The 105,621-nt window shown below is 64.8% G+C and carries 82 protein-coding genes, 3 tRNA genes and 1 riboswitch; of the genes, 26 read left to right on the top strand and 59 right to left on the bottom strand.

Annotated elements, in window-relative coordinates:
• Positions 1-40: 40 nt before the first annotated feature.
• From rpsA to VGM61_RS00965, 27 genes are all read right to left on the bottom strand, one after another.
• The gene (gene rpsA / locus VGM61_RS01095; protein ID WP_250622778.1) at positions 41-1,714 is read right to left on the bottom strand and encodes a 30S ribosomal protein S1; all 1,674 of its coding nucleotides are present in this window, start codon (positions 1,712-1,714) and stop codon (positions 41-43) included.
• Positions 1,715-1,887: 173 nt separating this feature from the next.
• Positions 1,888-2,568 carry a (d)CMP kinase gene (gene cmk, locus VGM61_RS01090; protein ID WP_331520847.1) on the bottom strand — a complete coding sequence of 227 codons (681 nt, stop codon included), beginning with the start codon at positions 2,566-2,568 and terminating at the stop codon, positions 1,888-1,890.
• A gap of 51 nt (positions 2,569-2,619) precedes the next feature.
• Positions 2,620-5,298: a malto-oligosyltrehalose synthase gene (treY, locus tag VGM61_RS01085; RefSeq protein WP_331520845.1), complete on the bottom strand. Its 2,679-nt coding sequence runs from the start codon at positions 5,296-5,298 to the stop codon at positions 2,620-2,622.
• Complete coding sequence (malQ, locus tag VGM61_RS01080; RefSeq protein WP_331520843.1) at positions 5,295-7,385, bottom strand: 4-alpha-glucanotransferase; 2,091 nt, start codon at positions 7,383-7,385, stop codon at positions 5,295-5,297. The genes treY and malQ overlap by 4 nt, the downstream gene beginning before the upstream one ends.
• On the bottom strand, positions 7,382-9,127 hold the full coding sequence (gene treZ / locus VGM61_RS01075; protein WP_331520842.1) for a malto-oligosyltrehalose trehalohydrolase: 1,746 nt from the start codon (positions 9,125-9,127) through the stop codon (positions 7,382-7,384). The genes malQ and treZ overlap by 4 nt, the downstream gene beginning before the upstream one ends.
• A complete protein-coding gene (glgX, locus tag VGM61_RS01070) occupies positions 9,127-11,238 on the bottom strand; it encodes a glycogen debranching protein GlgX (protein WP_331520841.1) in 2,112 nt (703 codons plus the stop codon). Before glgX ends, treZ begins: the two co-directional genes overlap by 1 nt.
• Before the next feature lie 40 nt (positions 11,239-11,278).
• Positions 11,279-13,474, bottom strand: a complete 2,196-nt coding sequence (glgB, locus tag VGM61_RS01065) for a 1,4-alpha-glucan branching protein GlgB (protein ID WP_331520840.1) — start codon at positions 13,472-13,474, stop codon at positions 11,279-11,281.
• Entirely contained in the window at positions 13,471-16,797 is a 3,327-nt protein-coding gene (treS, locus tag VGM61_RS01060; protein ID WP_331520839.1) for a maltose alpha-D-glucosyltransferase, read from the bottom strand. The genes glgB and treS overlap by 4 nt, the downstream gene beginning before the upstream one ends.
• A gap of 3 nt (positions 16,798-16,800) precedes the next feature.
• On the bottom strand, positions 16,801-20,040 hold the full coding sequence (locus VGM61_RS01055; protein WP_331520838.1) for a maltotransferase domain-containing protein: 3,240 nt from the start codon (positions 20,038-20,040) through the stop codon (positions 16,801-16,803).
• A 167-nt stretch (positions 20,041-20,207) separates the two neighbouring features.
• Positions 20,208-21,242: a cell division protein ZipA gene (zipA, locus tag VGM61_RS01050; RefSeq protein WP_331520837.1), complete on the bottom strand. Its 1,035-nt coding sequence runs from the start codon at positions 21,240-21,242 to the stop codon at positions 20,208-20,210.
• An 11-nt stretch (positions 21,243-21,253) separates the two neighbouring features.
• Positions 21,254-24,754 carry a chromosome segregation protein SMC gene (gene smc, locus VGM61_RS01045; protein WP_331520836.1) on the bottom strand — a complete coding sequence of 1,167 codons (3,501 nt, stop codon included), beginning with the start codon at positions 24,752-24,754 and terminating at the stop codon, positions 21,254-21,256.
• Positions 24,755-24,890: 136 nt separating this feature from the next.
• On the bottom strand, positions 24,891-25,163 hold the full coding sequence (locus VGM61_RS01040; protein ID WP_331520835.1) for a BolA family protein: 273 nt from the start codon (positions 25,161-25,163) through the stop codon (positions 24,891-24,893).
• A 59-nt stretch (positions 25,164-25,222) separates the two neighbouring features.
• Complete coding sequence (locus VGM61_RS01035; protein ID WP_331520834.1) at positions 25,223-25,633, bottom strand: hypothetical protein; 411 nt, start codon at positions 25,631-25,633, stop codon at positions 25,223-25,225.
• A complete protein-coding gene (gene lysS / locus VGM61_RS01030) occupies positions 25,630-27,150 on the bottom strand; it encodes a lysine--tRNA ligase (RefSeq protein WP_331520833.1) in 1,521 nt (506 codons plus the stop codon). The genes VGM61_RS01035 and lysS overlap by 4 nt, the downstream gene beginning before the upstream one ends.
• 61 nt (positions 27,151-27,211) lie before the next feature.
• Positions 27,212-28,333: a bifunctional diaminohydroxyphosphoribosylaminopyrimidine deaminase/5-amino-6-(5-phosphoribosylamino)uracil reductase RibD gene (ribD, locus tag VGM61_RS01025; protein WP_414694772.1), complete on the bottom strand. Its 1,122-nt coding sequence runs from the start codon at positions 28,331-28,333 to the stop codon at positions 27,212-27,214.
• Between the two features lie 20 nt (positions 28,334-28,353).
• Positions 28,354-30,063 (bottom strand): WD40 repeat domain-containing protein, encoded by a 1,710-nt coding sequence (locus VGM61_RS01020; RefSeq protein ID WP_331520830.1) that lies wholly within the window; start codon positions 30,061-30,063, stop codon positions 28,354-28,356.
• Complete coding sequence (ribA, locus tag VGM61_RS01015) at positions 30,053-30,673, bottom strand: GTP cyclohydrolase II RibA (RefSeq protein ID WP_331520829.1); 621 nt, start codon at positions 30,671-30,673, stop codon at positions 30,053-30,055. The genes VGM61_RS01020 and ribA overlap by 11 nt, the downstream gene beginning before the upstream one ends.
• Positions 30,674-30,705: 32 nt before the next feature.
• A complete protein-coding gene (locus VGM61_RS01010; RefSeq protein ID WP_331520828.1) occupies positions 30,706-31,743 on the bottom strand; it encodes a formylglycine-generating enzyme family protein in 1,038 nt (345 codons plus the stop codon).
• Positions 31,731-32,474 (bottom strand): class I SAM-dependent methyltransferase, encoded by a 744-nt coding sequence (locus tag VGM61_RS01005; RefSeq protein WP_331520827.1) that lies wholly within the window; start codon positions 32,472-32,474, stop codon positions 31,731-31,733. The genes VGM61_RS01010 and VGM61_RS01005 overlap by 13 nt, the downstream gene beginning before the upstream one ends.
• Before the next feature lie 13 nt (positions 32,475-32,487).
• The gene (locus VGM61_RS01000; RefSeq protein ID WP_331520826.1) at positions 32,488-32,943 is read right to left on the bottom strand and encodes a DMT family transporter; all 456 of its coding nucleotides are present in this window, start codon (positions 32,941-32,943) and stop codon (positions 32,488-32,490) included.
• 168 nt (positions 32,944-33,111) lie between these two features.
• A protein-coding gene (prfB, locus tag VGM61_RS00995) for a peptide chain release factor 2 (RefSeq protein WP_331520825.1) occupies positions 33,112-34,237 on the bottom strand; the annotation gives its coding sequence in 2 pieces (ribosomal slippage) (positions 33,112-34,161 and positions 34,163-34,237; 1,125 coding nt in all).
• A 36-nt stretch (positions 34,238-34,273) separates the two neighbouring features.
• Positions 34,274-35,965 (bottom strand): asparagine synthase B, encoded by a 1,692-nt coding sequence (asnB, locus tag VGM61_RS00990; RefSeq protein ID WP_331520824.1) that lies wholly within the window; start codon positions 35,963-35,965, stop codon positions 34,274-34,276.
• Between the two features lie 253 nt (positions 35,966-36,218).
• On the bottom strand, positions 36,219-38,477 hold the full coding sequence (locus VGM61_RS00985) for a M16 family metallopeptidase (protein ID WP_331520823.1): 2,259 nt from the start codon (positions 38,475-38,477) through the stop codon (positions 36,219-36,221).
• Positions 38,478-38,669: 192 nt separating this feature from the next.
• Positions 38,670-39,056, bottom strand: coding sequence for an STAS/SEC14 domain-containing protein (locus tag VGM61_RS00980; RefSeq protein WP_331520822.1), 387 nt, complete (start codon positions 39,054-39,056; stop codon positions 38,670-38,672).
• 62 nt (positions 39,057-39,118) lie between these two features.
• Positions 39,119-40,795: a single-stranded-DNA-specific exonuclease RecJ gene (gene recJ, locus VGM61_RS00975; RefSeq protein ID WP_331520852.1), complete on the bottom strand. Its 1,677-nt coding sequence runs from the start codon at positions 40,793-40,795 to the stop codon at positions 39,119-39,121.
• A gap of 29 nt (positions 40,796-40,824) precedes the next feature.
• Positions 40,825-41,742, bottom strand: a complete 918-nt coding sequence (locus tag VGM61_RS00970) for a phosphoglycerate mutase (RefSeq protein WP_331520821.1) — start codon at positions 41,740-41,742, stop codon at positions 40,825-40,827.
• The gene (locus VGM61_RS00965) at positions 41,742-43,625 is read right to left on the bottom strand and encodes an ABC-F family ATP-binding cassette domain-containing protein (protein WP_331520820.1); all 1,884 of its coding nucleotides are present in this window, start codon (positions 43,623-43,625) and stop codon (positions 41,742-41,744) included. The genes VGM61_RS00970 and VGM61_RS00965 overlap by 1 nt, the downstream gene beginning before the upstream one ends.
• A 140-nt stretch (positions 43,626-43,765) precedes the next feature.
• Between VGM61_RS00965 and VGM61_RS00960 the strand changes: the two genes are divergently transcribed.
• From VGM61_RS00960 to VGM61_RS00935, 6 genes are all read left to right on the top strand, one after another.
• Positions 43,766-44,098: a hypothetical protein gene (locus VGM61_RS00960; protein ID WP_331520819.1), complete on the top strand. Its 333-nt coding sequence runs from the start codon at positions 43,766-43,768 to the stop codon at positions 44,096-44,098.
• Between the two features lie 76 nt (positions 44,099-44,174).
• Positions 44,175-45,218: an agmatine deiminase family protein gene (locus VGM61_RS00955; RefSeq protein ID WP_331520818.1), complete on the top strand. Its 1,044-nt coding sequence runs from the start codon at positions 44,175-44,177 to the stop codon at positions 45,216-45,218.
• On the top strand, positions 45,215-46,105 hold the full coding sequence (locus tag VGM61_RS00950) for a carbon-nitrogen hydrolase (RefSeq protein WP_331520817.1): 891 nt from the start codon (positions 45,215-45,217) through the stop codon (positions 46,103-46,105). The genes VGM61_RS00955 and VGM61_RS00950 overlap by 4 nt, the downstream gene beginning before the upstream one ends.
• 8 nt (positions 46,106-46,113) lie before the next feature.
• Positions 46,114-47,340, top strand: a complete 1,227-nt coding sequence (locus tag VGM61_RS00945; protein ID WP_331520816.1) for a TraB/GumN family protein — start codon at positions 46,114-46,116, stop codon at positions 47,338-47,340.
• A gap of 89 nt (positions 47,341-47,429) precedes the next feature.
• Positions 47,430-47,753, top strand: coding sequence for a cytochrome c (locus VGM61_RS00940; protein ID WP_331520815.1), 324 nt, complete (start codon positions 47,430-47,432; stop codon positions 47,751-47,753).
• Positions 47,754-47,771: 18 nt separating this feature from the next.
• Entirely contained in the window at positions 47,772-48,122 is a 351-nt protein-coding gene (locus VGM61_RS00935) for a cytochrome c (RefSeq protein WP_331520814.1), read from the top strand.
• Positions 48,123-48,210: 88 nt separating this feature from the next.
• Here the strand turns inward: VGM61_RS00935 and VGM61_RS00930 are convergent, their stop codons facing one another.
• Positions 48,211-48,822, bottom strand: coding sequence for an NfuA family Fe-S biogenesis protein (locus tag VGM61_RS00930; RefSeq protein ID WP_331520813.1), 612 nt, complete (start codon positions 48,820-48,822; stop codon positions 48,211-48,213).
• Between the two features lie 141 nt (positions 48,823-48,963).
• Here VGM61_RS00930 and VGM61_RS00925 point away from each other — a divergent pair, with 141 nt between their 5' ends.
• On the top strand, positions 48,964-49,305 hold the full coding sequence (locus tag VGM61_RS00925) for a 4a-hydroxytetrahydrobiopterin dehydratase (protein WP_331520812.1): 342 nt from the start codon (positions 48,964-48,966) through the stop codon (positions 49,303-49,305).
• A 1-nt stretch (position 49,306) separates the two neighbouring features.
• Entirely contained in the window at positions 49,307-50,797 is a 1,491-nt protein-coding gene (locus VGM61_RS00920; protein WP_331520811.1) for a type II CAAX endopeptidase family protein, read from the top strand.
• Here the strand turns inward: VGM61_RS00920 and VGM61_RS00915 are convergent.
• Positions 50,775-51,746, bottom strand: coding sequence for an RluA family pseudouridine synthase (locus VGM61_RS00915; protein WP_331520810.1), 972 nt, complete (start codon positions 51,744-51,746; stop codon positions 50,775-50,777). The two genes, VGM61_RS00920 and VGM61_RS00915, sit on opposite strands and share 23 nt — an antisense overlap.
• A gap of 345 nt (positions 51,747-52,091) precedes the next feature.
• On the opposite strand from VGM61_RS00915, the gene VGM61_RS00910 reads away from it, so the two are divergent.
• Positions 52,092-55,421, top strand: coding sequence for an Rne/Rng family ribonuclease (locus tag VGM61_RS00910; RefSeq protein ID WP_331520809.1), 3,330 nt, complete (start codon positions 52,092-52,094; stop codon positions 55,419-55,421).
• A 61-nt stretch (positions 55,422-55,482) separates the two neighbouring features.
• Here the strand turns inward: VGM61_RS00910 and VGM61_RS00905 are convergent, their stop codons facing one another.
• The 12 genes from VGM61_RS00905 to VGM61_RS00850 form a co-directional block, all read right to left on the bottom strand.
• Positions 55,483-56,136 (bottom strand): response regulator, encoded by a 654-nt coding sequence (locus VGM61_RS00905; protein WP_331520808.1) that lies wholly within the window; start codon positions 56,134-56,136, stop codon positions 55,483-55,485.
• A gap of 402 nt (positions 56,137-56,538) precedes the next feature.
• Positions 56,539-56,622, bottom strand: a tRNA-Leu gene (locus tag VGM61_RS00900).
• Positions 56,623-56,673: 51 nt separating this feature from the next.
• Positions 56,674-56,747, bottom strand: a tRNA-Cys gene (locus VGM61_RS00895).
• Positions 56,748-56,830: 83 nt separating this feature from the next.
• Positions 56,831-56,906 (bottom strand) — tRNA-Gly (locus VGM61_RS00890).
• A 61-nt stretch (positions 56,907-56,967) separates the two neighbouring features.
• Positions 56,968-57,579, bottom strand: coding sequence for a CDP-diacylglycerol--glycerol-3-phosphate 3-phosphatidyltransferase (gene pgsA / locus VGM61_RS00885; RefSeq protein ID WP_331520807.1), 612 nt, complete (start codon positions 57,577-57,579; stop codon positions 56,968-56,970).
• Positions 57,580-57,628: 49 nt separating this feature from the next.
• A complete protein-coding gene (gene uvrC / locus VGM61_RS00880) occupies positions 57,629-59,452 on the bottom strand; it encodes an excinuclease ABC subunit UvrC (RefSeq protein WP_331520806.1) in 1,824 nt (607 codons plus the stop codon).
• 53 nt (positions 59,453-59,505) lie between these two features.
• A complete protein-coding gene (gene kdsB / locus VGM61_RS00875; RefSeq protein ID WP_331520805.1) occupies positions 59,506-60,273 on the bottom strand; it encodes a 3-deoxy-manno-octulosonate cytidylyltransferase in 768 nt (255 codons plus the stop codon).
• Between the two features lie 2 nt (positions 60,274-60,275).
• The gene (gene aroA / locus VGM61_RS00870) at positions 60,276-61,586 is read right to left on the bottom strand and encodes a 3-phosphoshikimate 1-carboxyvinyltransferase (RefSeq protein WP_331520804.1); all 1,311 of its coding nucleotides are present in this window, start codon (positions 61,584-61,586) and stop codon (positions 60,276-60,278) included.
• Entirely contained in the window at positions 61,586-62,689 is a 1,104-nt protein-coding gene (gene hisC, locus VGM61_RS00865) for a histidinol-phosphate transaminase (RefSeq protein ID WP_331520803.1), read from the bottom strand. The genes aroA and hisC overlap by 1 nt, the downstream gene beginning before the upstream one ends.
• Positions 62,686-63,786 carry a prephenate dehydratase gene (gene pheA, locus VGM61_RS00860; RefSeq protein ID WP_331520802.1) on the bottom strand — a complete coding sequence of 367 codons (1,101 nt, stop codon included), beginning with the start codon at positions 63,784-63,786 and terminating at the stop codon, positions 62,686-62,688. The genes hisC and pheA overlap by 4 nt, the downstream gene beginning before the upstream one ends.
• A 19-nt stretch (positions 63,787-63,805) precedes the next feature.
• Complete coding sequence (gene serC, locus VGM61_RS00855) at positions 63,806-64,891, bottom strand: 3-phosphoserine/phosphohydroxythreonine transaminase (RefSeq protein ID WP_331520801.1); 1,086 nt, start codon at positions 64,889-64,891, stop codon at positions 63,806-63,808.
• Positions 64,892-64,987: 96 nt separating this feature from the next.
• The gene (locus VGM61_RS00850) at positions 64,988-65,755 is read right to left on the bottom strand and encodes an FHA domain-containing protein (RefSeq protein WP_331520800.1); all 768 of its coding nucleotides are present in this window, start codon (positions 65,753-65,755) and stop codon (positions 64,988-64,990) included.
• 96 nt (positions 65,756-65,851) lie between these two features.
• On the opposite strand from VGM61_RS00850, the gene VGM61_RS00845 reads away from it, so the two are divergent.
• Both VGM61_RS00845 and infA read left to right on the top strand, forming a co-directional pair.
• Complete coding sequence (locus VGM61_RS00845; RefSeq protein ID WP_331520799.1) at positions 65,852-66,127, top strand: polyhydroxyalkanoic acid system family protein; 276 nt, start codon at positions 65,852-65,854, stop codon at positions 66,125-66,127.
• 84 nt (positions 66,128-66,211) lie between these two features.
• On the top strand, positions 66,212-66,430 hold the full coding sequence (gene infA / locus VGM61_RS00840; protein WP_019466733.1) for a translation initiation factor IF-1: 219 nt from the start codon (positions 66,212-66,214) through the stop codon (positions 66,428-66,430).
• A 125-nt stretch (positions 66,431-66,555) separates the two neighbouring features.
• Here infA and clpA read toward each other — a convergent pair whose 3' ends face one another.
• On the bottom strand, positions 66,556-68,823 hold the full coding sequence (gene clpA, locus VGM61_RS00835; RefSeq protein WP_331520796.1) for an ATP-dependent Clp protease ATP-binding subunit ClpA: 2,268 nt from the start codon (positions 68,821-68,823) through the stop codon (positions 66,556-66,558).
• Positions 68,824-68,895: 72 nt separating this feature from the next.
• Positions 68,896-69,222, bottom strand: a complete 327-nt coding sequence (gene clpS / locus VGM61_RS00830; RefSeq protein WP_250622730.1) for an ATP-dependent Clp protease adapter ClpS — start codon at positions 69,220-69,222, stop codon at positions 68,896-68,898.
• Between the two features lie 111 nt (positions 69,223-69,333).
• Here clpS and VGM61_RS00825 point away from each other — a divergent pair, with 111 nt between their 5' ends.
• Genes VGM61_RS00825 through hflD form a run of 3 tightly spaced genes read left to right on the top strand, consistent with a single transcriptional unit; the run spans position 69,334 to position 71,560 of the window.
• Entirely contained in the window at positions 69,334-69,816 is a 483-nt protein-coding gene (locus tag VGM61_RS00825) for an NUDIX hydrolase (protein WP_331520795.1), read from the top strand.
• A complete protein-coding gene (gene mnmA, locus VGM61_RS00820; RefSeq protein WP_331520794.1) occupies positions 69,813-70,934 on the top strand; it encodes a tRNA 2-thiouridine(34) synthase MnmA in 1,122 nt (373 codons plus the stop codon). The genes VGM61_RS00825 and mnmA overlap by 4 nt, the downstream gene beginning before the upstream one ends.
• The gene (hflD, locus tag VGM61_RS00815) at positions 70,931-71,560 is read left to right on the top strand and encodes a high frequency lysogenization protein HflD (protein WP_331520793.1); all 630 of its coding nucleotides are present in this window, start codon (positions 70,931-70,933) and stop codon (positions 71,558-71,560) included. Before mnmA ends, hflD begins: the two co-directional genes overlap by 4 nt.
• On the opposite strand, the gene VGM61_RS00810 is transcribed toward hflD, so the two are convergent.
• A complete protein-coding gene (locus VGM61_RS00810; protein ID WP_331520792.1) occupies positions 71,525-72,454 on the bottom strand; it encodes a LysR family transcriptional regulator in 930 nt (309 codons plus the stop codon). The two genes, hflD and VGM61_RS00810, sit on opposite strands and share 36 nt — an antisense overlap.
• A gap of 210 nt (positions 72,455-72,664) precedes the next feature.
• On the opposite strand from VGM61_RS00810, the gene acnA reads away from it, so the two are divergent.
• Positions 72,665-75,406: an aconitate hydratase AcnA gene (acnA, locus tag VGM61_RS00805; protein ID WP_331520791.1), complete on the top strand. Its 2,742-nt coding sequence runs from the start codon at positions 72,665-72,667 to the stop codon at positions 75,404-75,406.
• Between the two features lie 40 nt (positions 75,407-75,446).
• Here acnA and VGM61_RS00800 read toward each other — a convergent pair whose 3' ends face one another.
• Entirely contained in the window at positions 75,447-75,791 is a 345-nt protein-coding gene (locus VGM61_RS00800) for a hypothetical protein (protein ID WP_331520790.1), read from the bottom strand.
• Between the two features lie 330 nt (positions 75,792-76,121).
• Between VGM61_RS00800 and VGM61_RS00795 the strand changes: the two genes are divergently transcribed.
• Positions 76,122-76,988, top strand: coding sequence for a serine protease (locus tag VGM61_RS00795; RefSeq protein ID WP_331520789.1), 867 nt, complete (start codon positions 76,122-76,124; stop codon positions 76,986-76,988).
• Positions 76,989-77,121: 133 nt separating this feature from the next.
• Complete coding sequence (locus VGM61_RS00790) at positions 77,122-78,807, top strand: long-chain-fatty-acid--CoA ligase (RefSeq protein ID WP_331520788.1); 1,686 nt, start codon at positions 77,122-77,124, stop codon at positions 78,805-78,807.
• A 43-nt stretch (positions 78,808-78,850) separates the two neighbouring features.
• Here VGM61_RS00790 and VGM61_RS00785 read toward each other — a convergent pair whose 3' ends face one another.
• The gene (locus tag VGM61_RS00785; protein ID WP_250624393.1) at positions 78,851-79,159 is read right to left on the bottom strand and encodes a PilZ domain-containing protein; all 309 of its coding nucleotides are present in this window, start codon (positions 79,157-79,159) and stop codon (positions 78,851-78,853) included.
• Between the two features lie 120 nt (positions 79,160-79,279).
• Positions 79,280-80,464 (bottom strand): DNA polymerase IV, encoded by a 1,185-nt coding sequence (locus tag VGM61_RS00780; RefSeq protein ID WP_331520787.1) that lies wholly within the window; start codon positions 80,462-80,464, stop codon positions 79,280-79,282.
• Positions 80,465-80,860: 396 nt separating this feature from the next.
• Between VGM61_RS00780 and VGM61_RS00775 the strand changes: the two genes are divergently transcribed.
• Genes VGM61_RS00775 through VGM61_RS00765 form a run of 3 tightly spaced genes read left to right on the top strand, consistent with a single transcriptional unit; the run spans position 80,861 to position 84,145 of the window.
• Entirely contained in the window at positions 80,861-81,733 is an 873-nt protein-coding gene (locus tag VGM61_RS00775) for a ScpA family protein (RefSeq protein ID WP_331520850.1), read from the top strand.
• Between the two features lie 31 nt (positions 81,734-81,764).
• A complete protein-coding gene (scpB, locus tag VGM61_RS00770; RefSeq protein ID WP_331520786.1) occupies positions 81,765-82,592 on the top strand; it encodes an SMC-Scp complex subunit ScpB in 828 nt (275 codons plus the stop codon).
• The gene (locus VGM61_RS00765; protein ID WP_331520785.1) at positions 82,589-84,145 is read left to right on the top strand and encodes a pseudouridine synthase; all 1,557 of its coding nucleotides are present in this window, start codon (positions 82,589-82,591) and stop codon (positions 84,143-84,145) included. Before scpB ends, VGM61_RS00765 begins: the two co-directional genes overlap by 4 nt.
• A 12-nt stretch (positions 84,146-84,157) precedes the next feature.
• On the opposite strand, the gene VGM61_RS00760 is transcribed toward VGM61_RS00765, so the two are convergent.
• On the bottom strand, positions 84,158-84,487 hold the full coding sequence (locus VGM61_RS00760; RefSeq protein WP_331520784.1) for a hypothetical protein: 330 nt from the start codon (positions 84,485-84,487) through the stop codon (positions 84,158-84,160).
• A 147-nt stretch (positions 84,488-84,634) separates the two neighbouring features.
• On the opposite strand from VGM61_RS00760, the gene VGM61_RS00755 reads away from it, so the two are divergent.
• Positions 84,635-86,047, top strand: a complete 1,413-nt coding sequence (locus VGM61_RS00755; RefSeq protein WP_331520783.1) for an MFS transporter — start codon at positions 84,635-84,637, stop codon at positions 86,045-86,047.
• A gap of 11 nt (positions 86,048-86,058) precedes the next feature.
• Here the strand turns inward: VGM61_RS00755 and VGM61_RS00750 are convergent, their stop codons facing one another.
• The gene (locus VGM61_RS00750) at positions 86,059-86,208 is read right to left on the bottom strand and encodes a DUF3309 family protein (protein ID WP_331520782.1); all 150 of its coding nucleotides are present in this window, start codon (positions 86,206-86,208) and stop codon (positions 86,059-86,061) included.
• A 286-nt stretch (positions 86,209-86,494) separates the two neighbouring features.
• Between VGM61_RS00750 and VGM61_RS00745 the strand changes: the two genes are divergently transcribed.
• Together VGM61_RS00745 and ykgO are read left to right on the top strand one after the other, a co-directional pair.
• Entirely contained in the window at positions 86,495-87,409 is a 915-nt protein-coding gene (locus VGM61_RS00745; protein ID WP_331520781.1) for a LysR family transcriptional regulator, read from the top strand.
• Between the two features lie 60 nt (positions 87,410-87,469).
• A complete protein-coding gene (gene ykgO, locus VGM61_RS00740; protein WP_250622716.1) occupies positions 87,470-87,595 on the top strand; it encodes a type B 50S ribosomal protein L36 in 126 nt (41 codons plus the stop codon).
• 683 nt (positions 87,596-88,278) lie between these two features.
• On the opposite strand, the gene greA is transcribed toward ykgO, so the two are convergent.
• Genes greA through carA form a run of 3 tightly spaced genes read right to left on the bottom strand, consistent with a single transcriptional unit; the run spans position 88,279 to position 93,185 of the window.
• Positions 88,279-88,758 carry a transcription elongation factor GreA gene (gene greA / locus VGM61_RS00735; protein ID WP_331520780.1) on the bottom strand — a complete coding sequence of 160 codons (480 nt, stop codon included), beginning with the start codon at positions 88,756-88,758 and terminating at the stop codon, positions 88,279-88,281.
• Complete coding sequence (gene carB, locus VGM61_RS00730) at positions 88,755-91,982, bottom strand: carbamoyl-phosphate synthase large subunit (RefSeq protein ID WP_331520779.1); 3,228 nt, start codon at positions 91,980-91,982, stop codon at positions 88,755-88,757. The genes greA and carB overlap by 4 nt, the downstream gene beginning before the upstream one ends.
• A 60-nt stretch (positions 91,983-92,042) precedes the next feature.
• Positions 92,043-93,185 (bottom strand): glutamine-hydrolyzing carbamoyl-phosphate synthase small subunit, encoded by a 1,143-nt coding sequence (gene carA / locus VGM61_RS00725; protein ID WP_331520778.1) that lies wholly within the window; start codon positions 93,183-93,185, stop codon positions 92,043-92,045.
• Between the two features lie 158 nt (positions 93,186-93,343).
• On the opposite strand from carA, the gene VGM61_RS00720 reads away from it, so the two are divergent.
• The gene (locus tag VGM61_RS00720) at positions 93,344-94,066 is read left to right on the top strand and encodes a 2OG-Fe(II) oxygenase (protein WP_414694769.1); all 723 of its coding nucleotides are present in this window, start codon (positions 93,344-93,346) and stop codon (positions 94,064-94,066) included.
• A gap of 43 nt (positions 94,067-94,109) precedes the next feature.
• On the opposite strand, the gene VGM61_RS00715 is transcribed toward VGM61_RS00720, so the two are convergent.
• From VGM61_RS00715 to hrcA, 6 genes are all read right to left on the bottom strand, one after another.
• Entirely contained in the window at positions 94,110-95,114 is a 1,005-nt protein-coding gene (locus tag VGM61_RS00715; RefSeq protein WP_331520777.1) for a sodium:calcium antiporter, read from the bottom strand.
• 101 nt (positions 95,115-95,215) lie between these two features.
• Positions 95,216-95,328, bottom strand: a riboswitch (yybP-ykoY riboswitch).
• Between the two features lie 50 nt (positions 95,329-95,378).
• Positions 95,379-96,173: a 4-hydroxy-tetrahydrodipicolinate reductase gene (gene dapB, locus VGM61_RS00710; RefSeq protein WP_331520776.1), complete on the bottom strand. Its 795-nt coding sequence runs from the start codon at positions 96,171-96,173 to the stop codon at positions 95,379-95,381.
• Positions 96,174-96,234: 61 nt separating this feature from the next.
• Positions 96,235-97,353 carry a molecular chaperone DnaJ gene (gene dnaJ, locus VGM61_RS00705; protein ID WP_331520775.1) on the bottom strand — a complete coding sequence of 373 codons (1,119 nt, stop codon included), beginning with the start codon at positions 97,351-97,353 and terminating at the stop codon, positions 96,235-96,237.
• A 116-nt stretch (positions 97,354-97,469) separates the two neighbouring features.
• Positions 97,470-99,389, bottom strand: a complete 1,920-nt coding sequence (dnaK, locus tag VGM61_RS00700) for a molecular chaperone DnaK (protein ID WP_331520774.1) — start codon at positions 99,387-99,389, stop codon at positions 97,470-97,472.
• Between the two features lie 97 nt (positions 99,390-99,486).
• The gene (gene grpE / locus VGM61_RS00695) at positions 99,487-100,032 is read right to left on the bottom strand and encodes a nucleotide exchange factor GrpE (protein WP_331520773.1); all 546 of its coding nucleotides are present in this window, start codon (positions 100,030-100,032) and stop codon (positions 99,487-99,489) included.
• Between the two features lie 87 nt (positions 100,033-100,119).
• Positions 100,120-101,178 carry a heat-inducible transcriptional repressor HrcA gene (gene hrcA / locus VGM61_RS00690; RefSeq protein WP_331520848.1) on the bottom strand — a complete coding sequence of 353 codons (1,059 nt, stop codon included), beginning with the start codon at positions 101,176-101,178 and terminating at the stop codon, positions 100,120-100,122.
• A gap of 164 nt (positions 101,179-101,342) precedes the next feature.
• Here hrcA and recN point away from each other — a divergent pair, with 164 nt between their 5' ends.
• Positions 101,343-103,010, top strand: coding sequence for a DNA repair protein RecN (recN, locus tag VGM61_RS00685; protein WP_331520772.1), 1,668 nt, complete (start codon positions 101,343-101,345; stop codon positions 103,008-103,010).
• Here the strand turns inward: recN and VGM61_RS00680 are convergent.
• Positions 103,007-103,633, bottom strand: a complete 627-nt coding sequence (locus VGM61_RS00680; protein ID WP_331520771.1) for a response regulator transcription factor — start codon at positions 103,631-103,633, stop codon at positions 103,007-103,009. The genes recN and VGM61_RS00680 overlap by 4 nt on opposite strands.
• 59 nt (positions 103,634-103,692) lie before the next feature.
• On the opposite strand from VGM61_RS00680, the gene VGM61_RS00675 reads away from it, so the two are divergent.
• Positions 103,693-105,294 (top strand): MASE1 domain-containing sensor histidine kinase, encoded by a 1,602-nt coding sequence (locus tag VGM61_RS00675; RefSeq protein WP_331520770.1) that lies wholly within the window; start codon positions 103,693-103,695, stop codon positions 105,292-105,294.
• Positions 105,295-105,621 lie beyond the last annotated feature (327 nt).

Below are 105,621 nucleotides of genomic sequence, written 5' to 3'. Positions count from 1 at the left end.
GGGGGCCGGCGGTGTGGGCCGCCCCGCTTCCTGATGACGCTTAGTCGGCCTTGTTGAACTGCTCCTTGAGCAGCGCGCCGAGCTTGGTCGTGCCGCCGGCAGCCGAACCGTAATCGGCCATGGCGTCGGCAACGTCTTCCTCGTCCTTGGCGCGGATCGACAGCTGCAGCTGGCGGCCCTTGCGGTCCATGCCGGTGAACTTGGCTTCGACCGCATCGCCCACCTTCAGGTGCTGGGTGGCGTCGTCGATGCGCTCCTTGGCGATGTCGTTGGCGCGGAGGTAACCCTCCACACCCTCGCCCAGGTCGATCACCGCGCCCTTGGCGTCCACTTCCTTCACGGTACCGTTGAGAATGGTGCCGCGCGGGTTGGTGGCCATGAACTGACCGAACGGGTCCTGCTCCATCTGCTTGATGCCGAGCGAGATGCGTTCGCGCTCCGGATCGACCGCAAGCACCACGGCCTCGACTTCGTCGCCCTTCTTGAAGTTGCGGACGAGGTCTTCACCCGATACCTGCCAGGAGATATCCGACAGGTGCACCAGGCCATCGATACCGCCTTCCAGGCCGATGAAGATGCCGAAGTCGGTGATCGACTTGATCTGGCCGGATACCTTGTCGCCCTTCTTGTGCATGGCGGCGAAGGCTTCCCACGGGTTGGAGCGGGTCTGCTTGATGCCGAGCGAAATGCGGCGACGCTCTTCATCGACGTCGAGCACCATCACTTCGGTCTCGTCACCGACCTGCACGACCTTGGCGGGATTGACGTTCTTGTTGGTCCAGTCCATTTCCGAAACGTGCACCAGGCCTTCGACACCCGGCTCGATCTCGACGAAACAGCCGTAATCGGTGACGTTGGAGACCTTGCCGAACAGGCGGCTGCCGACCGGGTAGCGGCGGGCAATGGCGACCCAGGGGTCGTCGCCCAGCTGCTTCAGGCCCAGCGAAACGCGGTTGCGCTCGCGGTCGTACTTGAGTACGCGGACATCGAGCTCGTCGCCGACGTTGACCACTTCGGACGGATGGCGCACGCGCTTCCAGGCCATGTCGGTGATGTGCAGCAGGCCGTCGATACCGCCCAGGTCCACGAACGCGCCGTAGTCGGTGAGGTTCTTGACCACACCCTTGACCACCGCACCCTCGGTGAGGCGCTCAAGCAGCTTCTCGCGCTCTTCGGAGAACTCCGTCTCGACCACGGCGCGACGGCTGACCACCACGTTGTTGCGCTTGCGGTCGAGCTTGATGATCTTGAATTCCAGGTCCTTGCCTTCGAGGTAGACCGGATCGCGCACGGGGCGCACATCGACCAGGGAGCCGGGCAGGAATGCACGGACGTCCTTGATGTCGACGGTGAAACCACCCTTGACCTTGCCGGAGATCTTGCCGGTGATGGTCTCTTCCTTCTCGAAAGCCTGCTCGAGGTCGTCCCACACCATCGAACGCTTGGCCTTCTCACGCGAGAGCTTGGTCTCGCCGAAGCCGTCTTCGAGCGCGTCAAGGGCAACCTTGACCTCATCGCCCACTTCCACTTCCAACACGCCCTGCTCATCGCGGAACTGCTCGATGGGGACGATGCCTTCGCTCTTGAGGCCGGCGTTGATCACGACGACGTCGTTACGGATCTCAACCACGATGCCGGTGACGATGGCACCAGGCTTCAGCTTGGAAATGGCCTGCTGGCTCTGTTCAAACAGTTCGGCGAAACTTTCAGTCATGTGGATTCCAGGGTTGTACGAGGTCGGGCCGGCCACGCGCCGTTTAATGTTGATGCGTGGATGAGGCTTACGACCCACCGGTCATGGGCGGCTGGGAATTTCCATGAAGTCCCCGGCCACCGTTGGCTTAACCCATGCCGCGGCATGGGCGTTGATGCCACCGTTCGTTCCCGTTAGGGACGGACGATGGTGAATACTTTTGCTACGACGGTGTCGATGGACAGGCCAGTGGTGTCGATGGTGATGGCATCATCGGCGGCCCGGAGCGGCGCCACGGCGCGGGAGGCATCGCGCTCGTCGCGCGCCTCGATCTCGCGTAACAGGTTGCCCAGTGTAACGCCCAGTCCCTTATCCTTCAACTGCTTATAGCGTCTTTTCGCCCTTTCGGCCGCAGATGCTGTCAGAAACACCTTAAACGCAGCTTCCGGAAAGATGACGGTGCCCATATCCCGGCCGTCAGCCACCAGGCCCGGAGCCTTGCGGAACCCCAGCTGCAGCTGCACCAGGGCCTGACGGACCGCCGGAATGGCCGCAATCGCCGAGGCGGCGGCGCCAGCCGTTTCGGTGCGTAGTTCGTCCGTGGCGTCGTGGCCGTTCACCATGACCCGGGCCGGGTGGCCCTTGCCGGCCGCGGCGAAACGGATCCGGGTGGTCTCAGCGCAGCGGGCAACGGCCTCGGCGTCGGAAAGGTCTAGCCCCTCGGCCCCGGCGGCGTATCCGACCGCCCGGTAAAGGGCGCCCGAATCGAGCAGGTGCCAGCCCAGCCGCTCAGCGACCAGGGCGCTGATGGTGCCCTTGCCCGAACCTGAGGGACCGTCGATCGTGAGTACGGGGACGGTCTTGGCGTCGGACATGGCAACCTTTCTGGGGATATCAACGCCGCATGATATCGCGTTCGGCTGCTGTCAGGCGCCGCTTCGGGCGACAGACCGGCCGTTGGCAGGCCGAGCCTTCGTGCCCACGCGGGTCCCGCCTTTCGTCCGGCGCTCGAACACGGCCACCACGGCGTCGCCCATGAGGTCGCCCACGGCCTTGGCGCCTTCGCCGTGGGCGAGCCGGCCCGAAAACACTTCCCTCCACTCCCCGGCGGGCCAGGCAAGGCTGGTCCCGGACCAGCAGGCCGGCTCCAACCTGGGGGCGTCCGCTTCGCTGAGCCAATGGGCGACATGGCGGGCTACCAGAACCACCACGGCATGCCGGGCGTCGTACCGCTCAAAGGCCACGACATGCGCAGATCCGGGACCCATAGCCGGCAGGGGCCGGTAGCCGCCGCGGGCGAATAGCCTGGGCAAGCGTGCACGCAAAGCCAGCAGTTCATGCACCAGGAGCTGCTTGATGCGGCCGTCTTGCCACTGCGGCAGGAGGTCGGCGTAACTGCCCTGCCCCAGGCTCGCCCGCCTGGCCGCGTAGTCGACGGGGCGGCGGTTGTCAGGGTCGACCAGGCTGAAGTCCCAGTATTCGGTGCCCTGGTAGATATCGGGAACCCCTGGTGTAGTGAGGTGCAGCACGGCCTGGGCCAACCCGTTCGCAGCGCCGGGCACGGCCGACGAGGCCGCGACCTCGCCCAGCTCGGTGACAAATGCCTCATCGGCCATTACCGCAGCCAGGAAATCCCTGCAGGCCTCTTCGTAGGGTTCGTTCGGATCCGTCCAGCGCGTACGCCGCTTGGCCTCGCGCAGGGCCTTCATCTGCCAGGTCTCGATGCGGTCGGCGAACACGGCCCGATGCCCGGTGCCGGTCCCGGCAAGGGGCCATGCCCCCAACAGCATCTGGTAGAGCATCAGTTCGTCCACCGGAGTCGGCGCCAGCCGGCCGTCGACCGGACGCTTGTACGACACGTGCCGCTCGCGCCAGCCGGTGGCCCGCTCTTGCCACCACGCTGCTCGCTCGGACAGCACGGCAAGGCGCATGCGAAGGTCGGCGCCACGCTTATGATCGTGCGTGGCGGTGGTGATCATGTTGTGCGGGAAGAATTCCGCCCGATGCTGGCAGCGTGCATGGAACGCCGGCGGCTCGATCGCGATGACGTCGGGGTCCGTGCCTACTTCATTGCGCGAAAGCAGGCGGCCATAGCGATAGCCCGCGGTGTCTTCCACCGCCTTGGCGGCCACGGGCGAGGTTACCTGCTGGAACACCGCCATGGCCCGTTCGCGCGCGCGCCGCACGGCGCCGGGGGGGAGCTGTCGCGGCGCCTGTCCACCCAGCCATTGACCGACCTCGACCAGCAAGGCGTGGTCTTCAGGCCGCAGTACGCGCATCGCGCCCTCGATAGCGCGGGCGAACACGGCTTCATCGATAGCATCACGGCCCGCACCGCCGGCATAGGTGCGGTACACCGGAAAATGCACCAGCAGTTCACGCAGTACGCGGCGAATCGCCGCCTCGCTGACATCGCGCGTGGCGATAGCGGCACGCGCGGCGGAAAACAACGCACGCGAAGTCCGCGCCAGCTCCGATTCGAAGCTGTCCACCAGGATCTGCCGGCGCGCCGCATGGGCATACCGGTCGAAGCCTGAGGTGTCACCGCTTGCCGAAGTCCATAGTGCGGTGAGATCGGCGCGACCGGACTCATCGTGCAACAGCGCGGACACCTCATCCATGAATTCATAGCCGGTGGTGCCGTCCACGCGCCAGTCCGTGCGCAGGTCCTCGTCCATGGCCAGTATCTTCTCCACCACCAGATAGGCCGTGCGCGGCGCCCCGGCCGGCCGTTGCCGACGCAAGAGGTCCAGGCGGTTGCGCAACTGGCGGCAGTAGCGGCGCGGGCTGGCCAATCCATCGACGTGGTCGCAGCGCACGCCGTCGATCAGGCCGTCGGCGTAAAGACGGAACACCAGCGCGTGGGTATCTTCGAACACACGCACGCGCTCCTGCCGCAGGCCCGCCAGTTCGTTGATGTCGAAGAAGCGCCGGTAATTCACCAGGTCGCTCGCCAGCTTCCACAATGCCAGGCGATAGTGCTGCCGATCGATCAGCGCATCGAGTGCCCGGCGGCCTTCCTTGGTGCCGTGATGATGGATGGCGAGAACGTCGCCTTCGATGTCCAGCAGGCGCCGCTGGTCGCCCGGCGCGATCGGCAGTTCGACTTCGTACACACGCAGGGCGAAAGTATCGCCGTGCCGCACCAGACCGATGTGGCCGCCGTGCAGCACATCGAAATAAGGCTCGCCAAGTATGGGAAGCAATACGCGGCCACGCACCAGGGGATCGGGCACCGTCCACTCGATGTCGAAGTATCCGGCGTAGAGGCTTTCGCGTCCCTTCGCCAGCACATCCATCCACCAGGCGTTTTCCGGACCCACGCCCATATGGTTGGGCACGATGTCCAGGATCAATCCCATCTCGTGTGCGCGAAGCGCCGTCACCAGCCGGCGCAGCGCCGGTTCGCCGCCGATGTCCGGATTGATCGCGTGGTAATCGATCACGTCATAGCCGTGGGTCGATCCCTTGCGCGCGGCCAGGATCGGGGATGCGTAAAGGTGGCTTATGCCCAGGCGTGCGAAGTAATCCACCTGGGCGGCAGCGTCGTCGAGGGTGAAACCGGCATGCAGTTGCACCCGTGCGGTAGCGCGCGGCGTGGTCATCCACCACGCCTGCTGCGCACAGCGGCAGCGCAGGTTGCCTGTGCGATCGGTTCGGCGAACACCGTGGCGGCATCGCCCGGCAGGCGTCGACGCCAGTTCGGGTGCGTCGCGTCGGTGGGGCCGGGAAGGTTCGGCTGGTCGGGCAAGGCAAGGATGTCTTCAATGGGGAACATCGCCAGGGGCGCCGGTGCCCTGGCAACGTGGGCGACGGCGGCGACGACCACCGGCCAGGTATCTTCCGGCGGCGGTGGCGCCCATTCGTCCTGCGCCGCACCCGAGGCGCACATCGACCGCCACAATGCGCTGCGCTCGCGCGAACGCTGGGCGTGTTCGTCGTTCGCCGGATCGCCGAGCCGCGCCAGCTCGCGCTGGCGGATGTCGTTGCCGCCCCACCAGCCCGACACCGTGGGAACATCGTGGGTGCCGGTGGTCGCCACGGCCGATTCGGACCAGTACGAAGGGGCAATGAAGCCGCCGTCGGCGGCGCGCTCGAACCACAGCACGCGAAGACCCATGACACCGGTGCCGGCGATGCGGCTACGGAAGTCGCTGGGAACGGTACCCAGATCCTCGCCGATCACGATGGCTCGATGCAGGTGCGATTCCAGCGCCACCAGGCGCAACATATCTTCCAGCGGGTAGCGCACATAGGCACCGTCGGTGGGCGCGGCACCGTGCGGAACCATCCACAGGCGGCGCAAGCCAAGGACATGGTCGATGCGCACGCCGCCGGCACTGCGCAGGGCCGCACGCAGCAGGCCGATGAAGCCGGCGAAACCTTCGCCTTGAAGGGCGAGCGGTGAATAGGTGGTCAGGCCCCAGTCCTGGCCCAGGCGATTCAGGGCATCCGGCGGCGCTCCAACAGAGAGCCCGTGGATCATCTCGCGGTGATGGCTCCATGCCTGGCTGCCGCCGCCATCGGTACCTACGGCGAGGTCGGCGATGAGCCCGATCGACATGCCTGCATCGATGGCTGCACGCTGGGCATCGTCCAGGCCGCGTCGCGACAGGAGTTGGCAGAAAGCATGGAAAGCCACTTCGCGTGCATGGTCACGGGCGAAAGCGGTGACGGCGGGCGACGCCGGATCATGGAATTCATTGGGCCAGGCCTGCCAGCCGCCGGGGCGCCCTTCGCGATGGAAGTGCGCCTGCAAGGCTTCAAAACGTGCGTGGCGCTCCAGGGGTTCACCCTCGGCGCTACGGAAGGCCTCCAGCACCTGGCCCATGGCGATATCAGTGGAGGCCCACTCGAACACCGAACGCAACAGCGTATTGCGTACGCGCGCCGCGCGTGGCCAGTCGATCAGGTCTTCCGCTTCCAGCGCCGCCATCTCCGGCGCCAGTTCATGCGATGCGATCAACGAGCGCAATACGTCGGGGCCGCAGGCGGCACCTGGATCCACGTGCAGGGCATTGAGGAACATGCGGCTTGATGGCGCGTAGGGGCTATAGAGCCCTGGCGACGCGGCAAACATCGCATGCACCGGACTGATCGCCATGGCATCGGCGCCCTTCCCCTGCGCCGCCGCCGCCATCTGCGCCAGCGTGGTGAAATCGCCCAGCCCGCCATCGCCTGCGCGCCGCAGCGAACCCATCTGCACACTGATGCCCCAGGGGCGCGGCCGGCCGCGTGTAAGGTTCGCCACGCCAAAGGCACGACGCGGTGCCACCGCCACGGTGACCTCTTCCGCGCCCAATGTGAGGGTGTAGTAGCCAGGCTGCTCGGGCGCGGTAAGGCCCCCCTTCCCCGCGGGAAGTGACCCTTCGGCGTCATGCAGGTTTTCACCGTACCTGGCCTGCAGGCGCCAGGAGCGGTCCATGCGCGCAGAGCGCACGGCAATCCGCCCGCCCACCTCGACGGTAAGCAGCGGTGGGAGCTGATCGCTTTCGCGCGCCTTGCGCAGGCGCTCGCGGCTGTCCCGGATGTCTGCCTGGGTATCGGCCGGTACGCCGAAGGCTGCAAGGACGGTGCGCAAGGTATCCACCTGCACCCGTTGTGGCAGTCCTTCGGCATCCTGCCAGCCAATGACGACATTGGCTTCTTCGGCCAGTGCGGCGAGCTGGGGATCGATGGGGGTGCTACTCATGGATTTTCCAGATAAGCCAGGGTAGTGCGGGCGGCGAGCTGGCCGCGGCTTAGCGATGTGCGGGCCTGCTCGTTGCCCTCGAGCCAGATGGCGTCATTGCCTGCGCGTAGATGGCAGGGAATCAAATCGCCGAGGTTGCATACGATCACCAGGCGGCGCGTGCCCAGTGCCCAGCGTGCCACCAGTGCGCGGTCGCCCAGCGATTGGGCACCGAGCGAGGACGCCGTGGGAAGAGCCGGCACCAGCCATTCGTGGCGCAGCCGAAGAAGCCTTGCGATGCGCCCTTGCACCGCCTGGTCGCCTTCGTCCGGCACGCTGTCGTCGAACGTCCGGCGCTCGTTGGGGTCGGGCACCGGCATATGATCGCCATATTTCTCGAAGCGGGCGAATTCGCGCCGGCGGCCTTCGCGCACCGCCTTGCGCAGTTCTTCGGTCTGGTGGTCGGTGAAGAACAGGAACGGTGCGCGGCTGCCACGCTCCTCGCCCATGAACAGCAGCGGCACGAAAGGCGACAACAGCAGCAACGCGGTGGCCGCGGCCAGTGCCTCGGGATCGGCAAGGCGTGGCAGCCGTTCGCCATGCGCGCGATTGCCCACCTGGTCGTGGTTCTGCAGGAAGTTGACGAAGCGCAGGGGTGAAAGATGCTTGCTCGGTTCACCGCGCGCTTTTCCCTCCATCTCTTCGCCCTGGTAGGCAAAACCCTCGTCCATGCAGCGCACCAGGAATGATATGGGATCGTCGGCGTACGAGGCGTAGTAGCCGTCTGTCTCCCCGGTGAGCAACACGTGAGCGGCGTTGTGAAAATCGTCGTTCCACTGCGCATCGAAAACGCCTTCGGCAAGGAAGCCCACCTGGTTGGCCTCGTTCTCAAGCACCAGGTGCACATGTCGATCCGTCTTTACTCCGGCACGGATGCGCCGAGCCAGTGCACATAACCATGGGTCGTTGTTGATCGAATGCACGGCGTCGAAACGCAGCCCGTCGAAGCGATATTCATTGAGCCAGTACAGCGCGTTGTGCACGAAGTAGTCGCCTACCTCAGGCTTGCCCACATCAATGGCGGCGCCCCAGGGCGTGTGGGCCGACCTATCGAAGAAAGGACTGGCATAGGCATGCAGATACGCTCCGTCCGGACCGAAGTGGTTGTACACCACGTCCAGGAACACCATCAGGCCCAGGCCGTGGGCCTGGTCGATAAGCCGTTTCAATTCGTCGGGCCGGCCATAGGCGGCGGCCGGCGCATACGGCAACACGCCGTCATAACCCCAGTTGCGTTCGCCGGGAAACTCCGCGATGGGCATCAGTTCCACCGCGGTGATACCCATGCGTGCCAGGCGTGGAAGTTCGGCGGCAACCCCGGCAAAGCCCCCCATCACGCCAGCGTGGATCTCGTAGAACACCGTTTCGTGCCACGGCCGCCCATGCCAACCGGAGTGCTGCCAACGGTAGCTTGCCGGGTCCACCACCACGCTCCAGCCATGTACGTCGCCACCGTACTGGGCCCGCGAGGCGGGATCAGGTACGGCAAGGCCATCGGGCAATATGAAGCGATAGCGAGTACCCGCGCCCACCGGTATGGCGCGTTCGTGCCAGCCGCCACCGGTATTGGCCATCGATACGATGCCGCGGCCGTCGATATCAAGTCGTACGCTGGAAGCGTCCGGAGCCCACAGCCGGAAACACGTGGTTTGGGCATCTCCTGCCAGGGCGGCACCGTACGGCATGTGGTGTGCCGACGCCATCAGGTCGGCTCCGGTTTCACCGTTGAGGACAACAGCGCCACGCACTCGCCTTCGATGGTAATCGATGCTTCCGTCACCGCGCGTTCGGGCGCGTCGGGTTCGGCACTCACCAGGCGCAGCCACCACGGCAGGGCCGGCGCGGGCAGGATGAACTCATGCGGCTCGCTGTCACCGTTGATCAGGATCAAGGTGACATCCACGCGCCTGCCGTTGTCGCTCGGCGTGGCGCGGCGCAAGACCAGCAGGCGGGCCACGGCGAATCCCCAGTCGTCCTGGCTAAGTTCCGCGCCACTTTCGTCGTGCCAGGTAACCCCCGGAATACCCGGCAGAAGCGGCTCGTTGCCGCGGCCATAGGACGGTGCGCGAAGGCTCCGGTGGCTGGCTCGAAGCCGCGTCAGCCGGCCGACGTAGGCTGTCATCGCCTTGCCGTGCTCGCCGGCGGCTTCCTTCCAGTCGTACCAGGAGATTTCGTTGTCCTGGCAATAGGCGTTGTTGTTGCCATGCTGGGTGCGGGCGAACTCATCGCCGCCAAGCAACATCGGCGTGCCGTGCGAGAACATCAAGGTGGCCAGCATCGCGCGCATGGTTTTGTCGCGCGCATGGATGATGGCCGGGTCATCCGTGGGGCCCTCGACACCGTGGTTGTTGCTTTCATTATCGTTGCCGCCGTCGCGATTGTCCTCGCCGTTGGCTTCGTTGTGTTTTTCGTTGTAGCTCACCAGGTCGTTGAGGGTGAAGCCATCGTGCGCGGTAATGAAGTTCACCGATGCCCACGGTTTGCGGCCGTGGTGGTCGAAGAGTTCGGACGAACCCTGCAGGCGGCCGGCGAGAGCGCCGCGAAGGCCGATCTCGCCTTTCCAGAACGAACGCACCTCGTCGCGGAATTTGCCGTTCCACTCGCCGAAGCCGGGCGGATGGTTGCCGATCTGGTAGCCGCCCGGGCCAAGATCCCACGGTTCGGAGATCATCTTCACCCGTGCCAGCGCCGGATCCTGCCGCATGGCATCAAAGAGCCCCGCATTGGGATCGAAGCCATGCGCTTCGCGGCCCAGGCTCACGCCCAGGTCAAAGCGGAATCCGTCCACGTGAAAAGTACGCACCCAGTACCTCAGGGAATCCATGACCAGCTGGATCACGCGCGGATGCGCGGTGTTCACCGTATTGCCGGTGCCGGTGTCGTTGATGCAATAGCGTGGGTTATCCGGCAGCAGCCGGTAGTAGCTGGCGTTGTCCAGGCCACGGAAGCTCATGGTGGTACCAAGCTCGCTACCCTCGCAGGTGTGGTTGTACACCACGTCCAGGATCACCTCGATACCCGCCGTGTGCAGCGCCTGGATAGCCGCGCGAATCTCGTTCAGGGTGCCTTCGGACAGGTATTGCGGCTCGGGCGCGAAGAACGCCAGCGTGTTGTAGCCCCAATAGTTGCGCAGCTTCATCTCAGTCAGCCGGCGGTCCTGCACGAAGGCGTGGATGGGAAGCAGCTCCACGGCGGTAATGCCAAGCTTCAGCAGATGGTCGATGAACCACGGGTCGCCAAGCGCCGCGAAGGTGCCGCGTTCGTTGGCGCGCACCCGTCGCAATGAACGCGTGGCGCCGCGTACGTGGGTCTCGTAGATGATGGTGCGGTCCCAGGGAATATGCGGCCGCCGGTCACGGTCGTTGTGCATGGCTTCGTCCACCACCACCGCCTTGGGCATGGCAGCCGCACTGTCGCGCCGGTCGAAGGACAGGTCGGCACGCGGCGAGGCCACACGATAACCGTGCAAGGCGTCTGTCCATCGCACCTGGCCGTGCAGCAGGCGCGCATAGGGATCGAGAAGAAGCTTGTTCGGGTTGAAGCGATGGCCCTGCTCAGGTTCATAAGGACCATGCGCACGGTAGCCATACAGCTGTCCGCCACGCACGCGCGGCATGTAGCCGTGGAACACCTCGTCGGTGCATTCGGGCAGGTCGTAACGCGCGATCTCGCGCCGGCCAGTGGGATCGAACAGGCACAATTCGATCCGCGTCGCATGGGCCGAGAAAACAGCGAAGTTCGTACCGATGCCATCGCAGGTGGCACCCAGGGGATAGGCGGCGCCTGGCTGCATGCGTTCGGGGAGTGCGGGCATGGAAGGCCTTTTTACTAAGGGAATCAGGTTGGCATCCTGGCTAGGCGTCCAGGACGAAGATCACCGCTGATAGCGGGGGAATGGTGATGGCCACCGAATCGGGATAACCATGGGCCGGCTGCGGCGATGTGTCCACGCCGCCGCCGTTGCCGGCGTCGGACCCGCCGTACTGCGCCCAGTCACTGTTGATCGCCTCGCGCCATCGCCCGTGATGCGGTACGCCGATGCGGTAATCGTGGATCAGCGCCGGCGTGAAATTGCATACCACCAGCACCGGCGGAGCATTGTCAGCCATGCGCAGCCATGCGAATACACTGTTGGCGACATCATCGCCCACCACCCAACGGAATCCCGATGGCTCGGTGTCTTTGGCGTGCAATGCCGGCAAGCCTGAGTACGTACGGTTCAAATCACGCACCAGCTTCTGTACGCCAAGATGCAGAGGGTTGTCCAACAGATGCCAGGCAATCTGGTCGTCGTGGTTCCACTCGTGCGGCTGGCCTAGCTCGCCGCCATTGAACAGCAGCTTCTTCCCCGGGTGAGCCCACATGAAACCAAAGTAGGCGCGCAAGTTCGCAAACCTCTGCCATTCATCACCAGGCATGCGTCCGAGCAGCGAACGTTTGCCATGCACGACTTCATCGTGCGACAGGGGCAGGATGAACTTCTCCGAATAGGCATAGACCATGCCGAAGCTCATGTCGTTGTGGTGCCAACGGCGGTGGATCGAATCGCGCGACATATATTGCAGCGTGTCGTGCATCCAGCCCATGTTCCATTTGAACGAGAAACCCAGGCCGCCCTGGTCCAGCGGCGCGGTTACGCCGGGCCAGGCGGTGGATTCCTCGGCGATAGTCAATACATCGGGGTGCTTCTCGACCACCACCTGGTTGAACCGGCGCAGGAAGGCGATCGCTTCGAGGTTTTCCCGGCCGCCGTAGATATTGGGCACCCACTCGCCCGCGTTGCGGCTGTAATCGCGGTAAAGCATCGATGCCACCGCGTCCACGCGAAGGCCATCGATGTGGAAGCGCTCCAGCCACGCCAATGCGCTGGCAATCAGGAATCCCGACACCTCGTGGCGACCCAGGTTATAGATCAACGTATTCCAGTCCTGGTGGAAGCCCTCGAGCGGGTCGCCATGTTCGTAAAGGGCGGTGCCGTCGAACTGCACCAGGCCATGGGCGTCGGTCGGGAAGTGCGCCGGGACCCAATCGATCACCACGCCCACGCCGGCCTCGTGGCAGCGGTCGACGAAGCGCGCAAAAGCTTCCGGTGGGCCGAAGCGCGAGGTCGGGGCGAACTGCCCCAACGGCTGGTAGCCCCATGAACCCCCGAAAGGATGCTCCGAGATCGGCAGCAACTCGATGTGGGTAAAGCCCATGCCCGCGACATAGGGAATCAGTCGCTCGCCCAGGCGGTCCCAGTCCGGCACGTCGTTGGCGTGCTCACGCCACCAGGAACCGGCATGCAGTTCGTAGATCGACAGTGGTGCGTTGGCGGCCTGCCGTGCGGCGCGGCCACGCATCCATGTGTCGTCGGTCCACTGGAACATCAGCGGATCGGCCACCACCGAGGCGGTGGCCGGCGGCTGTTCGGCCGAGAGCGCCACCGGATCGGCCTTCTCGCGCACCACGCCATCGACGCCGCGCACCTGGAACTTGTATCGCGCGCCGGGCATCAGACCGGGAACGAACAGCTCCCACACACCCGCCTCGCGACGCAACCGCATGGGATTGCGCCGGCCGTCCCAGCCGTTGAAGTCGCCGATCACGCTTACACTCTGCGCATTGGGCGCCCATACCGCGAAGCGAACGCCATCCACGCCGTCGATGGTCTTGGGCAAGGCGCCGAGCACGTCGTACAGGCCAAGATGCTTGCCTTCGGCAAGAAGATACAGGTCGAAATCGGAGATCAGCAGGCCGAAGGCATAGGCGTCGGCAATGTCCTGGGTGCCGCCAGGCCAGCGGACGCGTAGCCGATAGGGGCCGTCCTGGCCGAGCGTGCCGCTGAACAAGCCGCCCTCGCCTTCCCGATTGAGCTCGACGATCGCGTTGCCACGTGCGTCGATCGCCTGCACGCTTTCGGCGCCGGGCTGCAATGTACGCAACACGCGGGTCTCACCACTGCCATGGGCGCCGAGCACGGCGAAGGGATCGCCATGCGTGGCGTTGAGCAGGCTGGCGCGCTCGGCTTCGTCGATCGGCGGGGCGTGCGGTCGGAAGGGAGCGGTCATGCATCAAGCTCCCGTGCCAGGTCTGCTGCTTCCAGCCGCTCCACGATGCTATGCAGTCCCGTCAAGGGCACCGCCAGCCAGTGCGGACGGTTCGCCGCCTCATAGGCCACTTCGTACGCAGCTTTTTCTATCAGGAACAGATCAAGCAACGGCTCTATCGCCTGGTCGTCGATCCATGGGACGGGCGCTGACGCCAGTTCCTCACGGTAGGCTGCCAGGAAGTTCGCCGATGCGCGGTCGCGGAAAGCAGTGAGATACGCTTCAAGGCGCTCGTCAACCACCGGCGCTGCGCCATCCTCGCCGCGCGCGGCCACGGCGGCGGCGTAGTCGAGCGAGCGCAAGAGGCCCGCTACGTCACGCAGCGGCGAGGATTTCAGGCGGCGTTCGGCAACACTGCGCGCCGGCTCTCCCTCGAAATCGATGATGTAGGCATCGTCCTGCACCACGAGGATCTGGCCCAGGTGGAAGTCACCATGGTGGCGGATAAGCAGGCCCGTGGCGGCCAGTGGCGCGATCTGGTCGACGCGCGATTTCAGTTCCTCGCGCTCGTTGCGTACGCGCGCGACACGCCTTGCAAGTTTGTCGTCTTCGCCCGCATCGAAGCCTTCGATGGCGGCGAACGCACGGTCGATTTGCACGTGGGCGGACTCCGCCCAGCGCCGGGTATCGGCGTCGGTCACAGGCTGCGAGGCAAACGCCATGTCATCGGTGGGACGCGCAAGCACCGCGTGCAGCTGGCCCAGGCGCGTACCCATCACCGCGGCAAAGGCGTCATAGCCGGCCAGCAATTCGGTCTGCCGATCGGCCTCACTGGCATGGGCGAATTCGTCGAAGCTTCGATGCAGGTAATCAAGTGTCCAGCGCCAGGCGTCGCCCTGGTTGCGCAGGAAACCCTGCAGCACGGCAAGCGTGGCTTCTTCGACGCCATCGCCGGCCATCCTGCGCACCTCACCCAGGAGTGGCGCGGTGTTGGCGAAACCCGCGTGGGTAAGGTACCGGCTCACTTCCACTTCGGGATTGATCCCCGGGGTAATCCGCCGCACCACCTTCAGCACGCCCCTGTCAGCGATGATCATCGAGCTGTTGGATTGCTCGGCCGTCAGCCACCGGTTCTCGACATCCGTGGGGAAGTCGATCGCGGCCAGTCCCGCCTCGGGGATGAAACGCAGTTGCGCCTTGGCCGCCTGCACGGTTTTCGCCGCGCGCAGGCCGCGGATCATGCCCGAGGCGAAAGCATCCAGGGTGAAGCCGTCAGTGAGGTAACCGACGCGGCGCCCGCGGCGTACGCGCGCCAGGGCCAGTTGCGTGGAGCGTACGGGCGTGGGTTCGTCCTCCCAGACGATGCCCAGCGGCAGTACGTAGCTTTCGTGCTCGCCGTTTTTCAGTTCCACATCGAGCTCGGCAAGCACGAGGTCTTCTCCGCGGTCGGGCCACTCGGCGGCGTACTTCACGTGCACCGAGGCAATGCCCTTGTCCTTGGCGGCGAACCAGCGACGCATGGCCAGGTACGTGGGCAGGATGTCGCGCTCGAGCACGCCACGGTGATGGGCCATCACCGGCCCCTCCGCGATCGGGCCGCGCAATACCAGGGTCTCGAAATCGGGCATGGTTTCAGGCGTGGGCTCGTGCCACTCGGGAAGCGCGGCATTGGCGCACAGCTGGAAGGAATAGAAACCATACGGCGGTATGGTCAGCAGGTATGGCAGCGTGCCGATCGGTGGGAACGACGAACCACCCATGATCTCCACCGGCACGTGGCCGTCGAAGGCGGCAAGGTCAAGCTCCACCGCCTGCAGCGAACGTGACAGGTTGGCCACGCACAATACCTGCTCGTCGCCAAAGGTACGCAGGTAGGCCAGCACCTTGCGGTTACCCGGATAGAGGAATTTCAGCTCGCCGCGGCCGAACGCCTTGTAGCGCGAACGGACGGCCAGCATCCGGCGGGTCCAGTTCAGCAGCGAATGCGGATCGCGCGACTGGGCTTCGACGTTGACTGCCTGGAAGCCGTAAAGCGGATCCATGATCGGCGGCAACACCAGGCTGGCAGGGTCCGCGCGGGAGAACCCGCCGTTGCGATCCACCGACCACTGCATGGGTGTACGAACGCCGTCACGATCGCCCAGGTGGATGTTGTCGCCCATGCCGATCTCATCGCCGTAGTACAGCACGGGAGTGCCGGGCATGGACAACAGCAGCGCGTTCATCAGTTCGATGCGGCGGCGGTCGCGTTCGAGCAGCGGCGACAGGCGCCGGCGAATGCCTAAGTTGATACGCGCGCGGCGGTCGGCGGCGTAGGTCTGCCACAGGTAATCGCGCTCGGAATCGGTCACCATCTCCAGCGTGAGTTCATCGTGGTTGCGCAGGAAAATCGCCCACTGGCAGTTCTCGGGGATCGCCGGTGTCTGCCGCATGATGTCGGTGATCGGGAAGCGGTCTTCGCGGGCGATGGCCATGTACATGCGCGGCATCAGCGGAAAGTGGAACGCCATGTGGCATTCGTCGCCGTTGCCGAAATAATCCTGGGTGTCTTCGGGCCATTGGTTGGCCTCGGCCAGCAGCATGCGGTCGGGATAGTTGTCGTCGATCTCCTTGCGGATGACCTTCAGTATCCCGTGCGTCTCGGGCAGGTTCTCGTTGTTGGTGCCCTCGCGCTCGATCAGGTAGGGCACCGCGTCAAGGCGCAGGCCGTCCACGCCAAGGTCCAGCCAGAAGCGCATCACGTCGAGCACCGCCTTGATCACCGCGGGGTTGTCGAAGTTGAGATCGGGCTGGTGCGAGAAAAACCGGTGCCAGAAATACTGGCCGGCAACCGCATCCCATGTCCAGTTCGATTTCTCGGTATCGAGGAAAATGATGCGGGTACCTTCGTAGGCCTGGTCGGTGTCCGACCATACGTAGAAGTTGCGCGCCGCTGAGCCCTTCTTCGCCGCCCTCGCCCGCTGGAACCACGGATGCTGGTCGGAGGTGTGGTTGATGACAAGCTCGGTGATCACGCGGATGCCGCGCTCATGCGCTTCGGCGATGAAGCGCTTCGCGTCGGAAAGCTTGCCGTAATCTTCGTGCACCGCCTTGTATTCGGCGATGTCATAGCCGTCGTCGCGCCTGGGGCTGGGGTAGAACGGCAGCAGCCAGAGGGTATTGACGCCCAGCTCGGCAATGTAGTCGAGCTTGTCGATCAAACCCTGGAAGTCGCCCACGCCGTCGTCGTTGGCATCGAAGAACGACTTCAGGTGCACCTGGTAGATCACCGCGTCCTTGTACCAGAGCGGATCGTCGGAGAACGCAACCTTCGATGCCCCGTTGTTTTTCGGCCGTCGTGCCATCGCTCAAGCTCCCTGGAAAGTGATGTGCCAGATCGCATACGGCATGCCCTGGCCGAGCCAGACATCCTGTCGGGCGCCGGACCAGGTGCTGCTGGCATCGTGGATGAGGTCGTTCGCCTGCACCGCGGCGCCATCGGGCAAGCCCCAGTCGGCCAGCGGCAGGGTGAAGTCGGTCGATTGCGCGGCGAGCGGATCCAGGTTGATCGCCACCAGAACGATGTCATCGCGATCGGCCGTTGTCTTCTCGAACACCAGTACCTGGCCGTTGCCCGATGGCAGGAAACGCACGTGGCGGTGGCTTTGCAGGGCCGGGTGTTCGCGACGGATCCGGTTCAGCTGGGTGATCTCCGCCACGATATTGCCCGGCATGGCGTAGTCGCGCGGGCGGATCTCGTACTTCTCCGAATCGAGGTATTCCTCCCGGCCGGGAATCGGCGTGCCCTCGCACAACTCGAAGCCCGAGTACACGCCCCACAGCCCAGACAGGGTCGACGCCAGCGCCGCGCGTATCAGGAAACCAGGCCGCCCGGAACGCTGCAGGAAGTAAGGATTGATATCCGGCGTGTTGACGAAGAAATTCGGCCGGAAGAATTCTTTCGGCGCGGTGGTGGTGAGCTCGGTCAGGTACTGGATGAACTCATCTTTCGAATGGCGCCAGGTGAAGTAGGTGTACGACTGGCTGAAGCCGGCCTTGGCCAGGCGGTACATCGGCTTGGGCCGCGTGAAGGCCTCGGACAGGAACAAGGTATCGGGGTACTGCGTGCGCACATGGCCGATCATCCACTCCCAGAAGGGAAAGGGCTTGGTGTGCGGGTTATCCACGCGGAACGTGCGCACGCCCTCGCCTGCCCAGTACAGCACCACGTCGCACAGCGCCTGCCATAGCGATGGGATGGCGCCCTCGGTATAGAAGTCGACGTTGACGATGTCCTGGTACTTCTTCGGGGGGTTCTCCGCGTACTTGATGCTTCCGTCGGGTCGGTAATCGAACCAGTCAGGGTGTTCGGTCAGCCATGGGTGGTCCTGCGAACACTGGATGGCAAAATCAAGCGCCAGCTCCAGCCCGTGGGCCTGGGCGGCATCGCGCAGCGCGCGGAAGTCTTCGATCGTGCCAAGCTGCGGGTGGATGTCGGTATGGCCACCCTCCTTCGAACCGATGGCATAGGGGCTGCCGACATCGGTGTCGCTAGGGGTAAGGGTGTTGTTCCTGCCCTTGCGGAAGGCCTTGCCGATCGGATGGATCGGCGGGAAATACAGCACGTCGAAACCCATCGCCTGGATGTCCGGCAAACGCTCGATCACGTCGCGGAAGCTGCCATGACGGTTCGCGTCGTCGGTGGCCGAGCGCGGGAAAAGTTCATACCAGCTGGCGAATTCGGCCGCGCGACGGTCCACTTCGAGCCTGAGCACCGGCGATTCCAGCGCAAAGGGACGCGGATCGGCTGCGTGCATGGCCTCTTCGGTGCCGTGATCGAGCAGGCGCTCGGTCCGCTCCGGATCCGGCGCCTTGTCCAGGGCCGCCAGCAGCGTCTTGAGCGGTTTGGCTTTCGAACCGGTGGCAGACTTGAGGGTCTTTTCAACCAGGCGCCTGCCCTCCTCAAGCTCCAGGGGCACGGCGATGCCGGCGTCAACTTTCGCCTTGAGTTCATGATGGTAAGAGCCGAAGGCATCGCGCCATGCCACCACGCCATATTCGTAACGGCCCACCCGATGAGGAATGAAACTGGCGATGTAGCGGTCGTTGTTCACCAGCTGCATCGGCACTTCGCGCCACTGTCGTTCGTCGAGCGCGCGCCAGCGAACCACGGCGGCCAGCACGTCATGGCCATCCATGAAGATGTCGGCCTCGACGGTGACTGATTCGCCCACCACGCGCTTGGCCGGGAACCGCCCGTTGTCCACCTGCGGCGTCATCGCCTCGATGGCGATGCGCGGCATCGCGGTGGCTTCAACGAGCTCGCGCCGGGCGGTGGTGGCGGCGATCTTGCCCTTGATCGGCAGGGTCGGTTCGAGCGTGAACTCGCGCACCTCCCCAGGCCCCAGCGCGATCACGTCGCCGCGGTCACCCGCGGGCATGCCAAAGCCCGATGCCGGGCCGCGCAACAGTTGCGCCACGGGCAGGCAATGCTCGTTGACCAGGTCGGCATTGGCCAGCACCACGCGCGCCTGGCGCGCCACGCCGACCGGCAGGCGATCGACGAACACCCACGCCGATACGTTATTGGTGGTGCGCGACTGCACCCGCTCGTCGCAACGGTGGTTCGCCATCCGCCGGTTGGCTGCCCGGATGGCATCGTCGATGGCAAGGGTGCTCCCGGCGCGCATGAGCGCGGGCGTGACAGCTTCACCACGGCGTGGATCCAGAACATCGTGTGCGCCCATCTCGAAGCCCATCGGCATCAGCCAGCCGGCGGCATGCGTGGCGGCGAAGTCGATGGCGCGCCGGTGGACACGTTCGAACGGCCCGAACTCGCCGCGGTCGTCGGCAAGACGATGGCCGAACGGCGCTTCCACCGATGCAATGGGCGAGGCGATGCGCTCCAGCCGGGCGTTCTCTGCCAGGTACCAGCCATCGCGGTAGTTCCACCACGGCGTTGAGGCGAACGTAGCGTCGAACGGCGCGCCAACGAGACGCTCAAGCTCAGCAGGCGACAGGCCGGGAGTCCAGGCCAGGAACAGGGGCTTCCCCGAGCCTCTCACGTGCTCGATCAAGCCGGTCCACTGCGCCGCATCGAACACCGCCGGCGCCAGTATGCGAAATCCATCCACGCCATCGGCCACGTGAGCAGCGAGGCGTTCGGCCCACCATGAAAGCGCCGGCACAAGTACCGCCGGGTCGTTGTAGCGCCACAGCACCGCGTCACCTTCGCTCGGCGTCCAGCGTGGATCGGGTGTCCCATGTTCGGTGAACACCGGCCGAAACCAGTCGACGTGTTCACGATGCACCGGCGCATCGGCGGACAGGCGGTCCATTACCACGTCGAGGATCAGCTTGAGCCCGTGCCGGTGTGCAGCGCTGGCCAGCTCCGATACCGGGGGGCTACCGTCGCGCGCAACCCGGTGGTCGGCTGTCAGGAAAATGTCATCGCTGTTGCCCGAGTCGAACGGCGGCGCCATGACTACATGCGTAAAGCCAAGACCGCTGGCATGCGCCAGCCATGCGTCGCAGCCCGCGGCATCGCCGGTCAGGCGCGGATGAAGGTAATAAAGGGCGAGCGCGAGGTTGGAAGGGGGTGCCGACATCTACCGCGATCTCCGTGCAAGGGGACGATCGCGGCCGAGACGCGGGCACGCACGCCAGTGCGCCTTGCGCACCGTTCACCGACAATCGTGACCTCTACGATGCCCGATAGGTCCGTTTGCACAGTGTGAAACGCACGGGAAAACGCTTGTTTACAGGCGGCGGCGCATCAGGCGCCGAACTTGATCTCGACGCCTTCGTGGCCGCGGTCCCATCCGCGCAGCTCATCGCGAATGTGCGCGATACGCTGGCGGCCGAGCGCATTACGCTCCTCATCGAGCACCAGGCCATCGAGCAGTTCCGCCAGGCGCTGCGCCGCGGGCAACATGGTGTCCCACGCGTCGAGCGCGGGCACGGGACCTGGCAGGGTCATGAAGAACGACAGGCCCGGGGTCTGCATGGCATCGACGCGCTTCAAGTCGAAGTTGCCGGGCTTGACCAGGTTCGCCACGCTGAAAATCGGGCCCAGCTCGCGACGGCCATCGACCATGCGATGGAAGATGCCCATGTCGCCGAATTCCAGGCCAGCTTTTTCGGCCGCCACGATGAGATCGGCGCCGTTGAAGACCTGGTCGTCACGCGATACCACGTACAGGCTGACGATGCGCTCGACGGGCCGCTCGGTAGGCCGGCGGCCCACGTCCGAACGCGGCGGCTCCGGTGGCGTGGCCGGCGTGGCACGGGGCGACGCCCGGTCCGATGAGGCCAGGTCGAACGGCGGCGATGGTTCGGATCCTGACGCAGGCGATGGTTCGGCCCCGCGTGCGGACATTTGTGCCGGGGGCGCCGGAGACCGCGCGCTCATGGTCGGTGCGGCGGGCTCCGTCGGAAGTGGCGAGCGCAGGATGTCCTCGATCGAAGCGGAGGACACCACCGGCGCGCTGCGTTCACCGGCAAGCGTGGCGCCGAGCCGCTCCAGTTCGTCCTGCATGTCCACGTCCAGAGTGCCCTGGCGCGGCGCACGCGAACTGGGCGGAGGGAAATCGAAGCGGTCGTCCCCGGCCACTGCCGGTTCATCGCCGAAGGTCGGTTCCCGACGCTCAGGCGCACGCTGCGGTGTCGGCGGCTGGGGCTTGCGGCGGCCCTGTTCTTTCTTCGGCTGGCCGAACAACCAGATCAGGCCCAGCACGATCACGGCCACGATCAACAGGGGCACGCCGACGGCGGGGTTCCAGGCCAGGGCTACGATGGGTTCGTGGGTCATTACCGGTTCCTTCAAGCGGCGCCAGCGAGCTTGGCGGCCTCGGCGAGGTCCACCTGGACCAGGCGGGACACGCCCGGCTCACGCATGGTAACGCCACAGAGCTGGTGCGCGGCTTCCATCGTGGCCTTGTTGTGGCTGACAAAGATGAACTGCACCTTCTCGCTCATCTCGCGCACCATCGCCGAGAATCGGCCAACGTTGGCCTCGTCCAGCGGCGCGTCCACCTCGTCGAGCAGGCAGAACGGTGCCGGGTTCAGGCCGAAAATGGCAAATACCAGCGATACGGCGGTAAGCGCCTTCTCACCGCCCGAGAGCAGCGTGATATTGCTCACGCGCTTGCCCGGTGGCCGGGCCATGATCGCAACGCCGGTGTCCAGGAGATCTTCGCCGGTGAGCTCCAGGTAGGCATGGCCGCCGCCGAACAGGCGGGGGAAGAGTTCCTGCACGCCGGCATTGACGCGGTCGAAGGTTTCCTTGAAGCGCTGGCGCGTTTCCTTGTCGATTTTCTTGATGGCGTTTTCCAGCGTTTCCAGGGCGTTGATGAGATCGGTTAGTTGCGCGTCGAGGTAATCCTTGCGCTGGGATTGCTCGGCGTGCTCCTGGATCGCGGCAAGGTTTACCGGTTCGAGCCGGATGATTTTCTGCGAAAGCTCGGCCAGCTGGGCCTGCCACCGCGAGGGTTCGGCATCTTCGGCAAGCTCGGCCAGCAAAGGCTCCAGTTCCAGTCCTGACGATGCGATGGCCTCGGCGAGCGTGGCCGCCCGCATATGGATCGACTGCGCCGCCAGGCGCTTTTCGGTCACGCCTTCGCGTACCTGGGTGAGCAGGTGCTCGATACGCTGGCGTTCGTGCTCGAGCTTGCGGAACTCGGTATCGAGGTCTTCCAGTGCACGGCGGGCATCGACCAGCTGGCGGTCCACCAGCAGGCGCTGGTCGAGGTAGGTCTGGCGCTCGGCCTCGAGCTCGGCGATCGGGTCGCTGCCCGCGGCCAGTTGCTCGGTGATCTCGGTGCGACGCGACTGGATCTGCTTCAGCTGGGCGTCCATGCGGCCCAGTGCCTGTTCAAGGCCCGTGAGCGCTGCACGTTTGGATTCCATGCCCAGCGCCAGTTGATGCGACTGCTCGGCGGCCTCGCGGGCGTTGATACGCGCTTCCTCGCGCGCTTCGAGCAGTTCGCGGCGTTCGTTCTCCAGGGCGCGGCGCTCATCCTCCATGTCGCCCATGTCGCCGACCGATTCATCCAGGCGCGCACGCGCCTGGCGTGCCTGCCCTTCCATTTCGTCCAGCTGCTCAAGCACCGTGGAAAGCTCCACGCCGACCTTCTCGCTACGGGCACGGGCCGTTTCCATCTTGCCGCGATGGCTCTGCAACTGGCCGGCCAGCTCCGACAATCGGCGGTGTGCGGCGTAGAGGTCGCGCTGGGCGTCGTCGCGCGCACGCTCGGTCTCGAACTTGGACGTACGAAGCGCTTCCAGCCGCTCAGTGCCTTCCTCACCCTGCGCTTCCAGTGTCTCGAGCTGGGCGGCGAGTTGGCGCATGTCGCGCTCGCGCGCGAGCACACCCACCTGATTGCCCTGGGCGCGGCGAACGCGGGCGAACCCCGGACCCATCCATGCGCCGTCGCGGGTGATCACCGATTCGCCGGCAGCGAGCGATGCGGCGATGCGGCGGGCCTCTTCAAGGGAATCGGCCACCCGGATGCGGGCCAGCACATGCGTGATGGAAGCTGGACCGCGGACATGGGCGGCGAGGCTGCCGGCGGGGGCGTCACCACCGGTGGCCGACGCGAACAGCGCAACGTCAGCGTCGGTGAGATCACCCAGTTCCGCGGCAAGCGCCAGCGGATCGTCCACCAGCACGCCGTCGAGCAGGCCCGCCAGGACGGTTTCCGCCGCCGCTTCGAAGCCGGTATCGACGTTGAGCGACTCGCCCAGGCGACGCGCACTGGCCAACCCTAAGCGATCAAGCCAGCCGCTGGCGGCGCTTTCTTCCTGGCCCAGGGCCGCGTGCTGCAGCGCTTCGAGCGAGGCGTGTCGGCCACGCGCGGTTTGCAGCTGCTGGCGCGCCTCATTCAACTGCGCCTGCACCTGGCGTTCTTCGTCCAGTACACGCTCGTGCGCGACCTTGTGCTGGTCCAGCATGCCGCCCAGGGTTTCCACGCGCTCGCGCTGGGTATCGTGCTCGGTGTCCAGGGCTTCGGCGGCGGCGTCGAGCGCGGCCACGTCGAAGGCTTGCCGTTCGCCCTCCAGTGCCTCGCGGCGACGGGAGAGGTCGATGGCCTGGCGATCAAGGTAGTTCAGGCGTGTGCGTTCGACTTCCGCCGCACGGGAGGCTTCCGAGGCACCGCGGGTGTGCGTGTCCCAGCGCGACTGCCAGTCGGCCAGCTTCGTTTCGGTGCTGCGTTGCTGCTCGGCGGTGTCGTCCTGCATCTGCTGGAGCGATTCCAGCCGCGGCTCACCCTCGGCCAGCGCGGTGCGCAGCGCCTCGATCTGTTCGTGGTCGGCGTTGATGTGGCCCTGCAGCTCTTCGAACTCGCGCTCGGTCTCGCCCTGGGCGCGGGTCAGCCGCTCGGACAGTTCCCGGTTGTGACGCACCTGCTGCTCGACGCGGGCGATCTCGGCGCCCACCTTGTAGACATCGGCCTGCACCGTGTTCAGGTGTTCGCTGGCGGAGTGATGCGTGTCGCGGATACCCTCCAGTTGGGCTTCCACCTGGCGCTGCTGGGCCAGGTGGCGCTCGATCTCCAGTTCCGCCTGGCGCAGCGAATCGCCCTCACCTTCGCCCTGCCTCTGCAGCGCACGGTATTCGAGCGCACGCATTTCGGCCTCGCGGCGGTTCTGTTCTTCCTTCAAGGCCTTCCAGCGCTCGGCGGCGCGGGCCTGGCGGTTGAGATGGTCCAGCTGTTTGTCGACCTCGTCGCGCACGTCCTTGACGCGGTCCAGGTTCTCGCGGGTCGACTTGATCCGGCTCTCGGTTTCCTTGCGGCGTTCCTTGTACTTGGAGATGCCGGCGGCTTCCTCCAGGTGGGTGCGTAGTTCGTCCGGGTGGGCTTCGATGATCTGGCTGATCATGCCCTGCTCGATGATCGAGTAGCTGCGCGGACCTAAGCCTGTGCCCAGGAAGAGGTCGGTGATGTCGCGCCGGCGGCAGCGTCCGCCGTTGAGGAAATACGACGATTGCCCGTCGCGGCTGACCAGGCGTTTGACGGATATCTCCGCGTATTGCGCCAGCTCGCCCTGGATGGTGCCGTCGGCATTGTCGAAGATCAGCTCCACCATGGCCTGGCCGACCGGCTTTCGCGACGTGGAGCCTGAGAAGATCACGTCGGTGAGCGAATCGCCGCGCAACCGACTGGCCGCGCTTTCACCCATCACCCAGCGGATGGCATCGATGATGTTTGACTTGCCGCAGCCATTGGGGCCAACGACACCCGTCATGTTGGTGGGCAGGTGCAGCGTGGTCGGGTCGACGAACGACTTGAAACCGGCCAGCTTGATGGTGGTCAGGCGCATTGATTCTTGTATCCAAGGAAAACGGCTAGGTCAGGCGGCGCCCCCGCGCCGCCTGACGGACCACTGTGCCAAACGCCTCCCCTCGACGCAACGCGCCGTGATGGAAGACTCCAGGTGAGGAATATTCGGCAAGCGCTTATTTCTTCGACTCTTCAGGTGTCCGGGCATCGATCGCCAACGCGTGGATGCCATCGGGCAGCATGCTGTCCAGGGCGGCGTAGACCAGGCGGTGGCGCTTGATGGGCGACTGGCCGGCGAAGGCGCTGGCGGTGATGGCCACGTGGAAATGGCCCTTTCCCTCGCCCGTATGGCCGGCGTGCTTGTGCCCTTCGTCGGTGACCACCAGCGCTTCGGGCGCCAGGGCGGCCGTCAGGAGCGCATGGATCCGGGCGACTTTCGCTTCCGTCACGGTCGTTTCTATCCCAAGGGAAAGTCGACCATATTAACCGACCTGCCCTCGCCCGGCGGCTAATCGACCTTATGGAAAAGGCCGGCCGGGGGGTCAGTAGCGTCGGTCTGCATGGCGCCTGACGCCTTCACCACCTGGTAGGTGAACAGGCGTGGCGAGGTCGCCAGGTCGCCGCCGCAGGCACCGCCATGGCGTTCATGCACGTCCACCACGAAATTCTGTGCGTCCGCCTCGTAGGGGATATAGCTCAGGCAATCGTCGGCAATCGTGGTGAAATTGTTCTTGTGCAACGACGCGCTCACCCGGGCCACCGCGGCCGCCTCGTCCGGCACCACCAGGGGTGGTGGCAACTCGCTGGCCGGTGCCTCGGCGCCGGCCTTCTCGTGGTCGTCCTGACCTGAGCACGCCGCTGCCGCCGCCACCAGCAGCATGGCAACCAGGGCCCGGCCCAGGCTTCGGCCCAGGTTCATGCTTCCGGCCTCATGTACGGGAACAACAGCACATCGCGGATCGAGGATGCGTTGGCCAGCAGCATGACCAGCCGGTCGATACCCACGCCCAGCCCACCGGTGGGCGGCAGGCCCACTTCGAGCGCGCGGATGTAGTCGGCATCGAAGTGCATGGCCTCGTCGTCGCCGGCGTCCTTGGCGTCCACCTGGGCCTGGAATCGCGCGGCCTGGTCTTCCGGGTCATTGAGCTCGGAGAACCCGTTGGCCAGTTCCTTGCCATTGACGAACAGCTCGAAGCGGTCGGTGATGCCGGGGTCCGAGTCGCTCTCGCGGGCCAGCGGGGACACTTCCACCGGATGATCGGTGATGAAGGTCGGCTGCACCAGGGTGTGTTCGACGGTCTTCTCAAAGATCTCAAGCAACAGCTTGCCCCAGCCATAACCGGGTTTGACGTTCACGCCCAATCGCCTGGCGTGCGTGGCCATCGCCTCGCGGTCACGCAGTTCCACGGGCCTGATTTCAGGATTGAGTTCGAGCACCGCGTCTTCCATGCGCCAGCGGCGGAAGGCCGGCCCTACGTCAATGGCGGCGCCGTCCCACTCCAGTTCGGTGGTACCCAGCACGTTGCGCGCGGCCTCGCGGATCATCCCCTCAGTGATGTCCATGATGTCGTGATAAGTGGCGTAGGCCTGGTACAGCTCAAGCATGGTGAACTCGGGGTTGTGCCGGGTGGACACGCCCTCGTTGCGGAAATTGCGATTGATCTCGTACACGCGGTCGAAGCCACCTACCACCAGGCGCTTGAGGTAAAGCTCCGGTGCAACCCGCAGGTAAAGGTCGATGTCCAGCGCGTTGTGGTGGGTGATGAAGGGGCGTGCGGTGGCTCCGCCGGGGATGATGTGCATCATCGGCGTTTCCACCTCCATGAAGCGGCGCGGCGATGCCTCCAGCCATGTGCGGATGAAACCGATGGTCTTCGAGCGCAGCGCGAAGGCGCGGCGCGATTCCTCGGTGACGATCAGGTCGACATAGCGCTGGCGGTAGCGCTGCTCGACGTCGGACAGGCCGTGGAATTTGTCAGGCAGGGGGCGCAGCGACTTGGTGAGCAGGCGCAGTGCGTCCACCTTCACCGACAGCTCGCCGGTCTTGGTGCGCATCAGCAAGCCCTCGGCACCGACAATGTCGCCGACATCCCAGCCCTTGAAGGCCTCGTACGGCTCGCCCAGCGTGCCCTGGTGGATGAACAGCTGGATGCGCCCGGTGCCGTCCTGCATCTGCACGAAGCTCACCTTGCCCTGGATGCGCCGCAACACGATGCGGCCGGCCACGGCCACGCGACGCGGCTGGGCCTCGATGGCCTCGGCTGTCCATGTCTCCGTGTCGGCGTATTCCGCCTGCAGGTCGCCGGCGAAGCTGTCGACCCGGAAGTCGTTGGGAAAGGCCACGCCGGCCTTGCGCAGACCACCGAGTTTTTCGCGCCGCTCGGCGATCAGGCGGTTTTCATCAACGGGTGGGGTGGCAGGCGTGAGTTCGGTCATCTGAAGGCTACTGTGTGCTTTGGGGTTCCCCGGACCATATATCCGGGGACAGCCCGGCACTCTAGCTGCTGCGCTGCGGCATCGGCAAGCCGCCATCGACGGGCTTGGATAGCATCCTCAAGCGCACATCCTGCCCGAAGGAGGCAACGTCCACCACGTTGAACCCTGTGGCATCGGCCAGGGATGCCGGGCCCGGCAAGTGGAACAGTGGACGACCTTCATGGCCCAGCACGCATGGAGCGATATACAGGAGGATCTCATCGACGAGCCCCGTGGAAAGCCATGCGCCCGATAGCCGCGCGCCCGCCTCCACCTGCACTTCCCGAAAGCCGCGCCGCCCCATGTCATGCGCCACCCAGGCCAGGTCGATTCGCTCGCGATTGAGCGGGGTGGGTATCCGCTCGACCGTGAGAGAGGGATCGTCCGGCAGATGGCGGCCCCGGTAGACGATGGTCGGCGCCGATTCGTCGCAGAGCCGGGCGGTCGCCGACATGCGCCCCTGCGAGTCCAACACGATCCGGGTGGGCTGAAGATGGGGTCCGGACAGAACCTCCCTGACCGACAATGCCGGATCATCGGCCAGGACCGTGTCCACACCGGTAAGGATGGCGCAACTGCGCGCGCGCCAATGCTGGACATCCGATCGCGACAAGGCGTTAGTGATCCACTTCGACTGCCCGCCGGACAACGCGGTGCGTCCATCCAGGCTGATGCCCGATTTCAGGCGGATCCACGGTCGTCCCTGCGTCACGGCGAAGAAGTAGCCGCGATTCTGCGCCGCGGCCCGGTCACGCATCAGCCCCACCTCTACCCGGACCCCGTGATGGCGCAAGCGCTCCAGGCCGCGCCCGTCCACGGCAGGGAAAGGGTCCTCGTGGGCAACGACTACCCGCGCAACCCCCGCCGCCAGCAGGGCGTCGGCACAGGGTGGGGTGCGACCATGATGCGAGCACGGCTCGAGTGTGACGTAAGCGGTGGCACCAGTCGTATCGCCACCGGCGTCGGCCAGCGCAACCACCTCAGCGTGCGGGCCGCCCGCCCGTTCATGCCAGCCGCGCCCGAGCACCCGGCCATCGCGGGCAATGACACAACCCACGGCGGGATTGGGCCGGCACGTGGGTGCGCCAAGTTGCGCAAGATCCAGGCTCTGGGCCATGAACTGGTGGTCCAGGTCGTCGTACATCGGAACGGCCGCCGGCCCGTTCACGGCAGGCGCTCCGCCCGTACGGCTGGATAGACATCGATACGGTAGACATGACCACCGTAGCCACCGGCGAAATAACCTTCGCCCCCGGGGTCCGGTGTCAGGGACGAGAGTCCTCCACTACTGGCCCGGCACGTACCCAGCCAGGAACGCGACACGAGGTCGAACACGGCCACCGTACCGTCATAGCCTCCCGTGGCAAGGGTGACGCCGTCCGCTGAGGCGGCCACGCACTTGATGGAATGCCGATGAGGTGTTTCGAACCGTTCCATGCTTTGCTGCGTCCACAACCGTAACGTCAGGTCGCGACTGACGCTTGCGAAGACTCCCTCGCCTATCGTGCAGCAGCCGTTGGCAATCCTGTCGTGGGCGCGCGCGATGTGGTTCAGCGGCAGAAGGGTTTGTGTGTCGTGCCAGGCCACGCTAGTGTCGGCGCAAACGCTGAAGATCGTCCGTCCATCACAGGCCAGTGCCTTGATGGCGTTGGCATGCATCGGCACGCTGGCCACCACATCCATGCCTCCGTCGGCTGAGCGCGCAAGCACCAGCCCTTCACCGGTATAAGTGCCGATGACCGCATGCGGACGCCCATCGCGCATGAACGTGGCTGCGCAATTAAGCGGCGAACGATGATGGGCGATCACATCGCCGGTTCGCGCGTCGAACAGTGCACCCATCTGGCCACCTGTCAGCAGGCTGCCGTCGAAGTCGAGCAGGAAGTTGCACAGGCTGCCCATGCTGCCACTCAAGGCTCCGCCGGTCTTCCACAGGCCCGCGTCGCCGATGGTGTGCAATCCATCGTCCAGGGCAAGCACGGCATTTACGCCGCTGGTCGGTCCGACGTTGCGCAAGTCCCATCGATTGCTGTTCGGTGTCCACGTGGCGAAGGAAGATCCGAAGGTGGCGAATACCACCGTGTTGTCTTCCGCAAACGCCGCGCTCCTGGGCCAGACCTGGCTGGGCAACTGGCCTTCCGCATGGGACACCAGCGCACCGGCATCATCCGGTCGCCACAGTTTCACGGTGCGGTCATAGCTGAGGCTGAGCAGCTGCCGGGTGGATTCATCCCATACAACACGCTTGATGCCTGCCTGATGGGCTTGCACCCGGCGCACATCATCGCCGGTCATGATGGAAAGCCGGCCATTATCGTCGCCGGCGAAGATCGTTCCCGAGCGCGCGATACAAAGCGTGTCGGTCTCGATGCCACCGGTTTCCATGACCGCGATCTGACGCTCTGCGGCCACATCCCAGCGACGCACCGTGCCATCGTCACTGCTGGATATCACTTCCCGGCCATCAGGTGACCAGACCACCGAAATCACGTCCGCCTCGTGGCCTTCGAGCAACGCCAGTGCTGTTCCGTCGACGCCATGCACACGGACCGTGCGATCCCTTGAGCAGGTTGCCACCATCGTCCCGTCGGGTGAGAAGGCTGTCATCTCGACGTCGTCTTCGTGGCCCCGCAACAAGGCCACCATGCGCATCGACGGCACCGACCAGACCCTGGCGGAATAATCGCTGCTCGCGCTGGCAAGCAAGCTGCCGTCCTGGCTGAATGCGCACTGGTTGGCTAGATGGTCGTGCCAGCCGCGGGCCACTGCCGCGCCCCCGGCATCCCACAGAATCACCCGATTGTCGTATCCGGCGGTGGCCACATAACCTGAAGGGTGGGCCGCCACGCCGCTGATAGGTGCGTCATGCCTCATGGCGGACCTCCATGTCGCTGCCGATCACCATCGTATGGTTTTTCTTCAGGATCTTTGCCTCGATGTACCGGCGGTTATAGGGATTGATGAAGACGCCGGTGGACTCAGCGACCGTATCGATGCCATGCGCCTGCAAGGTGGCCACCTTGTCGGGGTTGTTGGTCAGCAAGCGACATTGATGGACGCCCATTGCACGCAGCATGGCTGCCGCGCAACTGAAATCCCGCCCGTCCTCGGGCAAGGCAAGCATGCGGTTGGCCTGGAATGTATCGGCGCCTTTGGTTTGCAATACATAAGCATCGAGCTTGGCGTACAACCCGATGCCCCGCCCTTCTTGCCTCAGGTAAAGCAGGTACCCGCCGTCCTCGCCAAGGCGCGCCAGCGCTTCGTTGAGTTGTTCTCCACAATCACACCGTCGCGAGGCAAAGACATCGCCAGTGAGGCATTCGGAATGGATACGCACCAGGGGCGTCCCGGTTCCCTGCCCGTCGACCCGGATGGCGACATGCTCCGCACCATCGGACAAGCCGCGGAACGTGATGAATTCCGCTTCGATGTCCGTGGTTCCAAGGGGAATCCTGGCGATTGAACGTATCGTGAGATCTTGCATGAGCAGGCACTCCATTGCTTTGGTTGGGGAGGTCATCCCAGGCCGTCGATGGCCACTCGGAAACCCATGACGTAGATGTCCCTGGCGAACCGTCCATGGCGGCGGCGGGTGCGGGCCAGGTCCCGGTAGCGCGTGAAACTGCCGCCTCGTGCGACATGGTTGGTCCACGGACAAGTGGCAAGGTCGTCTTCGACGTGCTGCCCCTGCGGGTACGGCGCGTAGACCCCGCTCACCCATTCCTCGACGTTACCTGCCATGTCCAGGCAACCGAAGGGGGATGTCCCGCGGGAAAATGCACCCACGGGCGTGGATGCGAATAAACCCGACTCGACCGTGTTGGCGTGGTCAGGAAGGAAATCATCACCCCACGGGAATTCATATCCGTCCGGGCCCCGTGCCGCGTACTCCCATTCCGCTTCCGTTGGCAGGCGCCACGGTTGACCGGTCGCCGTGCCAAGCCACCTTGTATAGGCCACCGCGTCATCGTAGGTCACCGTGTGCACCGGATGATTCGATAGCAGGTCCGGCATCCGCCCCTGCGGCCACGCGGTGGGAATACCCTGGTGGCCGGTGTCGGCGACAAAGGCGGCGTATTGACCGTGACTGACCGGATAGCGTCCGATCCGATAGTCGCCGAGCGGCACCCGGTGGGCCGGGCGCTCTTTCTCTATCCATTCTGGCCGCAAGCCCAGCCCCGGGTACTTGCGCAGCACTTCCCCGGCAGTGCCCTCAAGGCCGATCACGATTTCCGCTCCGGCAACCGGTTGAACGACCGGCACCAGCGGATCGACGCGCCTGTCGCCTGTCATCGCAAGCAAATTGCCTGCGAGGATCCTTTCGTCGATGTCGTATTCAATGCCTTCGACCACGGCGATCCACTGGTCGGGCGACATAACCGCAAGGCGCGACCATGTCGATGGACGCGTGATGCGGGCAGTGGCCGCATCGCGTGCGGACATGCCCATCAGCTCACGATCACTGGCGTCCGCACTGAGGTACCCGGCAAACACCGGCCAATGCCGGAAGCCATGCGGAACGTCCGGCTGGCCTGGCGTATCTAACGCCTGCATTCGAACGCGGCCTGCAGGCAATTGGTTTCGAATACAGTCCAGTAGTCGCCGCTTCGCCCGAGGCGATCGGCTTCTTCGACGCAAGGCAGTTTCCACACAGGCGGGGAAAGTCCCGCCGCGGCGGCGGCGGTGGCATAGGCCTGCGCCGACCAGCGATGGAAGGTAAACGGACTGGGCGGGTCGGTCATGAAATGGCCACGATGCCTGGCCCCGCCTTCGAGGTCCGTCTGGTCCATCACGTGCACGCCATAGGCGGTGAAATTGCCCTTGGCCAGGTCGAACGTGGGATTGACGGTGTAGGCGACAAGGCGACCGCCAGGCTTGAGGTTGCGAGCCACCGACCTGAACATGGCGGTGAGCTGGTCCGGGTCTTCGGCGTAGTTGAACAGCCACGCCGCGCTGACCACGTCGAACTGGCCAAGCTCCGGCATGCCCCGCGCGTCGCCGACCTCGAAGAGGATGTCGTCGCCATCGAGAAGCGATTGTGCCCTCGCCAGGCGGATCATCTCAGGGGAGATGTCAACGCCCGTCACCTTCCGCGCGCCCAGCTTGTGGATCCGCCGGCTGAAATCGCCGTGGCCGCAGGCCAGGTCCAGCACGGCTAGTCCAGCCATGTCGCCGAGCAGGCCCATGTAGGTGCGGACCTCGATCGGGCGTTGGGATGCGCTGGACGTAAATTCGTCGAACTTGCTGCCGATGTCGTCGTAAACCGGCTTTACCTGTGCACTCATGCGTCGCTCCTTGTCAGTGCTTGCTGTAAATGATGAATCCGGCCACTACGCATGCCGCGCCAACAAGCTTGCGCGTGCTCACCGGCTGCACCGCCAGGCCCGCCAGGCCGAAATGGTCCATGAGCATGGCGCCAAGCACCTGGCCCACGACAACGGCAAGGATGAAGGTGGTGACGCCAAGGCGCGGGGCCATGAAGAGGGCGGTGCTGACATAGACCAGGCCAGCCACGCCGCCGAACCATATCCACGCCGGCGCGGCGGCGGCCTTGCTCCATTGCGGCGCCGGAACACCGCTGATGGCCAGCAACGGCACAAGGGCCAGAACACCAACCATGAGGGACACCAGCGTGGCCCACAGCGGATGCCCGAGGACGCGGCCGAGCTGGCCATTCGCCGATGCCTGGTAGGGGACGACCGCACCGGCGCAAGCGGAAAGCAAAAGGTAGAAAAGTTGCGTTGCCTGACTCACTTCATTCGCCTCGACGGACCTTCGTTGAAGTTAAGGATGGCAGTGGATTTTGTAATTGGCTGTAGGCGAACGGTGGCAGGAATGTAGGCGCACGCCTCAGCTTTCGCTTACAAAAAAAAAACCGGGCAACGGCCCGGTTTTTTTGACTGGTGATGGTTCGAAGACGCGCTACGCGTCCACCCGCTTCGAACCTGCTTCCAGACCCGACTTCAAGCTGGCCTCGATGAACTCGTCAAGGTCGCCATCAAGCACCTTCTGTGTATCGGTGCGTTCGATGCCGGTGCGAAGATCCTTGATCCGCGACTGGTCGAGCACGTAATTACGGATCTGGCTGCCCCAGCCGATGTCGGACTTGGTGGCCTCAAGGGCGTCTTTCTCTGCATTGCGCTTCATCACCTCAAGCTCATACAGCTTGGCCTTGAGCATCTTCATCGCACGGTCGCGGTTGGCGTGCTGGCTCCGTTCGGTCTGGCACGCCACCACCGTATTGGTGGGCACATGGGTGATACGCACGGCCGATTCGGTTTTATTCACGTGCTGGCCACCCGCCCCCGATGAACGGTAGACGTCGGTTCTAAGATCAGCCGGATTGATGTCGATCTCGATGTCGTCGTCCACTTCGGGCGATACGAACACCGAGGTGAAGCTGGTATGGCGGCGGTTGTCCGAGTCGAAGGGGCTCTTGCGCACCAGGCGGTGCACGCCGATCTCGGTTTTCAGCCAGCCATAGGCATAGTCGCCCTCGACACGGAAGGTGGCCGACTTGATACCGGCCACTTCACCGGCGCTGGCTTCCATCAGTTCGGTTTTCCACCCACGCGCCTCGCACCAGCGCAGGTACATGCGAAGCAGCATCTCGGCCCAGTCCTGGGCTTCGGTACCGCCGGCGCCGGCCTGGATGTCGACGAAGGCGTAACTGGCATCCATTTCGCCGGCGAACATGCGCTGGAATTCCAGCTTGTTGACCCTGGTGTCGAGCCTGGCGAGGTCGGTTTCAATGGAAGCCACGGTAGCTTCATCACCGTCGGCAGCGGCCATCTCCAGTAATTCCCCGGCATCGGCAAGGCCCGAGGAGAGTTCGTCGATGCCGGTAACGATGGTGTCCAGGCCCGCGCGCTCGCGGCCAAGCTCCTGGGCACGCTTGGGGTCGTCCCACACCGTGGGACTTTCCAATTCGCGGCCGACTTCTTCCAGGCGTTCTTTCTTTACAGCGTAGTCAAAGATACCCCCTGAGCGATTCCACCCGGCCGGCGAGGTCGGTGATACGCGCAAGGATGGGATTGGTCTCGATCATGTCGGGCCCGGGAAGGTGTTGGGGAATAGCTGTACATCATACCATCGCGGCGGCAGGCCCTGCCCCGAGGGCCTGCTGGTGCACCCCCGCCACGGCGCGGCCGGACGGGTCGGCTGCGGCGGCGAAGGCCGGGTCCCAGGCCAATGCGGCCGGCGAGGAACAGGCGATGGACTTGCCCCCGGGGACGGTAGCGGCACAGGCGTCCCCCGGAAAATGCTGCTCGAAGATCCTGCGGTAGAAATAGGCTTCCTTGGTGGCCGGCGTGTTGTAGGGAAAGCGTGAGGCCGCCGCGGCAAATTCACGATCGCTGACGGCACTTTCGGCGTGCGCCTTCAGCCCATCGATCCAGCCATAGCCCACGCCGTCGCTGAACTGCTCTTTCTGCCGCCACAGGATCGAATCGGGCAATGCACCTTCGAATGCCTGCCGCAGGATGGCTTTTTCCATGCCGCCGGTGGGCACCATCTTGGCCTTCGCATCGATGCCCATGGCGGTGTCGATGAATTGAAGATCCAGGAACGGCACACGCGCCTCCACGCCCCAGGCGGCCATCGACTTGTTCGCTCGAAGGCAGTCGTAACTATGCAGGGCGTCTATCTTGCGCACGGTTTCGTCGTGGAAATCCCGCGCCGAGGGCGCCTTGTGGAAATAGAGGTAGCCGCCGAATATCTCGTCCGACCCCTCCCCGGACAGCACCATCTTCACGCCCATGGCCTTGATCCGCCGCGCCAGCAGGAACATCGGCGTCGAGGCGCGGATGGTGGTCACGTCGTAGGTTTCGATGTGGCGGATCACCTCGGGCAGCGCATCCAGGCCCTCGTCGAACGTATAGGTAAAGCCGTGGTGCACGGTGTCGAGCGCCTTGGCGGCCACTTCCGCGGCAGCCAGATCCGGTGAGCCGGCAAGCCCAATGGCAAACGAATGTAGGCGGGGCCACCAGGCTTCCGCACGGTCGTCGTCTTCAACGCGGCGACGGGCGAACTGCGCCGCCACGGCCGCCACCAGCGAAGAATCCAGGCCCCCGGACAACAGCACGCCGTACGGGACATCCGTCATCATCTGCCGATGCACGGCCGCTTCGAAGGCGGTGCGCAGCGCCCCGGGGGCGATCGACCTGCCTTGCGTGGCCTCGTAGGCACGCCAGGGCGTTTGCCAGTACTTCACCAGCGTACCCGATGAGCTGTCATACACGTGGCCTGGCGGGAACTCGGTGATGTCCGCGCACAGGCCCACCAGGGATTTCATTTCAGAGGCCACGCACAACCGGCCGTCGCCGTCGTGTCCCCAGTACAGCGGGCACACGCCGAGCGGATCGCGGGCAATGAGGTAGCGGTGCGTGGCTGCGTCCCAGAGCGCAAAAGCGAAAATGCCATTGAGTCGGGACAGGAACCCCGTGCCATGCTCGCGATACAAGGCGTTGATCACCTCGCAGTCGGAGCCGGTGGTGAAATCGTAGGCGCTGTCCGAGCGCAATTCCCGGTGGTTATAGATCTCGCCGTTTACCGCCAGCGCCAGCGCGCCATCGCGCGAGCGCAGCGGCTGCGCGCCACTGGCCGGGTCAACGATAGCCAGGCGCTCATGGACCAGTATCGCGCCGTCGTCGACGAACACGCCGCTCCAATCGGGGCCGCGATGACGCTGGCGCTGGGACATCTGCAACGCAAGGCTGCGCAGCGCGGGCAAGTCGTCACCGGCGGCAAGGTCGAACATGGCGAAGATGGAACACATGGCTTGTTGTCTCCAGGGTTTTCAAGCATCGAAAACGACGAAGGCCCGCTTTAGGCGGGCCTTCGTCGTTGTATGGGGTGATGAATCTACCGCCTACACGAGGGCCCGCCCGGATCGCCGGGATTATTATTCAGGCCATTATTCGCATCGATACCAAACGCGCCGTGGGCGCATGTCGGTGAAGCGGCAAAGGGGTGGGTGACCACGGTCATGGCTTGACTAAAACAGACTTCGCTTCGATACGCAAGGGTTATCACAGTCGATGCACGGTCCTGGCGCCGGTCATCGGATCGATGGTAGTGAATTGTGACAACCCCATGGCGGTCAATCGCAACCGCAATTCCGCGTCGGCCCTTTGCCCCTCATCCGATTCGGACATTTGCCAATCCGGGTCAGGCGTCGTCGCCGGGTTCTCGCCTCCGGCAGCGGGACCTGCGAGAACCCACGTCAAATGACCCATCGACATGTTGCCAAGGGCGGCGTTCACGTCGGCCGACGTCAGGGCATCCATCACGAGGGCGGTTTGCTCCATGTCCATGTCGGCGATCTGACGATCCACACCTGCAACCAGGACCGATTGAACTTCCGCTGGATCCTCAAATCGCGTGGCAAGTGCCCGACGATAGCCCTGTGCGTGCAGATCGAGTTCTTCCTGGGTTACCGGTTCACGACCCTCCACCAACCCGGACACCACTTCCCGCGCCTCCTCCAGGGCGTCAAGGGCACGGGAATTCTCCACCGAAGAGGCGAAGCCGCCTATCCGTACGCCGCGGGTCTGCGTGGCCAGGGAACGCAAGCCATAGGTCACGCCCTGCTGCTCGCGCAGTGCTCTCTTGACCCGGCGCTGGATGATCTGGTCGATGCACGTGGAGAGCACGTCATTCGTACTGCCATCGCGAGGCACCGGGTACCCCAGCATCACCTCTGACTGATCTCCCCCGTCGACGGTGAGCACATGCATGCCCGGGTGGACGGACTGTGTCAACACCGGAACATCTGCGCGACCGCGCTCCCGTGCACCGTCCACCGTGCCGAATGCCTGCACCAGGCCTGTCGATAGCGTACCAACGTCGATGGGACCGATCGCTATGATGGTCGCTTTGGACCAATCAAGGCATCGACTGGCCCACCTCGTAAGATGGTCGCCCGTGATAGCAGCCAGCGATGCCCTGGTGCCCTCGCCCGCGGGATCCCGGCCGTAGGGATGTTGTTCCCCCAGTATCAACGTGTCCATCAGGGCGCTACTGCGTAGGGCCAGGTTGGTCCTCAGCCGATCGATATTGATTAGCGCCCTTGCACGTGATTGACTGAGCAGCTCGTCAGGAAAATGATTATCGGTGAGCATGTCCACGACAATCTGCGTACCCTCCACCAGGTTTGCCTCCAGCCCCGCCAGGACAATGGTTGAATAACCTTCCGTCGCCCGCGCCGTGACAGACAAACCAAGCTCATCGAGCCTGCGGTCAAGCGCAGATCCTTCCAGCTTACCTGCGCGCTGCTTCAACACATGCAAAGCGAGGTTGGCAACACCCAGGCGAGTATCGGGATCCAGGTCACCCATGCGCCCCCCGTCGAAGACGAAAACCAACCGGGCGTCGTTGCCGTCGCCCATGGGCGCAAACACCACGGGCAAGCCATTGGGCAGCTCGCGCCTCAAGACGGGCGGAAAATTCACAGGTCCTGACGGTGGCAGGCTGATTTCCTGGTCTTGCGGACTTCCCGAGAGTTCGTACATTGTCGCGGACGTTGCTATCAACGCGGCTCCTGCCAACGCGGTCGACAATGCACGTGGATGTTGCGAGGCAAACGACGCCACCGGGGCGAGATAGCTCATCACAGGCGTGGCAATGTTGACCAGACGCTGGGGAAGAAGAGGCACGTGCACGCTGCCTGTCCCACCCCCACCGAAGCCAGTGGCGGCTTGCGCACCGGGCAATCGGCCAACCCCCAGGGCGCCTATCACAGCTGCGATCCAACCATTACCCGAACCGTTCCGGACCGGAGTGGGGGTTTCCAATGAGACTCTGCGCGACATATCCAGGAGGTCCGCAATCCGCTCGCTGACTTTCTGGTTGGGGAAGGCATCGCTCCAGGTCATATCGGCCGGGGCGCGGCCGAGCAACAAGTCGCGCAGCTTTTTCAATGTCGCAGGCGACGCCTTCGGGCAACTGAGGGCTGGCGTATTCGCGTGCATTTCACGCCATTGGGAAAATGGCATGCGCATGGCGTCTTCCACGATGGATTCCCAGACTTCGCGTTCGCCGCTTGGAACATGATCTGGCAACGCCGACTTCACAAAGTCGACTGCCAATCGCTGTGCCATCGCCTGGCCCATCGGCGTACGGCCGAAGCCACTGGTGATGAGCTTGATCAGTTCCGATGTCTTCAATGCCCGGCCACTGAGTTTCTGTTCAAGCTCCTGCAACTCGTGCTTCATGGCACCGAACACGGGCACGTCAATGGAGCGCTGTGCGCCGCCCGGCATTCCCCTCGCTCGATCGGGAGCGATCATCGCCGCGCTATCGGGAGGGTTGCACACTCGCTGCGGTAGCCGAAGTAGTGCGGCTGCCGGCGGCCCGCGCAAAGACGGGCCCATGGGCTGGTTCAACGTTGAAGCGACACTGCTGAAGGGCATGCCAACCTCTCCGGATAAAAGAGGGAGCGATCCTAGGCATGCGCCTACAGGCGCGCTTTCGCAATTACGTCATTCCTGCCCACCATTCCACGGTTGCTCAGCAATCCATGCCTTGGCTTTTTCTAAGTCGGCATCGGCATAAAGCCGGACTTCCGCCGGAACGAAAATTCGCATGGCGCCCGCCAGGCCACGCAACCAGGCCACGTCGGTGACCAGGGCCACGCGGTCCCATCCGCTGAAATGACGGAACCCGAGCTTGGCGTCATCCCACATGGCCCCGGCCTGGAACGATTCGAATCCGGGAGCCACGTGGTACAGGACCCGCAGTTTGCGACTGACCGCGAAGGCCGCCTCGATGTCCGGCACCAACACGGTTTCGTAATCGGCTGCGGTAACAATTCCGGTGGCGCGGAAACCCAGCGTACCGGCGGGAAGGTCGGGGATCTGCTCGATCATGGCACTCTCCTGATGGCCAAGCCGAGGCTAGCCCATGGAGCGTGTGCGCGGCGTTGTCGCGGTCAGGCCTTGAGCATGTGCTGTACGAGCAACTGCAGACTGTCCCTGCCCTGCCATGGGTTGATGTCCAGCTCGTACACCAGGCGCAACTCCCGCGGCGGCGCCTTGCTTGTGTCGACATTGAACATGACCCCCTGGTGATGCCTGCCGTCACGGGGGTCGATCAGGTCCAGGCGCCAGTGCCGGCCGGCCATGATTCGATGGCCCAGGCAATGAAAGACATCGTCGAAGCACGGCGGGGCAAAGGCCTGGCCCCACGGACCGCCCTGCCGCAGCTGCTGGGCGAGATCGAGGCAAAAGTCGCCAGGTTCCAGCCCGCCATCGGAATGCACGCGTGCCGCCAATGCCGATTCATCCAATTGCTCACGCGCGATGCGGTCGAAGGCCTGTGCGAGCCGCGGAAAATCCGCCGGGCGCAGGCTAAGTCCCGCCGCCATCGCATGACCGCCGAAGCGAAGGATCAGACCCGGATGCCGGGCATCGATCAACGCCAGCGCGTCGCGGAGATGGAAACCGGAAATCGACCGACCGGATCCGCGTAGCTCGTCGCTCGTGTCGCCAGCGGGTGCGAAAGCGAGCACCGGACGGTGCAGGCGCTCCTTCAGTTTCGATGCCACCAGACCCACCACCCCGGCATGCCAGGAAGGATCGAACAAGGCCACGCCTGCGGCATCGCCGGACACATCGGCACGCGCCACCATCGATTCGGCGTCAGCCACCATCTCCGCCTGCAACTGGCGGCGCTCGCGATTGATCGTATCCAGTTGCGCGGCCCAGCCGCGTGCCCGGGTTTCATCGTCGGTAAGCAACGCTTCCACGCCAAGGCGCATGTCTTCCAGGCGTCCGGCGGCGTTCAGGCGCGGCGCAATGGCAAAGCCAAGATCCACCGCGCCAAGGGTATCCATGCTGCGCCCGCTTGCTTCCACCAGCGCCACGATGCCCGCACAAGCGCGTCCCTGGCGCATCCGCCGCAAACCGGCATCGACCAGGATACGGTTGTTGAAATCCAGGGGTACCAGGTCCGCCACGGTGCCCAGGGCGACCAGATCCAGCAGGCTGGAAAGGTCCGCGTTGATCGCCGCCCCGTGGCCCGCTTCGCGCAAGTGGGCGCGAAGTGCCAGCAACAGGTAGAAGACCACGCCGACACCCGCCAGCGCCTTGCTGGGGAACCCGTCGCCATCAAGGTTCGGGTTCACCATGGCGTCGGCCGCTGGAAGGAAGGGACCAGGCAGGTGATGGTCGGTCACGATCACCACACTGCCCCGTGCCTGTGCTGCCGCCACGCCCTCGATGCTGGCCACGCCGTTGTCCACGGTCAGCAACAGGTCGGGCGTGGTGGGGATCGACGCCACCAGCGCCGGTGTCAGGCCATAACCGTGCAGGAAGCGGTTCGGAATGACGTAACTGACCTCCCTGGCACCGAGCATGCGCAGGCCACGCACGGCAACGGCGGTGCCGGTGGCACCATCACAGTCGTAGTCGCCGGCAACGACAATGCCCTGCCCTTCGGTCACCGCCTTGGCCAGTAGCGCCACGGCCCGGTCGATGCCTCCAAGCGAATCGAAGCTGAGCATCCGGGCCAGGCGGTGGTCGACATCGATGGGCCCGGCAATGCCCCGGGAAGCGTATATCCGCTGCAGCACCGGATGTACCTGCGCGGGCCATCCCGACGGCACCACCTTTGCTTGCCGCCGGCGAATCTCCACGATCAGCCGCGCCCACGCCAGAAACGCAGGCGTTGGCCGCGTGACAACGACCAGCGTTCGCCTCCGGCGAAATGCACGAGCAGGCGGCGGGTACGGCCGGCAAGCACGTCCTCTTCCAGTTTGGGCCACCAATGGCTGGCAATGGCCTGTTCGTCCTGACCGGAAAGATCGACCAGCTCGAACGCGCCGGCTTGACCTGGCCACGCGCCAAGGCCATCAACATGGACATCGGCGCTGGCGCCGAGCGCCCAGAGCAGCAGGTCATCGGCATAGATGTTGCTGAGGCCGGACTCCATGTTTTCAGGCAACGCACCGGCACCCCAGAACCAGACGCTGTTCACCGGCACCGCCCCGCGTTCGCGGCGCCGCTGGTTCACTTCGTGGTTATGCAACACGATCTGTACCTCGCCCAGCACTGCCCGCCAGCGACGGCCATCCGCGCCCGGGGGCAGGTGGTCAAAAAGATCCGCGCCCCGCGCGTCATCGGGGCCGACGAATCGCGGCAGCTCCACGAAGGCAGGCAAGCGTAATTGCCAATGGGAGGCATCGCCCATTTCGAAGGAAAAACCATGAGCTGCGAAGGCGTCGACGAGGTCGGTGCGCAAGGCATTGGCTTCAGCGGTGACCAGGCCCAGCTCGTCGCCGCACGCCAACAGCCGGGCGCCGTTGACCTCTGCCTGCACCCAGGCCGGATCGGCACAAAGCCATTGGTGTCCGTGCGCGTCACCGGCGACCAGTTGGCGAATCAGCGCCGCGACAGGGAGGCTGCCCTCGACGGAAAAGTACGCCGACAACGCGGGAATGAATCCCGGCGCGGCATCAGGCAGGCGGTTGCCGCGGGCAAGCCACGGCGCCATGGCGGCGACCGTGGCCATGCGCGCGCGCGCCGGCATCAGTACATGGCGCTCCTGGGTTGCCATCAGGCTTCCAGTTGTTCCATCAGCTGCAGCCACTCCGCTTCGAGCGTTTCCTTTTCCTGGCGCCAGGCGCCCTGTTTCTGGCTCAACGACATCAGTTCGCTGGTGGAACCTTCATAGATCGCAGGGTCCGCCAGCTTCGCCTGCACGGTGACAAGTTCACCGTCGAGCACGCCCATGCGCGACTCGATTTTCTTCAGCTTCGAACGCAGTGGCTTTTCACGCTCGCGCGCCTGCGCATCGGCCTGGCGGCGTTCCTTTTCGATCGCCGCAGCCGCGGCCGCGGCGACGGCAGCTGAAGGCTTGCCCTGTGCGTTGTTGCGCGCACGCAGCCAGCGCGCGTAGTCGTCCAGGTCGCCGTCGAAGGATTCGACCACGCCATCGGATACGCGCCAGAACTCATCGCATACCAACCCAAGCAGGTGACGGTCGTGCGATACCAATACGATGGCGCCGCCGAAATCGGCCAATGCATCGGCCAGCGCCTCGCGCATGTCCAGATCAAGGTGGTTGGTGGGTTCGTCCAGCAGCAACAGGTTCGGTTTGTCCCAGGCGATCAGCGCCAGCGCCAATCGTGCGCGCTCGCCGCCGGAGAATCCATCCACCGATTCGAACGCGCGGTCGCCGGCGAAATTCCAGGTACCGAGGAAATCGCGCAGGCTCTGCTGGCTGGCCGCCGGCGCCTTGTCCATCAGGTGTTCAATGGGGCTGGCGCCCTCGCGCAGGCTTTCCACCGTGTGCTGGGCGAAGTAACCGATGCGGGTGTCCTTGTGGCCGGCGCGCTCACCTGAAAGCGGCGTCAAATCACCCACCAGCGATTTCACCAGCGTGGACTTACCCGCACCATTGGGGCCGAGCAGGCCGATGCGGTCGCCGGCCTCCAGGCCGAACCCGACGTTGGCCAGCACCACTTTCTCGCCGTAACCGGCGTTCACTTCTTCCAGCCGCAGCATCGAGGTCGGCACGCGGTCGGGCTCGGCGAACTGGAAGCGGAACGCCCGGTCGGCACGCACCGCTTCGGTGCCGGCGAGCTTTTCCAGTCGCTTCATGCGCGACTGCGCCTGCTTGGCCTTGCTGGCCTTGGCCTTGAAGCGGTCGACGAAGCTCTGCAGGTGGGCGCGTTCGGCCTGCTCGCGGTCGTGGGCGATCTGCTGCTGGCGCAGCTGCTCGGCGCGCAGGCGCTCGAAGGCTGAATAGTTGCCGGTGTAGAGCTTCGCCTTGCCATCGTGCAGGTGCATCGTGTGCGTGATGACCCCGTCGAGGAACTCCCGGTCGTGGGAAATGATCAGGAGCGTGCCCTGGTAGCGGCGCAGCCATTCCTCCAGCCACAGCACCGCGTCGAGGTCCAGGTGGTTGGTGGGTTCGTCCAGCAGAAGCAGGTCCGACGGCGCCATCAGTGCGCGCGCCAGGTTCAGGCGCACACGCCAGCCGCCGGAGAACGAGGCCACCGCGCGCTCGTGCGTCTCGGCAGGAAATCCCAGGCCATGCAAAAGCCTGCCGGCGCGGGCGCGGGCGTCGTAGCCGTTCAATTCCTCGATGCGGTGATGGGCCGCGGCCACGCCATCCATGTCGTCCGCGTCCAGCGCGTCGCTCTCGGCCTTGAGCGCGGCGGCGATCTCCACGTCGCCGCCCAGCACATATTCGATGGCCGGGTCCGGCAGCGCCGGGGTTTCCTGCGCCACCGACGCCATTCGCGCCTTGCCGGGCATGTCCAGTTCGCCGGCGTCAGCTTCGATCTCGCCCTTGAGCGCGGCAAACAGGCTGGATTTTCCGCAGCCATTGCGCCCGATCACGCCCAGGCGCCAGCCGCTTTGCAGCGTGAGGTCAATATCCGAGAGCAGCAGGCGGCTGCCCCGGCGGAGGGCGAAACGACGGAACGAGATCATGCTTGGAGTCCAGCCGGCGGGCATTCCACTACCGGCAAAAGCGCCATGATAGCGGGTCGCCGTCACGAATCGATGCGGGCGCCATGGCGTGGCGGCACGGCATCTGCTAAAACGGCGTCGGGAAAGGGGATACCACGATCATGAAGAACACCACCACCATTCTGGCCCTGGCCGCGGCACTGCTCATCGCAGGCCCGACCGTCGCCCGTGCCGACAGCCTGCTGATGAAACGCGTACAGCAGGAAAAAGGCATGAACCTGCCAAAGAAAGGCATGAGCATGGCCCAGGTCGAGCATCAGTTCGGCGCGCCCACCGCCAAGCTCGACCCCCGCGGCGGCGATACGCCCAGGCATCCGGTCATCCACCGCTGGGAATATCCCGGGTACATCGTGTACTTCGAGCGCAGCCACGTGGTGCATACGGTGCTCAACACCCCGGCAGGCAACAACACCAACCCGGCGGCGGCAAGGTAAGCCGCCCCCGGCGCCCGCCTGACCCGGCGGGCGACGGCACGCTACAATCGGCGGCCCCCGACATGGCCGCCCCGCGATGACCCCCAAGTTCCGCCTCCCCGCCGAATGGGAACCCCAATCGGCTGTGTTGATTGCCTGGCCGCATGCAGGCACGGACTGGAGCGAACGCCTGGCAGAGGTCGAAACCACGTACGTGGCCCTGGCCGCGGCGGTGACCGGTTTCGAACCCCTGGTAATCGTGGTAGCCAACGAAGCGGTGAAAGCCCGCGCCTGGGAGCTCCTCACCGGCGCCGGCGTGGACATGGGCAAGCTGCGCCTGGTCGAGCGCGACTACGACGACACCTGGCTGCGCGATTCAGGCCCCATTACCCTCCTGGACGATGCCGGCGGCGCCCAGCTCACCGATTTCCGCTTCACCGGGTGGGGCGGCAAGTTCAGCGCCGAACGTGACGACGCGCTGGTGGCCGGGCTGGTACACGATGGCGTGTTCGGCAAGGCGAGCCACCGGCGCATCGACTGGGCGCTGGAAGGCGGCGGCATCGAAAGCGATGGCGAAGGCACCGTGCTCACCACCTGGAAATGCCTGGCGCACCGCCATCCCGGACAACCGCGCGCGGAAATGGCCCAGATCCTGCGCGAAGGATTGTGGGCCCAGCGCATCCTGTGGCTGGACCGCGGCTATCTGGAAGGCGACGACACCGACGCCCACATCGATACGCTCGCCCGCTTCGCCCCGGGCCATCGCATCGTGTTCCAGGCTTGCGACGACCGCAACGACCCCCATTTCGAAGAACTGCAAGGCATGGCCGATGAACTGGCCGCGCTGCGCACGATGGATGGCAAACCCTACGCGCTGTATGCACTGCCATGGGCAAAACCGATCCTCGACGAAGGCAGGCGGCTCGCCGCCTCCTACGCCAACTACCTCATCGTCAACGGTGCGGTGCTGGTACCGGCCTATGGCGACGCCGTCGATGACGACGCCGCCCGCATCATCGGCGAGGCCTATCCCGGCCGCACGGTGGTGCAGGTGCCGTGCCGTCCGTTGATCTGGCAGAACGGCAGCCTGCATTGCATCACGATGCAATTGCCCGCCGCGCTTGGAAACGACCACGCATGAAGAAGAAAACGCTGAAAGTCGCCCTGCTGCAGGAAACCGACCACGGAAGCGGCGATGCCAACCTCGATGCCATCGAAGCGGGCTTGCGCGAAGCCGCGCGCGCCGGCGCGGAACTGGTACTGCTGCAGGAGCTGCACAACGGCCGCTACTTCTGCCAGAACGAAAGCGTCGATACCTTCGACCTGGCCGAAACCATTCCAGGTCCCGGCACCGATCGCATCGGCAAGCTCGCCGCGGAACTGAAACTGGTGGTGGTGGCGTCGATCTTCGAAAAGCGCGCCACGGGCCTGTACCACAACACGGCGGTGGTGTTCGACCGCTCCGCGGCGATCGCCGGCCGCTACCGCAAGATGCACATCCCCGACGACCCGGCGTTTTACGAGAAGTTCTACTTCACCCCGGGTGATCTTGGTTTCGATCCGATCCAGACCTCCGTCGGCAAGCTGGGCGTGCTGGTGTGCTGGGACCAATGGTATCCGGAAGCTGCGCGCCTGATGGCGCTCGCCGGCGCGGAACTGTTGCTTTACCCCACCGCCATCGGCTGGGATCCGAACGATGACGACGGGGAAAAATCCCGTCAGCGCGAAGCATGGATCACGGTGCAGCGCGGGCATGCCGTGGCCAACGGTTTGCCGCTGCTGGCGGTCAACCGCACCGGCTTTGAGCCGGACACCGCCAACGTCGGCAACGGCATCCAGTTCTGGGGCTCGAGTTTCGTGGCCGGTCCCCAGGGTGAATTCCTGGGCCAGGCCCGGGCCGAGGGGCGCGAGCTGCTGGTGGTGGACATCGACATGGAGCGCAGCGAAAACGTCCGTCGCATCTGGCCGTTCCTGCGCGATCGCCGTATCGACGCCTATGGCGACCTCACCAAGCGTTTCCGCGACTAAGGCCGCCGATGACCATCCCAGAACCCGCCGCCGCCCTGCCCGCCGCACTCGACGGCCAGCCGATCGAACGGATCACGCGCGACGGCGTCCAGTACGTGGTCCTTGGCACCGCGCATGTGTCCCGCGCCTCGGTGGAAGCGGTGCAGGCCCTGCTTGAGCATGAGAACTTCGACGCCGTGGCCATCGAACTGTGCGACAGCCGCGCGGCCAGCGTGCGCGACCCGGAAGCTTTCAAGCGCATGGACCTCTTCCAGGTGATCCGCCAGGGCAAGGCGGGCATGGTCGCGGCGAGCCTGGTGTTGTCGTCGTTCCAGCGCCGCATGGCCTCGCGCTATGGCATCGAACCGGGCGCTGAGATGAAGGCCGCCATGGAAGGTGGGCAGGCACGCAACCTACCGGTATGGCTGGTGGATCGTGAAGTAGGCACCACGCTCAAACGGGCCTGGCGCAGCGTTGGATTCTGGCAGCGCTTCGGCTTGATGGGCGGCTTGATGGCAAGCGTCTTCGACAAGGATGAAATCGCCGAAGAAGACATCGAAAACCTCAAGCAGAACGACATCCTGGAAAGTGCCTTCAGCGATTTCGCCAAGGGATCGCAGCCGCTGTATCGCGCATTGATCGGCGAACGGGATGAATACATGGCCGCACGCCTGCGCGAATCGGCCACGCGGGCACCCGCCGTGCAGCGCGTACTGGTGGTGATCGGCGCCGGGCATCTGAAGGGATTGGTCGAACAACTGAAGAACCAGCAGCGCGACCCTGCCACGCTCGCCGGGGAACTGGCCATCGTGCCGCCTGCGGCACGATGGCCGAAGTATCTTGCGGTGGGCCTGGTGCTGGCCGTGTTCGGATTGATCGCCTACGCCTTCACCCGCGATACCTCCGTGGGCTTCGCCGTGCTGCGCAGCTGGATCCTGTTCACCGGCGGCCTGGCCGCGGTGGGCGCTTTTGCCGCAGGGGGACATCCCCTGAGCGCACTGGCGGCATTCATCGCCGCGCCGCTGAAACCCTTCCGCCCGGGCATTCCCGCCGGTGGCATCAGCGCCATGACCGAAGCCTGGGTACGCAAACCGCGCGTGGGCGACTTCGAGACCCTGGCCAACGATGTCTCGCACTGGAAGGGCTGGTGGACCAACCGCGTGGCGCGGACATTGCTGAACTTCTTCTTCGTCAGCCTGGGCACCCTGGCCGGGGAATACCTTGCCGGGTTCCACATCGTCAAGGCGCTGTTGTAGAAAACTAAGCATTGTGGGCCATCCGGGCCGCCCCCTATAATCGACGGGTTTTTAATCCGGTCACCGGCCGGTCAGACGGGAATCTTTCGATGAAGCGATTGCAAGTGCTTGGCCTCGCCGCGATGGCCGCCCTCCTGGCGGTCGCCTCCGCGCATGCCGCGGGCGACAAGGCCAATGGCCGCAGCCTGGTGTACACGTGTGCCGGTTGCCACGGCGTTACCGGGTACGAGAACGTCTACCCCACGTATCATGTGCCCAGGCTCGCCGGCCAGAACGAGCAATACATCATCAGTGCGCTGCACGGGTACAAGTCCGGCGACCGCACGCACCCGACCATGGGCGCCCAGGCACAGAGCCTCTCCGACCAGGAAATCGAGGACATCGCCGCGTACCTTTCCAGCATCACCAAGTAACGAGCCAAGGACCCAAGCATGAATCGTTCGATCACCCTGCTCGTCGCTGGCCTTGCCTTCGCCGTTTCCGTCCAGGCATTCGCCGCGGGCGACATCGAAAAGGGCAAGGCGAAAGTCGCCACCTGCGTGGCCTGCCACGGCCAGGACGGCAACTCCGTCGATCCGCAATACCCCCGCCTGGCCGGCCAGTACGCCGACTACCTCGCCATGGCGCTGCACGAGTACAAGGATGGCCGTCGCGGCAACCCCATCATGAAGGGCTTCGCCGCCCAGCTGTCGGACGAAGACATCAACGATGTCTCGGCCTACTTCAGCTCACTGCCAACCAAGCTCGACGACCTGCACAACCACATCCAGGGTGCGCAGTAACCCAGGCGAGCACACCGCCGGAACAAAAAACCCGCCTTCGAGGCGGGTTCTTTTTGCGACCGTACTGCCCGCATCCGCGGCACCGGTCTCAAACGGCCGCCGACGTACCCTTGTCGGAACCTGCGTAGTAAGGGTTTTCACCTGTTGCGTGGTCGGTGGCGTCGCGCACTTCGGTCACTTCAGGTACCCGCGCGCGCAGGGTTTTCTCCACACCCTGCTTCAGGGTGACGTCCACCATGCCGCAGCCGTGGCAGCCGCCGCCGAACTGCAACACCACCACGCCCTCGGCGGTGACTTCCTTCAGGCTGATACGTCCACCATGCGAGGCCACCATCGGGTTGATCTCGGTGGCCACCACATATTGCACGCGCTCGACGAGCCCCGCACCCTCGCCTGGCATCTCGCCCTTGATACGGGGAGCGCGGATGTTCAACTGGCCACCGGTAGCATGGGTTTCGAAATCGATGTTGGCCGGATCAAGCCACGGCGCGCTGGCGCCTTCCACGTAAAGATGGAAGCCCTCGCATTCGACGGTCCACTCATCGCCGGTAAGCTCGGAGGGTTCGCAAAATTCAAGATCGCAGGTGGCCGAAGGGGTACCGGCATCGACCACGCGCAAGCGGATGCCGAGGCCTTCGATGTCCTGTTGCGCGATGAGCCTGAGGAAATGAGCCTGCGCGCGTTCGGTGATGTCAATCATGGGAACTCCATGCCGCCGTGGGGAGCCGGCGGGGATACCCGACCATTTTAGTACGGATTCGATCCGCGCGCACGCCAGGTGCTTTACTTTTGCCGGCCGACCTTCGACCCTTTGCGCCTCACTCACCACCGGGAACCTTCCATGTCGATCAACCAGCTCGCCGAAGCGTCCTGCCAGCCGCGCAAGGGCGCCGCCGACGCGCTCGACGACAACGCGGTGTCGACATACCTCTCCGACCTCCCCGGCTGGAAGAAGACCGCCGATGGCAAGGCCATCGCCAAGGATTTCCGCTTCAGCGATTTCCACCACACCCTGGGCTTCATCAACGCGGTGGGCTTCATGGCCAACGCGCAGGACCACCATCCGGACCTGGAAGCGGGCTATGGGCATTGCAAGCTGCTGTGGTCCACCCACGATGTGGGCGGCCTGTCACTGAACGATTTCATCTGCGCCGCCCGCGTCGAACGCCTGCTCGCCGGTTGACATGGGCCCGACCTCGCGTCGCGTCCTGGCCGCTGCCCTGTTCGTTGCGGCCGCGGCCCTGGCACTTACCCTTCTGCCTGGGTTATCGACCTGGCTGACCTGGCGGGAACTGGCCCAAACGGCCCAGGCCGACGCTGCCAGCTGGAACCGGCAGGCCTCGCCCTGGCACTGGACCGTGCGCCGCCCCGAGGATCTTGTCGCCGGTCGCGTTTTCGGTGAAGTCAGGCAGGCGATGAGCCCTGACGGCCTGGTGCTGCGCAGCGAAGAAAGCACGCCCTTCGAGATGGGATTGCCGTTGGCACGGACGGCCGACCTGATCCACGCGGGCCGACTGCACATCCTGATGAAGCCCGAATCGCCGGTAGCGGTGCAATTGGTAGTGCGTGAGCGCCTGGACGGCCCGGCGTTCGTCAGCGGCCCGGTGATAGGCGCAACGGACCTGGCACTGGACACACCATCGCTCTCCTGGACAGCTGACGGGCATCCATCGATGGCACCGACGCGGGCGGCGATGCTTCGCTTGCGCCTGCAACTGCAGCCGGGGAAGTCGGTGGTTTTCTCCGGCGCATCGCTCGAACCGATGGTTCCGGTATCCCCACCCATGCCCGGCACTCCCCCCCGCACCCACTCACTGGGCGCGTGGATCGATGCTGCCAGCCACCTGGACGCGCGGCAGATCCCCTGGCTGGTCCCGACGGCGAGCCTGCGCGCGGAAAACCTCCTGCATTGGCGCGACCGCGCCCGTGATGCCATCCCAGCCGCTATCGTCGGCAGTGGCGCGCCGCATCCGGGCCTCCCCGGCTGGGCAAGCCAGCGGCTGGCGGCGGGTCTGGTCATCTTCTACGTGCTGGGTCTTATCTGGCTATGGCGTCGCCAGCCGACACGGCCGGGGCTCACCGCAGGCCTGGAAACCGCGGGGCTTCTGGCCGGTCCGTTGTGGCTGGTGGCCGGGCTCCATTTCGGCACGGCCGACATTCCATTGCCCGCCGTGGCTTGCGTTGCGGCGCTCGTGTTCGGGGCGTTGCTGGCCTGGCGCGACCGGCACGCGCCCTACGGATTGCGTCCGGCCAACGGCACGGAACGATGGCTCACGCCGTTGCTGTTGCTGTCGGTGGCCATCGTGCTTGCGATCGGATCGGGGCGCACCTGGACTGCGCCGGACCCATTGCGCGCGCTCTCCTACATCGCCTGGGCGTTCGTCCAGCAATGGTTGCTGCTCTCGCTGGTGGGCCGCCGTTTGCACCGGCTCCTGCCGCCGGCGGCGGCGATGTTCGTCACCGCGCTGTCGTTCGCCCTGCTGCATACGCCCAACGGGGCATTGATGCAGATGTGCTTCATCGGCGAGCTGTGGTGGGCCTGGTGCTATTACCGCGGCAGGTCGCTGGTACCGATAGCGGTCGCCCACGCCGCATGCGCCCTGATACTGGAGGCAGCGCTCGCCGGCGGCCCGTACCTGCGGTCGCTGGAAGTCAGCGCGCGGTTTTTCCTCTAGGCGCTCCCCGCAGCTTGTCCAGGAATGCCTTCAGTTCATCCGGAAGGGGGGCGGAGAAGCTGTAGGCCCGGTCGTCCAGCTCGAAAGACATGTGGGATGCGTGCAGGAACATCCGCTTCAGGCCCATCTTTCGAAAGCGCTGGTTGGCCTCGGCATCGCCATATTTCGGGTCACCGGCCAGCGGATGGCCCACGTGCGCGGCGTGTACGCGGATCTGGTGCGTACGCCCCGTGCCCAGCTTCGCTTCCATCAGCCGGGCGCCCGGGTATTGCTCGATCTCGCGGAAAAAAGTGAGCGATGGCTTGCCGTTATCGGACACTCTTACCATTCTTTCGCCGCCTTGCAGGATCGACTTCTGCAGCGGTGCGTTGACATCGAATTTCGCACGCGACGGCGCGCCGGTCATCAGGCACAGGTACTGCTTGGTCACCTCGCCCTCGCGAATCAGGGCCTGCAGCCCGATCAACGCTGGACGGGTACGGGCAAACACCAGTACACCGCTGGTATCGCGGTCCAGGCGATGGACCAGTTCCAGGGATTCCTTGGGCCGGGCGGCCCGCAACAGCTCAATGGCGCCGTGGCTCACCCCGCTGCCGCCATGGCTGGCCACGCCGGGGGGTTTGTCGATCACCAGGAAGTGCTTGTCCTCGAAGATCACCGCATCGGCGACCTCGGCCACCTGCCCCGACGGGGCCACGCCCGGGTCCCGTTCAGCCACGCGAACGGGTGGAATACGCAGCATGTCGCCGGCCGCCAGGCGGGTGTCGGGCTTGGCCCGCTTACCGTTCACCCGCACCTGGCCGGTGCGCAGGATGCGGTAGATCAGGCTCTTGGGGACCCCCTTCAGGATCGTCGCCAGGGCGTTGTCGATGCGCTGGCCGTCACGCTCGGCGCCGACCTCCAGCTGTCGCACGCCGTGCGAGCCGTCTTGGGAAGTTACCGTCTGCATTGAAAAAATCCGAATTAGATAGGATACTCGACCAGCGCTACGTAGCGCCGAAGGGCTCGCCCCGGAGGCAATACGCCCGCCCGTCACGCCGGCGAGGATTGCGTCGGCAGGCCATCAGTCAGGCGGCCGGTCGCCATTCCCTCTCATCGTAACGGTTCGGGTCGCGGTTGTCCGGTGCCTTATCGGGTGCGGGCTTGATCGTGCGTTGGCGCTAATGCCAAGAATCACGCCGGAGCCAGCGACGGCCCCGGACTTTTGCCGCTTTACCGCTGCGGCGCGATCCCCGGCAGGCCGCCATGTGGCGCCACCGAGGCACGCGACGCGCGGCAAGCCAAGGAACCCACAATGAAACGTATGTTGATCAACGCGACTCAGCGTGAAGAGTTGCGTGTGGCCATCGTCGATGGCCAGAACCTTTACGATCTCGACATCGAGATCCCCTCCCGCGAACAGAAAAAAGCCAATATTTACAAGGGCCGCATCACGCGGGTCGAGCCCTCCCTGGAAGCCTGCTTCATCGACTATGGCGCCGAGCGCCATGGCTTCCTTCCCCTGAAGGAAATTGCCCGGGAGTATTTCAACCCGCAGGCCGAAGGCAAGTCGAACATCCGCGACCTCCTGCGCGAAGGCCAGGAAATCATCGTCCAGGTCGAAAAGGAAGAACGCGGCAACAAGGGCGCGGCCCTCACCACGTTCATCAGCCTGGCCGGCCGCTACATGGTGCTGATGCCCAACAACCCCCGTGCCGGCGGCGTCTCCCGCCGCATCGAGGGTGAAGACAGGCAAGCCCTTAAAGAAGCCATGGACCACCTGGCCGTCCCCGACGACGTCGGCCTGATCGTCCGCACCGCCGGCATGGGCCGTGACGCGGAAGAACTGCAATGGGACCTGGATTACCTCCTGCAGCTGTGGAAGGCGGTCTCCGCTGCCGCCAGCAGCCAGAAGGCCCCATTCCTGATCTACCAGGAATCGAAGCTGTTCATCCGGGCGCTGCGCGATTACCTGCGCAACGACATCGGCGAGATCCTCATCGACGAAGAATCCCTCTTCAACGATGCGCGTGAGTTCGTGCAGCAGGTGATGCCCACCAACCTGCGCAAGCTCAAGCTCTACCAGGATCCCACACCGCTGTTCTCGCGCTACCAGATCGAAACCCAGATCGAGAACATCTTCGCCCGCAGTGTGCGCCTGCCCTCCGGCGGCTCGATCGTGATCGACCAGACCGAAGCCTTGACCGCCGTGGACATCAACTCCTCCAAGGCCACCAAGGGCTCGGACATCGAGGAAACCGCGTTCAACACCAACTGCGAAGCGGCGGTGGAAATCGCCCGCCAGCTGCGCATCCGCGACGCCGGCGGCCTGATCGTGATCGACTTCATCGACATGGACAGCCCGCGCCACCAGCGCGAAGTCGAAGAGAAGCTCAAGGATGCCCTGAAGAACGACCGCGCCCGCGTGCAGATCGGCCGCATCTCGCGCTTCGGCCTGCTGGAGATGTCCCGCCAGCGCCTGCGTCCGAGCCTGGGTGAAGCCACCCAGATCGTCTGCCCGCGCTGCGAGGGCCACGGCCACATCCGCAGCGTGGAATCGCTGGCGCTCTCCACCCTGCGCCTGATCGAAGAACACGCGATGAAGGAAAACACCGGCCAGGTGCTGGTGCAGGCGCCGGCGGCGGTGGCTAACTTCATGTTGAACGAAAAGCGTGCGTCGATCGTCGAAATCGAGCTGCGCCACAGCGTGCATGTGGTGGTGGTGGCCGACGAAAACCTCGAGACCCCGCACATCGAAATACAGCGCATTCGCGAGGCGGATATGGGCGAGCACAGCAAGCCCAGTTACGAGCGCACCGTCACTGTCGAGGCCGCAGCACTGCCCAAGATGGGCCAGGCGCTGGGCAGCGGCGAGCAGCCGCTGGTAAGTGGCGTGGTTCCGGCAACGCCGGCACCGGTACGCGACGATCTGCCCGAGGCCGCTTCCGCCCCCTCGGCGCCTGCGACCCGTAGCACGGCGCAGCGCGCTTCCGCACCGGCCACCGCCACCGGTGGCGGCGTGCTCTCGCGTATCCTCGGCTGGTTCCGTCCAGCCCCCGCAGCACCGGCCCAGCCCCAGCGTGAAGCACGCCAGTCGCGCGGTGAGCGTGGCGAGCGCGGCAGCCGCCAGGGCCAGGAACGCCGCGAGGGTCGCGGCGGCCAGGGCGGGAACCGCCAGGGTGGCGGCAGCCAACGCCAGCAGACACGTCGCGACAGCGGCGGCACCAGCAGCACGAAAGATACCTCCGGTGCCAACGCCGGTCGCCAGCCATCCCAGCAAGGCGGTCGCAACAAGCAGCAGCCCCGGCCCGAAGCCACAGCCCGTGACGGCCGCCAGCCGCAGGCAGGTGGCCGCGGCAACCATGCCGGTCGACAGGGCCCGATGGAAGGTCCGAAGGACGATCCGCGCAAACAACAAGCCGTTGCCGAGAAAGCGGAACGTCCGGCGCAATCGCCCCGGCAGCCCCGCGGCGACAAGCCTGTGCCGCCGGGCGGTACGGACGATGTCCAGATGAAGGCGGCCATGATCGCTGGGCAGGACGCTGCCGACACCGTGGTCATCCAGGACGATGTCGCGACCACGCAGTCGCCTTCTAGCTCCGAGGACGCCAAGGATGCCGAGGGCGGCCAGCGCCGCCGTCGCGGACGTCGCGGTGGTCGCCGTCGTCGTCGGCAGGATGACACCCAGGCCGGCGCAGCCGCCGGCTCGCTCGATATGGACCAGGGCGAAGACGACGATGCCAATGATGATGACGACGCCGTACAGGTGACGGCAGTCGTCGCCGCACCGACCGCCCAGTCGCCCCAGCCCGACGAGCGGACGGCGGAGCCGGCGCCTGTCGCCGAGCGGACGAGCAGCCCCGACATCGGGCGCGCACCCACGCTGCAGGCCACGGATGATGCACCGGTGGTCGTGGCAGAGCCGACGCCGCAGCACTATTCCGCGAACACCTTCAACCTGCCGCCGTTGCCGCCCCTGCCGGATCTCCCGCCCGTTGCGGCGCCCGAGCGCAACATCGCCGCGTTGCACGAGGATGCTGCCGTCTACGCGGCCCCCGCCCCGTCGCCGGCGACCGAGACCATGCATGGCGGATCGGAAACAGTCCAGGCTGCGCCGTTTGTTGCGGTACCCCATGTGGACGTAGCCAAGGTCGATGTCACCCGTGCCAGCGAACATGGCAACCACGCGAACGACGAAACGGACGCCGCCGCACTCGCCGCTCGCATCCCGGAACCGACGCCTGAACCAGTCGCCGTGCCTGCCGTGGTTGTCACGCCGAAACCCGTTGCGTCGCCTGCGCCGGTTACTGCATCACCGATAGCTGCGCACACCGAACAAGGCACCGCTACGGATCAAGCACGGGACAGCGCGGAGCCCGCCGGCGTGCCCCTCGCTGGAGCGGCCCCAGCCGACGAACCCACCCCTTCGGTATCGTGGACCAGCCCCAAGCAGGGCGATCTGCTGGGTCGCTCGCCGTCACCAGGTTCAACGTCCAGCCCCGTTGAACCGCCCGTGCCGACGCCGGCCGAAACGCCCGATCATCCGGCGCCATCGGCTCGCGTCGAGGAAGTCGCCGACGACACCGAGGATAAGGGCGAGGAACCACTTCTTCCCCGCGCCCAGGGTGAAGACCCACGCCATTGACGGCACGTCGATAAAAAAAACCCCGCCGTACGGCGGGGTTTTTTTTGGATGAACCAGGTGATCAGCTACCGACGTGATGGTTGCTGGTGTCGAGCAAGGAATGCACCGTCATCATGTGGGCAAGCCCCACGATGTGGTCGACACGCAGTTTTTCCATCAAGCGCTGCTTATAGGTACTTACTGTTTTAGGACTGAGGTTTAACCTCTCACCAATGGCCGTGAGCGGCATGCCACGCACCAACATCATCGCAACTTCCATCTCGCGACTTGAGAGGGCATCGAAGGGTGAATCGGTGCCGTCGAGCGTGGCCAGCGCAAGCTGCTGTGCCACCGCGGGTGCAAGGTAACGACGCCCCTGCGCGACCTGTCGAATGGCGGCCAGGAGTTCGGCTGCCGAACAACCCTTGGTGAGATAACCCAGCGCACCGGCATCGAGAAGGCGCTTGGGAAAGCGAGCGTCGTCGACCACTGTCAGGATCACGACGTGTGTGCGGAGCTTGGCACGGATCACGCGCTCGGTCAGCTCCACGCCACTCATGCCCGGCATGTGGACATCGACCAGTGCGATCTCGGGCTGGAGGTTGCGGATCAGCCGCAAGCCTTCCTCTGCGGTGCCGGCCTCGGCCTGTACACGCATGTCTGGCTGTTGTTGCAGGATCATCTTGAAGCCGGTGCGAACCAGCTCGTGATCGTCAATGAGGATAATGTTGATCATGAAATCCTTCCTGGATGCTTCGTCCCTGAGGCGGCAACACGGATCAAGTGTGGATCCGGCTAACGACCCTACAATGCCAGATTCCTTTGAAGGCGCGCCAGCGCATAGTCATTGATCCCCCGCAAGCTGAAAGCGTTTTCACGATAGCCGAATAAGCAACTACGTGAAACAAAGCAAGCAGTTCCATCTTTCTTCGCGCCACATTACGTCCTGACGCAACTATTGGAAATCAAGATCACGGCGGAGCCAGATCGTGCTGTATTAATGATGACGTTTTTCCTACAAACATTTCGGGGTTTGAGAGGTTAATACGCCAAGCCGACACCGATTGCCTACGAAATACGTGACAAAAGACGTGACAAACATCGGGGCAGGCCCTGGGATGAGTCCCTTGCCATAGTGTGCCCGGAGTCGGAATCGAACCGACAAAGTCTTTCGACTGGGGGATTTTAAGTCCCCTGCGTTTACCAGTTTCGCCATCCGGGCCAAAAAAGAAGGCGCTACCAGCATACGCTGGAGCGCCTTTGAATCGAGCGATGGAGGCCTGGGTCGGAATCGAACCGGCGTACGCGGATTTGCAGTCCGCTGCATGACCACTCTGCCACCAGGCCATCGCTGTTGCGCATCGCCGGGAGGGTATCCTCACGGCCTTTAAAAAACAAAACCCCGGGGACCCGAGGTTTTGATTTGAATATGGAGCGGGAAACGAGACTCGAACTCGCGACCCCGACCTTGGCAAGGTCGTGCTCTACCAACTGAGCTATTCCCGCATCGAAGTCCCGCTATTCTAGAGGAAAGCGACCATGTGTCAACCATCTTGCAGGAAGTTTTTCACGTGTCTTCGCGGGTACCACGGTTGTCGCGCAGGCTCGGCCAGGCCGCGCGCAGGTAGCCCAGGCCCGACCAGATGGTCAGCACCCCGGCGACCACCAGCAGCGCCTCGCCGATGTGGTACAGGCGCAAGGTTTCCGCGTCGTGCTGCAGCAGCAGTACCACCAGGGCGATGATCTGCGCCACCGTCTTGACCTTGCCGATGAAGGCCACCTTGACCTTACTGTGTTCGCCGATCTGCGCCATCCACTCGCGCAGCGCCGACACGCTGATCTCGCGGCCGACGATGATCGCGGCGGTGACCGCCATCAGGATGCCCGACCAGTTCCCCAGCGGGCCATCGGTGGAACTGCGATGGGATTCCACCAGAAGGAACAGCGTTACCGCCACCATCAATTTGTCGGCTACCGGATCCAGGAAGGCACCGAACGCGGATGTCTGGTTGAGCCGGCGCGCAAGATAACCATCGAGCCAGTCGGTGAATCCGGCCAGCAGGAAAACCACCGCGGCAGTGAGGTTGTGCCCACGGAATGGCAGGTAGAACACGATGACCATCACCGGAAGCAGCATGACCCGGAAAAGGGTGAGCCAGGTCGGCAGGTTGATACGCATGGACAGTTCCGGAAGGCAGAAGGTGAGTGTCTCACAACACCGGGGGTGGTTAGGGATGTAGCGTGGCGTAGATGCGCTCGGCGAGGCTCCGATCGATGCCCTTGACCTGGGTCAGTTCCTCCACACCGGCAGCCTCTACTCCCGACAGACCGCCGAAGGCCTTGAGCAGCGCCGAACGGCGACGAGCTCCCACGCCGGGTACATCTTCCAGGGTACTGCGCTCACGGGCTGCCTCACGCCGCTTGCGATGACCGGTGATGGCGAAGCGATGCGCCTCGTCGCGCACCGCGGCCACCAGGTGCAGCGCCGGTGATGCGTGCCCCGGATGCAATTCACGCCCGCTCTCGGCAAGGATCAGGGTTTCTTCGCCAGCGCGCCGGCCAGGGCCTTTGGCCACGCCCACCACGCGGATGTCGCGCACGTCGAGCGAGGCGAGTACTTCCATTGCCTGGGCCACCTGCCCCGCGCCACCGTCGATCAGGAGGATATCGGGCCGCACGCCGCCTTCGACCACCTTGCGAAAGCGGCGGGTGAGCGCCTGGTGCATGGCGGCGTAGTCGTCGCCGGGGGTGATGCCTGCGATGTTGAAGCGGCGGTAGTGTGATTTTTCGGCACCTTCAGGTCCGAACACCACGCACGAGGCCACGGTGGCCTCCCCCATGGTGTGGCTGATGTCGAAGCACTCGATACGCCGCGGCAGTGCGTCGAGACCCAGCAGTTTTTGCAGGTCGTCAAAGCGCGTACCCAGCGTCTGTCGGCTAGCCAGGCGCGAGGTCAGCGCCGCGATGGCATTGCGCTCAGCCATTTCGACGAAACGCGCCCGCTCGCCGCGCACGCTCGACTTGATCGACACGCCATGCCCGGCGTGTTCGGCCAGCACCTGGGCAAGCGTGTCGGCGTCTTCCAGTGCAACGTCCAGGATCAATTCGCGCGGCACCTGACGCTCGAGGTAATACTGCGCAATGAACTGCTCGACGATGTCCGCGGTGCTGGCATCCATCGGCAGTCGCGGGAAGAAGTCGCGCGAACCAAGGCTCACGCCGTCGCGGAAGAACAACACGCTCACGCAGGCGATGCCCCCTTCCACCCGGCAGGCGATCACGTCCATGTCCGCACTGGCACCCTGCACGAAGTGCTGCGCATGCAGGCGGCGCAGGGCCGCCACCTGGTCGCGCAACTGTGCGGCGCGCTCGAACTTCAATGCCGTGGCCGCCTGTTCCATCGATCCTGCCAGTTCGTCGATCACGGTGCTGCTTCGACCTTCCAGGAACATCTGCGCGTGGCGCACGTCCACCTGGTAGTCGTCAACGCTGATCAGCTTGACGCAGGGCGCGCTGCAGCGTCCGATCTGGTGTTGCAGGCATGGGCGCGAACGGTTGCGGAAATAGCTGTCCTCGCACTGGCGCACGTGGAACAGCTTCTGCATCAGGTTCAGGCTTTCGCGAACGGCGAAGGTGCTCGGATAGGGACCGAAGTACTTGCCCTGGCCGGTCTTGCCGCCGCGATGGAAGGCCAGGCGAGGGTAGTCTTCGCCGGAGGAAAGGTAGATGTACGGATAGCTTTTGTCGTCGCGCAACATGATGTTGTAGCGCGGCTTGAGGGACTTGATCAGCTGTGATTCGAGCAGCAGGGCTTCGCCCGCGGTGCGCGTGAGCGTGACCTCGGCGTGGGCGATCTGCGACACCATGGCCGCGATGCGCGGCTCCATGCGGGGCTTCAGGAAATAATTGCCCACGCGTTTCTTCAGGTTCGCAGCCTTCCCCACGTATAACAACTCGTTGTCGGCGTCGAAGTAGCGGTAGACGCCGGCCGAGGTAGTCAGGGTGCGGACGAAGGCCTTGCCGTCGAACGGCGGATGCAGTGCAGGCTCCATGGCCCATTTTACCCTTTCCCGGAGCTACTTTCCCGGCCCGGGGAGTTTGTCCGTCAGCCCCCGGCAAGGAAGCGGTGGGCACGCTCGAGGTCGGCCGGGGTGTCGATACCCGGCGGGAAGGCCTCCGGCGACAGGCGCACGGCAATGGCATGGCCGTTCTCCAGCACGCGAAGCTGCTCGAGCGATTCGGCTTGCTCCAGCGGCGTCTGCGGCAGGCTGGCATATGCCCGCAGGAAGCGCGCACGGTAGGCGTAGATGCCGATATGCCGCAGAAAGGGAATATCGACCGGCAACGCATCGCGTGAGCGGGCGAAGGCATCACGGGCCCAGGGCAGCGGCGCGCGGCTGAAATACAGCGCGCGGCCGTCGGCGCCCCGCACCAGCTTGACGGCGTTGGGGTCGAGAAGTTCCTCCATCGAGGCAATGGGCGTGGCAAGGGTGGCCACTGGCGCATCGTCCAGCGCCAGGGCCCGGGCCACAGCCTGGATCCCGGCAACGGGAGCGAAGGGCTCGTCTCCCTGCAGGTTCACAACGATCGTGTCGTCGGCCCAGCCCAACTGGTCGACGCATTCGGCGATGCGGTCGCTACCGGAGGCGTGGTCGGTGCGAGTCATGCACACCGTTACCGGCAGCCCCTGCAGCGCCTGGCCCACGCGGGCATCGTCGATCGCGACCGCCACCTGCCCTGCCCCGGCCAGCAGCGCACGGCGCGCCACGTGCCTGACCATGGGTTCACCGGCAATCTCAGCCAGCGGCTTGCCGGGCAGCCGCGTGGAGGCGTAGCGAGCGGGAATCACCACCACGAACGGGAAGTCGACCATCGTCAGTGAGCCTGTGCCAGGTCGAACCCGCAGCCGTGGGCAAGATCCATGAAGTTGGGAAACGATGTGGCGACATTCTCGCAATCACCGATGGTAACCGGTGCATCGGCCACCAACCCCGCCAGCACGAAGCTCATCGCAATGCGATGGTCGCCCACCGCTTCCACGCGGCCGCCGCCAAGCCGACCACCATGGATGGTGGCGCCGTCGGGCGTTTCATCCACGGTGAGCCCGAGGATGCGCAAGCCGTTTGCCATGGCGGCCAGGCGGTCGGACTCCTTCACCCTTAATTCGGCCGCGCCGGAAATCGTGGTCGGGCCATCGGCCACGGATGCCGCGACGAACAAAGCCGGGAATTCATCGATCATGTCGGGCACCACGGCCTCCGGGATCACCGCTCCATGCAACCGAGCGTAGCGGATGATGAGATCACCCACCGGTTCCCCACCGCTTTCCCGGCGGTTTTCGACCGTGATATCCGCACCCATCAGGCGCAATGCCTCGAGCAGGCCCGTGCGCCTGGGATTGAGCCCCACCGAACGCAGGCGGAGGATCGAGCCCGGCACGATGGATGCAGCCACGATGAAGAACGCGGCGGATGAAAAATCCGCCGGCACGTCGATGTCGGTGGCGCGCAACCGGTGGCCACCGGTGAGTTTTGCTTTTCCGGGGGAGAACTCGATCGGCCAGCCGAAGGCGGCCAGCATGCGTTCGGTATAGTCGCGTGTGGGATGTTGCTCGATCACGCAGGTTTCGCCATCGGCGTAAAGGCCTGCCAGCAACACGGCGGATTTCACCTGGGCACTGGCCACGGGGGGCGTGTAGCGGATGCCCTTGAGCTTCGCCCCACCATGGACACGCAAGGGCGGTTTGCCATCGTTGGTGTCGATGCGCGCACCCATGCTGGCCAGCGGATCGGTGACGCGGCGCATGGGGCGCCCGGACAGCGAGGCATCGCCCACCAGGGTGGAGTCGAATGCCTGGCCGGCAAGCACGCCGGCCATCAGCCGCATGCCGGTGCCGGCATTGCCACAGTCCAGGGCGCCATCACCGGCACGCAAACCATCAATGCCCACACCATGGACGATGCGCACACCCGGTTGAGGCGTTTGCATGCGAACGCCCATGCTTGCGAACATCCGTGCCGTGGCCCGCGTGTCCTCGCCTTCGAGGAAACCTCGGACAGTGGACGTGCCATCGGCCAGTGCAGCGAACATCATCGCGCGATGGGAAACCGATTTATCGCCGGGGATGGTGAGTTCGCCCTCGAGCGGTGCATGCACCGGGCGGCTGATCCAGTTGATCAAGGTCACTACAGTTGCTCCAGCAGGCGATCCAGTTCACCGCGGCTGCCGACACTGATGCGCACCGTCTGACCAAGTCCATAGCCCACCATGGGGCGTACGATCACACCTGCAGTGAACAAGCGGGCCTCCAGGGCGGTGGCGTCGCCGCCGGTATCCACCAACAGGAAGTTGGTCTGCGAAGGAAACACGCGCAGGCCGCGCGCGGTGAGTTCCCCGGCAAGCCACGCACGGTCGCTTGCGTTGGTATCGCGTACGCGGCCCAGATGGGCTTCGTCGCCCAGTGCAGCTTCGGCGGCAGCCAGGGCGATGCCGTTGACGTTGAACGACTCACGCAGACGTTCAAGCACCGCGGCGACGGATGGATCGGCAGTCAAATAGCCCATGCGCAGGCCTGCCAGCCCATAGGCCTTGGAGAAGGTACGTGTGACGACCAGGTTGCGATGCCGATCAAGCAAGTGCATCGCCGTGGAAAGCCCGGGGCGGTCGACGTACTCGTGATAGGCCTCGTCCACCACCACGATCACATCGCCCGGTACGCGCGCCATGAACGCCCCGAGCTCAACGTCGCTGAAGGAGCTTCCGGTTGGATTGTTCGGGTTGGCCAGGTACACAAGCCGTGTGTCCGGGCGGATCGCCGCGGCCATGGCGTCCAGGTCGTGGCCGAAGGGTGCCCCGGGGTGGTCGGCTGGAAGCGCGGGCACTGCAATGCCCAGGGCACCGGCCGCCGCGGTGGCGATCGGAAACACGGCGAAGCCGAATTGCGAATACACCACCGAATGTGCAGCGTCGGCGAAACATTGCGCCAGCAGCATCAATAATTCGTGGGAGCCATTGCCCAGCACCAGTTGGCTGGTGGTCACGCCCAGGCGATCGGCCAGCACCCGCTTGAGCGATGCGCCGACGGGATCGGGATACCGCCACATCGATGCGACCGCCTCACGCGCCGCGGCCATCGCCGCGGGGCTTGGACCCAGCGGATTTTCGTTGGAACCCAATTCCGAAAGCGCAGCGCCGAAACGCTGCCTCAAGGTGGGCAGGTCGTGCCCGGGATCATAAGCGCGCAATGCCGACACAGGAACATTGGCAAGCAGCGTTGCATCGAAACTCATGGCAACGCCACCGGGTATGCGCCAAGCACGCGCACGTCGGCGGCGGAGGGCTCCATTTCCTTCAATGCATCCTGGATGCCGGCATCCTCGACATGGCCGCTGATGTCGATGAAGAACGCGTATTCCCATTTGCCCGTGTGCGCGGGGCGTGACTCGATGCGGTTCATGCTGATGCCCCGCTCGGCCAGCGGACGGAGCACATCGTAAAGCGCGCCGGGTTTGTCGCGCACACTCACCAGTAGCGATGTGCGGTCGTTGCCCGATGGCGGGAAGATGCCCCGGCCGATCACCAGGAACCGCGTGGTGTTGTCGGCGCGGTCTTCGATCGGGCCTGCGATGGTCTTCAGGCCATACACGCGCGCGGCCGTCTCACCGGCAATCGCCGCCGCCGATTCATCGCCGCGGGCCATGCGCGCCGCTTCCGCATTGCTGGAAACGGCCATGCGCTCGGCCTTGGGCAGGTTGATGCGCAGCCATGCCTGGCATTGCTGGAGCGACTGCGGATGGGAATAGACCCGCTTCACGTCATCAAGCTTGCCACCGAGCGACAGCAGGTTCTGGTGCACGCGAAGTTCCACCTCGCCGCAGATCGTGGCCTTGGAGGCCAGGAACATGTCCAGGGTGACCTGGATCATGCCCTGGCCTGAGTTCTCGACCGGCACCACGCCGAAGTCGGCATTACCGGAGGTCACTTCCTGGAACACTTCCTCGATGCTGCCCAGGGGCAGGCCGTAGGCGGCGTGTCCGAACTGCTTGCGCACGGCCTGTTCGCTGAACGTGCCTTCCGGGCCCAGGAAGCCGATCTTCAACGGTTGCTGCTGCGACAGGCACGAGGACATGATCTCGCGGAACAGCCGCACCAGTTCCCCGTCGGGCAGCGGACCGTCATTACGGTCGATCACGCCACGCAGCACCTGGGCCTCGCGCTCGGGGCGGTAATACTCCACCGCGGCCTTCAGCGGGCCCTTGGCCCGCCCCACCTGCTGGGCCCAGCGCGCGCGCTCGGAGATCAGCTGCTGCAGCTGGTGGTCGATGCTGTCAATACGCGTGCGCGCCTCGGCCAGCGTGGCCTGTTTGTCGGTGGTCGGCTTGCTCATGGAATTCCTTTGCTTATTGCTAACCGTGGCGCCGGGCGAAGTCGCCCATGAAGGCCACGAGGGTTTGAACCGCCTCAAGCGTGACGGCGTTGTACAACGAGGCACGCATGCCGCCCACGGCCTTGTGGCCCTTGAGCGCCAGCAGACCGGCATCGAGAGACTGGGCGAGGAACGCCGCGTCGAGCGAGGCATCGTGCAGGGTGAATGGCACGTTCATGCGGGAACGCGCCGTGGGCTCGACCGGGCACCGGTAGTACCCGCCCGAGCCGTCGATGGCGGCATAAAGCTCCGATGCTTTTCGCCGGTTGGTGGCATCAATGGATGCCAGCCCCCCCTGCTCCTTCAACCACTCGAACGTCAGGCCCGCCAGATACCAGCCCCAGGTGTTGGGCGTGTTCAGCATCGAATCGTTTGCCGCGTGTTCGGCGTAGGAGAAAATCTTCGCCATCGGCTGCGTGCTGCGCGAGAGCAGGTCGTCGCGGATGATCGCCACCACCAGGCCGGAAGGCCCGATGTTCTTCTGCGCACCGGCATAGATCATCCCGAAGCGCGAGACGTCGACCGGCCCTGAGAGGATGCTCGATGACATGTCCGCCACCAGGGGGACATCGCCGACATCGGGTACCTCGTGGAACTGCACGCCATGGATGGTCTCGTTCGGCGTGTAATGCACGTAAGCCGACGTTGGCGACAGGTCCCAGGTGTCGCGCGGCGGCAGCTTCAGATAGTGATCGTTTTTCGAGGTCGCGGCCACATGGACGTCTGCATACGGCGCGGCCTCGCGCACCGCCTTCTCGCTCCAATGACCGGTCACCACGTAGTCGGCGCGCTGGCCGGCCTGGGCAAAGTTCATCGGCACCAGGGGGAACTGCAACGTCGCACCGCCCTGCAGGAACAGCACACGGTAGTTGGCGGGAATCGCCATCAATTGGCGAAGATCGGCCTGCGCGCGTGCGGCCAGGGCGATGAAATCCTTGCCACGATGGGAAAGCTCCATCACCGATGCACCCGTGCCGTTCCAGTCGAGCAATTCGGCGCGGGCGCGTTCGAGCACAGCTTGCGGGATGGCGGCGGGGCCGGCACTGAAATTGAAGACCCTGGACAAGACGCCAGTCTCCTTGGAATGGGTGGGCGGACTTAAGGACAGTCCTGCATTATGCCGCCCTGCAGCATAACGACAACCGGGAAATAACTGGTTTCGTCAGAAACGAACGAACAGCACCAGCGCGATGCCCAGCGCGAGCAATGCCGCGGTAAGGATCAACCACCACACCTCGCCACGCGGGCCGGCGGCTTCCTCGGGCAACGGCGGTTCTTCCTCCTGCGCCGGCGCTGCTACCGGATCGGGCATCCAGCCAGGGGCGTCGATGACGAACCGGTGGGCGCCGATACCGATGTGATCGCCCGGCTGCAACACGGCGCGACGAATCGACATGCCATTCAAGCGAACCACGTAACGGGTGGGCACGCGCTCGGCGTCCAGCAGCAGGCAGCTGCCGTCCCAGGCGACGGTGAGGGTGCCGGCGTCACCCTGCGGAAGTTCCAGCGGGTGGTCACCCTGCGGTCCCAGGATAAGCCGCGCACCGATACCCAGTACCCGTCCCGACAGGGGCCCGGCCAATGCACGCAGCGCGGCGGCGCCGGGACGGATGTCTTCGGAGTCGACGCACGAGCGCCCGGATACATCGTGGTCGGCACGCAGCAACATGCGGCACTCACCGACACCCAGGTGATCGCCCTCGCGTAACAGCGCGCGCTCACGTACGGGACGCGCGTTCACATAGACGCGCCCGGCACCGGGAAGGACCTCCAGCAGCAGGCCACGACGATCGTCGTGGATCACCAGGTGATGGTCGGCGACTTGCGGTTCGGCCAGCACGAGGTCGTTGTCGTCGCTGCCGCCGATGCGCAACACCCCGGCCGACCAGTGGAAATCCCCGCGGGCCGAATTGGCAAACTCAATGCGCATGCGTGTGTCTGGATGGCGTGGCAGGGATCGTAGCAGATGAGCCGCGCCGCATTTGCTACGATGCGCAGCCCGATCGCAACGAACATAAAGAAGTCCATGGCACGTATCGACATCCAGCGCGAACACCACCTCGAAGCCGACCAGGCGCGCGCCGTCGTCGACAAAGTCGCCGCACGCCTGGGCGAGAAGTTCGGTACGACCTCGCGCTGGGAAGGCGACACCTTGCATTTTGAGCGCGCGGGCGTGAAGGGTCGCATCAGCCTGGAGCCGGCCGCCGTGCGGGTACAGGCTGAGCTTGGCATGCTGCTAAGCGCCATGAAGGGCACGATCGAGCAGGAAATCCGCCGCAAGCTCGACGAATACTTCGCCTGAAGCCCAAGGCTTTGACCTAAGCCGCCTTCGTGCAATAATAGCGGGCTATTGCGACCACTTCGGCCGCACATCGAACCGGGTCACATGGCAAAAGACGACGTCATCGAAATGGAAGGCACGGTCCAGGAGACCCTGCCCAACACCATGTTCCGCGTGCAGCTGGAGAACGGGCACGTCATCACCGCCCATATCTCGGGCCGGATGCGCAAGCACTACATCCGCATTCTTACCGGCGACAAGGTGAAGGTGGAAATGACACCTTACGACCTGACCAAGGGCCGGATCACCTACCGCATGAAGTAACCGGCGACCCTGCCCACCGGGCTTGCCCGGGAGTCCAAGTTCCAAAGAAAGGCCGCGCATTGCGCGGCCTTTTTCGTTATTCCGGCAACCGGACGGGGCCTCGCAGCCGCCGCCCGGGTCTTCGCTTATGCCTCTGCCGGTACCGGCTCCGCCGCTTCGGTGGCGACGGTGAGCTCGCCATCGACCACATCCAGGCTCACCTTGCCGCCATCGGCCAGCTTTCCGAACAAGAGCTCGTCGGCCAGCTTGCGCTTGACCTTGTCCTGGATCACGCGGGACATCGGGCGGGCACCCATCTGTGGGTCGAATCCGTTCTCCGCCAACCAGCGGCGGGCGTCGGACGAGACATCGACACTGACGCGCTTCTCGCCCAACTGGGCTTCCAGCTCGATCAGGAACTTGTCCACCACGCGCAGGATGTGCTCGAAATCCAGCGGATTGAACTGGATCACCGCGTCCAGGCGGTTGCGGAACTCCGGCGTGAACAACCGGCGGATGGTTTCCATGGCATCGAGCGAATGGTTCTGCTTGACGAAGCCGATGCCGCGGCGTGCCGCCTGCTGGGCACCGGCGTTGGTGGTCATCACCACGATCACGTTCTTGAAGTTCGCTTCCCGGCCGTTGGTATCGGTAAGGACACCGCGATCCATGACCTGCAGCAGGATGTTGTAGACATCCGGATGGGCCTTCTCGATTTCATCGAGCAGCAGCACGCAGTGTGGGTGCTTGGTGATCTGCTCGGTGAGCAGGCCGCCCTGGTCGAAGCCGACATAGCCCGGGGGAGCGCCCACCAGGCGCGACACCGAATGAGCCTCCATGTATTCGGACATGTCGAAGCGGACCATCTCGATGCCCAGCTGCATGGCAAGCTGGCGGGTGACTTCGGTCTTGCCGACGCCGGTGGGACCTGCAAGCAGGAAGCTGCCGATCGGCTTGGCCGGGTCGCCCAGGCCGGAGCGTGCCATCTTGATCGACGAGGCCAGGGCCTCGATCGCCGCATCCTGGCCGAACACCACCATCTTGAGGTTGCGCTCGAGGTTGCGCAGGACATCACGATCGGATGCCGAGACCTGCTTGGCCGGGATGCGCGCCATCTTGGCGACGATGTACTCGATTTCCGACACGCCGATCTGCGTTACCCGCTCGCCCTCAGGCAACAGGCGCTGACGGGCGCCGGCCTCGTCGATGACATCGATGGCCTTGTCCGGCAGCAGGCGGTCCGGGATGTGCTTGACAGCAAGGTCCACCGCGGCTTTCAGCGCATCGGCACTGTATTCCACGCCGTGGTGATCTTCGAAACGGCTCTTCAGCCCCTTCAGGATCTCGATGCTCTCGGCCACGGTGGGCTCTACCACGTCGATCTTCTGGAAACGGCGGGCCAGCGCGCGGTCTTTCTCGAATACGCCGCGGAATTCCTGGAACGTGGTCGAACCGATGCAACGAAGCTCGCCGGCGGCCAGCATCGGCTTGATCAGGTTCGAGGCGTCCATGGTTCCGCCCGAAGCCGAACCCGCACCGATGATGGTGTGGATCTCGTCGATGAACAGGATCGAGTTGGGCTGCTTCTTAAGCTGTGCGATCACCGCCTTCAGGCGCTTTTCGAAATCGCCGCGGTACTTGGTGCCGGCCACCAGCGCGCCCAGGTCCAGCGCCCAGATGGTGCAGTCTTCCAGCACCTCGGGCACGTCGCCCTCGACGATGCGCTTGGCCAGGCCCTCGGCCAGGGCGGTCTTGCCCACGCCAGCCTCGCCCACGTAGAGCGGGTTGTTCTTGCGGCGGCGGCAGAGCACCTGGATGGTGCGCTCGACTTCGTCCTTACGGCCGATCAGGGGATCGATCTTGCCCTGCATGGCCAGTTCATTGAGGTTGGAGGCGTATTCGGCCAGCGGGTTGGACTTGCCCTCCCCGCCTTCCTCGCCCTCGCGCTCAGCCGCTGCCGGGGACACGGCCGGGTCGTCGCCGATCTTGGCGATGCCGTGGGAAATATAGTTGACCACGTCCAGCCGGGTGATTTCCTGCTGGTGCAGGAAATACACCGCGTGGGAGTCTTTCTCGCCGAAGATGGCGACCAGCACGTTGGCGCCGGTCACTTCCTTCCGTCCGGAAGACTGCACGTGGTAGACCGCGCGCTGCAGCACCCGCTGGAAACCCAGGGTGGGCTGCGTGTCGCGTTCGTCGCCGGGCGCAAGCACGGGTACTGTCTCGGCGATGATGCGCTGCAGGTCGGCGACCAGGCGCGGCAGGTCCACGCCGCAAGCCCGCAACGCCGCAAGTGCGGACGAATTCTCCGACAGGGCAAGCAACAGGTGCTCGACCGTCATGAACTCGTGGCGCTGCTCACGGGCTTGCTTGTAGCAATGGCCAATGGTGACTTCGAGATCCTTGCTGAACATACGGAACGTCTCCGCTGATGTCTTGGGCGGCCATGCAAAAGGGATGCCGCATGCCCGGTAGATGGGGCTCCCTTACAACTTTTCCATAGTGCACAACAGAGGATGCTGGTTACTGCGCGAGTACTCGTTCACCTGCGTCACCTTCGTTTCGGCCACTTCGCGGGTAAATACCCCGCAAACACCCTTGCCCCGGGTATGGACGTGGAGCATCACCTGCACGGCGCGCTCCTGGTCCATGCCGAAGAAGGACCGCAGCACCTCGATGACGAAATCCATCGGGGTGAAATCGTCATTCATCAACAACACCTGGAACAACGGCGGTCGGGCTACTTCCGGCCGGGCGGTGTCTAGCGCGAGGCCGTGTTCCTGGCTGTGTTCTTGTTCGTTTTCGGTCGGCATGGGCACGTGGGTCAGCTTTGGTCCAAGTATATGCCGCAAGCGCCGGTAGGCGCCGCGTGAATGGGTCAGGTGATGGCACAATAGGCGTTTTTCCAGTGGTCCGAACTTCAAATGACACCTTCCCCGCCCGACAACGAGGTCTGGCGTCCCCATGTGACAGTCGCCACCATCGTCCATGACGGTGAGCGTTTCCTCATGGTCGAAGAACGGGTAAACGGCAAAATCGCCTACAACCAGCCCGCCGGCCACCTGGATGAAGGCGAGTGCCTCACCGCCGCCGCAGCCCGCGAAACGGTTGAGGAAACCGGCTGGACGGTACAGGTGCAGCATCTGGTGGCCATCGACCAGTGGCGCAGCCACGGGCATGGCGACCAGGTATTGCGATTCACCTTTGCCGCGAGCCCCCTGGGACACGACGATCGTCCGCTCGACACCGGCATCGAGCGCGCGCTGTGGCTCACGCGCACCGAGATCGCCGCCCTGCGCCCGCAATTGCGCAGTCCACTGGTGGAATCGAGCATCGACAAGTGGCTGTCAGGCTCCCGCCTGCCCCTTTCGGTCATCGGCAACCTGCTAACCGGGCAGCCCGGATGAAGGTGATCGTGGGTATTTCCGGTGGCGTGGACTCGTCCGTGGCGGCCCTGCTTCTGCAACAGGCAGGGCACCAGGTCGAGGGCATGTTCATGCAGAACTGGGAAGAAGACGACCGCCAGGGTCCATGCACGACCGACCAGGACCGCAAGGACGCCGTCGCCGTCTGCGGCCGGCTGGGCATTCCTTTCCATGCCCGGAACTTCGCCGCCGAATACTGGGATGGCGTGTTCGAACACTTCCTGGCCGAGTACCGGGCCGGGCGCACGCCCAATCCGGATGTCCTTTGCAACCGCGAGATCAAGTTCCGCACCTTCCTGGACCACGCCCGCGCCCTGGGGGGCGAGAAGATCGCCACCGGCCATTACGCCCGCGTCGACCTCCATGACGGGCGTTACCGTCTGCTGCGCGCCGTGGACCGCGCCAAGGACCAGACCTATTTCCTGCATGCACTGGGGCAGGAGCAGCTGGCGGCCACCTTGTTCCCGGTAGGCGAAATCGAGAAACCCCGCGTCCGCGAACTGGCCCGCGAGGCCGGCCTGGGCACCGCGGCGAAGAAGGATTCCACCGGCATCTGCTTTATCGGCGAGCGCGACTTCCGCAGCTTCCTGGCTCAGTACATCCCGGCCCGGCCCGGCCGCATGGTTACGCCTGAAGGGCGGGATGTGGGCGAGCATCAGGGCGCGATGTATTACACGCTGGGCCAGCGTAACGGCCTGGGCATCGGCGGTCGGCGCGAAGCCGGTGGCGATCCCTGGTACGTGGTAGGCAAGGACGTGCTCGAAAACACCCTGATCGTGGCCCAGGGTGGCAGCAACCGCTATCTGGCCTCGCGCCAGCTCGAAGCCACGGGCGCCACCTGGGTGGCAGGCCCGGCACCGGCGGGCGAGTTCGCCTGCACCGCCAAGACACGCTATCGCCAGGACGACCAGCTATGCACCGTGCGCGTGTCGGGCGACCGCGTATTCGTACAATTTAACGAGGCGCAGCGCGCCGTCACCCCGGGCCAGTCGGTAGTCTTCTACGATGGCGACGCCTGCCTGGGCGGCGCCGTGATCGAAGCGACCGATGCCGCCTATGGCGGCCTGCCCGCCCATCCTGAAGTCAAGGTTCCCGCATGAATGAAGAACGCGTCCTGGCGCTGGCCGGGCTGTTCCAGGCCACCGCGCTGGTACAGCAACTGGCCACGGAAGGCCGGGCCGACGAAGCCTCGATGGAGGCAAGCCTCGGCAGCGTGTTCCACCTGGACGCCGATACGGTGGAGGCGATCTTCGGCGGTGTCAGCGGCGTACGGCTGGGCCTGCGCACGCTGGTAAGCCAGCTCGAAGACGCCAGCACCCGCGATATCGCCGTGATGCGCGCCACGATCACGGTGCTGCGCCTGGAGCGCACGCTCTCGCGCCGGCCGGAACTGCTCTCGCAGCTGCAGGAAGGCATCGTCGCCGCCCGCCGCCAGGTGGAACACTTCGGCATGGCCCATCCGAACGTGGCCGCCCGCCTGGCCGAGCTTTACGCCGGCACATTGTCCACGCTCAAGCCGCGCGTGATGGTGACCGGCATGCCCACCCATCTGCAGCAGAAGGCCGTGGTCGACCGCGTGCGCGCCGCCTTGCTGGCAGCCGTGCGCGCGGCGGTGTTGTGGCATCAACTCGGTGGCCGCCAGTGGCACCTGGTGCTCTACCGGCGCCGTGCCAGCATGATCGCCCGCGGGCTATTGACCGGCGCCACCCTCGATAACGGGGGTTAATCCCGGCATTCGCCCGGCCAGGTCCACCAGCAGGTCGCCAAGCCCGGCGAGGTCCTCGCCCCAGGCGGTGGCGCTACGCCAGTAGAGCGCCACCTCACGCCCCGGCGCCTGCCCTTGCACACTTACCAGGCATACGTTGGGGATCGATGCCAGGCGGTCGTGGGCCAGTACCGGGACCAGCGTGTAACCCCCTCGCACGGCCACCAGGGTAGCGAGGCTTTCAAGGCTTACATCCTGGATGCGCTCGCTGCCGTGGGCGCCGGGATGGCTCTCGGCCATCAGCGTTGCCTGGGCAGGATCGAGCGTTGCCAGCGGCACGCTCGCCTTGCCTGCCGCGGGATGGTCGGCATGCACCAGGAGCTCGTAGGGCTCGAAGAACAGCCGCCGCGACGACAATCCCGGCACGGCCGCGCCCGGCGGTGCCAGCACGGCATCGAGTTCGCCTTCGGCCAGGCGGCGCAGCAACCCCCTGGGCTTGCCTTCGCTGATGGTGAGCCTGGCCTCGCCAAAACGCTGCGGAAACGGCTCGATCAGCTGGGGCAGCAGGTAGGGACCCAGGGTGGCCGGCACGCCCAGCCGCAATTCGCCGCCGAAAGCGATGCTCCCGGCCAGTGCCCCGGCCTGCAACCGTTCGGCGCCGGCCAGCACGTCGTTGATCAGGGCGATCAGGCGGGCACCGCCCCCAGCAAGCGCCACGCCGCGCCCACCACGTTCAAACAGCGTGATGCCCAATGCCTGTTCCACCTTCTGTACCTGGTGGGAAAGACCCGAGGCGCTGATGTTCATGAGCCTTGCCGCGGAGGTGAAACTTCCTTCACGCGCCACGGCCTGCACCAACGCCAGGTCGCGCAGCGATACCGCCGAAAGTGCCGTCGAAATCATCGAACGCTGCATGCCATCAAAACCGTTTGTGCCAGAAGACGCAGGGGCCCATCCTTCGCCGCAGAAACACGACCCCTCTCAAGGCGGGCATCTTAGCCGCCCAGGACCACGGTCGGCGGCGCCTGCTCACGTCCAGTCACGGTTTTGGGCGATAATTACCAACTTTGACGGGCCGTAAGCCCCACGGCGCCTCCCCAGCCAGCATCAAGCCAGGAGCAAGCAATGAAAGACTCGTTCTCCGTCCGGGACAGCATCGAAGTCAACGGCAAGCGTCACGCCATCGCCAGCCTCACGAAGCTCGGGGAGCGATTCGATCTGAAGCGCCTGCCCTACTCCATGAAGATCCTGCTGGAGAACCTCCTGCGCGCCGAAGACGGGGTGAACGTCACCTCGAAGGAAATCGAAGCGGTCGCCCGGTGGGACGCCAAGGCCGAGCCCGACACCGAGATCTCCTTCATGCCCGCGCGCGTGGTGCTGCAGGACTTCACCGGCGTGCCCTGCGTGGTGGACCTTGCCGCCATGCGTGATGCCGTAGTGAAGCTCGGCGGCGATGCTACCCAGATCAATCCGCTCGCGCCGGCGGAACTGGTGATCGACCATTCGGTACAGGTTGATGCCTTCGGCACGTCCAGTTCGCTCGATACCAACGTCGAGATCGAGTTCGAGCGCAACCAGGAGCGCTACAGCTTCCTGCGCTGGGGCCAGAAGGCCTTCAACAACTTCAAGGTGGTGCCGCCCCGCACCGGTATCGTCCACCAGGTGAACCTGGAGAACCTCGCCCGCGTGGTGTTCACGGCGGATGTGGACGGCGAAAGCTGGGCCTACCCCGACACCGTATTCGGCACCGATTCGCACACCACGATGATCAACGGCATCGGCGTGCTCGGCTGGGGCGTGGGTGGCATCGAGGCGGAGGCCGCGATGCTGGGCCAGCCCTCCTCCATGCTGATCCCGCAGGTGATCGGCTTCAAGCTCACCGGCAAGCTTGCCGAAGGCGTTACCGCCACCGACCTCGTGCTTACCGTTACCCAGATGCTGCGCAAGCTCGGCGTGGTGGGCAAGTTCGTGGAATTCTTCGGCGACGGCCTGGCCGCCCTGCCGCTGGCCGACCGCGCCACCATCGCCAACATGGCCCCCGAATACGGCGCCACCTGCGGCATCTTCCCGGTCGACCAGGAGTCGCTGAACTACCTGCGCCTGTCCGGCCGCGACGAGCACCAGATCACGCTGGTGGAAACCTATGCCAGGGCGCAGGGGCTGTGGCACGACGCCAACACCCCGCATGCGGAATTCACCAACACGCTGGAACTGAACCTGGCCGACGTCCGCCCCTCGATGGCCGGTCCCAAGCGCCCGCAGGACCGCGTGCTGCTCGAAGGCGTGCAGCAGAGCTTCCTCGATGCCGTCGGCCCGCTCACCGCCAACCGCAAGCCGAAGAGCGAATCCACCGAGCGCTTTGCCAATGAAGGCGGCGCCGCCGCCATCGGCAACGAAGCGAACAACCTGGGCAACGGTGGCGTCACGATCGCCAAAGATGGCAAGAGCTTCAAGCTCGACGATGGCGCGGTGGTGATTGCCGCGATCACCTCCTGCACCAACACGTCCAACCCCGCCGTGATGATCGGCGCCGGCATCCTGGCCAAGAAGGCCGCCGCGCGCGGCCTCACCGCCAAGCCCTGGGTCAAGCCCTCGCTGGGCCCAGGTTCGCTGGTGGTTACTGATTACCTGAAGAAGACCAACCTGCTTTCTGAGCTTGAGAAGGTCGGCTTCTATGTGGTCGGCTATGGCTGCACGACCTGCATCGGCAACTCAGGCCCCTTGCCTGTGGAAATCAGCAAGGGCATTGCCGACGGCGACCTCGCCGTGGCGTCGGTGTTGTCGGGCAACCGCAACTTCGAAGGCCGCGTGCATCCGGAAGTGAAGATGAACTACCTGGCCTCGCCGCCGCTGGTGGTGGCCTATGCCCTGGCCGGCACCCTGGACATCGACCTCACCAAAGAGCCGATCGCCAACGGCAGCGACGGCAAGCCGGTGTACCTCAAGGACATCTGGCCGTCGAACCAGGAGATCTCCGACGCCATCGCCGGCTCCATCAACGCTGAGATGTTCAACGCCAACTACGCCGACGTATTCAAGGGCGACAGCCGCTGGAACCAGATCGCATCCCCGGATGGCGCGCTGTATAAGTGGGACGATTCCACCTACATCAAGAACCCGCCCTACTTCGACGGCATGAGCAAAGATGCCGGTGAAATCGAGGACATCCACGGTGCCAGCGCCCTGGGCATCTTCGGCGACTCCATCACCACCGACCACATTTCCCCGGCAGGCTCGATCAAGAAGGACTCCCCCGCCGGCGCCTTCCTGATCTCCCGTGGTGTGCAGCCGAAGGATTTCAACTCCTACGGTTCGCGGCGTGGCAACGACGACGTCATGGTGCGCGGCACCTTCGCCAACATCCGTATCAAGAACCTCATGCTCGACGGCGTGGAAGGTGGCTACACTCGCCACGTGCCTAGCGGCGAAACCATGCCGATCTACGACGCGGCCATGAAGTACAAGGCAGCCGGCACGCCGCTGGTGGTGCTCGGCGGCAAGGAATACGGTACCGGCTCCTCGCGTGACTGGGCCGCCAAGGGCACCTTGCTGCTGGGTGTCAAGGCGGTGATCACTGAGAGCTTCGAGCGCATCCACCGCTCGAACCTCGTCGGCATGGGCGTGCTGCCCTGCCAGTTCATGGACGGTGAAAACGCGCAGACCCTGGGCCTTACCGGCGACGAAACCTTCGACATCACCGGCCTTGATCGTGGCAAGAGCACCCGCGCCACGGTCACCGCCACCTCGAAGGACGGCAAGAAGAAGCAATTCACGGTGAAAGTGCTGCTGCTGACGCCGAAGGAACGCGAGTTCTTCCGCCACGGTGGCATCCTGCAATACGTACTGCGCCAGCTGGCCAAGCGCTAAAGACAAAGAGCCCCGCGAAAGCGGGGCTTCTTTTAGTGCACTAGCGTGACCAGGTGGCCGAATAGCACAACCACCGGGAGCCTTCACGGCGCCAGGCGGTTTCCACGTGGTATATCCCGCCTTCGTCGGGGATCAGGCCGGTGCTGCTGGTCAAAGAAACAGTGAACGTGGCCACCAGTCGCTCACCGCGCCTGTCCACGCCCACCGGCCCCATGGTGACGCCGACATGCGCACCGCGCAGCGCGGCCAGATGAACCATGCCTTCCAGGCGCCGGCGATCGAGTTCACCGCCGTTACCGTCGAAGTCATCGGTAAGGGCTGACACGGTATCGCCCGCCTTACCGGCCTCCGCGGCCACCTGCGTGGCGGCGATGGCCTGGCGCACCTGATCCTCGTCGCCAGTATGGTGGCAAGAGGCCACCAAGGCGAAGAAGGCCAATACAAGGAATTGCTTGTCGAGCCTGCCCAAAAGCAGCCGACGACATCCGACACGAGCGACACTTCGATTTACGTTCCTCTTCGCAGACAGCCGAGATTTCAGCATACGCACTCCCAATGTAAGAGGCACCGTGTACACACGCGATCGATATCCATTGTAGGCGCCATGAGAGATTTGCGCGGCGAGCTCCTACGCGCACGCCCAGACGGCACCTATCCAATTGCTGTCTGCAAAGAGGCAACCTTTCTCCGGCGTTTAACTAAGGAGTAAGTTCGCATGGGCATTCGCTCACCCTTCAAAGCACTTTTACACTACCGCAGTCTGTTGATTGGAGTCTTTTCCCTAGGTTGTATAGGGTCAGTTGCAGCACTGCCACCATCGGCAAACACCATCGAGCCACGGATCATCGGCGGAAAAGATGTCCCCGATGGCAAATATCCGTTTCTCGTCGGCGTGGGCTACCCTGATGACGATGACATATTCGCCGGCTGCGGCGGGACACTGGTTACACCGAGCATAGTCATGACTGCCGCGCACTGCGTCGGCCTGAGTACCCCGGCCGACGAACGTCTCGTGGTCGTCGGACGTACCGTCATCACCGACACGCAGACGGGAAAACTCCACAGGGTTGCCCGCATCGTCCGGCATCCACGTTTTAACGGAGGCGAGTCGCCACGTTATGACATAGGCTTTATTGAGTTGGCCGAGCCCGTGGCTGATGCTGCGCTGGTCACGCTGCCACCCAAAGGCCAGCCTTCCGATCAGCGTACAGGCGAGCTTACGACAGTTGCTGGGTGGGGCAGGACCAATCATCCGGACATAATTTTGGATCGCCTCCAGGAGGCTTCTGTAGAACTTCTTCCCCCGTCCAGGTGCTCCGGCTATGGCGTTATGTATGATCCGTCGCTGATGCTCTGTGCGGGCAGCCCTGGCAAAGACAGTTGTACTGGCGACAGTGGCGGCCCACTCTTTTCCGTAGCTGCGGATGGGAAAATAGAACAGCTGGGCATCGTTTCCTATGGGTGGGGCTGTGCCGATCCTGACTATCCCGGTTTATATACGTGGCTAGGATCCGCTGATATCTGGGATACGCTGGCCGAGTCCCCCGACGGGCAGTACATCAAGGCCATGCTGGACCGCTGAAACATCAGACGCCACGGCAGCGGTCATTCCTCATTGCAGTGCGGCTTGCCGCTATACGCGGGCGTATGCTCCAATGCCTTGCACTACGACGGCACCTTGCCGCGCGTGCATCCAACGGAGAGCTGGACTGAGCATGAGTAACGACCGCCCGTGGCTGGACAACTATCCCCCCGGCGTGCCGGCCGACATCGACATCACGCAGTACCGCTCTATCGTCGACGTGCTCGAGGAATCCTTCGAGAAATACCGTGATCGCCCGGCCTTCACCAGCTTCGGCAAAACCGTTTCCTATGGCGAGATCGACGAACTGAGCAACCAGTTCGCAGGGTATCTCTCAGGCGAACTGAAGCTGGTCAAGGGCGATCGCATCGCGATCATGCTGCTCAATGTCATCCAGTACCCGGTGGCGCTGTTCGCGGCGCTTCGCCTGGGCCTGGTGGTGGTCAATACCAACCCGCTATACACCCCGCGCGAGCTCGAACACCAGTTGAAAGATTCCGGCGCCAAGGCGCTGATCGTGCTGGACAACTTCGCCGCGACCGTGCAGGAAGCGCTCAAGCACGTGCCGGTACCGCACGTGATCACCACCGGTATCGGTGATCTGCTCGGGGTCAAGGGCGCCGTCATCAACTTCGTGATCAAGCACGTGAAGAAGATGGTGCCTGAATTCCGGATCGATGGCGCCGTGCGCTTCGGCGATGCGCTCTCGCGGGGCGGACGCCACGAGACGACCTCGCCGGATGTCTCGCGCGATGATGTTGCCTTCCTGCAATACACCGGCGGCACCACGGGCGTGGCCAAGGGTGCGATGCTCACCCACGGCAACATGGTGGCGAACATGCTTCAGGCCGGTGCCTGGTTTGGCGCGCAGATCCGCCCGGGCCAGGAAATCATCATCACCGCGCTGCCGCTGTACCACATCTTCGCGCTCACCTGTAATTGCTTCATCTTCCTGCGCTTCGGCGGCCAGAGCATCCTGATCACCAATCCGCGCGACATGCCAGGGTTCGTCAAGGACCTCTCCAAAGTGCGCTTCACCGCCATCACCGGCGTCAACACGCTCTTCAACGGCCTTGTGCACACCGAAGGTTTCGACAAGCTCGACTTCTCAAGCCTGCGCATGAGTTTCGGTGGTGGCATGGCCGTGCAGCGCGCGGTGGCGGAGAAGTGGCAGGCCATAACCGGGTGCCCGCTGATCGAGGGCTACGGCATGACCGAAAGCTCACCGGTGGCCACCATCAACCCGATGATCGAAGGCGCCAGTTTCTCAGGCTCGATCGGCATGCCGATACCCTCCACCGAGATCAGCATCCAGGACGACGACGGCAAGCATCAGACGACCGGCGATATCGGAGAGATCTGCATTCGCGGCCCGCAGGTGATGAAGGGCTACTGGAACCAGCCCGGCGAGACAGCCAAGGTCATCAGCAGCGATGGCTGGCTACGTACCGGCGACATCGGCCGCATCGACGAAAAAGGCCTGGTGTATATCGTCGATCGCAAGAAGGACATGATCCTGGTCTCCGGCTTCAACGTCTACCCGAACGAGATCGAGGACATTGTAGTCCGCTGCCCCGGGGTACTCGAGTGCGCAGCCGTAGGTGTTCCGGACGAGCATTCCGGTGAAGTGGTCAAGCTTTTTGTGGTGAGGAAAGATCCCTCCCTCACCGAGGAAACCATCAAGGCCTGGTGCCGGGAAAACCTCACCGGCTACAAGCGTCCGAAGCTGATTGAGTTCCGCGACAGCCTGCCCAAGTCCAACGTGGGCAAGATCCTCCGTCGCGAGTTGCGCGACGAAGAAAAGAAAAAAACCGCCTGAAGCAACCCACCCCGGCGCCATTGGCATCGCGGGTGGGAGCCGGCTAGTCGTCCGACCAGGTCTCAAGCGTATCGGCGTAGCCGCCCAGCAGGTTCCACAACGGTTCTTGCTTGTCGTCGGGAATATGCGTGTAGGCCATGCCCACCTGCCGCGCCGACACGCGCGTGACCTGCGCTTCCATGTGGATGTGCAGGTCGCTTCCGAAGATCATGTCCAGCACCCACGTCTCGCCCACGTCGCCACGCCAGCCGAGCGGGCGACGAAGCAGCGCCCCGGTGGCGGAAATATCGACCAGTTCCGTCGGGTGCGCCTCGGCGCCCCGGCTCATCAGCACGGCTGTCTCGACCTTCATGCGCGCGTGGCGCAGTCGAAGCTTGTCGCCGTTTTCGTCCTTGTTGCTCAATGCTGCTGTCTCCACGTCGGCCGCGCCTTGCGTACGTAAGGTCTTGCCGGGTGTCCTGCCGTGCGTGCCCTAATCGCGTGTCTTCAACACGCCGGCGCGTACCAGGCTCCCCGCCCCGAATTTCTCGTTGATCCGGTCCTGGATCCCATCCGCCTGCGGCGAGCTTGCCGCCGGCTGGAACAGATCATTCTGCGCCCGTTCGCCAAATCCGGAAAGTCCGACACCCAATAAGCGCAGCCGTGGACGCGGCTGCTGGGCCCACCACGTGTGCAGCAAGCGGCGTGCCAACTGGTGGATGTCCTGGGTAGCGTTACCCGCACCCACCAGCTGCGCCTGGCGGGTGTAGGTGGTGAAGGGCGGCTCGCGCAGTTTCACCGTCACCGTGCGTCCTTTCATCTGCCGGCCGCGTGCGCGCCGTGCGACCTTCTCGCTCATCCGCAGCAACCATGCATCGGCCATGGCGAGGTCGGTGATATCCACGTCGAAGGTGTTCTCCGCACTGATGGATTGCTCGGCTACCTCGCGGCACACGGGCCGTTCGTCCTCACCCCGCGCAAGCGCCTGAAGGCCTTCGACCTGGCGCCCCAGGGCGCGCTGCAGACGGCCGGGGTCGCATCGCGCCAGCTCGCCGATGGTACGGATGCCGATACGGTGAAGTTGCTCCTCCGCCACCTTGCCCACGGTCCACAGGCGTCCCACCGGCAAGGGATCGAGCGTGGCCCGAACCTCTTCGGGCCGGACGCGCAAAAAACCGTCAGGTTTTGACAATTCACTGGCAACCTTGGCCACCAGCTTGTTGGCCGCCATGCCAACAGACGCATTCAGGCCTGTACTTTGGCGAATGCGAAGCTTGATCTGCCGGCCGATGGCTTCAATCGAGGCAAAAAGTTTCAGGCTGCCGGTCACGTCCAGGAAGGCTTCGTCAAGCGACAGGCCCTCGATGTCGTCGGTGAACTCGCCAAAAACCGCGAATACCTGGGCCGAAATCTCCGCATAGCGGTCGTGCCGGGGAAAAATGAATACCGCCTCGGGGCAAAGGCGGTGGGCCCGGGAGGTTGGCATCGCCGAGCGCACACCGTATTTTCGCGCCTCGTAGTTGCAGGTGGAAACCACCCCGCGGCCCCCTAAGCCGCCCACGATCACCGGCTTTCCCGCAAGCGCGGGGTCGTCGAGCTCCTCCACGGAGGCATAGAAGGCGTCCATGTCCACGTGGATGATTGCGCGCTCAGTGACCATGGCGGCTATTGTGCCCATCTGGCCAGCCACTGTCGGCTCTGGACTTGGCAGCTTGCAGGCGCTACCCTAAAGCCCATCGGGTAGTGACGTGGATGCGCAAGGCGGTAGCCGGCGCGGTTTACCGTGTGTCTTCCACTTGGCTCCTGCAAGCTGATCGAAACCCCCGTTTCGTTATCCAGCTACGCCTTTGCCGCATGGGCTCATGACGCGAAGGTGCGATACGGTCGGCGATCGGCCCAGAGCAGACAGAATAGGCCCCATGGCCCCTTTCGTCGCACGCGGTCCGACGACGACGACACGTAGCCCGTCCGGCGAACATCCCGGATGCGTCGCGGCAACGCCGCACGTGACACCTTGTCCTGCCGCCACGGCGGCGTCTTTCGAGTTCAGATGAGCATCGATCCAGCTCAGCCCATGGCGAGCCAGCCAACCAGCGATCCGTTCGCGCACCAGCCGCAGCAGCAGGAAATGCCGCTGGCGGTGGTGCGTGGCCAGGCCGTGCTGCAAATGCCCCAGGATCTGTACATCCCGCCCGACGCGCTGGAAGTGATCCTGGAGGCCTTCGAGGGCCCGCTCGACCTCCTGCTGTACCTGATCCGCCGGCAGAACCTCGATGTGCTCGACGTTCCTATCGCCGAGATCACCCGCCAGTACATGGACTACATCGACATGATGCGCGATGTCATGCGACTGGAACTGGCGGCCGAATACCTGCTGATGGCGGCCATCCTGGCTGAGATCAAATCCCGGCTGCTGCTGCCCCGGCCGCCGGCCGAGGAAGGCGTCGAGGAAGACCCGCGCGCCGAGCTCGTCCGCCGTCTGCAGGAATACGAACGCTTCAAGAAGGCCGCGGCCGACCTCGACGAGCTACCCCGGCTCGAGCGCGACACCGTGGTGGTGCACGCGGAAGTCGGCGAGAGGGTGGTGGTGAAGATGCCGCCGCCGCTGGACCTGCGCGAACTTCTGCTGGCCCTGCGTGATGTCCTGCAGCGGGCCGACCTCTTCACCCACCATGCCATCGCCCGCGAACCTTTGAGCGTCCGCCAGCGCATGGGCGATCTTCTCAATGCCCTCGGCGATGGCATCTTCCACCGCTTCGAGACCATGTTCGATCCCACCGAGGGCCGCCTGGGCGTGGTCGTCACCTTCCTGGCCATGCTGGAACTGGCCAAGGAATTGCTGGTAGAGATCGTCCAGGAAGAACCCCTCGGCGCCATCTACGTCAAGACCAAGGTCGGCGACGACGCCGCCATCGAATTGCCCGAAGAGGACCAGGCGAGCGCCTGACGGCGACGTCCCCTGCACATTCCAGGAAACCATGGAACAAGAACAGCTCAAACCGATCCTCGAGGCCGCCCTGCTGGCAAGTTCGCAGCCGATGACGGTGCAGCAGCTCGACGGCCTGTTCGTCGAGGAAGACAACATCGGCCACGAGGATCTCTCCCGTGCGCTGGAGTCGCTCCGCGCCGACTGCGAGGGCCGCGGCATCGAACTGGTGGAAGTGGCCTCCGGCTTCCGCTACCAGGTCCGCCAGCGCGAACATGCCTTCATCTCGCGCCTGTGGACGGAGAAACCCAGCCGGTATTCGCGCGCCCTGCTCGAAACACTTTCGCTGATCGCCTACCGTCAGCCGATCACCCGTCCGGAGATCGAACAGATCCGCGGCGTGGTGGTATCGAGCAACATCATCAAGACACTGGAAGAACGCGAATGGATCCGCGTGGTGGGTTACCGGGACGTTCCGGGCAAACCTGCCCTGTTCGGGACCACGCGCATCTTCCTGGACTACTTCAACCTGAAGTCACTCGACGCCCTGCCGCCGCTGTCCGAAATCCGCGACATGGAGGATCTCAATCCCCAGATGCGCCTGGATGGGGATGAACGGGCCCTTCCCGCCCTGGGCGCGGGAGCGGACGTCGACGCACAGGACACCGATAACCAGGCAGTGGCTGACGCCGCTGCCCACTCCGGCGATCTGGCCTTTGCGCCCGATGCCGACAACCAGGAGCCGGCCGACGCGCCGGCCTCCGACACCGACGAGCCGGCCGATGACATCGCCTCGGCTTCCCCTACTGCCGACGAGGCAGAACCCGCGGATGTCGACGATGACGCCGCAACGCAAGACACCGAGGAGTACCGCGCATGAATGCGCCGCAGCGATCCGTGCTATCCCTGAAACGTGACGTCAAGCCCGAAGTGGCTGGACTGGAAGAACGCCTGCACAAAGTGCTGGCCAATGCGGGCCTGGGCTCGCGCCGGATGCTCGAACAGCGCATCCAGGCTGGCGAGATCGAGGTCAACGGCGCCGCCGCCGGCATCGGTTCGTCGGTCCACGCCGGCGACAGGGTGGTGATCGACGGCAAGCAGTTCGTCGTGTCCACCGACTCGCGCAACGATGCCGAAGTGATCGTCTACCACAAGCCCGAGGGCGTGGTGACCACCCGCGAAGATCCCGATGGCCGTCCCACCGTCTTTGAACAGCTGCCGCGCCTGAAGAACGCGCGCTGGGTGGCCGTGGGCCGCCTGGACATCAACACCACCGGCCTGCTGCTGCTCACCACCGACGGGGAGCTCGCCAATGCGCTGATGCACCCGAAGAGCGGCCTTGAGCGCGAATACCTTTGCCGCGTGCATGGCGAGGTACCCGACGAAACCATCGAGCGATTGAAATCGGGTGTGGAGCTGGACGACGGCCCTGCCCGCTTCGACGACATCGGCGTGATCAGCCGCGGCGGCAGCCACAGCTGGTTCCGCGTGGTGATCCGCGAAGGCCGCAACCGCGAGGTACGCCGCCTGTGGGATTCGCAGGGTTTCCTGGTCAGCCGCCTGAAGCGCATCCGCTACGGCAGCGTGGAACTGCCGCGCGCGCTGCGCCGTGGCGACACCGAAAACCTCGGCGAGGATGCGGTCAAGGAACTGCGCACCCGCGCAGGCCTCGGTGACCCGGCTCCCGTGCTCACGCTCAGCCCCGTGCTTCATCAGCGCCGCGCCCCGCGTAACGTTACTGAGTACAAGCCCGAAGGCCGTGGTGCCAGCAGTGCCTGGAACAGCGCCAAGGATGAAGCACGCGAGCTCTCCGCCTACGATCGCATCCGCGACGAACCCTTCCGCCCAGGTCCGGGCGGCAAGCGCCGCAAGACCGGCGCACCGGGCGCAGGCGGTCCCCGTCCGGGCCGCGAAGTGAACGGCAACGTCGATCGTCCTGCGCGCCCGCAGGGCCAGCGTCGTGGACGCGTCGCACCGGGCCAGGAACTGCCATCACCGCGCACCTGGTTTGCCGGTGACGCCCGCGGTAACGCCGCTGGCGGTCCCGCCGGTGGTGGTGCCCGTCCGGGTGGCCCGCGTAGCAACCAGCGTCGAGGCCCGAATCCTGGTCAGGGCGGCCAGGGCGGTGCCCCGCGTTATGCGGACAACCGCGGTAACGTGGCCCCCGGGTACGGCGGCAACGACAATCGCGGCAATACCAATGGTCCGCGTCCGGGCAATCGCGGCCCGCGTCCGGGTGGCCCCGGCGGTCCAGCGTCCGCCAGCCGCGGTCCGGGTGGCCAAAGCCGTGGTCCCGGTGGCGGTCAAAACCGCGGACCGGGTGGAAATCGCGGGCCAGGCGGCGGAAATCGCGGCCCGCGTCCCGGCGGTGGTGGTGGTGGCGGTAACCGCGGTGGTGGCAGCAGCGGCGGTAACCGCGGCGGCAACTACTAAGCTTGACTGCAGTTATTGTCCGCTGGACGCGGACGCGGATGGGGATGTGGTGACCGGCGCCGTGGGCGTCGGCGCCTGACCCACGGGACGGCCGCCGACATCAAGTTTGTGGCCCTGCGCGTCCAACGCGTGATCGTTGGCATATTCAACACGATGGGTGACGCCGGGCGCGTCGTCGGCTGCGGGCGCCACGGCTCTCGACGAAACGGCCGGTGTGGCCTTGCCGTGGTGCTTGGCCGCCGCCTGGTCCATGGCGCGGATCAATCCTGGTGGATCCGACAGGACGGGTGTTGCGATAACGGCAAGCGCCATCATCGTTGCGAACTTGACGAAGACTCCCATGCACGTGCCCTCTTGCGTCCCGGTGTGTCGCCCCGCCTGGATGCAAGCATCGCATGGCGCGCGCCCTGGCGTGCGTGAATCCTTGCGGCACTCGACACCCCGGAAGTCACAGCGCACCATAGGCAGGTCACGCACCGACCCTGCGCATTGTCCCCGACCCCGCACTTTCGAACACTCGCCCTGATCATTGCCAGCGCGCTCTTCATGGAGCAGCTCGACGGCACGATCCTGGCCACCGCGTTGCCGTCGATGGCCCAGACTTTCGGCGTGTCGCCGCTGACGATGAGCATCGCGCTTACGTCCTACATGTTGAGCCTGGCAGTGTTCATCCCGGCCAGCGGGACCGTGGCCGACCGTTACGGTGCCCGGCGCGTCTTCTGCGCGGCCATCGCCGTATTCACCTTCGGCTCGATCCTTTGCGCCCAGGCCAGCACCTTGCCTTTCCTGGTGGGCGCGCGGCTGATCCAGGGCATGGGCGGCGCCATGATGGTACCGGTGGGAAGGCTCGTGCTGCTTCGCGCGGTGAGCAAGCAGGACCTCGTCTCGGCGATGTCATGGCTTCTGGTGCCGGCGATGATCGGCCCGGTACTGGGGCCTCCACTGGGTGGACTGATCGTGCAGGTGCTTTCGTGGCGGTGGATCTTCTACGTCAACCTGCCGATCGGGCTGCTCGGCTTCGTGCTGGCCGCGCGGCTGGTACCGGACGTACGCGGCGAAGTGCGCCACCGCTTCGACATGCTGGGTTTCTTCCTCTCAGGCCTGGGCCTTTCGTGTCTGGTGTTCGGGCTGGAACTGGCTTCGCGTGGTATCGGCGGGCTCACGGTGTCCCTGGGCTTGCTCGGCGGTGGCGCGTTAACCCTGGTGGCGTACGTCGTCCACGCCCGCCGCATCGAGCATCCGATCCTCGACATTGCCCTGCTACGTTTCGACACCTTCCGGCTGTCGGTGATCGCAGGCTCGCTCACGCGCATCAGCGCCGGTGCATTGCCGTTCCTGTTGCCACTGATGATGCAGCTGGGTTTTGGCATGTCGGCCGCGCGCAGCGGACTGGTGACTTTCGTATCCGCCGCCGGGGCGGTGCTGATGAAGTCCACCGCCAAGCCTTTCCTGCGCCACTTCGGCTTCCGCAACGTCCTGGTGTGGAACGGGGTCCTGAGCACGTTGATGATTGCCTTGTGCGCGGCGTTCCGGCCCGGCTGGTCGCTGACGGCGATCTACCTGGTACTCGGCGTGGGCGGATTCTTCCAGTCGCTGCAGTTCACCGCGTACAACACCATTGCCTACGCGGAGCTACCCAGCCAGGCACTGAGTGCCGCCACCAGTTTCTACACCACGTTCCAGCAGCTGATGTTGTCGCTGGGCATCTGCGTAGCGGCCGGCGTCCTGCACGCAAGCGTGCATTTTCACGGCCGCGACCACACCACCCCGGGGGACTTCTCCGTCGCCTTCCTTGTCATCACAGCCGTGTCGATCCTTGCCGCTCCGGTCAGTGCACGATTTGCGCCCAATGCGGGCATCGAGATGAGCGGGCATCGCTCCCGCCCACCCCGCGCCAGCTAAAGGACAACGGCTTAGATCATGCCCAACAACAACAGGATCACCAGGATCACCACGATCAGTCCCAGTCCGCCGGTCGGGTAGTAACCCCAGCCACGGCTGTAGGGCCAGGCCGGGGCTGCGAATACGGCCAACAAGACGATCAGCACGATCAACCAGAGCATGGATTCTCTCCCGCACGAATGTGCCTCAAGCATGCCGTGCCGATATGTGTGGCAAGCGTGGCCCGCGGGTGATGGCGATCTTCAGAAAGAAGTTCGCCCCGCAAGCGGCGCTACGACATGGGCTTCGGGGGGGAGGAGAGCCAGATGTCGCTAAAAACAGCGCCGCTGCGGAGCGAAAGCCCGCCGACCCAGGGGGAGGGGTTGGTGGCGGGACAGACGCATTATGGGCTTACGGTTTGATAAGCACCAATATATATTGTGATTGGTACTTATTCGGTAATCGACTATGTTCGACCTGCGCCAACTCCGCTATTTCGTCGCCGTAGCCGAGACCCTGAGCTTCACCCGCGCCGCCCAGGCCCTGCACATGTCCCAGCCCCCGCTGTCCCAGCAGATCCAGGCGCTGGAGGCCGGGCTTGACGTGCGCCTGTTCGATCGCACCCGCCGCCGCGTGGCACTGACCGAACCCGGGCGGCTATTTCTGATCGAAGCCAGGAAACTGCTGGCACAGGCCGAATCGGCACGCCGGGTAGTGACCGATGCCGCGGCCGGTTTCGCCGGACAACTGCGCCTGGCCTATGCCATATCGGTATCCTTCCACCCCGCCCTGCCCGAGGCCCTGCTGCGATTCGGCCAGGACGCCCCCCGGGTCCGGCTGGCCCTGCGCGAGATGTACACCACCGAGCAATACGACGCCCTGGCCAATGGCGACATCGACGTCGGGTTCCTCCGCGGCGCCCCGCGTACGGCCCTGCAGGCAAAGGCCTTCCGCCTGGATGTGATCGACCAGGAACGCCTGGTGGTGGCCCTGCCCGCCGCGCACCCACTGGCTGGCAAGGCATCGCTGCGGATGCGCCAGTTGGCCGACGAAACCTTCCTGGCCCAGCCCCGGGAACTGGCCGTCACCCTATACGATCGCCTGATGCACCTGTGCACCAAGGCCGGGTTCCAGCCGGAAGTGCGGCAGATCAGCCAGCAGGTAAGCTCCCTGCTGTCCCTGGTGGCCGCTGGCCTGGGACTGGCCCTGGTCCCGGCCTCTTTGTGCGCCGTGCGGCTGTCCGGAGTCAGTTTCGTCCCCGTAGACGACACCGATGCGTGGCTATTACTGGCAGTGGCCAGCAGGGCCGACGACCCTTCACCGGCCCTGGATGCCTTCCTGCGCACGGTTGCCGCATCGAAACAATCACTTGGCTTGCCGTGAGGTCAAAACGTGGCTATAATTCCGGTTTTCCATCGTCCATAAGTTTCCCAGGAGCTTGCCGTGAAGGTGCTGTCATCCCTGAAGTCCGCCAAGCTGCGGCACCGTGACTGCAAGGTCGTTCGTCGTCGCGGCAAAACGTTCGTAATCTGCAAGAGCAACCCGCGTTTCAAGGCTCGCCAGCGCTGATCCACCGGCTGCGGTGAACGAAAAGGAGACCGCCTCGGCGGTCTTTTTTTTGGCTCGCCTTCGGCATTGCCTGAAACTTGGGCTCGGACGTGTCCGCAGGAGCCGGGGGCTATCAGCCTCGTCGCTCCGGTTACACCGGCGCTTGGGGGAAGAGGCCGCTGCGCGGCTTTTTCTGATGGCTTCGCCCCGGCGCGCCCGCGCTGCGGGCGGGGGTTTTCGAGGCGGCCTGCGGCCTGGGCGAAAACGACCGGCCAAGGCCGGTCCCCTGCGGGCCTGGTCCGCCCGCAGCGCTCGGTTCCACAAGTCGCCGACGAGGCTGATAGCCCCCGGCTCTGGACAAGACCGAGGCAGCATCGGGGGAGAGCGTGGGCGGGGCCTGAAACAGCCCTCCCCTCGCGAACCTCAACGTGCGGGATAGCTGGCGGGCCATGGCGGCTGGCGCTCCCTGCGGAGGCGAAGGGCTTCGGTCGGATCAGGCCCGTCAGGGGGCCGGCCATGGACGGCCGGCCGTTTTCGCTGAGCCAGGATGGCGAATCGAAAACCCCCGACCGAAGCCCGTCCCGATGGGGCGCAGCCATAAGAAAAAGCCGCGCAGCGGCCTCCTCCCCCGAGGGTCGCCGCAGCTAGGAGCGCCAGCCGCCATGGCCCGCCGGCTCTTCCGCCACGCGCGAAGTGCGCGAGCCTCAGGTCTCGTAGCGAACGCCGGTGATCTCGTAGTGCTTGACGCCGTTGGGTGCGGTGAATTCGAAGCTGTCGCCTTCGACTTTGCCGATCAGGGCGCGGGCAATCGGCGACGACACTGCGATCAGCTGCTTCTTGATATCGGCTTCCAGGTCGCCAACGATCTGGTAAGTCACTTTGTCGCCGCTGTCTTCGTCTTCAAGATCGACGATGGCGCCGAACACCACCTTGGCGCCGGCTGACAGGCGCGAGGTGTCGATGATGTCGGCCATGGATAGTGCGCCTTCGAGCTCGTTGATTCGGCCTTCGCAAAAACTCTGCTGCTCACGTGCGGCGTGGTACTCGGCGTTTTCCTTCAGGTCGCCGTGGGCACGTGCCTCGGCAATGGCTGCGATGATGCGCGGGCGATCGGACGACTTCAGCCGTTCGAGTTCGCCGCGCAGGCGCTCGGCGCCTTTCTTGGTCATCGGTGCGCGACTCATGCGTTCAGTTCCTTGTGCAGTTCCTGCAGGCTGTGCACGCTGCCGGCCCCGTGGAAGTCCAGCGAATGCACCAGCGCACGCGCGCCTGCCACAGTGGTTGAATAGGTGACGCGGTGCTGCAGGGCCTCGCGCCGGATGGAGAAGGAATCGGAGATGGCCTGCTTGCCCTCCGTGGTGTTGACGATATAGACGATCTCGCCATTCTTGATCAGGTCGACGATGTGCGGGCGGCCCTCGAGCACCTTGTTGATGCGCTCGCAGTCCACGCCATGGGATGAAAGGAACGATGCCGTGCCCTGCGTCGCCACCAGGGTGAAGCCGCGGCGGATCAGTTCCTGGGCAATGGGAAGCAGGCGGTCTTTGTCGGCGTCGCGCACTGAGAGGAATACCTTGCCCACGGCGGGTTCGCGGATGCCGGCGGCCTCATGGCCGCGCGCAAACGCCGCGCCGAAGGTGCGGCCTACCCCCATCACCTCACCGGTCGAGCGCATCTCGGGGCCGAGGATCGGGTCGACATTCTGGAATTTCAGGAACGGGAAGATTGCTTCCTTCACCGAGTAGTACGAGGGGATGACTTCGCGCATCGTGCCCTGGTCGACGAGCGAGCGACCAGCCATGGCGCGGGCGGCAATCTTGGCCAGCGATACACCGGTGGCCTTGCAGACGAACGGCACCGTGCGCGAGGCGCGCGGGTTCACTTCAAGGATGAATACCTCGTCGCCCTGGATGGCGAACTGGGTGTTCATCAGGCCAACGACCTTCAGTTCACGCGCCAGCAGCTTCACCTGGCGACGCATTTCATCCTGTACTTCCTGGCTGAGCGAATAGGCCGGCAACGAGCATGAGGAGTCGCCCGAGTGAACGCCGGCTTCCTCGATGTGCTCCATGATGCCGCCGACCAGCACGTTGCCCTCGGCGTCGGCAACGATGTCGACGTCCACCTCTACCGCGTGGTCGAGGAAGCGGTCGAGCAGTACTGGGGAATCGTTCGAGACCTTCACCGCGTCGCGGATGTAGCGGGAGAGGTCTGCATCGCTGTAGACGATTTCCATGGCTCGGCCGCCGAGCACGTAGCTCGGGCGCACCACCATCGGGTAGCCGATGTCGCGGGCCAGGGCCAGCGCCTCGTCGGCGGTGCGGGCGGTGCGGTTGGGAGGCTGACGCAGCTTTACGCGCTCGATCAGCTGCTGGAAGCGCTCGCGGTCTTCGGCGAGGTCGATCGAATCGGGGCTGGTACCGATCACCGGGGCGCCGGCGGCTTCCAGTGCACGCGCCAGCTTCAGCGGGGTCTGTCCGCCGTACTGCACGATGATGCCCTTTGGCTTCTCAAGGTCGACGATTTCGAGCACGTCTTCAAGCGTTAGCGGCTCGAAGTACAGGCGATCGGACGTGTCGTAGTCCGTGGAGACCGTCTCGGGGTTGCAGTTGATCATGATGGTTTCGAAACCATCCTCGCGCAGCGCCAGCGAGGCGTGCACGCAGCAATAGTCGAACTCGATGCCCTGGCCGATGCGGTTCGGACCGCCACCAAGCACGATGATCTTGTCGCGGCCGGTGGGCTGGGCCTCGCATTCCTCCTCGTAGGTGGAATACATGTACGCGGTGGTGGTGGCGAATTCCGCGGCGCACGAATCCACCCGCTTGTACACCGGACGCACGCCCAGGGTATGGCGCAGGTGGCGCATGGTGTTTTCGTCGCCATCGACGAGCTCGGCCAGGCGCGCGTCGGAAAAGCCCATGCGCTTCAACTCGCGCATGCGCGGCGCGTCGAGGCTGGTAACGCCAAGGCGCTGCACCTCGCCCTCGGTCATCACGATGTCCTCGAAGGCGGCGAGGAACCATGGATCGATGTGGGTGAGTTCGTGCACTTCCTGCAGCGACAGGCCGGCGCGGAAGGCATCGGCTACATGGAACACGCGGTCCGGACGCGGCTCGCGCAGTTCGCGCTTGAGGGTCAGAAAGCCTTCCTCGCTGCCGATGTCCAGGCCCGTGGGGTTCAGGCCTGTCTTGCCGATCTCCAGGCCACGAAGCGCCTTTTGCAGCGACTCGGAGAAGCTGCGGCCCATGGCCATCACTTCGCCCACCGACTTCATCTGGGTGGTCAGGCGGGCATCGGCGGCGGGGAACTTCTCGAACGCAAAACGCGGGATCTTGGTGACGACGTAATCGATGCTCGGCTCGAAGGACGCCGGGGTGAGGCCGCCGGTGATGTCGTTCTTCAGTTCATCGAGCGTGTAACCCACCGCGAGCTTGGCCGCGATCTTGGCAATCGGGAAACCAGTGGCCTTCGACGCCAGGGCCGACGAGCGCGACACGCGCGGGTTCATCTCGATCACCACCACGCGGCCATCGCGGGCGTTGATGCCGAACTGCACGTTGGAACCGCCGGTATCCACGCCGATCTTGCGGAGCACCGCGATGGAGGCATCGCGCAGGCGCTGGTATTCCTTGTCGGTCAGCGTTTGCGCGGGGGCCACGGTGATGGAATCGCCGGTGTGCACGCCCATCGGGTCGAAGTTCTCGATCGAGCAGACGATGATGCAGTTGTCCGCCTTGTCGCGAACCACTTCCATCTCGAATTCCTTCCAGCCAAGGACCGACTCTTCCACCAGCACTTCGTGCACGGGGGAGAGTTCCAGGCCGCGGCCGACGATGTCGATGAATTCCTCGCGGTTATAGGCGATGCCGCCACCGGAACCGCCCAGGGTGAAGCTGGGGCGGATGATGGTGGGGAAACCCACGGTGGCCTGGATCTCGTGCGCCTGCTCCATCGAGCGGGCGACGCCGGCCTTGGGACAATCCAGGCCGATGTCGGCCATGGCGTGGCGGAACAGGTCGCGGTCCTCGGCCATGCGGATGGCATCGCGCGAGGCGCCGATCAGTTCGACGTTGTACTTGTCGAGCACACCGTGGTCGGCGAGGTCGAGTGCGCAATTGAGGCCTGTTTGTCCACCCATGGTGGGAAGCACCGCATCCGGGCGCTCCTTCTCGATGATGCGCTCGACCGTCTGCCAGTTTATCGGCTCGATGTACACCGAGTCGGCGGTGTCGGGGTCGGTCATGATGGTGGCGGGGTTTGAGTTCACCAGCACCACGCGGAAACCTTCCTCCTTCAGCGCCTTGCAGGCCTGGGCGCCGGAGTAATCGAACTCGCACGCCTGGCCGATCACGATGGGACCGGCGCCGATGATGAGGATGGTCTTGATGTCGCTGCGCTTTGGCATGGTGTGCTTTATCTCCGGGCGTGGTGGCGGTGGTTTTGCGAGGCGGCGCGCATTTGCGTCTTACCCGGCCTTGTCGCGCGCGGCCTTGTCCATCAGGTCTATGAAGCGGTCGAAGAGGTAACCCAGGTCGTGCGGGCCGGGAGCCGCTTCCGGGTGGCCCTGGAAACAGAAGGCAGGGCGATCGGTGAGCGCGAAGCCCTGCAGCGATCCGTCGAACAGCGAGGTGTGGGTGACCTTGGCATGCGAAGGCAAGGTCGAGGCGTCCACCGAGAAGCCATGGTTTTGCGAGGTGATCAGCACGCGGCCATCGTCATGGTCTTTCACCGGATGGTTGGCGCCGTGGTGGCCGAACTTCATTTTCATCGTCTTCGCGCCGATCGCCAGGCCCATCACCTGATGGCCCAGGCAGATGCCGAAGGTGGGCACGCGGGCTTCCAGCACCTGGCGCGTGGCCTCGATCGCGTAATCGCAGGCGGCCGGATCACCGGGGCCGTTGGACAGGAACACGCCGTCAGGCTGCATGGCCAGCACGTCGGAAGCCGGTGTCTGGGCTGGCACCACGGTGACCTCGCAGCCGCGCGCAGCGAGCAGGCGCAGGATCTGGCGCTTGGTGCCGTAGTCCCAGGCAACGACCTTCAAACGCGAGGGCACGCTGTGGAAGGCGGTCGTGTCCAGGTCGTAATGGCCGTCGGTCCAGACAAAGGTTTTCGTCGTGCTGACCACCTTGGCCAGGTCCAGGCCGTTCAGGCCCGGGAAGGCGCGCGCCTTCGCAAGCGCGGCATCGGCGTCGATGGCATCACCGGCTACGATGGCGCCGGCCAGGGCGCCCTTCTCGCGCAGGATGCGGGTGAGGCGCCGGGTATCGATGCCGGCGATGGCCACGATGTTGTTGCGTGCCAGGTACGAGGGCAGGCTTTCCTCGCTGCGCCAGTTACTGGCCAGGCGGGGTACGTCGCGGACGATCAGGCCGGCTGCATGCACGCGATCGGATTCGGCATCGGCCTCGTTCACGCCGGTGTTGCCGATGTGGGGGTAAGTCAGGGTGACGATCTGCTGGGCATAGGAGGGATCGGTGAGGATCTCCTGGTAGCCCGTCATGGCGGTATTGAAAACCACCTCCCCGACCGTCTCGCCGTGGGCGCCGACGGCATGGCCGTGAAAAATGCTGCCATCTTCGAGGGCAAGCAGAGCGGGAGTAAGCATGGGACCGCCTTTTAGGTGCAGCAAGGTCCGCAAGCCTGCCTGGGGCGGCTTGAGGACCTGGGGAAGGATGTTGCTTGGGCGGGTGCAAATGATACGTTCCCGGGCCATTTCTGTCCACCGCGCTTCAAGCCGCTTGCAGGCCAGCTGCTGGCGTTACAATGCGCCCGAAGCGCACTGCCGGTACCTCGATGAACGCCATCCTGCTCGACCCTGCCCGTCTGGATCGTCCCGATACCACGCTGCGGCACGACCCGTTTCCGTTCATGATTGCCCATGGCCAGCTGCCTGAAGAAGCCCGCGCCGAGCTCGACCGGGACTTCCCCAGGTACTCCAGTGCCGGGTTTTTCCCCTATGACGCCAGCGATTGCGGTCCGGCGGTCAATGCGCTGATCGACCGCATGACCTCCGGGGACTTCGCCGATGCCATCGGCAAGCGCCTGGGAATAGACAGCCTTGGCCAGTACCCCACCCTGGTCACCCTTTGCCGGCTTTTGAACAAGCGCCACGGCACCATCCACACCGATTCGAAAAGCAAGGTAGCCACCGCGCTCATCTACCTCAACGCGCAATGGCCCGATACCAGCGATGGCTGCCTGCGATTCCTGGGCAGGATCGACGACATCGACAGCATGGTTTCGCCGGAACTCAAACCCCTGTACGGCGAATTCGCCGTGTTCAAGCGCGCTGAAAACTCCTTCCACGGCCACCTGCCCTACGAGGGTGAGCGACGCGTCATCCAGGTGGCCTGGCTTACCAGCGAGGAAGAAAAACTCCGCAAGACCAAGCGCGGCAAATTCAGCCGGGTATTCAAGAAGATCTTCGGCTCGCTGGACAAGAAGATAGGCGCCGGACGCGATCGCAACGCTTCGCACCCGGACTGATCCTTCGGCGCCGGTCGCACGTCCAACAGCCGACCGGCAACCGTCAGTGCGACAGATACCAACCGGCGAAGACGGCAAACACGCCATACAGCAAGCCCACCGGCATCAGCCACCGGGCGTTTACCGCGCCGCGCCGGAACATCACCCACAGCGCGATCACCGCGATCATCGTCACCACGCCTGCCGCCATCAACGGCACGTCGAACAGCCATGGCGTGGCAAACAATGCAAGGGAGCTGGGGATGGTCGCCTGGATCATCATCGCGCCGGAAATGTTGGCAAGCGCCAGGCGTTCCTTGCCCTGCCGCACCCAGATCACCGCATTGACCGTTTCGGGAAGCTCCGTGGCCACGGGGCTTAAGACCAGCGCCACCAGGTGCGGCGAAAGATGCAGCGCTTCGCCGATAGCCTCGAGCTGGCCGACGAACACCCGCGATGCGATGGCGATCACGGTGAGAGCGAGCACCGCCTGGAATGCCACCCAGGCCATGGACGGATCGACATCGCGCGGACGGAATTTCAGCGGTTCGAGTTCCTCATCTTCCGGCGCCGTGTCGTCGTCACGCATCTCGCGCCACACGTATCCCGCGTAGGCCGCCAGGAACACCACGCCCAGCCACGGCTTGATGGCGAAAGCCACCAGCCCCAGGCCGCACTTGACGATGAAGATCGCCAGGAACCATGACTGGTCGCGCGCCAGGCGCCGGTTGTTCACCCGCAATAACTGGTCGGGACGGGCGAGCTTGCGGCGGCAACTCCACAGCGAGATGCCGACCACGGCGTAGGCGATGGTGGCCAGCACCAGCGGGCCACCCAGCGCGGCGCCAACGCCGATGTCACGGGCTTCGGGCGTTTTCCCGAACACCACGGCGACGAAGGTAACGGCGCTTTCAGGCAACGCGGTACCGAAGGCCGCAAGCACGGTGCCGGTGGCCGTGGCCCCGAGCTTCAACTTGCGCCCGAACCATTCGATGCCGTTGACGAAGTATTCGCAGGCGAGGTAGATCGCCACGGCAGCGCCAAGGAAGAGCGCGAGGGTAGTCAGCATGGAGTTCTACTTCGCCGGGCGAACGCTCAAGGACCGATGGCACAACGACGCGGTTCGCCCGGCAAGGGTGAACACGTCGATGGCCAAAGGTCTCGCCGGGCGGGCCGCCGGAATACCGGCAGCTGCTGTTCGCGCCATGCGGCAAGCCGCAAGTGTGTTGACGCGAACTCCTCAGGGGATCAGAGGATGGCTACTCCCCAATGACATCGGCGGGGAGGTTAGCGGGGTTGATTCCCCGTGGCAACCGTAAGGCACGCCCCAGGTTCAGCCGCCGCCGATGACATGGTCGATGGTCCAGGCTCCCGGAGCGCGGCCGGTCAGCCACTTGGCCGCTTCCAGGGCGCCACGGGCGAAGATCGTGCGGTCAGTAGCCCGGTGACCCAGTTCCAGGCGCTCGCCGCCAGACATCAGCCAGGCCGTGTGCTCGCCCACGATGTCGCCGCCGCGGACCACGGCAAAGCCGATCGTGCCGTCCTTGCGAGCCCCTGGGCGCCCCTCGCGTGCGTACACCGCGGCATCGGCCAGGGTCGTACCCCGTGCGCCTGCAGCAGCTTCACCGAGCGCCAGGGCGGTACCGGAAGGCGCATCTTCCTTGCGGCCGTGATGCGCCTCGACGATGTCCAGGTCCCAGTCGGGCAAGGCGGCGGCAGCTTCCTTCAACAAACGGGTGAGCACCGCGATGCCCAGGCTGAAATTCGCCGCGCGGAGAATCGCGATGCGTTCGGCCGCGTGCACCAGGCGGGCCTCCAGGCCGGCATCGATACCGGTGGTGCCCGTTACCAAGGGAATACCGTGGGCCTGGCAATGATCCAATGCCGAAGCGAGCCCCGCCGGGCCGCTGAAGTCCACCACGATATCGATGCCTGTGGCGTCGTGCCAACCGCTGACGTAGCGCAAGGTGGCACCGGGCTCACGCACCGCCTTGCCTTCGTGCGCGGAGCCCGCGGTCACCAGGGTACGCGCCAGTTCGAACCGGGTGTCCTGGCCCACCAGCGACACGAGCGCCCGGCCCATGCGCCCTGAAGCGCCGTTGATGGCAATGCGGATCGGTCGGGTCATGCGCGGTAAATCCTGGCCAAATGAAAACGGGTGGCCTTTGCCACCCGTCCAGTGTGCCGCGTCAGGAGGTGACGCGCGACCAGAATTGCTTCACGCCGTCGATAAAGTTGCTCGACCGCGGGGTATGTTGCCCTACTTCGGCGCTTTCGAAGGTGGCTTCCAGTTGCTCGAACAACTCGCGCTGTTCGCGTGTCAGGCGTACGGGTGTCTCCACCACCACGCGACAGACGAGGTCTCCCGTGCGTCCGCCACGGACGGACTTCACACCACGACCGCGCAACTTGAACTGGTGGCCCGTCTGCGTTTCCGGCGGCACCGCGATGGGCACCTCGCCATCGAGCGTGGGCACCTGCAGTTCCGCACCGAGGGCGGCCTGCGAGAACCGGATCGGCACTTCGCAGAACAGGTCGCTGCCTTCGCGCTGGAAGATCGCATGCTCCCTGACGCGCACTTCCACGTAGAGGTCGCCGGCGGGCGATCCGGCAGGGCCTGCCTCACCCTGGCCGGTGAGGCGAATGCGGTCGCCGGTATCCACACCGGCGGGGATACGCACGCTTAACGTGCGTTCTTCCTGCAGCAACCCCTCGCCATGGCACTTCTTGCAGGCCTTCTCGATCGCCTGGCCGCTGCCACTGCAATGTGGGCAGGCCTGCTGGATGGAGAAGATGCCGTTCTGCATACGCACGCGGCCGTGGCCGGCGCAGGTTTTGCAGGTGCTCACCTTGCCGTCTTCCGAGCCCGATCCATTGCAATGCTGGCAGTTCACCTGCGTGGGGATCTGGATCTTTTTCTCGATGCCGAAGACAGCCTCTTCAAGATCCAGGTCCATCATGTAGCGCAGGTCGCTGCCGCGGCGCGCGCGCTGGCGCCCGCCGCCGAAAATATCGCCAAAGATATCGCCGAAGATGTCACCGACGTCGCCAAAGCCAGCGCCGCCGCCACGGCCGAAGCCGTTCTCGAACGCCGCATGGCCATGCTGGTCGTACATCGACCGCTTCTGCGCATCGGAAAGTACTTCGTAGGCCTCCTTGGCCTCCTTGAACTTCTCCTGGGCCTGCGGATCGTCCGGGCAGCGGTCGGGATGGCACTTCATGGCCACGCGACGAAATGCCTTCTTGAGCTCAGCTTCAGTCACCGTGCGCTCGACGCTCAGCACTTCGTAGTAGTCACGCTTGCTCATTGGTTCGGTAATCCATATGCGCCAATGCGCCGGTCAAATGCCGCAAGGTGCGAAAAGCGGCGAATCATAACGGTTCAGCGGACGGCGATCACTCGCCGTCCGCTCAGACAGGCTGCTTACTTCTTGTCGTCTTTGACTTCGGTAAATTCCGCATCGACCACGTCGTCGGGCTGGGCCGAGCCGCCACCCGGGGCCGACTGTGCCGACTCGGGTGTGGGGCCTGCCTGCGCCGCGGCGTAGAGCGCCTGGGCAACCTGCTCGAGCGCGGTGATCTTCGACTCGATCAGGTTCTTGTCGTCACCTTCCTTGGCTTTCTCAAGATCGGACACGGCGCTGTCGATGCCGGCGAGCTGGTCGGCCGGGATCTTGCCGCCGTGTTCCTTCAGCGCACTACGCGTGGAATGCACCAGCTGGTCGGCTTTGTTGCGCGTGCCTACCAGTTCCTGGAACTTCTTGTCTTCCTCGCGGTTGGCCTCGGCGTCTTCCACCATGCGCTTGATCTCGTCGTCGGACAGGCCGGAACCGGACTTGATCTCCACGCGCTGTTCCTTGCCCGTCTTCTTGTCCTTGGCGGACACGTGCAGGATGCCGTTGGCATCGATGTCGAAGGTGACGTCGATCTGCGGCTGGCCACGCGGGGCGGAATCGATGCCGGCCAGGTCGAACTTGGCCAGCGACTTGTTGAAGCGGGCCTGGTCGCGCTCGCCCTGCAGCACGTGCACGGTGACAGCTGTCTGGTTGTCGTCGGCGGTGGAGAAGGTCTGCGAAGCCTTGGTCGGGATCGTGGTGTTCTTCTCGATCAGCTTGGTGAACACGCCGCCCATGGTCTCGATGCCCAGCGACAGCGGGGTGACGTCCAGTAGCAGGACATCCTTCACCGTACCGCCCAGCACGCCACCCTGGATGGCGGCGCCCACGGCGACGGCTTCATCGGCGTTCACATCCTTGCGCGGTTCCTTGCCGAAGAAGTCCTTGACCGCTTCCTGCACCTTGGGCATGCGGGTCTGGCCGCCGACCAACAGCACTTCGTCGATGTCCGAGACGCGCAGGCCCGCGTCATTCAGGGCCGTGCGGCAGGGATCGATGGTGCGCTTGACGAGGTCTTCGACCAGCGCCTCGAGCTTGGCGCGGGTGAGCTTGATGTTCAGGTGCTTCGGGCCCGACGCATCGGCCGTGACGTACGGCAGGTTCACGTCGGTCTGGTGCGAAGAAGAAAGCTCGATCTTCGCGCGCTCGGCGGCATCCTTCAGGCGCTGCAGGGCAAGGTGATCCTTGCGCAGGTCGATGCCCTGCTCCTTGTTGAATTCGTCGACGAGGTAGTCGATGACGCGCTTGTCGAAATCTTCACCACCCAGGAAGGTGTCGCCGTTGGTGGCCAGCACCTCGAACTGCTTCTCGCCATCGACTTCGGCGATCTCGATGATGGACACGTCGAACGTACCGCCGCCGAGGTCGTACACGGCGATCTTGCGATCGGCACCCTTCTTGTCCAGGCCATAGGCCAGCGCCGCCGCGGTGGGCTCGTTGATGATGCGCTTGACGTCGAGGCCGGCGATCTTGCCGGCGTCCTTGGTGGCCTGGCGCTGGCTGTCGTTGAAGTAGGCAGGTACGGTGATCACGGCTTCCGTGACCGCCTCACCGAGGTAGTCCTCGGCAGTCTTCTTCATCTTCATCAGCACTTTGGCCGAGATCTCCTGCGGCGCCATCGTCTTGCCGTCGCCGGTCTGGACCCAGGCGTCGCCGTTGTCGTGCGCGGCAATGCCGTAGGGAACGATGTCGAGATCTTTCTGAACTTCAGCATCGGTGAACTTGCGGCCGATCAGGCGCTTCACCGCGTAGAAGGTGTTCTTGGGATTGGTGACGCTCTGGCGCTTGGCCGGCGCGCCCACCAGCACTTCGCCGTCCTTGGTGAAGGCCACGATGGACGGCGTGGTGCGGTCGCCTTCGGAATTCTCGATCACCCGTGCGGTCGAGCCGTCCATGACGGCGACGCAGGAGTTGGTCGTACCAAGGTCGATACCGATGATCTTGCCCATGTTTCATTGCTCCGGATTTCAAGGCGGCCCCCGCGGCCGCGACTAGGTCAAATAAGTGGGGCCCGAGCCCCTCGATTCAATGCTTTAGCCTGACGGCCTATTCCGCGTCCTTCGCCACCGCCACCAGTGCAGGGCGCAGCAGACGGTCGTTCAGCACGAAGCCTTTCTGCAGCACAGCCACCACCGTATTGGGCTCGAACTCACGCGACTGGACCATGCTCATGGCCTGGTGGTGGTCCGGGTTGAACGTCTGGTGGAGCGGATCGATAACCTTCAGGCCATGGGTCTGGCCGAGCTTGTCCAGCGACTTGAGGGTGAGCTCCATGCCTTCGCGCAGGGTTGCTGCGTCTTCGGTCTCGATCGCCAGGCCCCGGTCCAGCCCGTCGAACACGGGCAGCAGGTCGGCCAGGATCTTCTCGTTGGCGAAGCGGCGGGCCTGGTCGAGGTCCCGCTGCAGCCGGCGCCGCTGGTTTTCGATCTCGGCCCGCTCACGAAGGACGATCTCGCGCATTTGCGCCAGTTCGCCTTCGGCCTGGACCAGGCGGATGGTGAGCGCCTCGATCTCGGCGTTGCGCTGGTCGCCGCCGGTGGCCGCGCTGTCTTCCGGCGCCGGGTTCGGCGCGTGCGGGTCGGTGTTTTGCATGCTGACTCCAAATGTCGACGTAAAAAACCACGGGCAATACCACCCGGGTATGAACATTCGCGGTAAAAAAACCGCCTCCCGCGGCGGTTATGAGGCCGTCGCCGCCCGATTCAAGGCATCGGAGAGCAAACTGGCCGTTGCCTGGACCACGGGAATGACGCGCTCATAGGCCATACGGGTGGGGCCGATGACGCCTACAGCGCCCAGTACCCGGCCCTGAGCCCCGTAGGAGGCGGTGACCACGCTGCAACCGTCGAGAGCCGAAAAGCCTGACTCTTCGCCGATGAAAAGTCGTACACCAGGCGCCTTGGCGCATACCTCCATCAGTTGCAGGAGGTCGCGTTTCTGCTGGAAGGCGTCGAAAAGGTCGCGCAGGCGCTCCATGTCGGCCAGTTCCGAATACCCCATGAGGTTGGTCTGGCCGGTCACCAGTACATCGGCCGCCCCTTCCGGCGCGAAGGAGGCCGCCGCCAGCTCCACGGTGCTGGAAAGCAACCGGTTCAGTTCACTGCTGGCCGCGCGCAGCTCACCCAGCAGGAAACTGCGGATGTCGTCGATGCGAAAGCCGGCGAACTGATGATTGAGGTAACGGGCGGCTTCCTCGAGCTGGCCCGGCGAGAGCGGCTGGGTGAGCTGGACAATGCGGTTCTGCACGTGGTTGTCGGAAAACTGCAGGATCACCAGCACCCGCTCGTCGGGCAATGCCACGAAATCGATGTGGCGCAGCGGGAAATCGGCCTGCCTTGGCACGCTGACCACGCCGGCGAAATGGGTCATTGCCGATAGAAGGTTCGATACGTTGCCCAGGAGATCGCGGGTGGTGGTCTGCTGAGGCGGCAGCTGCCGTTGCAGGATCACCATCTCCTCGCGTGGCAGCGGCTTCAGTTCGATCAGGCTGTCGACGAACAGGCGCAGGCCGCGCGGCGTGGGAACGCGGCCGGCGGAGGTATGCGGCGAGGACACCAGCCCTGCTTCTTCCAGGTCCGCCATGATGTTGCGGATGGTGGCCGGGCTCACTTCCAGGCCCGACGACCGCGAAAGGGTGCGTGAGCCTACCGGTTCCCCATCCACCAGATACTGGGCGATCAGCGTCCGGAGCAGCCGGCGCGCCCGCGCATCGAGTTCGGTACCTTCAGGCGGGATGATGGACACGGCGTTGGCGGTTATCTGGCATCGGAGGGATGAATCAGCTGACTGCGCATCAATAAGGCCGAAGCGAAAGACTTGCAATAGGCCTGGGCATTGTCGCATTCCGTGCGACGGGAAGGCAGCTACAATCGGCGCAACCCCCACGGCCGTGCCCCTCGCCCATGCTGACATCGCTCTACGTTCGCCAGTTTGCCGTGGTCGAGGAAGCGGAAATCGCCTTCGGGCCGGGGCTTACCGTGGTCAGCGGCGAGACGGGCGCAGGCAAGTCCCTGCTGGTGGATGCACTGATGTTGCTGGCCGGAGGGCGTGCCGACAGCGGCATGATCCGCGCCGGCAGCGACCGCGCCGAGCTATCGGCCGAGTTCGACCTGGCCGCCCTGCCCGCGGCCCTCGCCTGGCTGCGCCAGGAAGAACTCGACGATGGCGAAAGCTGCCAGCTGCGCCGGGTGATCCGCGACGGCAGTTCGCGGGCATGGATCAACGGCCGGCCGGCAAGCCTGGCCCAACTATCGGAACTTGCCACCCAGGTGGTGGAGATCCACGGCCAGCACGAGCACCAGGCGCTGCTCTCGCGCAGCCACCAGCTCGCCCTGCTCGACGCCTACGCCGGCAACGAAGGGCTCCTGGCCGATGTGACGGCCACTGCCGGTGCCTGGCGCGAGGCCGGTGCACGCATCAGGAAGCTCTCCGGTGGCGACGACCGCGAACATCGCATCGAGATGCTCGGCCACGAGACGGCCGAGCTTGAGCGATGGGCGCTGGATCCTGCAGCCTTCGAAGAACTCGAAGCCAGCCATCGCCGCCTGGCCAACGCCGGGCGGCTGGCCGAAGGCGCTTCGGCCGTGGTCGAGTTGATCGACGGCGAGAGCGAACTGGCGATCGGCCGCGCCCTGCTGCGCGCGCAACTGGAATTGCAACGCCTGGCGGAGATCGACCCCCGCCTGGCGCCGCAGGTGGAACTGGTCGACAACGCGCAGATCCAGCTCGGCGAAGCCGTCGATGCCCTGGGACGCTACGCCCAGGACGTCGAACTCGACCCCGAGCGCTTCGCCGAAAGCGAGCAGCAGCTTTCGCGCCTGCACGAACTCTCCCGCCGTTACCGCCTGCCGATGGCCGAACTCGGTGCCAAGGCCCTGGAACTGCGCGAGGAACTCACCGCGCTTGAAGGCGCGGGCGAGGTGCTGGAAAACCTCGGGCACGAACGCGACAGGCACCTGGCCGCCTGGACCGCCGCTGCCGCATCTCTATCGAAGGCACGCCGGGCCGCGGCCACCCGGCTGGGCGAGGAAGTCACCACGCTCATGGCCGGGCTGGGCATGGCCGGTGGCGTGCTGCGCATCGACCTCAGCGACGAAAGCGGCGCGGATCCCGATCCACAAGGCCGTGAGCGCTGCGAGTTCCTCGTCAGTGCCAATCCCGGCCAGCCGCCCCGTGCCCTGCGCAAGGTGGCTTCGGGCGGCGAGCTCGCACGCATCAGCCTTGCCATCGAGGTAGCCACCCTGGGCAACGACACCATCGGCTGCATGGTTTTCGACGAAGTGGACACCGGCATCGGCGGCGCCGTGGCCGAAGTGGTCGGCCAGAAACTTCGCGCGCTGGGCGAGCGTTGCCAGGTGCTCTGCGTCACCCACCTGCCTCAGGTGGCAGCTCAGGGCCATGCACACCTGCGCGTGTCCAAGGCCACGGATGGAACGTCCACGCGCACCGAAGTCGAGGCGCTGGACACCGCAGGCCGCCGCGAAGAACTCTCGCGCATGCTTGGCGGCGTTGAGATCACCAAACAGACCCGTGCCCATGCCAAGCAGATGCTCGACAGCGTCAAGGGCTAGCCGGTAAGGCCGCGCTCGCTGGCCATGCGGTAGAGGTCAAGTTCCGATCCCGCTCCGAGCTTGTTCATCACGCTGGCGCGGTGGATATATACCGTTTTCTGGCCGATCCCCAGGGCCGCGGCCACTTGCTTGGGCGCCCTGCCCGACGCCAGCAGCAGGAATACTTCGCGCTCGCGGGCGGTCAGGCGATTGATCGGATCGAGTGTTTCCGGCGCCCGTCCGGCGCGCTTTTCCTTCAGGTCAGAGCTTAGGTATTCCTCGCCACGCAACACCGCGCGCATGCCCGCCACCAGTTCTTCGGGCGCCACGCCCTTGGTGACATAGCCCGACGCACCACGGCGCAGGGCCTCCGAAACGTAGGGCTCGCCATCGTGCATGCTCAGTACCACGATGCGCGTGTCAGGCGCCACGCTGCGCAGGTGCTCGATCAGCGGCAGGCCACTGCCGTCAGGCAGGGAAAGATCAACCGCGACGAGGTCCGGGCGGTGCAGGGCTACCGCCTCCACGGCTTCATCGGCGTTGCGGCACTCGGCGATGACGTCGAGGTCCGCCTCCATGTCGATGAGGCGCTTGAACCCTTCGCGCACGATGGCGTGGTCATCGACCAGGACGATGCTGTACATGTCTGTACTTTACGCAGGTTCTCCTGCCGACGCGAATATCCTCAAGTAAGATCGCCACCATGCGCGCGAATCGATCCTGGGCCAGCTCCGGCCCCTTCCTTGGCCTGGTCTACTTCCTTGCCTGGGTGGCGTTGTGGCCCGGCCACCAACCCTATTGGGTGCTGCCCTTCGGCTTCCGCTTCGGCGTGTTGTTGCTTTCGCGCAACCGCGCATGGCCATGGATCATCGGCGCGGAACTCGCAGCCAGCGCGTTCTGCGACTGGCACGCGGGCAGCCATTTCGGAATGCTCGGGTTCGTCGCCGGCGACGTGCCCGAACCTTTGATCGTAGCGTTCACCCTGTGGCTGCTCCGCCGAGCCCACCTGCATGCCAGCCTTGACGATCCCGACGGCGTTGCCCGCCTGCTGCTTTCGGCCATGCTCACCGCGCTGGCAGCGACCGTGGGCAACGCCACCATCCTTGCCGCGCTGCATCCGGCATCGGCCTTCCAGGCCCTGACCGACGCACTGGGCAGCGACCTCCTGGGCAACTATCTGGGCGTGCTGCTGGTGGTGCCGGTACTGGTACTGCTGGTGCGCGAGCGCCCCGGCCGCCAGGCCATGGCAGCGCTTGCCATCGACGGGTTGCTGGTGCTCTTGCCGGCGCTGGCGATCCTCATCACGCTTACCGAATACTCCCCGCACGCCCAATACGCCCGCGTGCTGTCGCTGGCGCCGGGTCTGTTCTTCGCCTTCCGCCATGGCTGGCGCGGCGCCACGCTGTCGATGCTGATCATCAGCGTGGGCCTGAACCTTACCGAGAGCATGACCGGCATGGGTGCTCCCACGGCGGCGGCCCATTTGTTCATTGCGGTGGCGGGCACCGGTACGCTGATGCTGGGCGCTGCCACCGACGCCCTGCGCCGCAGCAGCGAGCGCGTGGCCCAGCAGAATTCCCATCTGGCAGAAGCCAACCGCCGGCTCGACAAGCTGGCCCGGCAACTGCGTGACGCCGCCCGCGGCAACCTTCAGGCGGAAGAAACCCAGCGCCGGCACATGGCCCGAGAACTACATGATGAGCTGGGCCAGAACCTCACCGCCATCCAGACCCACCTGAAGCTCGCCCAGGGGCGCTTGCGTGATGCCGGCCTGGACGACATCAGCATGTCGATCAACGGCATCCTCGGCTTCATGCGCCGGGCCCTGCACCGCATGCTCGATAGTTTGCGCCCGTCGGTGCTGGACGAATTCGGCCTCGACCGGGCACTGGACGAAGGCCCTCTACGGGACATGCTGGCCGCCGCAGGCGTGGCCTATCACTTCGACATGGTGGGCGACCCCCGCACCCTCGACGACGACACACGCACCGCGATCTACCGCATCGTCCAGGAGAGCGCGACCAACGTGGTCAGGCATTCGCATGCCCAGAACCTGCTGGTACGCCTGCGCATCGGTCAACGGTCGGGAAGCACCCTGGCGATCCTGAGCGTCCAGGACGATGGCCAGGGCTTACCCCCCGAGCCGGTCTTTACCGGCGGCCGTGGCCTGAAGGGTATGCGTGACCGGATCACGGCGCTCAGCGGCAGCTTCCGCATTCAGCCTTCAGTTAAAGGCTTGCATTTCAAGGTTTTGCTACGCAGCGACGGCATAAACGTGAAGCCGGCCCCAGACAGCATCGTGTAGGAAAAACCTTATAGGAAATATTCCGATACCGGGAAAGTGAAGAGGTCGTTAGGATGCCGCCATCGATGTGGGGGAGCCACTGTCGAAAGACAGTGAGCCCAGGTCGCTCGTGGGGACGGGCGATCTGATGAGGCGACAGGATGTCAGCCTCGCCGGTGAAGTCGGCCGCCGACGCGAACGAGCAACTCGTTTGCAATGGCGCTGGATATACCGGACAGCCGTTGGTGGGCAGGAGCCCGCTGGCGGCTTTTTTTTTTGCGTGGCGTCTGGGGGTGAGGGGCGGGAGCGACGGGGGGTGACCCTGGTCGCTAAGTCCTCGTCGGGCTT

This window comes from Pinirhizobacter sp., assembly GCF_036499745.1.
Classification (GTDB): Bacteria; Pseudomonadota; Gammaproteobacteria; order Xanthomonadales; family Rhodanobacteraceae; genus Pinirhizobacter.
The sequence above is the reverse complement of the archived record's forward strand: the minus strand, read 5'-3'. Positions and strand labels throughout refer to the sequence as shown.

What these genes read in the sequence shown, in the direction of transcription:
- lysS (WP_331520833.1), bottom strand. Translation starts at nt 27,150, where the DNA reads ATGACCGAACTCACGCCTGCCACCCCACCCGTTGATGAAAACCGCCTG.
- clpS (WP_250622730.1), bottom strand. Translation starts at nt 69,222, where the DNA reads ATGCCGACCGAAAACGAACAAGAACACAGCCAGGAACACGGCCTCGCG.
- cmk (WP_331520847.1), bottom strand. Translation starts at nt 2,568, where the DNA reads ATGTCCGACGCCAAGACCGTCCCCGTACTCACGATCGACGGTCCCTCA.
- ribD (WP_414694772.1), bottom strand. Translation starts at nt 28,333, where the DNA reads ATGTACGACGACCTGGACCACCAGTTCATGGCCCAGAGCCTGGATCTT.
- VGM61_RS00675 (WP_331520770.1), top strand. Translation starts at nt 103,693, where the DNA reads ATGCGCGCGAATCGATCCTGGGCCAGCTCCGGCCCCTTCCTTGGCCTG.
- VGM61_RS00745 (WP_331520781.1), top strand. Translation starts at nt 86,495, where the DNA reads ATGTTCGACCTGCGCCAACTCCGCTATTTCGTCGCCGTAGCCGAGACC.
- VGM61_RS00715 (WP_331520777.1), bottom strand. Translation starts at nt 95,114, where the DNA reads ATGCTGACTACCCTCGCGCTCTTCCTTGGCGCTGCCGTGGCGATCTAC.
- uvrC (WP_331520806.1), bottom strand. Translation starts at nt 59,452, where the DNA reads ATGGAGCCTGCACTGCATCCGCCGTTCGACGGCAAGGCCTTCGTCCGC.
- VGM61_RS00765 (WP_331520785.1), top strand. Translation starts at nt 82,589, where the DNA reads ATGAATGCGCCGCAGCGATCCGTGCTATCCCTGAAACGTGACGTCAAG.
- carA (WP_331520778.1), bottom strand. Translation starts at nt 93,185, where the DNA reads ATGCTTACTCCCGCTCTGCTTGCCCTCGAAGATGGCAGCATTTTTCAC.
- glgB (WP_331520840.1), bottom strand. Translation starts at nt 13,474, where the DNA reads ATGACCGCTCCCTTCCGACCGCACGCCCCGCCGATCGACGAAGCCGAG.
- hisC (WP_331520803.1), bottom strand. Translation starts at nt 62,689, where the DNA reads ATGAGTTTCGATGCAACGCTGCTTGCCAATGTTCCTGTGTCGGCATTG.
- dapB (WP_331520776.1), bottom strand. Translation starts at nt 96,173, where the DNA reads ATGACCCGACCGATCCGCATTGCCATCAACGGCGCTTCAGGGCGCATG.
- VGM61_RS00750 (WP_331520782.1), bottom strand. Translation starts at nt 86,208, where the DNA reads ATGCTCTGGTTGATCGTGCTGATCGTCTTGTTGGCCGTATTCGCAGCC.
- VGM61_RS00915 (WP_331520810.1), bottom strand. Translation starts at nt 51,746, where the DNA reads ATGCAGACGGTAACTTCCCAAGACGGCTCGCACGGCGTGCGACAGCTG.
- VGM61_RS00960 (WP_331520819.1), top strand. Translation starts at nt 43,766, where the DNA reads ATGAAGAACACCACCACCATTCTGGCCCTGGCCGCGGCACTGCTCATC.
- VGM61_RS01020 (WP_331520830.1), bottom strand. Translation starts at nt 30,063, where the DNA reads ATGAGGCATGACGCACCTATCAGCGGCGTGGCGGCCCACCCTTCAGGT.
- clpA (WP_331520796.1), bottom strand. Translation starts at nt 68,823, where the DNA reads ATGTTCAGCAAGGATCTCGAAGTCACCATTGGCCATTGCTACAAGCAA.
- recN (WP_331520772.1), top strand. Translation starts at nt 101,343, where the DNA reads ATGCTGACATCGCTCTACGTTCGCCAGTTTGCCGTGGTCGAGGAAGCG.
- VGM61_RS00825 (WP_331520795.1), top strand. Translation starts at nt 69,334, where the DNA reads ATGACACCTTCCCCGCCCGACAACGAGGTCTGGCGTCCCCATGTGACA.
- asnB (WP_331520824.1), bottom strand. Translation starts at nt 35,965, where the DNA reads ATGTGTTCCATCTTCGCCATGTTCGACCTTGCCGCCGGTGACGACTTG.
- dnaK (WP_331520774.1), bottom strand. Translation starts at nt 99,389, where the DNA reads ATGGGCAAGATCATCGGTATCGACCTTGGTACGACCAACTCCTGCGTC.
- VGM61_RS00965 (WP_331520820.1), bottom strand. Translation starts at nt 43,625, where the DNA reads ATGATCTCGTTCCGTCGTTTCGCCCTCCGCCGGGGCAGCCGCCTGCTG.
- VGM61_RS00970 (WP_331520821.1), bottom strand. Translation starts at nt 41,742, where the DNA reads ATGGCAACCCAGGAGCGCCATGTACTGATGCCGGCGCGCGCGCGCATG.
- grpE (WP_331520773.1), bottom strand. Translation starts at nt 100,032, where the DNA reads ATGCAAAACACCGACCCGCACGCGCCGAACCCGGCGCCGGAAGACAGC.
- VGM61_RS00980 (WP_331520822.1), bottom strand. Translation starts at nt 39,056, where the DNA reads ATGATCGAGCAGATCCCCGACCTTCCCGCCGGTACGCTGGGTTTCCGC.
- pgsA (WP_331520807.1), bottom strand. Translation starts at nt 57,579, where the DNA reads ATGCGTATCAACCTGCCGACCTGGCTCACCCTTTTCCGGGTCATGCTG.
- treS (WP_331520839.1), bottom strand. Translation starts at nt 16,797, where the DNA reads ATGGCACGACGGCCGAAAAACAACGGGGCATCGAAGGTTGCGTTCTCC.
- VGM61_RS00720 (WP_414694769.1), top strand. Translation starts at nt 93,344, where the DNA reads ATGCGCCCGAAGCGCACTGCCGGTACCTCGATGAACGCCATCCTGCTC.
- VGM61_RS00925 (WP_331520812.1), top strand. Translation starts at nt 48,964, where the DNA reads ATGTCGATCAACCAGCTCGCCGAAGCGTCCTGCCAGCCGCGCAAGGGC.
- VGM61_RS00955 (WP_331520818.1), top strand. Translation starts at nt 44,175, where the DNA reads ATGACCCCCAAGTTCCGCCTCCCCGCCGAATGGGAACCCCAATCGGCT.
- VGM61_RS00930 (WP_331520813.1), bottom strand. Translation starts at nt 48,822, where the DNA reads ATGATTGACATCACCGAACGCGCGCAGGCTCATTTCCTCAGGCTCATC.
- VGM61_RS00920 (WP_331520811.1), top strand. Translation starts at nt 49,307, where the DNA reads ATGGGCCCGACCTCGCGTCGCGTCCTGGCCGCTGCCCTGTTCGTTGCG.
- VGM61_RS00985 (WP_331520823.1), bottom strand. Translation starts at nt 38,477, where the DNA reads ATGATCGCTCCCGATCGAGCGAGGGGAATGCCGGGCGGCGCACAGCGC.
- VGM61_RS00760 (WP_331520784.1), bottom strand. Translation starts at nt 84,487, where the DNA reads ATGGGAGTCTTCGTCAAGTTCGCAACGATGATGGCGCTTGCCGTTATC.
- VGM61_RS00810 (WP_331520792.1), bottom strand. Translation starts at nt 72,454, where the DNA reads ATGCAGCGTTCGATGATTTCGACGGCACTTTCGGCGGTATCGCTGCGC.
- hflD (WP_331520793.1), top strand. Translation starts at nt 70,931, where the DNA reads ATGAATGAAGAACGCGTCCTGGCGCTGGCCGGGCTGTTCCAGGCCACC.
- VGM61_RS00785 (WP_250624393.1), bottom strand. Translation starts at nt 79,159, where the DNA reads ATGAAGGTCGAGACAGCCGTGCTGATGAGCCGGGGCGCCGAGGCGCAC.
- VGM61_RS00850 (WP_331520800.1), bottom strand. Translation starts at nt 65,755, where the DNA reads ATGCGCATTGAGTTTGCCAATTCGGCCCGCGGGGATTTCCACTGGTCG.
- VGM61_RS00950 (WP_331520817.1), top strand. Translation starts at nt 45,215, where the DNA reads ATGAAGAAGAAAACGCTGAAAGTCGCCCTGCTGCAGGAAACCGACCAC.
- VGM61_RS00795 (WP_331520789.1), top strand. Translation starts at nt 76,122, where the DNA reads ATGGGCATTCGCTCACCCTTCAAAGCACTTTTACACTACCGCAGTCTG.
- VGM61_RS00905 (WP_331520808.1), bottom strand. Translation starts at nt 56,136, where the DNA reads ATGATCAACATTATCCTCATTGACGATCACGAGCTGGTTCGCACCGGC.
- ribA (WP_331520829.1), bottom strand. Translation starts at nt 30,673, where the DNA reads ATGCAAGATCTCACGATACGTTCAATCGCCAGGATTCCCCTTGGAACC.
- treZ (WP_331520842.1), bottom strand. Translation starts at nt 9,127, where the DNA reads ATGGCGTCGGCACACCACATGCCGTACGGTGCCGCCCTGGCAGGAGAT.
- VGM61_RS00680 (WP_331520771.1), bottom strand. Translation starts at nt 103,633, where the DNA reads ATGTACAGCATCGTCCTGGTCGATGACCACGCCATCGTGCGCGAAGGG.
- rpsA (WP_250622778.1), bottom strand. Translation starts at nt 1,714, where the DNA reads ATGACTGAAAGTTTCGCCGAACTGTTTGAACAGAGCCAGCAGGCCATT.
- VGM61_RS01010 (WP_331520828.1), bottom strand. Translation starts at nt 31,743, where the DNA reads ATGCAGGCGTTAGATACGCCAGGCCAGCCGGACGTTCCGCATGGCTTC.
- VGM61_RS00775 (WP_331520850.1), top strand. Translation starts at nt 80,861, where the DNA reads ATGGCGAGCCAGCCAACCAGCGATCCGTTCGCGCACCAGCCGCAGCAG.
- greA (WP_331520780.1), bottom strand. Translation starts at nt 88,758, where the DNA reads ATGAGTCGCGCACCGATGACCAAGAAAGGCGCCGAGCGCCTGCGCGGC.
- treY (WP_331520845.1), bottom strand. Translation starts at nt 5,298, where the DNA reads ATGACCACGCCGCGCGCTACCGCACGGGTGCAACTGCATGCCGGTTTC.
- VGM61_RS00845 (WP_331520799.1), top strand. Translation starts at nt 65,852, where the DNA reads ATGGCACGTATCGACATCCAGCGCGAACACCACCTCGAAGCCGACCAG.
- acnA (WP_331520791.1), top strand. Translation starts at nt 72,665, where the DNA reads ATGAAAGACTCGTTCTCCGTCCGGGACAGCATCGAAGTCAACGGCAAG.
- VGM61_RS00935 (WP_331520814.1), top strand. Translation starts at nt 47,772, where the DNA reads ATGAATCGTTCGATCACCCTGCTCGTCGCTGGCCTTGCCTTCGCCGTT.
- VGM61_RS01055 (WP_331520838.1), bottom strand. Translation starts at nt 20,040, where the DNA reads ATGTCGGCACCCCCTTCCAACCTCGCGCTCGCCCTTTATTACCTTCAT.
- malQ (WP_331520843.1), bottom strand. Translation starts at nt 7,385, where the DNA reads ATGAGTAGCACCCCCATCGATCCCCAGCTCGCCGCACTGGCCGAAGAA.
- VGM61_RS00780 (WP_331520787.1), bottom strand. Translation starts at nt 80,464, where the DNA reads ATGGGCACAATAGCCGCCATGGTCACTGAGCGCGCAATCATCCACGTG.
- VGM61_RS01005 (WP_331520827.1), bottom strand. Translation starts at nt 32,474, where the DNA reads ATGAGTGCACAGGTAAAGCCGGTTTACGACGACATCGGCAGCAAGTTC.
- VGM61_RS00940 (WP_331520815.1), top strand. Translation starts at nt 47,430, where the DNA reads ATGAAGCGATTGCAAGTGCTTGGCCTCGCCGCGATGGCCGCCCTCCTG.
- zipA (WP_331520837.1), bottom strand. Translation starts at nt 21,242, where the DNA reads ATGACCCACGAACCCATCGTAGCCCTGGCCTGGAACCCCGCCGTCGGC.
- VGM61_RS00910 (WP_331520809.1), top strand. Translation starts at nt 52,092, where the DNA reads ATGAAACGTATGTTGATCAACGCGACTCAGCGTGAAGAGTTGCGTGTG.
- kdsB (WP_331520805.1), bottom strand. Translation starts at nt 60,273, where the DNA reads ATGGTCGACTTCCCGTTCGTGGTGGTGATTCCCGCTCGCTACGCCTCC.
- infA (WP_019466733.1), top strand. Translation starts at nt 66,212, where the DNA reads ATGGCAAAAGACGACGTCATCGAAATGGAAGGCACGGTCCAGGAGACC.
- glgX (WP_331520841.1), bottom strand. Translation starts at nt 11,238, where the DNA reads ATGCCCGCACTCCCCGAACGCATGCAGCCAGGCGCCGCCTATCCCCTG.
- carB (WP_331520779.1), bottom strand. Translation starts at nt 91,982, where the DNA reads ATGCCAAAGCGCAGCGACATCAAGACCATCCTCATCATCGGCGCCGGT.
- smc (WP_331520836.1), bottom strand. Translation starts at nt 24,754, where the DNA reads ATGCGCCTGACCACCATCAAGCTGGCCGGTTTCAAGTCGTTCGTCGAC.
- VGM61_RS00790 (WP_331520788.1), top strand. Translation starts at nt 77,122, where the DNA reads ATGAGTAACGACCGCCCGTGGCTGGACAACTATCCCCCCGGCGTGCCG.
- mnmA (WP_331520794.1), top strand. Translation starts at nt 69,813, where the DNA reads ATGAAGGTGATCGTGGGTATTTCCGGTGGCGTGGACTCGTCCGTGGCG.
- pheA (WP_331520802.1), bottom strand. Translation starts at nt 63,786, where the DNA reads ATGAGCAAGCCGACCACCGACAAACAGGCCACGCTGGCCGAGGCGCGC.
- VGM61_RS00945 (WP_331520816.1), top strand. Translation starts at nt 46,114, where the DNA reads ATGACCATCCCAGAACCCGCCGCCGCCCTGCCCGCCGCACTCGACGGC.
- scpB (WP_331520786.1), top strand. Translation starts at nt 81,765, where the DNA reads ATGGAACAAGAACAGCTCAAACCGATCCTCGAGGCCGCCCTGCTGGCA.
- VGM61_RS01035 (WP_331520834.1), bottom strand. Translation starts at nt 25,633, where the DNA reads ATGAACCTGGGCCGAAGCCTGGGCCGGGCCCTGGTTGCCATGCTGCTG.
- dnaJ (WP_331520775.1), bottom strand. Translation starts at nt 97,353, where the DNA reads ATGAGCAAGCGTGACTACTACGAAGTGCTGAGCGTCGAGCGCACGGTG.